Source organism: Rubricella aquisinus, from assembly GCF_014199445.1.
Classification (GTDB): Bacteria; Pseudomonadota; Alphaproteobacteria; order Rhodobacterales; family Rhodobacteraceae; genus Rubricella; species Rubricella aquisinus.
The window spans coordinates 110,308-223,377 of record NZ_JACIJS010000005.1 but is presented as its reverse complement, the minus strand read 5'-3'; the positions used below and the strand labels follow the sequence as shown (position 1 = coordinate 223,377).

Sequence of the window (113,070 nt, the reverse complement as noted above, 5' to 3'; positions counted from 1 at the left end):
AGGCCCAAAGCAAATGGGAATGCGCGCTGCCGGATGGATACGGTCACCATCGCTACATATGGCTCTCCTGCATACCCAAGATCAAGGTCTTCATAAAAGACAGACACATCTTCGGGCTCAAGATTGTATGTAATGCTGCTCACGGCGTTGAAAACACGCTGGAACCGGTCGGCATTACAGGTCATGCCGAGGTCTTCATTCTCGATCAGGCGTCCACCGCCGGAGCACCATACTGTCTGCACCGGTTCGCAGGCGTTTTGGTAGCAGGGGGTGCCAGCGGAGAACCCCGCCGCCGGGGTGCGGCGCATCACAGCCGCGCCGCCGATTTCCTGCACCGCAATCTCATTGACCACAGGGGCAGATACGACCGCCGCGCGCGCGCCCTGTTCCACAGCCTTTTGTGCTGAAAGCGCCCAGTGATAGGCAATCGCCATTTCGATCGTGAAATAGATGATCGCGACCAACGGGCCGAAGATCAGCACATATTCCACGGACGGGCCGGCGGTGTCGTCCTTGCGAAAACGGTTGAGGATGCCCCGAATGCTCATCAGTTCGTCCTCGGCCATGTTTCGGTGGCTTCCATGGTGAAGGAGCTGAAATCTGTGCCCCCCTCGCCACGATCAATCCACTCCAGCAAGGGGAAGCTGACATCCACCTCAACATCCACCATCGTGACATCCGCCGTCGAGGTGAGGGTGTTGAACCGCACCGCCTCAACAGCGCTGCCAAGGCGGCGATTGATCAGCGTCTGGGCGTTGGCGATAAAGATCGGGTCAATGGTCGCGCCCGTTTCATCAAGGGGTGCGCGCGCCATGTAGCGCGCTGCATCGCGTGTCGCGATATCAAGCGCGTTGCGCACCTGCATGGCCTGACCATATTGCGAGGCAAAGGCAAGAACGGCGATCAGGAACGGAAGCGTGATGACAAACTCCACGGTAACCGTGCCGGACGTATCCCGCTTGAATAGAGTTTTCCTGTCCCGGTTGGTTTGCACCAGCCCTACCCCCGCATTCCCCGATGACGTGAGACCCCCATCCCACAAACACTCAACGAGTCTATTTCGCTGAATGTATAACAATTTCGAGAGGAGAGTCACGCAAATAGCGCGGATTACTCGTCACTGGTTCCGAGATTGCCGACAGAATCCTCCGGCACGGTCAGAACCGGGCCCGTTCCGGCGATATAGTCGCTGTAAATGCGGAGCGCGACTTGACCATCAAATCCGCGCCCGTCCCCGATGATCTGGGTGCCGGACACCTGCGTGACGGCGCGCCGATTGAGGCGCTCCCGCTCTTCGGTCTGGACGACAGGTTGTTCTTCGCCCAGCGATGCAAGCGCGATCAGGCGCTCCCGCGGGACACCCTGTGCCACGAGGTATTCCAGCGCAGCCGTCGCGCGCTCCAGCCCGATTCGCTGGTTCACAGCCTCCCCACCGACCAGATCGGCATGGCCCACGATCTCAAATTGCGTGCCAGTGTTCCGGCGCAGCCAATTTGCTTGCAGATCAAGGGTTTGGCGGGCCTCCGGCCCAAGAGTGGTGCTGTTGAAATCGAACGTGACGGTGTTCGGCACGGCCTCGTTAAACGCGCGGGCAAGGTTAATCGCCCGCTGGCCCTGAGAGAGCGAGGATTTCTGCGCGATGCGGTTTTGCGCGGTCGCGGTGCCAAAGCTTGGATTGTCCGGGTTGCTGCCGATCTCATTCGCGGAGCACGCAGAAAGAGCGACAATCGCGATCAGCGCGGGCAGATGACGCTTACTCAATGACATAGCCATACTCCCCTTCAAACGCCTGATTGGCGATGCGTGCCACTTCGGCGCTGCCTTCAACCTGACCGTTCAGGAACAGCTCAAATTCGTTTGGAATACGCACCCGATCCGTCGGCAGTGACAGCGTGGAGCCATCGGTCGGGGAGACAAGATGCGGCGTGATCACGATCACAAGCTCGGTTTGTTCGCGCTGGAACGCCGCGGACCGGAAAAGGGCGCCAAGGATCGGCACATCGCCCAACCAGGGAATCGCGTTCTTCGTATCCGTGAAATCATCCTGAATGAGGCCCGCAATCGCGAAACTTTCGCCATCGCGCATCTCAACCGTGGTCTGTGCCCGCCGCACGGTGAAGCCATTGACGGTCGCCCCATTCACGGTGATGGAGATGTTGGGGTCCACCGCGCTCACCGCAGTGCGCACCTGAAGGTTAATCAGATCGGAATCGATCACTGTGGGGATGAAGCCCAGTTCAACGCCGAAGGGCTTATACTGCACCTCGACCTGAGCGACCCCGTTCTGGTTGTTCGCGATTGTCGGCAGCGGATATTCCCCCCCGGCGAGGAAGGTCGCTTCCTGCCCGGAAATCGCGACCACATTCGGCTCTGCCAGAGTGCGGACAAGGCCCTTCGTCTCCAGCGCTTCAAGCAGCAGGTTCAGGGTGAAGCTGCCGGACTGAAATCCCAGAAGGGCCGCGCCAAGCTGGTTTTGCGCCAGTGTAACCGGCTGATTTGTCAGGATATTGTTGAGGTTATTGCCCTGAATCAGCGTGCGTGTCCCGATCTGGTTGTTGCCCGGACCAATGCCTGCAAGGCTCGCGCCCAGTTGCTTGGCCACGGTGCGTTGCATTTCAGCGAATTGCACCTCCAGCAGCACCTGCTGGGTGCCGCCAACGGTCAATAGGCTGGTGACCGCATCCGGGGCGTAGCGATTGGCGAGTTCCACCGCGCGGGCGACCTGACGCGCGCCAGACACCGCCCCCGACAGGACCAGCCCGTCATTCGCGGTACGCACTTCAATCGGCTCTCCGGGGAGGATTTCGCGCAAACGCTCCTTGAATTCGCTCACATCGGGGGTCACGGCGATTTCGATATTCGCCAGCAGATCACCCCGCTCATCAATCAGCGTCAGCGTGGTGCGGCCCGTCGCGCGACCCAGCACATAGAGGTTCTGATCGCCCAGCACGGCCACATCGGCAATGCGTGGGTTCGCAATAGAAAGCTCCCCTACGGGGCGGGCGGTCTCGATCACGATGGCGCGGTCGATGGGCACATCAATCGTGTCTGTGGTCGCAGTCGATAAGACGCGCAATGGGCTTACGCTGGTTTGCGCCATGACAGGAGACGCGGCCAATGCCACACCGATTGCCGTGCCGAGCGCCCGAATCACTTGGTTCAAGGTCATGTTGCCTCTGCCTCCTCACGCACAAGGTGTTGTGTGCGGCCGCCATTCTGAGGGCGGTTACTATGTGCAGTGTGACAGAAACGGGAAAAAACGCAAGAATCAGTATCTTACAAGGCGACTCTGAGTCATTTGTGCAGAAACCGCGCCTAGTCCGCAGGAACGATGGACAACTCTCCGGCGCGGCGAATGCGGATCGTGCGCTGCACGGGTTCCGGCTCTGGCTCTGGCTCGGCTTCTGGTTCCGGCTCGGACGGTGGCGGGGCGACGCGGCCCACGATATCGTCCTGACTGACCTCAACCGCACCGCCGACGGTGGTGTCCGAAATCCCCCGCAAAGACAGGGACAGTTTGCCGCTGGATTGAGCCTGCGCGAGGATCGCGGCCTCCTGCGGGGTGGCTTCGACGGTGATGGTGCGCGCGATGATCGGGCGGTTCGTGTCCTGATTGGCGGTCTGGTCCACCGCGATGAGGCGGATGCCATCCAGGATCAGGCGGGTGACGGGGCTGCGCCCATCGCGCCCGGTCCAAAAGACGTCAACCCGGTCGCCCGGCGTCAAGAAACCCGAAACACCGCTGGCCACATCGACACGGATGGTAAAGGCGCGCTTGCCCGCCTCAAGCCGTGCCGCAACCCCGGCATCAAGGCCGAAACCTGTTATTTTCTTGGTCGTGATGGGTTCGTTCACGTCGATCGCACGCAGCACGATGATACGGTCATCGACTGCTTCGAGAATGGCGGCGGCGCTGTCGAACACGCCTTCGGGCTGAAACTCAGCGGGCCAGACGGCCACTTTCAGATCATTGGCGGTCAGAATATCGCCATAGGACAATTCTTTTGCCGCGACGATCACGTCCACGGTTTCGATGGGTGGGGGGGCTTGTTGCTGCATCTGCTGGATGCGGGCCAGCTGCTGATCGCGGGTCTCAAACTGGTTGCTCACCACATAAACGGCAAACCCGGCAAGCCCAATGCCAAGTGCCAGCACAAGCAAGAAAACAATCCGCATGGTGAAGCCCCTTCCTGAACCAAGCCTGTTCTAGCGATCCTTGGCTGGGGGTTCAACGTATCGCGTTTAACGCAAAGGCAAATCCCTAATCTACGGTATCCGTGGTTGTCGATGCCTGATCGGCGGTTATTGCCACATTTTGCTGGACGTCATTCGACATGGCGTTGATGCCACCTTCTAGGACGAACACAATGCCGACCGCGACAGACACGACCGCGCCGCATAGCACAACCCAATCGACGGTCACAGCGCCGCTGGTATCCTTCAGGAAAGCTCGTACAGGTTTCATCGGGGGCTCACTCGTTACGCAAATGGGGAGACTTCAAAAAAAACGGGGGCGTAAAACACCCCCGTCTCTATCGTTTGATACGCTAGGCTTGGCCTATTAGCCGCCGTCGCCTGCGCCCGCTGCTTCGGTGTCACCCGTGGTGCCGAGGCCGAGTGCATCGAGGTTGGTGGTGATGTTGGTGGATGCAGTCGTCAGACCGGTGTCAAGCGCAGCAACAACCCCCACTGCCACTGCAACAACCGCGCCACACAGCACAACCCAGTCTACCGTGACCGCACCGCTCTCGTCGTTCTTGAACTTCTTCAGCATGTTACCCTCCAGTTAGCTGATATTCCGTCGAGCATGTCTTTGCTCTGAGGATTAAATTGACGGTGAAATGTGACGCGAATTGGGCGAGGGTCCGTCAATTTTAAGGTGAGCACCTTTTTTTGTGTGCGGCTGAATTGGCGTAAAAAAGCGGGGGAACAAACGCTGTCCCCCCGCTGTCATTAGTAATTAGTTAACCAAATCAAAGGATTAAAGTTGCCTCGGTCACGGCCTTCACTTCGTCCATCGTGACGCCTTCCGCCAACTCGACAACCTTGAGGCCACCTTCGACCACGTCAAACACGCCAAAGTTGGTGATGATTCTGTGGACGACGGCCTTTCCGGTCAGGGGCAGGGTGCATTCCTTGAGCACCTTTGATTCCCCGCGCTTGTTCGCGTGATCCATCACCACCACAACCCGCTTCACCCCAGCGACAAGGTCCATCGCGCCGCCCATGCCTTTGACCAGTTTGCCCGGGATCATCCAGTTGGCCAAATCGCCCTTTTCGGACACTTCCATCGCCCCAAGGATCGCCATGTCGATATGGCCCCCCCGGATCATGCCGAAACTGTCGGCGGAGGAGAAATAGCTCGTCCGGTCCAATTCGGTGATCGTCTGCTTGCCCGCGTTGATGAGATCGGCGTCCTCGGACCCTTCCACCGGGAACGGGCCCATGCCGAGCATCCCGTTCTCCGATTGCAGTGTCACGTCTACGCCCTCAGGAATGTAGTTCGACACCAGCGTCGGGATCCCGATCCCGAGGTTCACATACATGCCGTCTTCAAGCTCTTGTGCCGCGCGTGCGGCCATTTGATTGCGGTCCCACATGGTCGCTCTCCTTTATGCCGCGCGCGTGGTGCGCTGTTCGATCCGCTTTTCGTGCTCGCCCTGAATGATGCGATCAACGAAAATGCCGGGGGTGTGAATGTTGTCGGGGTCAAGGCTGCCCACGGGCACGATTTCCTCCACCTCAGCGATGCAGATTTTCCCGCAGGTCGCCGCGTTGGGGTTAAAGTTGCGCGCGGTCTTGCGGTAGATGAGGTTGCCCTGCGCGTCACCTTTCCATGCTTTCACGATGGACAGGTCGGCAAAGATGCCTTCCTCCATGATGTAGGTCTCACCGTTGAAATCCTTGTGATCCTTGCCTTCCGCGATCACGGTGCCGACGCCGGTTTTGGTGTAGAAGCCCGGAATGCCCGCGCCGCCGGCGCGCATCCGCTCGGCCAGCGTGCCTTGTGGGTTGAATTCCAGTTCCAACTCACCGCCCAGATATTGGCGCATGAACTCCGCGTTCTCCCCCACATAGGAGGAGATCATTTTCTTCACCTGCCGGGTTTGCAGCAGCACGCCCAGCCCGAAATCATCGACGCCCGCATTGTTTGAAGCGACGGTCAGATCCTTGACGCCCGCGTCCCGAATGGCCGCGATCAGCAATTCTGGAATACCGCAAAGGCCGAATCCCCCGGCCGCGATCAACATTCCGTCGGACAGGACGCCATCCAGCGCCTCCGCCGCGGACCCATAGACTTTATTCATCCTGTCCTCCTCGGGTGCAGTGCATCATTTTTCGGTTGCGGCGCATCATGGCGAAGGCTTGAGGGGGCGTCCAGCGTGATTTTACCCCGCGTCACACCGGGCCAGAAGGTCGTGCAGGGCGTGGGTCACGGTGGCGGCGGTCTCCAGCGTCGGAATGTGCCCCGCACCCGGAACCTCCACGTAAGCCGCATCGGGCAGCGCCTCTGCCATCGCCTGATGCACGACCGGCGGGCAGATCACGTCCTTCTCGCCCACCAGCACGGTCACGGGTCCGGCAAATCCGGCGATCAGCGGCAGCATATCGCGGCGGCTCATCAAGGCCGCCGATTGCCGGTAGAACACATCGACGGGCATTGCCCCCATCATCGCGCGCGCAGCAGGCAAAAGCTGCGCCATCGCGTCGGGTGAATGACCATAAAGGCGCGGGGTGAACTGATCGACGAAGCTCATCAGCCCCTCCGCCCGGACCCGCGCAATCACGCTCTCACGATAGGTGTTCTCCTTGTCCCGCGCCGCATAGGGATCCGTGTCCATCAAAAGCGCGCCTGCGACACGCTCTGGCGCGCGGGTCATCACCTCCATCGCGATCATCCCGCCCATCGACAACCCTGCAAGCACGAAACGCTCCGGCGCTTGAGCCAAAAGCCGCTCCGCCATGGCGCCAAGCGTGTCATCCTGCGTGGTATCCGCCACCAGATAGGGACGCCCGCCAAGGCTCGCGATCTGCGGCGCATAAATCTCTGCCGTGCAGAGATGGCCGGGGATGAAAATCACGGGGGTCATGGTGTGCTCCTTACCAGATACCCGATCCAGAACCATGGATCGTCCGGGTTGTAATCCTAGCGCGCGGGCGAGATGGCATAGACGATTGCGGGGTTCAACGGATGATCTGCGGGCATGGCGGGGTGGATAAAATCGCGTGCGGGGGCGCGGGTCATGCCGATCCGCTCCATCACCCGCATCGAGGGCTGGTTTGCGGGGGAGGTGAAGGCGACGACTTCCGAAAGCCCCATATCCCATGCAACGGCGAGGGACGCGTTCGCCGCCTCAGTGGCGTAGCCGTGCCCCCATGCGGATCGCGCGAACCGCCAGCCGACCTCCGTCACTGGGCCGATGGGCAGGCCCACGGGGCGGTGCAGGCCCGTCATGCCGATCAGCGCCCCATCCGATTTACGCTCAACCGCCGCAAAGCTGAGGTCGCTGCGCCACAGGCTGCGCATCCGGTCAAGAAACGCGTCGCTTTCCGCCCGGGTCAGCGGCGCAGGGAAGTGGCGCATCACCGCCGGGTCCGCGTTGATCGCGGCAAAGGGTGCATCGTCTGCATCGCGCCAGCGCCGAAGGATCAATCGCTCCGTCTCTGCCCATGTATCGTCAGGCAAAGCCATACGCCTGTGCGATCTTGGTGACTTCTCCGTCAAGGAATGCGGCGAAGGCTGCCCGTGGCTGATGTGCGGCGATGCGAGCGGCAAGCGGATCGGATGCGTCGATGCGGCTGCCTGACAGGGTTTGCAGAACGGCATGGCCGCAGAACGGGACATGCGCCTCAGAATATCCGCCCTCATGGGCCAGTACGAGCCGGCCATCGCACAGCTCCGCTGCGGCGGTCATCATCTGAGCGGTCATCGCGCCGAACGTATCCGCACCCGCGAGCATCCGCGCCAAGGGATCGACCCCCGACGCATCAAATCCGCTGGCCACGAGGATCACATCGGGCTTATGCGCATCCAGCGCGGGGCGCACGATCCGGTCCATCGCGTCGAGATAGGTCACATGCCCGGTGCCGGGGGGGAGGGGGATGTTGATATTGGCCACGCCACCCGCGCCAACGGCCCCGCGATCCCACGGATAATTCCCCTCCTGATGGAGGGAGATGGTCAGCACATCGGGGTCATCCGCATAAATCGTTTCCGTCCCGTTGCCGTGATGCACATCCCAATCGACAACCGCAAAGCGCCGGGCCAATCCAGCGGCGCGGGCGGCTTCGATCGCCACGGGAATATTCGCCAAAAGGCAAAAGCCCATCGGCTTTTCCGGCTCGCAATGATGGCCCGGGGGGCGCGACAGCGCGTAGGCATTGCGCATCTCCCCCTTGAGCACCGACAGGAGCGCCTGTTTGACCAACCCTGCCGAGAGGGCCGCGATTTCATAGCCCCCCGCGCCGAAGGGCGTGCGCTCCCCCAACTCGCCGCCGCCCGCGTCGGACGCTGACTTGAACGTATCGAGGTAGCGGGCAGGGTGGATCCGCTCCAGATCGGCGCGGCTGGCCAGATCGGCGGATTGTACCCTCAGGTCACGGATCAGGCCTGTGACCTCCACAAGATTGCGCAAGCGGCGCTTTGTCTCCGGGCTTTCGGGCAGGCCCCCGGCGGCCAGCGGCTGCACCAATCCTCCCACGGGCATGGTCAGCGCATAATTGCCGCCCGAATGCCAAAAGCACCGCTCATCCGTGAAAAATCCAGTGGTCATGCGCGCCCCTTTCGTCTGTTGGGCCACACGCTAAGGCGGCGGGCCGGAAAGCGAAAGGGTCAGCTTGTGATGATCAGGGCGGCGATCTCCCGCGCCAGATCGGCGGCTTCCTCAGCGGCCTTGCTGCGGGGTTGCAACTCTGCCGCGGTCTTGCCCTGCATGAAGGCGGTGGAAAACACCACGCGGTTGCCAAGCCGCGTCTCCAGTAGCGGCGCGTCGATCATGGCGGCGAGTTCTTCCACATTGCCCCCACGCGGCGGCACCCGGTTGAGAAACGCATGAAGCGGCGTTTTCTCCTTTTGCGCCATCTCCATGACAGGGGTCAGCGCCCAGACATCCATCACCGAAGGCTGCACTGGGGCGATCACCAGATCGCTGTCGCGGATCGTGGCGCGCAGCAGGATATCGGCATTGCCGGGGCAATCGACCAGAACGACATCATGATCCCGCTTGAGGCTGCGCATGTCAGAGGACGCTTTCCAATCGGAGGATTGCACCACCGTCATATCCTGCGCCCCGCGCAAATTGCCCCATGCTACGAGCGATCCTTGCGGGTCAAGGTCCAGCAGACCGACGCGTTTGCCCTCGGCCGCCAGCGCTTGCGCGACCTGAACCAGCGCCGTGGTTTTGCCCGCGCCACCCTTTTGCTGGGCAAATGTGAGGATATGGCTCATCGCGCTCTCTTTCGTCAGAAATTCGCCACAGCTTGAGCGAAATCCCGAAATATGGAAAGGGTCAAGACAGGATAAATCGCCGCAACCCCCGTTTGCCGGAAAGGACGCCCGCCCGTGGCCCATACGCCCCTCAGCCTCGACGATTTGGCCGCGATCACCACGCGCGACAGGCAAGGTGGCGCGGAGGACGCGCGGCTCATTCGCCCCTTGCGCCATGAGGTGATGAATGGCGCTGTGCAGGACATTGTCCATCTCGATGCAAAGCTTGAGGCGCTTTATGCGCTGATTGCCAAGCACCGCCCGCGCGACGCGCTGCGCGGGTTTCATGCGCGCTGTTCGGGCCGGTTTGGGCCGGAGCAGTGGGGCCTGCCTTGGGTCCGGGGGCTGACGATCGCCGGAGCGCTGGAGGAGGCCGCAGCGGAAATGTCCGCTTTGCTTGATCAGCCCAGCCCGCCCTTGGCCCTGTTGGCGGAGGCTGAGCGGGTTTTCTACCTGTCGGGCGATGTGGCGCGCGGGCAGGAGATGAGCCAGCGTCTCCTTGCGGATACTAGCGCCCCGATGCCATTGCGTGTGCGCGCCGGGCGCAGGCTCGTGCATCTGGGCCAAGCCGCTTATGTGGCCAAGGCTGCTCAGGATGTGTTCGCCCGCCTCCCAGTCGGGCAGCCGGGGGCCGCGCGGCCCGATCTGTCGCGGCCCATGCGCGGCTTTGTCATCTCGCTTGACCGTGCGGCGCACCGGATGCCGAGTTTTCAGGCGGCGATGGGCGATCAGGTGCGGATCACCCGCATCAACGCGATGGATGGGCAGACCCTGACCGACGTGGAGATCACGGAAGCGAAGGTCAGCCCGCGTGCCAAACTCACAGCCAATGAGGTCGCCTGTTGCCTGTCCCACCGGGCGGCCTGGGATGCGGTCGCCGCGCAATGTGAGGCGGATGAATACGCGCTGGTGTTCGAGGATGACGCCCGGTTCATCCATGGCCCCGGCGCTGGGCTTGCCGCCGCGACAGGGGCCGCGCGGGCGGCGGGGGCAGGGCTGGTGTTTCTCAACATCTCGGCGGTTGCGCAGGTGTTGGGGCGGCCCGCGACCCGCGAGGGATTGCAGATCCGCGACATTCCCACGATCCACCGGGAGGGCGCAGCGGCATGGCTGAAGCTCAAGGCCGGATGGGGCGCGTATGGCTATCTGATATCAGGGGCCAAGGCCGCAGAACTGAGTGCCGCATGGGCGCAGTGGCGCTGCCATACCGCATTGGATTGGCAGATGTTCCTGATGGCCTTCCCCGATCCGGCTGAGGTGCAGCCCTTCTGGTCCTACCGTCGCGGGCTGAACCTGTTGCGCGCGGCCACCGCCCCGCGCCCGAGCGTGCCTGCCCATGTCTGCACCTATCCCCTGATCGAGACGGATGATTACGGGCTAAGCTCGATTGATTATTGACCCGCCTGCGCCGCGCGGCGCTTGGCCATGCGGAAGGCGCGGGTAAAGCCGGGAATGTGGTGCTCCCGCCCCTGCTTTTTCAGATAGCCTTCCATCGTTTTGCGATAGAGGAAAATCGCGCGGCGATCCCGAATGGCCTGATAAAACGCGGACGGGTCAAGCGTGCCGTTCAGCCCCTGTTCCATGACCATCTTCAAGTGACCCATCCGGTTGATCACAAGCGCCGATTTATGGCCCAGCCCGATGGCGCGCAGCGTGGTGATATTGTCCCCCGACAGGCGCTTGGCCTGTTTGCGGTCATTGTCATCGAACGGATCATAGATGAGATAGACGTTTTTCGCCTCGCCGATCCCGTCCGCCGCGTCAGAAAAGGGCAGGGTCCAGTCCGCCGCGCGCCCCTTGGCAAAGCGATGCTCCCACGGCACCTTATCCGTATCGAGCGTGGTTTGCGGGCTGAACGCCACGACCTGCGCACCGGGCGAGAGGCGCGAAAAGGTCAACGCGCCAAAAGCGCCCATTGAGGTGCCCGCAAAGCCGGATGTCTCAAAACGGGCGAAAAAGCCGTCCGCGGCGAGCTTTTCCATGAAGGCGATCAGGTCCATGTCCCGAAACCATGTGGGCGCCTGCGCATAGATGCCCAGATGCGACCAGCCATGATCGGCACAGAGTTTCTGCGCCCATGGCTCGCGCCGCATACGCGTGTCGCCCGCATTGTGCAGATTGTCGAAAGACACCACGAGCTTTTCCGGCCCCCGATCCACGAAGGACGCGGCATAGGCCCCGACCTTGTGATAAAAACCGGGCCGCGTGCCGCCGGGATAAATCTCCTCAAACCATGTGGGTGGCAGCGCGTCGGCGTTAACCACCAGATGGCCCTCGGGCACATCGGCAGTGGTGGTTTCGGCGGCGTCGGTTTGCGCATCGGTATCGGCGGTAGTTTCGCTCGGGGGGGCTGCGGGCGCTGGCGGGGCGGCGGCTTCTTCTGCATGGAGTGCCTCATAGGCTCCGATAAAGGCCTCCACCGCTTTGTTCTTGCGCTCCAACGTCGCGCGCATATCGGCCACTTCGTCAAAGGGCGTGTCAAACTCACCCGGCTCAGGATGGAAAAACGCGCCGTCCCCGTCGACAAACCGGCTGATGAATTTCTCCCGGTCATCGGCCAGCGTCGCCAGAATGTATTCCCGGTCCCGCGCGTTGAACGCATCATAGGAGCCGAACACGCCTTCGGGCTGCTGCTCAAAGAGGATGCGCGCGATGTTGCGCGCCTTGGTCCCGTCCTGTGCGCCCAGAATGCCCAGCAATTCGCTCATCTCGACCGAAAAGGACGGGTTCGCGTCAAGCTGGATATTCTCCATCTTGCTCATGTCGGGCACTTTGATGAGGTCGCAGAAATCCTCGATGATATTGTTGTTTTTCAGAACCTTGCGGTGATAGGGGCGGATGGTGATGCAGTCATCCCCGCCAAAATGCCGGGCATAATGGCTCAGGATCGCGTTATAGCCCGCTTTCGGCGTCTGTTCCTTGACGAATTCGTCCTTTGTGAATTCGAGCCGCCCTTTCTTCATGTGTTGTTTATAGAGCGACTCGACATAGGAATCCTGTCGCCGCAGATAGGCGATCACCCGCGTCTGGCCCTTGAAAATGGGATCAAACACATGGCCGAGCTTGCGCGCCATGGCAAAGCGGAACAGCGTCTCGCTTGAGGCGAAATGGATCATGTCGGGCTGGCTGAGATATTCCTCCGCCAATGCCTTTCGCATCGCATCCGCGTCACCGCGAATGGTCGCCATGGAAATCTGGTTATGCGCGGGGCCCGCGCGGCCGGCCTTCATGTAGTTGATGCCCTGCGCGCGCAACGCATCCTCATTCTTGCTCATGAAGGATTGCAGGGCGGTGGTGCCCGTTTTGGGTGACCCGATATGCAGGATCAGCATGATGCCTCCTCCCCGCCGCCTGTCATGGGGTTAGCGGCGGTCATATTTCAGCGTTCTTTCGGAGGGTAATCGCTGGTTGCGCGCGCGCAGCTCCTTGCCCGCGTTGTTGAGCGCCTTGCGAAACGCGGGGCCGCGATTGTTTGACAGGTAATGCTCGCACAGCATCGCCGTCAGGTAGGGGCGCTCGCGTTTATCAAGCTGGGCCAGCAGTTCCTTAAGGTAGCGCGGGAACCTGCGCCGCGCGCGCATCAGATCGTAGAATTCCGCGGTGTTGAGCGTGCCCTCGATACAGCCTTCGATCACCGGGGCGAGGATGCCCATCTGCTGCATCGCGGACGCGATCCGGTGCCCCATGAAACGGCATTTGAACTTCGTCACATTCTCCCCACCAAACAGCGACATATGCATCGCATCAAGTTGCGCGGTGGGATCATAGAACAGATAGGCGTGTTTGGCGCTCTTGATCATGTCGGGGCCAAAGCCATAGCGGCTGGAGTAATCCCGGATCCATGCGCGCTTATAGCGGGTTTCCCAGCTTGCCACATCGCGGCTCAGCGTTGCCTGCGGGCTGATGGAAATGACGGTCGCACCAGGGCAGGCGGCGGAGAACGCGGTCGCGGCATAGCCGCCCATGGAGGCGCCATAAAACACCACCCGCTCGAATTGATCAAAATAGCCCGTATCGCGCAATTCGTCGAAGAAATCGTGCACGTCCTCGTCCCGATACCATGTCCACGCATGGGCCATCAGGCCAAGGATCGACCAGCCCCGCTCCGTCACAAACCGAAACCCCCATGGCAGGCGGTTCGGGACATTGTCATAGACGTGATCAAGGTTTTCAAACGTGACCAGCAGCGTGCCGGATGTGCCGACAGACAGCGCCGTGTGTTCCTCCCCCAAGCGGCGGTAAAAGCCGTGCTTGGCGCCAAGATCCTTCATCGCGACGGTCCAGTCCGCGCGGGACATTTCCTCGGCATTGGCTGTGAGAAGCGGATGATCAATCATTCGAAGGGGCCTCTTGTGACAGCGCGACCAGCAATTCGCGGCCAATATCGGTCTGTTTTGCCGCCTCGATATCGGCGCGGTGTTTTGCGACAGCCTGCTCATGCAAGTCCATCAAGACCGGATCGCGGCTGAAGAATTTAAGCATCTGGCGCATACTCCGGCGCAGCGCGAGGATGGAGCGGTCCTCCTCCTCGTTGCGGTTCATCTTGTTCCAATAGCTCAGGTCGATGGCCTGCCCGCCATGGACCCGGCCCTTGGCCTGTTTCATCAGGAAACTTTCGGTGGAGCGGACGCCGTAATGATTGATCTGCCCCATATCGTAGCTGATCGTGTGCCGGTCAAAGCGCCATTGATGGGGGCGGTAGCTTTCGGGAATGTCCTCTCCGGCGGCATTGACCCATTTGATCGGTCCCCAATCTTCATTCTTAGGCACGCGGGGGCGATGGGGGCCAAGGCGCTCGAAACTCTCGGGGCGGTGGATGGATTTCATGCCCCATGCCTGCATCGGGGCGGGGCAATAATGGGGGGCCGCACGGGTGAATTTCTGGATCACGAAGCCGGGGTTGTACCCCTCCACGCCACCATTCCCGAACAATCGCCACGGCAGCGAAATGGCATCAACCCGCCCGCCGACGCGGGCTTCGGCCTCTGCCGTGAGGGCCTGCACGGATTTGTCACCCACATGGATATTGATGAATTCATCGGCGTCGATCAGCGCAACCCATTGCGAGGAGGTATAGATCAATTCCTTGGTCGCGGCGCGAAAGGCGCGGATTTGATAACTGTTGCGCTGGCCTTCGCGTTTGGTGTTGTCGCGGTGGATGACCTGACCCAGCCGGGCGAGCCGGTCCAGCATCAAATCCGTCCCATCATCGCAATCGTTGGTATAGACCAGAATATCGGTGAACCCGATCGCACGATGAAATGCGAGCCATTCCAACAGGAATGGTCCTTCGTTTTTCATGCAGGTGACGATCAGGTAACGGTCGGTCACGGTTCACTTTTCCCGGCTATGGTTGGCGTCATGGCCTATATCATTCAGCAGCCGCGCCAGAAATGCCAGCCGGATCGGGCAAAATTGCGGCAGATCGGGGCGTTATGGGTCGAACCGGTTATAGGCCACGCACTCTTCCACTGCCTTGAGCGACAGGATGGTGTCGAAGGCCAGCTCGAAATTGTCATAGACCACGGCGCATTTCGCGCGCAGCACGTCCTCTTCGGTCACCATCGGCAGAATGTCTGAGATCATCTGCTGATATTCCGGCAGGGCCATTTCGTGCATCAGGTCGATCATCCGGTCCACCGCGACCAGCCGGTAGGTGCGGATGCGGTTCTCATCCCCGATCATCTCATTGGCTGCATGGATGTTCATCAGCGCGCCCTGAAGCGCCATCATCGTCTCAAGCGGGTTTTGCGCGTAATAATCGCCCCGGATCGTGCCCAGCAGGATTTCAGAAGGTGCGATCACATCCGTGCCCGCGTTTTCATTGAGCGGGCGCATCATTTCATCGTTGAGAAAGCGGACGATCACCTCTTCGGTCTGGTTGCATTGCGCATCCACCAGATCGTCACCACTGAGGGCTTGCGCGTCCTCCATGGGCAGGAAATCGACCACAGCACCGCAGACCCGTTCCTGCGCGAAAGCGGCCTGTCCCAGCCCCAAAGCAACAAGAAAGATCGCGATCCGCATTCCCCGATCAGCCCCGCGATGTGGGTGTGCCCCACAGATCATATTCGCTCGCCTCATCTACCGTCACCGTGACGATATCACCGGGTGACAGCCCCTCAAAGCCATCATCGATGAAAAGGTTGCCATCAATCTCTGGCGCGTCGGATTGGGTGCGGCAGACGGCACCCTCCTCATCAACCGTATCGACGATCACCGGCAGGATCGTGCCGACCTTTGCCTCCAGCTTCTCGGCGGAGATGCGCTGGGCCACGTCCATGAACCGCTCGAACCGCTCTTGCTTGACGTCTTCGGGCACATGGTCGGGCAGGTCATTGGCGCGTGCGCCCGCGACGTTTTCGTATTGGAACGCGCCAACCCGGTCGAGGCGGGCCTCTTCCATCCAGTCCAGAAGGTATTGAAACTCCGCCTCCGTCTCACCGGGATAACCGACGATGAAGGTGGAGCGCAGGGTGATATCGGGCCGTATCGCGCGCCAGCGGGCAATCCGCTCCAGCGTTTTGGAGGACGCCGCAGGCCGGGCCATACGTTTGAGCGTGTCGGGATGGGCATGTTGGAACGGCACGTCGAGATAGGGCAAAAGACCCGTCTCAGGCTCTGCCATCACTTCGACCAAGCCATCGACATGGGGGTAGGGATAGACATAGTGCAGCCGCACCCACGCCCCCAACCGGCCCATTTCGCGAGCCATATCGGTCATATGGGTGCGCACATCGCGGTCGTGGAACTTATGCGTGTCATGCTTGCGGTCCACGCCATAGGCGGACGTGTCCTGACTGATGACGAGGATTTCGCGCACGCCGCTCTCCACCAGCTTCTCGGCCTCCCGCAGCACCGCATGCACGGGGCGGCTTTGCAGACGGCCGCGCATGTCAGGGATGATGCAGAATTTGCACTTGTGATTACAGCCTTCGGAGATTTTCAGATAGGCGTAATGGCGCGGGGTCAGTTTCAGACCCGCCGCTGGCATCAGGTCAATGAACGGATCGGGATCGGGCGGAACGGCGGCATGGACCGCGTCGAGCACCTGCTCATATTGGTGCGGGCCAGTGACCGCCAGAACGCTGGGATGGGTGCCGCGAATGTACTCCTCTTCCGCGCCCAGACAGCCGGTGACGATCACCTTGCCGTTCTCCGACAGCGCCTCCCCGATTGCATCGAGGCTTTCGGCCTTGGCACTGTCGAGAAAGCCGCAAGTGTTCACGATCACCGCGTGGGCCCCGGCATAGTCGCCCGTGATGGCATAGCCTTCGGAACGAAGGCGCGTCAGGATACGCTCACTGTCCACCAGCGCCTTGGGGCAGCCCAAGGACACCATGCCGATGCGCGGTTGGCCCGCGCGGGCAACCTCGGTGAAGCGGGCCTGCGGGGCAAGATCGGGGCGGAGATTTGGCGGGTTCGTGCTCATGGCGGTGGCTATACATCCGATGTTGTGTTTGGGGAAGCGTTGCATGCCTCCGGCGGGAGGTATTTATGGAAACAAGAATTGGAGAGACGCGCGCAGACCAAAAAATCGCGCAAAAAGGGGAGACGAGGGATGATCGACGATATGCCAGACCGATTTGACGGCCCATCCGCATGGACCGGACCAGAGATGGTGGATCATCCCGAAAGATGGCTCACGGAATGGCGTGCCAGTGAGGTCGCTGAATTGGAGCAGGCTGCGGAAGCCTTCCTCGCCACCGGAGCCGATATCGGGGAGATCACGGCAGACGCGTTCGATTTGCCACGTTTGGGCGCGCGGATCCGGGACATGCGCCAAACTCTGCTGCACGGGGTCGGGGTGCAGGTGCTGCGGGGGCTGCCCATCGCGCGCTATGATCAGGCGACCGCTGCCGCGATTTTTTGCGGGATCGGGGCGCATCTTGGCTCTGCCCGATCGCAGAACGCGGATGGACATATCCTCGGCCATGTGCGCGATCTGGGGGCGAGTTCGACCAATCCCAACACCCGGATTTACCAGACAGCAGAACGGCAAAGCTTTCACACGGACAGCGCCGATGTGGTCGGGCTGTTGTGCCTGCGCGATGCGAAGGAGGGTGGTCGGTCGCTTTTGGTCAGTGTCGAGGCGATCTACAACCAGATGCGGGCAGAGCGGCCCGATCTGCTAGCGCGCCTGTTTGATCCGATTGCGACCGACCGGCGCGGCGAAGTGCCGGAGGGAGCCGATCCCTTCATGACCATCCCGCCGCTGTCATGGTATGAGGGGCATCTGACAGTGTTCTACCAGCGGCAATATATCGACAGCGCGCAGCGGTTCGCCGACGCGCCGCGCCTGACACCGGATCATGTGGCAGCACTCGATATGTTTGACGCGCTGGCGAATGATCCGCAGATGCATTTCGGGATGCACTTGCAGCCGGGCGATATGCAATTCGTGTATAACCACGCGCATCTGCATGACCGCACGGCTTTTACCGATTGGCCTGATCTGGCCCAGCGGCGCCATTTATTGCGGCTCTGGCTGTCCATCCCCGGGGACCGCCCCCTGCCGCCCGTGTTCGCGCAGCGTTACGGATCGCTTGAGGTCGGGCAGCGGGGCGGGATCATCACGGCAAAGACGCGGCTTCACGCCCCGCTCGATCCACCTGCGCCGGTGGTGTAATCCTTCACCTCCACGAGGGCGGAGCCAAGGATCGTGTCGATCCTGCGCTTGGCCCTTGCGCGCTGGGCATTGCCGGCGACGATCCGGCGGGAAAGGGCGGCGATTTGCGCATCGGTGCCCCCTGAATGGGCGCGGCGCATTTCCTCCTCCAGATCCCAAAGCAAGCCGTTTGACTGATGCAGAGCGTCGATGGCTTCGGCGGCGGCGGACAGGTCCGGCAACTGTGCGTCGCGCGCCAAGGCGAGCCGCTGATAGGCGCTGCCCGCAAGCGCGCGATCCTGATCGGAGCGGAGCCGGGTACGTTTCAGATCAAGGATGGACAGCCGATCCAGGAGGTCGCTGGCAGCGCAGGGGGCAGTGACCTCAACCATGCTTGGCACTCCGTTCTGTCAGGGCCGCTTGCACTGCGGCAAACACCGTATCCCAGTCTCCCGCCTTATCCTGCCGGAACAGGCGCATCGACGGATACCAGATCGTGCGGTCCTCCTGATGGCGAGGATAGTAGTAATAGGGCGCGCGGTGCAGCAAGAGCCATGTCTCCGTCCCCAGACTGCCCGCGATATGCGCCACGCAGGTATCGGTCGTGATCACGAGGTCCATGGCGGCAATGGTGCCCGCGGCATCCGCGTAGTCCCGGTCATCGCTGGATGTGTCGATGACGCGGTCCCGCTGGGCATGGCTGAACAGGTCCGTCAGCAATGGCCCCTTATAGAGCGAGAAGAATTGCGTGCCCGCTGTCTGTGCCAGCTTGAGGAAGGGATCAAGTCTGGCGGAGCGGTGCGCGTTATCCGCATATCCGGTGGAGCCGGACCAGCAAAAGCCGACCTTGAGCCGGTCCGCGTAAGGTGCTGCAAAGGCGGCTCCGCGCGCCAGACTGTCCGCAGGAATGGCGAGGGTCATCGGGGCGGGCAAAGTGCCCGGCTTGGTGCCGAGGATATGCGGCAAGGCGATAGGTGGCAGCACATGATCATAACCATCATAGGTTTTCGGCTCCGGCACCAGATCCGCGATGTCGGAGAGGCTCTCCATCATGCGCCGCATCGCGGGGCGGCAGGCTACTGAGAGGCGCGCGCCACTTTCCGCAAAGGGCTGGATGAACCGCCCGAGCGCCACGCCGTCGCCATTGCCCTCCTCGGGGTGAATCAGCACCGTTTTGCCCTGAAACGCAGCCAGATCGAGTGGATAGGTGGCCGTGGCCTCCGCATGGCCAAACAGCGCGAAATAGGCCCGGTCTCGGAACCCGCCCGCATAGTCGCCTTCCGCGATCCGCAAGAGGCCGCGCGCCTTGAGCAGATCGGTGCGCGGTTTGTTGCGCTTTTGATGCGGGGCGCAATGGCGCAGGCCCTCATCCACGACCCTCAGGGCGGTTTGCGTGTCGCCGTCGCGCGACAGGGTCATGGCATGGGTGTAATAGGCTTGCGGATCGTCGGGCGCGCGCTCCAAAAGTGCGGCACTGACCGCGCGGGCCTCCTGCGGCGCATGGCGGTGATGCAGGCACAGACACAGGCCCGACACGGCCACGGGGCTTTCGGGGTAGTACTCCAGCGCCAGCCTGTAGCGCGCCTCTGCCTTGGCATATGCGCCGCGCTCAATCTCGATCCCGGCCGTGTTGCAGAGGATTTGCAGGACAAACGGATCGCGCTCAAGGATTTTGAGGTAATGCGCATAGGCCCAATTCACCTTCCCCCGATCATGCAGACGCAGCGCGGTTTCGATCCGGCGGAGTTGGCGGCGGGCATCTGACACAGCGGAAAACTGAACCTCTTTGCGGATCGGGGCGTTAGCTTCCGGGATACGCAGAAAAAACGGCGTGAACAAGTCAGGCGCGGGCTAGGAACGGCATGCGCGGTGGCGTATGAGAAGAGCGGCTGATGCTGAGGAGAGCACCATGAGCGACACACCTCCCAATTTCGATTCGCAGCCCACCCAGGATCAGGACGCATATGCCCTCGACGCGGCGGTGGTTGAGGCATTGCTCAATGCCGTGGCGGAGGGCGCGCGTGAGCGGCTTATTGAGACGCTGGAGCCAGTCCACCCAGCAGACATCGCGGATTTCATCGAACAGATCGGCCCAGTGGAACGGCGCAACCTGTTGACGCTGTGGGGGCCGCAGATCGACGCGGATTTCCTCTTTGAACTTGAGGAGGGCGTGCGCGACGAGGTGATGGAAATCCTGTCGCCTGAACAGATTGCCGTCGCGGTGCAGGAACGGGATACGGATGATCTCGTCTACCTTGTCGAGGATATGGAGGAAGAGGCGCAGGAGGCCGTTCTCGATGCGCTTGACGAGGCCGACCGCGTCGCGGTGGAACAGTCGCTGCAATATCCTGAGGACAGCGCCGGGCGCCTGATGCAGCGCCATGTGGTGACGGCTCCGCAACATTGGACGGTGGGTGACGCGATTGATTTCATGCGCGCCTCCGACGATCTGCCCGATCAGTTCTACGACATCGTCATCATCGACCCGCGCCACAAACCGGTGGGCGAAGTGCGTCTGGGTAAGATCATGGCAACGCCCCGTTGGGTAAAGCTGGCCGATATGATGGAAGAAGGGTTGCGCACCATCCCCGTCGATCAGACCAGCGCCGATGTGGCCTATGCGTTCAACCAGTATCACATGATCCAAGCGCCCGTTGTGGATGAAAATGGCCGCCTTGTCGGGGTCATCACCATCGACGACGCAATGGATGTGCTGGAGGACGAGGCGGAGGAGGACATGATGCGCCTCGCGGGCCTCGGCGCGGAGGAAGAGATCACCGACAGCGTGTGGGAAACCACGCGCCAGCGGTTTCCGTGGCTTGGGGTGAACCTGATTACCGCCGTGTTCGCCTCTATCGTCATCTCCTTCTTTGAGGACACGATCGCGGCCATTGTCGCACTCGCCGTGCTGATGCCGATCGTGGCGAGCATGGGCGGGAATGCGGGCACCCAATCGCTGACCGTAGCGGTGCGCGCCTTGGCCACCCGCGATTTGACCGGCTCAAACGCATATCGCGTTGTGCGGCGCGAAGTGCTGGCGGGTCTGCTCAATGGTCTCGCGTTTGCGGTGATCATCGGGGTGGTCGGGGTGATCTGGTTCGGCTCTCCGATGCTGGGTGTGGTGCTGGGCATTTCGATGGTCATCAATATGGTGGTCGCGGGTCTGGCCGGGATCCTGATCCCCATCGGGCTGGAAAAAGCTGGGGCCGATCCGGCGCTCGCCTCCGGGGCATTCGTGACGACCGTGACGGATGTGGTTGGTTTCTTCAGTTTCCTTGGGCTCGCTGGATGGCTGCTGTTATAGGCCGCTGCGCGGCATGGATATTTGAAGAAAGTGAAATGGGTTTGAGGCTGCGCCCATGAGGCAGAGCTTGCGCACGGATTTGCAGATGGTGGCGCGGATCGGTGCCGTTCTGACCTATGACCAGCTTGCACAGGCGCAGGGGATTACCGGGCCGGGGCGCATTCGGCGGGTCGCGGCCCTCCTTGAGGCGTTGATGGAGGAAGATCACCGTGCCGGGCGGCCCTTTCTGGCATCCGTCATCGTGAGCAAGGCAACCGGGCAGCCCGCGCGCGGCTTTTTCGAGAAGGCCGCTCACCTGACCGGGCAACCGTTCGGTGCCGCCGAACGCGCACAGCATCTGGAGCGGTTGAAGAACCGCCCTTGACCCTTGCCGCCCGAACGCTTCCATTAGGGCGGATCGAGGAGGCACCCATGACGCGAATTCCCGCAAGCATTGACGAGACCGAAACCCTGCTCACCGGGGCGGGCTATGTGTCCTCCCGCGCGCTGTCCACGGTGGTGTTTTTGTCCCTGAAACTGGGCCGACCGCTGTTTTTGGAAGGGGAGGCTGGTGTCGGCAAGACCGAAATCGCCAAGGCGATTGCAAGCGCGCTGGGCCGCCGGTTGATCCGGTTGCAATGCTATGAGGGGCTTGATGCGGCCTCTGCCGTCTATGAATGGAATTTCGCGGCGCAGATGCTGGCCATTCGGGCTGAGGACGCGAAAAGCGATGACCTCTTTTCCGACAAATACCTGATCGCCCGTCCGCTGTTGGAGGCAATGCGCCCACAGGAGGGCGGCGCGCCGGTCCTTTTGATTGATGAGCTTGATCGCACCGATGAGCCGTTCGAGGCGTTCCTTTTGGAAGCGTTGAGTGATTTTCAGGTGACGATCCCGGAGCTTGGCACCGTAAGGGCACCAGAGCCGCCCATCGTGATCCTCACCTCCAACCGCACGCGCGAAGTGCATGACGCGCTGAAACGCAGGTGCCTCTATCATTGGGTCGATTACCCCGATTTCGAGCGGGAAATGGAGATTGTGACCGCCCGCGCCCCCGAAGCGGCAGAGGCGTTGAGCCGCGAAGTCGTCGCCTTTGTCCAGGCGCTGCGCGGGGAGGATCTGTTCAAGAAACCCGGTGTGGCGGAGACGATCGACTGGGCAAAATGCCTCGTGGCGCTCGACCATCTGGAACTCAGCCCGCAGGTGATTTCCGATACGCTGGGCGCGATCCTGAAATATCAGGACGACATCCAGAAATTGCAGGGATCGGAGGCCAAGCGCCTGCTGGATGAGGCGCGGGCCGGGTTGGCGTAGCGTTGGCCACTTATCCCGAACTTCCAGTGAATGTGGACGGCAAGCTGCCCGACAACATTACCCATTTCGCCCGCGCGTTGCGGCGCGCCGGGCTGCCCATCGGGCCGGGCCAAGTGCTTGATGCGATCCGCGCGGTGGAGGCCGCGGGCTTCAGCGCGCGGGAGGATTTTTTCTGGACGCTGCACGCCTGTTTCGTGCGGCGGCCCGAGCATCGCGCGGTGTTCGGGCAGGTGTTCCGGCTCTATTGGCGCGATCCGCAATTCCTTGAACATATGATGTCCCTGCTGACCCCCGCGATCAAAGGGGTCAATGAGGCCCCCGATCCAAAGGCTGCGGAAAAGCGCGCGGCGGAGGCCCTGTTGCAGGAAGCAGAACAGCCCGAATTGCCGGAGCAGGAGGAGGCCGCCGAGGAGGAGTTGGTTGAGATTGACGCGACACTCACCTTCTCCGCCGCCGAAAAGCTGCAAAAGATGGATTTCGAGCAGATGACGCTCGCTGAATTGACGGAGGCGAAGCGGATCATCGCGGAGATCGAATTGCCAGTGCGTCCGCTGGCGTCACGCCGCACCATGGCGGCTCCACGCGGCCCCATCGCCGATTGGCGCGGCACGATGCGCGGGGCGATGCGGACCGGAGGGGAGATCACGACGATTGCCACCCGGCAAAAACGCATCCGCTGGCCCGCGCTGGTGGCCCTATGTGACATATCCGGCTCCATGTCGGGCTATAGCCGGATGCTGCTGCATTTCCTGCATGCCGCTGCGAATGCCAAGGGGGCCGGATGGGCCAAGGTACACGCGTTTACCTTTGGCACGCGGCTCACGAATGTGAGCCGGCATCTCGACCGGCGGGATGTGGATGCGGCACTTGCGGCCTGCGGTCGGGAGGCGCAGGATTGGGAAGGCGGCACCCGGATCGGGGCGTCATTGGAGGCGTTCAACCGCGATTGGTCGCGCCGGGTGATGGGGCAGGGGGCCGTGGTTTTGCTGATCACCGATGGGCTGGACCGGGAAGATCCCGCAACGTTGGAGCGCGCCGCCGAACGGCTGCGCCTGTCCTCGCGCAAGCTGATCTGGATGAACCCGCTTCTGCGCTGGGACGGCTTTGCGCCCAAGGCGCGCGGTATCCGTGCGCTCCTCCCCCATGTGGACAGTTTCCGCGCGGGCCATAATATCGACAGCCTGACCGATCTGGCAGATGCGCTGACCCGGCCCGACGATCAGGGGGACAAGGCGCGGCTGATGCAAATGCTGCGCGCGGATACCTCTGCCTGAATTTTGGGCATTCCCGAAGCGCAGGAAAGGCTTATAGTTGTTTCAAACCCCTGATGACAGCTTGCGCAAAATGACCAACGATAACATCAACGACATCCCTGAGATCGCTCTTGCCTGGGCACGGGAAGGCCGCGCCGTGGCGCTGGCCACCGTGGTGGAGACATGGGGTTCCGCGCCGCGTCCAGTGGGCGCGCAACTCGTGATCAGCGGGGATGCGCAGATGATGGGCAGCGTGTCGGGCGGCTGTGTTGAGGGGGCGGTGGTCGAAGAAGCCCTCGCCGCCCTTGAGGACGGGACGCCGCGCCTGTTGACCTATGGCGTGAGCGATGATGACGCATTTGCCGTGGGTCTCGCCTGTGGCGGCACGATCCGCGTGCTGGTGGAGCCGCTCGGTGGGGCGCATGGGATCGACCTGCCGCTCTTGGAACAGCTTGTCGAGGCGCGGCGCGCGCGGCGGCCCGTGGCCTATGTCGTGGATCTTGCCGATTGGCATCGCCTGTTGATGGATGCCGCCGCCGGAACCCCGCTGGGGGACGCGGTGCGCGCGCGGATGCTGGCGGATAAGGCAGGCGTGGATGAGGTTGAGGGCGAGCCATGGTTCATCACCCCCCACAATCCGCCCCTGCGGATGGTGATCGTGGGTGCGGTGCATATCGCGCAGGCGCTTGCACCTATGGCGGGGCTGGCAGGATATGACGTCACGGTGGTCGATCCGCGCGGGGCCTTCGGTTCGGAGGCGCGGTTTCCGGGCCAAACCATGCTGGAGGAATGGCCCGATGCAGCCCTTGAGGCCCATGGCCTTGATCCGCGTGTCGCGGTGGTCACGCTGACCCATGACCCGAAACTGGATGATCCCGCGATCATGGCTGCCCTGCGGTCAGAGGTGTTCTACCTTGGCTGTCTTGGCTCCAAGCGCACCCATGCAAAGCGCGTCGCCCGGTTGCAGGAGGCTGGCTTTTCGGAGGCGGAGATTGCCCGCATCCATGCCCCCGTGGGGGCAGATATCGGCGCGAAATCCCCAGCAGAGATTGCCGTGTCCATCCTCGCGCAAGTCACCGAGCGTCTGCGCCGGCCCGACAGCCGCCCATGAAGTTTGGCCCGGTCCCGGTCGAGGATGCGGCGGGCGCGATCCTTGCGCATTCGGTCGCCCTGCCACAGGGACGGCTCCGCAAGGGCCGGGTGCTGACAGCGGCGGATTGCACGTCCCTCATCGCGGCGGGCATCGGGGAGGTCACGGTTGCGCGGCTTGACCCTGAGGATATGGGGGAGGACGCAGCCGCCGCCCGGATCGGGGCCGCCCTTGCTGCCCCGCATCTGACGATCACCGCGCCTTTCACGGGCCGGGTCAACCTTCATGCGGACGTGCCGGGCGTGCTGACGGTAGATGCGAGGGCCGTGAATGCGCTGAATGCCATCTCCCCCGACATCACGCTTGCCACGGTGCCCGATATGGCGCGGGTCAGTCCAAGGCAACTCTTGGCGACGGTCAAGATCATTCCCTATGCCGTTCCTGAGGGGCGGGTCGCGGCGGCGCTCGCGACCCTCGGCACCTCTCCGCTGTGGCTGCATCCCGTGGCGCGGCGCAGTGTGTGCCTGATCCTGACGGTGCTGCCGGGCCTGAAACCGGCGCTGATCGACAAGGGGGAGGATGCCGTGCGCGCCCGGTTGCGCGGGCTGGGCATTCATGACGTGAGCGTGGTCCGTGTGCCGCATGAGGTAGTGGCTTTGGCGCAGGCAATCCATGCGGCGACGGCGGATATGGTGCTGATCCTCACGGCCTCTGCGACCTCGGATGCCCATGACACCGGGCCGGAGGCTCTGCGGCAAGCGGGCGGACGGCTCACGCGGTTTGGTATGCCGGTCGATCCGGGCAATCTTCTGTTTTTAGGCCATGTCGGCGCGCGCCCGGTGATTGGCCTGCCGGGCTGTGCGCGTTCTCCGGCGCTGAATGGGGCCGATTGGGTGCTGGAACGGATCGCCTGCGGGCTGGACGTGACGGATGCCGATATTGCGGCGATGGGCGTTGGGGGACTGCTGAAGGAAATTCCGACCCGGCCTCAGGCCCGTGGCGCGCCTGTGCCGAGCGGTCGCCCACATGTCACCGCGCTGATCCTTGCGGCGGGCGCGTCCTCTCGCATGGGGCCGGGCCGCGACAAACTGCTGGAGGAGGTCGCAGGGGAGCCGCTTTTGGCCCGAATGATCACACAGGCGCGGGCAAGCGGCGCGGATGCGCTGCGCGTGATGCTGCCAGCAGCACCCGGACCCCGTGCCGATATCACCGCCAAAGCGGGCGCGCAGGGTCTGCCCGTGGCTGATGCGGAGGAAGGGATGGCCGCGTCGATCCGCGCGGGCCTTGCCGCGATCCCGCGCGATACCGATGCGATCCTGCTGATCCTCGCCGATATGCCGGAGGTCACGGGCGCTGCGATGGCGCGGCTGATCGCGGCCTTTGATCCGGTCGAAGGACGCGACATCATCCGTGCCACGACGCAGGACGGGCGACCGGGGCACCCGGTTCTGTTCGGGCGCAGGTTCTTTGAAGCTTTGAGTCGCCTCACGGGTGATCGTGGCGCACGCGACGTGCTGCGGGACGCGCAGGACTATATCGTGGATGTGCCCTTGGCCGGGCAAGCGGCGATCACCGACCTTGATACGCCAGAAGACTGGGCTGCGTGGCGCGCGGCCAAATCCTAGCCCGGAATATTGAGCACTTTCGTCTCGCCCCCGCGCAAAAGCCGGATCGAATCGTCGCCAATCGCGATCACGCGCCAGCCATCCACCACGCCGCCTTGCGCCACGCGAACGAAATCGCCGGTGGCGAGTCGCAACAGCGCGCGGCGGTTTTCTTCCAAACCAAACACACCAATCAACGCCATATCGGACATATCGAGCCTCTCTCTGAGGGTGGAACGCGCGCTGTTTACCGGCGCGGCATGGGGGGCTTCGGCCTGTTCGCGGACCCGTGCCGCCGCCGCGGCCGCCACTGTGGCGGCTTGTTGTGCTTCTAACAGGCGCTGCGCCTCGGCTTCAAGGGTGGCGGGCCGGGGCCGTGGCGCGTTGGACGCCGGAGTGGCGGTGACTGGCACGATCGCGGCCGGGCGTGGGCGCGGCTGGGGGGAGGTCAGCGCCCCGGCACCGGGGCCTTCGGCGACCGTCGGCTCCGCGGCACTCTCCACTGGCGCGGGGGCAGGGGCCTCCGTGACAGGGCGGGGGCGGGGGACAGGCGATGTCTCTGCCTGCACTGTAATGAGATCGGCATGAAAGGAGTGCGCATCGGCGGAGGTCAGCGCATGGGCCGCGCCCACACCCAGCCAAATGGCCAGAAGCGCCGCACATCCCCGGAAAAACCCTGCCTGATGCATTCCGCATCCTCCTGTCCGGCTTTATACGCCAAGTATGGCTGCCGGTTGCCTTGCCTCTGTGCTCTGCCCCAAACTGGGGTGAAACCACACGGGCCGCTTGTAGTTGCCTCAAGAGTTAACCGCTTGGGCGGCGGGTGAAAAGGGGCCGCGCCCCGATTTGGACAGAGAAAGGGAAGCCCATATGCGACGCTCCATCATTTCGGCGACAATCATCCTTGCGGTCCTGCTTGGCGGTGCGGTCCGGGCAGACGAGGCACCACAGCGTTCCATGCATGTCAGCGCGACGGGAAGCGTGAGCGTGGCGCCTGATCTTGCGATCCTGTCTCTTGGGGTTGAGGCGCAGAAACGCTCCGCCACCGAAGCGATGCAGGAGTTGCGCGCTCAGATGGTCACGCTGTTTGAGGCACTGGACGCGGCAGGCATCACCGGGGCGGATCGGCAGACCAGCGGGTTGAGCCTGTCTCCCATCTGGAACACACCGGTTGAGGGCCGCACGCGCCAGATCACCGGCTATGCCGCGCGCAACATGCTGACGATCCGGGTGACGGATATCGACGCGACCGGGCGGGTCATTGATGCGCTGGCAGATGCCGGGGCCAATCGGTTTAACGGGTTGCGGTTTGACCTCGCGGATCGCAGTGCGGCGGAGGACGAGGCGCGCCGCCGTGCTGCCGCAGCGGCCATGGCCAAGGCCAACCTCTATGCCGAGGCGACGGGCGTGACCCTTGGCGATCTGATGGACCTGTCCGAGCATTTCACTGGCGGCCCGCGCCCGATGGCGGAAATGGCGATGCTGCGCTCGGATGCGGCCATGCCGGTTGCGGCGGGCGAGTTAGACATCTCCGTCACGGTCAACATGCGGTTCGCGCTGGAGGATTAAGGACTGGGGCGATACCTACCGCGTTGAGCCGAGTATGTGGTCCTGCCGTGAATGCAGTGCGTGGACCCGTGCAACGCCCCGCGTCACGCGCGGATCGTATCCGTCAAACGTGCAGGGACCAAAGCGCCGCTGATACCCAGATACCGAACCCGAAGCTTAAATGCGCCAGCAGGCTCTTTGCGCGCGCGAGACCGGGTTTGGGTGCCTGACTTGCCGCAACTCCCGCCCCAAAAGCGGGTTGAAGGATGAAAAACGGTGCGGCAACTGTGAAAGCGCCGAACACCAGCGCCGGAAAAAGGCTTGGCGACACACGCCAGCCCGTGCCCATCGCCGCGAGAAACAGGAATGCGAATGCGATGCCGATCAGGTAGTGCAGCGCCCATCCGATAAGCATTTCATGCCGGACAGGTGGCGTTGCAAATATCGGATGATGGAAAAATTTTCCTTCAAGCAGGGAATACCCCCATCGGCCAACCAGCCCGTAATCGAGTGACCGAAGGCCGAAAATCCGGTTGAGAAGAACCGCTACGAGGTCCATGACCAGCGTTGCTCCGCAGCCGATCACGATGGCGTCTACAAGGAGGCTGTCCAACGGGCTTTCTCCGTTTTTTGATGTGCGAATATCCCCGCGAATTTGACAAGCGACGTGTAGCCGTCTGCTGCTCATCCCTCCAGCGTCCAAATTCTAATAATTACTATGCGTAGGCACACAGCCTGTGTGTCCGACGGGGCAGCGCAGCTACCCATGTAGGCGCTTTGGCGAAGTGGTGGTCCAAACGAAAGAACGCTCCCGAAGGTGCCTTCGGGAGCGTCCTGTGTGGGGTCAGATCAGCGGTGATTGATCAGCCGACAGCCTTGCTCAGCGCCTGATCGAGATCGCGGATCAGGTCGTCCGCGTCCTCCAGCCCGATGGACACACGCACCACATTCGCGGCGGCACCAGCGGCCTCCTGCTGCTCGGGCGTCAACTGGCGGTGGGTGGTGGAAGCGGAGTGGATGATCAGGCTGCGCGTATCGCCAAGGTTTGCGACATGGCTGAACAATTCCACACTATCCACCAGTTTGACGCAGGCGTCATAGCCGCCCTTGACTGCGAAGGTGAACAACGCGCCCGCACCCTTTTTGTAGAGCTTCTTCACGCGCCGCGCATGGGGGGAGGATTTGAGGCCTGCATAGGTCACATGCTCGATCCGGTCGTCATTTTCCAGCCATTCAGCGATCTTCTTGGCGTTGGCGACGTGCCGCTCCATCCGCAGGGACAGGGTTTCACAGCCCAAAAGGGTCAGGAACGCATTTTGCGGGCTTTGGCACATGCCCAGATCCCGCAGGCCGATGGCGATTCCGTGGAAGGTGAACGCGAGATGCCCGAAAGTCTCATGGAACTTGAGACCGTGATAGGCCGGCTCAGGCTCGGACAGGGACGGGAATTTGTCGCTGGCGGACCAGTCGAACTTGCCGCTGTCGATCACAACGCCGCCCATCGCCGTACCATTGCCGGAGATGTATTTCGTGGTTGAATGCACCACGAGCGTCGCGCCATGAGCAATCGGGTTGCACAGGTAGGGCGTTGCGGTGGTGTTATCCACGATCAGGGGGATGCCCTTGCGATCCGCGATTTTCGCGATGGACTCTAGGTCGGCCACATGGCCGCCGGGGTTTGCGATGCTCTCGCAGAAGATCGCCTTCGTCTTTTTTGTGCAGGCGCGGGACACGGCACCCCGATCGTCGATATCGACGAATTTCGCTTCCCAGCCGAACCGTTTGATCGTCTGGCTGAACTGGGTGACGGTGCCGCCATAGAGCTTGTTGGAGACGACCACATTGTCGCCCGGGCGCATCAGCGGGAACAGTGCCATGATCTGCGCCGCGTGCCCGGAGGACGTCGCCACAGCCCCCACGCCACCCTCAAGTGTTGCGAGCCGCTCTTGCAGCACTGCAACGGTCGGGTTCGTCAGGCGGGAATAGATGAAGCCCACTTCCTGAAGGTTAAAGAGGGCCGCTGCATGATCGGCATCGCGGAACACATAGCCGGTGTTCTGATAGATCGGGGTCTGACGCGCGCCGGTCGCCGGATCGGGCGCGGAGCCCGCATGGATTTGCAGCGTGTCAAAGCCGTAGGTGGGGGTGTCGGACATGGTTTCTCTCACAAATTACAACATATTATTGTAGATCGGCTGCAACCACAGCTTGCGCCGGACAATAGGATGCGAGTTTTCGGAATGCACCCTGTTTTTTGCACTTTTTGTGAGAAAAGCGCCTATTTCAGCTTTGAAGAGATAATCCCGGTGGCAATCCCGCCCCAGCGCAATTCCCCGAACAGACGCTGATATTCGATCTTGGGGCAGCGATTCATGATGACATCGACACCTTTTTCCCGCGCGCGCGCCGCTGCGTCCGGGTCCGTCACGCCGATTTGCATCCATATGGTTTGCAGGCCCCGATCAAGCAGCGCATCAAGCGCCTCATCCACGACCGCGCCAGCTTGTTCTGACCGGCGGAATATATCGACCATATGCACGGGGCCAACCGCTGCGGGTATCTCGCCCAAGCTGGCGACAATCTGATCCCCGAACCCGGTTTGCCCCGCATAGCCCGGGTTCACACCGATCACGCGAAACTGTTTCAGCTTGAGATAGCGTGCCACGAAATAGGAGGGCCGCACCTCATTGAGGCTCACGCCCACGCAGGCGACCGTTTTGGTGCGGCGCAGAATCTTGCGCAAATGATCGTCGGTATAGCTCTCATCCATGGGCGGACCCTAGCGCGACAAAAAGGCGCCAGCCATAAAAAAACGCCCGAAGCGGTGCTTCGGGCGCAAGGTCGGAACGAGGGACAGTTGTGGCAGAGGGTCAGTCGTCCAGCTCACCCTCTCAAGACAAACATAGCACAGCATGTTTGATCTGCGATAGCGTCGCGCAAGATTATGAACAAGTTGTGACCAATCAATTCAAAACGCCCGGCCAATTTTCATTCGCGCGGGCAATAAACCCCGGAATATCGGCTTCCCAACGCTGTTGAACACTGCGATTGGCGTTCAGATACAGGCGGTTATCGACGACCCTCCACGCTTCGGGATCAATCGGTGCGGTATAGCCCTGCGCCACGGCCCATGCGCAATAGCCGCCATATTGCGGGGCGAATGCTTCGGGTTCGGCGATGAAGCGGGCGCGATTCGCCTCACTGCTGAAGGACCAGAGCACGCCATTCCACTCCGCCGTGATCGCATCATCCCCGGCCATTGCGGCCCCGTCGAAATAGGCCACTGGATCATAGCCCCGGATCGCAAAATGATCCCCGACCGGCAGCCGCCCCCGTCGGGCCGTGAAAATGGCATCCTTGGCCAGTGCCACATTTGGCAGGACAGACAGGGCAGCCGCCCCAAGCAGGATTTGGCGGCGAGAGAGGGACACGCTCATCAGACAGGCTCCATTCGTGTTGCGTTGACAAAAGAATGGGCCTGACGAGGGCGGCTGCAAACCCCTCACACGGCGACGTGACGGGACGTGTGCAATTGTTTCAAAATCGGGTCAATCGATCAGGTCGATGACCTCTTCCAGCGCCTTGTACCAAAGGGGCTTGCGTTTCTTTTGTTTCTTTTTCGGCTTGTCGTATTTCGCCCGCTTCTCCGGCTTTGCCTCATATTTCGGCTTAGAGGGCTTCGGCGCGGGCTTGGCAGGGTTGCGATCCACCTTCACCTGTTTGAGGTTATGCAGCGGCGCGGCACAGGACGGGCAGGCCAATTCGTGCCGCTCCCGATCAAGGATCAGGGTCGAACGGGTGCCGCAATAACAGCAAGTGGCGATTTTTGTGATGCGATCCATGGGTCAGATATGGGTCTCGTCCCGCTCAGCGCAAGGTTGCGGCGTATAGCGAGACAGCCGCCGCATTCGAGACGTTGAGCGATCCGAAACTGCCTGCCGCCGGAATACGGGCGAGCATATGGCATGTGTCCTTGGTCAGTTGCCGCAAGCCCGGCCCCTCGGCCCCGAGTGCGAAGGCAACGGGATGGTGCGTGTGCGAGGCCAACACCGGGCCGAGATCCTGATCCGCCTCTCCATCCAGCCCGATGATGAAATACCCCATCTCCTTGAGAGAGAGCATGGCGCGGGCAAGGTTGGGCACGCGCAGATAGGGTTGCCGCTCCAATGCGCCCGATGCCGTTTTCGCCAAGGCGCCGGTCTCCGGAGCACCATTGCGGCGAGGGGCAATGACCGCCCGCGCGCCGAATACCTCGGCAGAGCGCAGGATCGCCCCCACATTATGCGGATCGGTCACGCGATCCAGCAGCAGCACAACCGGAGCCGCCTGTCCCGGCGCGCAGGCTTCCGACACCGATCCCCAATCCAGTGGATCTACTTCCAGCGCAGCCCCCTGATGGACCGATTGCGCATCAATGGGCGGATTGAATTTGCGTGGATCGTGAATCTCGGGCGTGATCCCGGCGCTGTTGATCGCCTCCCCCAACCGATCGGCCCCGTTTTTCGTGACCATGAGGCGATGCTTGACGCGTGCGGGATTAAGCAGCGCATCGCGCACCGCGTGGATGCCAAACAGCCAAACGCGATCCGAGCCTGCCTTGCGCGCACGCTCCGCGTCGATCACATGTTGGGGTTTTTTACGGGCGGGATGATCGGCCATGGCGTTTCCTTGGGGTTCGTCTGAAACCGGGGTCGCACGAAGCCGCAGCATGCGCAAGCCGCAGGAGCGCATTTTGCGGTTGACGGGGCAGGGCACGCGCCGTATCTCCCCTCCGTCACCAAGATGACAGGGCAGCACGCTGCCGCTGGATGGGAGGGTGGCAGAGCGGTCAAATGCAACGGACTGTAACTCCGTCGGGGAAACCCTACACAGGTTCGAATCCTGTCCCTCCCACCACTTGATTTCATTATGAAAAAAATTCGCGAAATTGGGTGGAAAAGCTGTCCATAGCCCGGTTTACAGATTTGGTTCGTCTCGAGCAGCAAAGCACGCTCCCGTCAGCGCGGGGGGCGCAGGTTAGCGTAACGTTAAGCAGTCACTCCAGCGTCGCTACTGCCCTGAAAGCGCCGCCATCAAAATGCAAGCCAGAAAACCATGACCAATAGGATCGTGAGGAGGCATATGCCAATGATGCTCGTCCATTGAGGTAGGATCAGGTAGGATTTTTGCGGCCGAGCAGGGTTGTAGAACACCGTGATGCGGTCATTCCCATGTCTTTGGATCCCGCCCTTTTGCCACTTCGCCAGTCTTTTCCCTGACGCATAAATCAAAACGGGGCTGAGCCGCGTCCCACGATAGGGAATGCCGTCGACGATGTATTCATAGCGTACGCGCGCGGTTTGCATTCTGTCGCTACCGCTACCTATGCTCGAAAACCCATCTTCCGTGAGTGTCCCCGTTGTGCGCGGCCAGCGGCGTATACCGAGGCATCTCACGACGGCGATCACACCCATTAGAAGAACATAGGCGATACATACGGACAATACCGCGTAGCGCTCTCCGTCGAGGAGGTCAGTCCAGAAAATTTCCATGCCGAAATTTAACGCAAATGAAACCAAGACGAAACACGTTGCGAGAAAGCAATTCGGCAAATCTCGCAAAAACTGCAAGCGGATAGAGCGGCATATCAGCGTCGATCACATATTTTTTATCAACCGCCGAAGCAGGATTGTGACACCGGCAGGGAAGCTCCAAACTGGTTCAAATTCTGTGTCTGCCACCAAGTTTAAGGGGCGCTTTTTTGGCCCGTGTGTCGCTCAATCGAAACCTTCCGGGGTGTCGCGCGCACTGAGTGATTTGCGGCTGATTTGGTTGAGTCGGGCGGATACAACTTTAAGGTGTGGAGTGAAAAAGTTGTCGCCTTGTTGATTAGTTGCCGGTAATCCTCTTGACTATAATCAAGATTCTGAATGTGACGTTGAGGTCGGTTTAGAAAATTCGAATTGGATTACACTATTCACACATCTATTGAATTAAGGGGAAAAATTAGAATTAAAAAAGTCCAATCATTTTTTGAAAATTCTTTTAAAAAATTGAAATATATTCAATCTATAGTGATATAAATTGTAATGTTGACATATTTGTGATCAGTAGATGACCATGGGACACCCCCTCTTGTCATTACAAGGTCTGTGTCATGCCTCGCAAAACCCCCGGAAAAGTCAAAATCTCCAACAAGCCAGTGAATGGCAATGACGAGGATAATGTCCTCGATACGTCGTCAAACGAAACTGGAATGCGCATTAACGGCGGTGATGGAAACGATAACATCATCGGAACCGCCGCTGCCGATCGCGTGAATGCGGGCGATGGTGACGATATCGTCTTTGGCGGCGCGGGCGACGACGTTCTGTTTGGCAATGATGGAACGGATACGGCGGTCTTTACCGGCTCCATCCTTGATTACGTCTGGGAGTGGTCGCGCGGTAACACGCTTAACGTGTCCGGTGCAGATGGCAACGACATGCTCAAGCATTTCGAATTCCTGCAGTTTGACGACTTCACCTATTCCACCGATGGCAACAACGCACCGATCGCTGTCTTGCGGTCTGAAGCCGCGACTGAGGAAAACGCAGGGCTGAGCCTGAATGTTGACCTCTATGATTTCGATGGCGACGCGGTGACGGTCGTCGGCGTGTCCTCCACACGCGGCGCGGTCAGTATGGTTGAGGGGCTTTCTGCCACGCAAGCCGCAGCGATGGGATCCAGCGAGGGTATTCGAATTGATTTCGATCCCTTGGGCGATTTTGACTATCTTGCGGTTGGGCAGACCACGATCGAAACCATCACGCTTCAGATCATGGATGCGAACGGCAACCAGACCACCGTGTCCTACGATATCGTCGTGACCGGCACGAATGACGCGCCCACGCTTGCCTCCGCAACGGCGAGCGCGACCGAAGACGGCGCTTCCATCACCGTTGACCTTGCCGCACTGGGTGATGACGTCGACAGCGACGACGATGGCGCCAGCCTGACTTACAGCGTGACAGGCGCACCGGCAGAAGGTTCGGCTGCGATCAGTGGGACGACGCTGACCTTCGATCCGGGTGCTGATTTCCAGAACCTCGCCTTGGGCGAAACCCGCGATGTCGTGGTGGAAGTTACCGCGACGGACGCGCATGGTGCGACCGCGACCAATACCGTCACTGTGACGGTCACTGGCACGAATGACGCGCCGACCCTTTCGGCTGCTGCCACCTCAGCCGTTGAGGACGGTGGGGCGGTGTCGGTCGATCTTTCCGCGCTTGGCGCGGATGTGGACAGCGACGATGATGGCGCCAGCCTGACTTACAGCGTGACAGGCGCACCGGCAGAAGGTTCGGCTGCGATCAGTGGGACGACGCTGACCTTCGATCCGGGTGCTGATTTCCAGAACCTCGCCTTGGGCGAAACCCGCGATGTCGTGGTGGAAGTTACCGCGACGGACGCGCATGGTGCGACCGCGACCAATACCGTCACTGTGACGGTCACTGGCACGAATGACGCGCCGACCCTTTCGGCTGCTGCCACCTCAGCCGTTGAGGACGGTGGGGCGGTGTCAGTTGATCTTTCCGCGCTTGGCGCGGATGTGGACAGCGACGACGATGGCGCCAGCCTGACCTATGCGGTCACTGGCGCTCCTGGCGAGGGGGCGGCGTCGATTTCTGGCACCACGCTCAGCTTTGATCCCGGCGCGGATTTCCAAGATCTCGCCGTTGGGGAAACCCGCGATGTGACAATCGAGGTCACCGCAACGGACGCACATGGCGCGACTGCGACCAATGCTGTCACGATCACGGTCACCGGCACCAATGATGCGCCGATCGCACAGCCGATTTCCGGCGCTGTTTCTGAGAATGGCAGCGGCTATTCCGTGGCTGCCGGTGCTGCGAACATTCCCAATTCCAACTATTTCTATGTGGTCGACTACGACACCGAGTCCATGTCTGTCGTGCCCAATACGCTGGCGACCTTCGATTTTGCCAATATCGTTTCTGCCGCTTGGGTGCCTGCCAATGGCATGATCCTCAACGTCAATCCGAACAATTACGATTTTGAGTTGTCGGTGATTTCGATGACAGACGGTGTGCCGGAATTGGTGCCCTCAAGCGCATTTGAAATCGGCGGCACCTATACCGGGGCCACGAGCGACCGGCAGGTTGTCGGGCTTGATTACTTCATTTTCGAGGACGCGACGAGCGACACTGATATCACGCTCACGGTCCCGGCGTCCGCCACATCGGCGGGCACGGCGGATGTGACCTTCAGCCTGTCCGGCATTGATTTTGTCTGGAGCAGTCTCCAGCTCGACGGTGTCACGGCTGAGGTGACCCCGACGGCAGGGACCGATACTGTGACCCTCACAGCGGTCTATTCCGACGTTGACGCCTCTGACACCCACACGATCAGCATCGACACCACCGGAACGGTGGGCAGTGTCACCGATAATGGCGACGGCACGTTCGAGTATGATGCGAATGGCCAGTTTGAAGGGTTGGCGGAAGGGGAGACCACGACCGACAGCTTTACGTATACCGTTGACGATGGAAATGGCGGTTTGGCGACAGAAACCGCGACAGTGACCATCACTGGCTCCAATGATGGGCCGAGCATGGCGGCGGCTGCGGCCTCGGCTGAGGAGGATGGGGCTGCTATTGCGGTTGATCTCTCCGCCCTTGGGGATGACATCGACAGCGATGACGATGGCACGACGCTGATCTACAGCATCACCAGCGCGCCGGGCGAAGGCTCCGCCGCGATTTCCGGCACGACGCTCAGCTTTGATCCCGGCTCTGATTTCCAAGACCTCGCTGTCGGGGAAACGCGAAACGTGACGGTTCAGGTTACTGCGACAGATGCCCATGGCGCGACCGCAACGAATGACGTGACCATCACCGTCACCGGCACCAATGATGGACCAGTTGCTGCGAATGACAGCAATGCTGGTGATGCCGTGATCGAGCAAGGCTCGACAGAGGCGGGCGATGCCACGGCGACGGGCACTGTGCTTGCCAATGACACGGATGTCGATGCGACGGACGTGTTGTCGGTGGCGCGCGCAGCATCCGACGGAGGTGTTCTGAGCGCGGCGAATGTCGGCGCGGCGATCGTGGGCACCTACGGTGCGCTGACACTCGCGGCGGATGGCACATGGACCTACCTTCTGGATGACAGCGACCCGGATACCGAGGCGCTTGCCCCCGGTGAGGTGGTCACTGATGTGTTCTCCTACGAGGTATCGGATGGCAATGGTGGCACGGATATTGCGACCCTTACCATTTCCATTACCGGGTCCGAGGACAACCGCCCGCCAGTGGCAGAGGATGCCTCTGCAACGCTGAATGAGGATACCACACTGTCAGGCAGTCTGCCGACCACCGATCCTGATCTGGGCAGCGGCGATGTGCTGACCCATGGCGTTTTGACGGGTCCGGCCAATGGCAGCCTGTCGCTGAACGCCGATGGCAGCTACACCTACACGCCGAACGCGGATTTCAACGGCACCGACAGCTTCACCTATGAAGTGGTGGATGCCCTTGGCGAAACGGATACGGGCACAATCACGCTCACGGTTGCGGCGGTGAATGATGGTCCAGAGGTCACGGTTCCGCTTCCCCAGCAGGTTGACGGGGGCGTCATCGGGACCACGGTGCTGCGCACCCATGTCATTGACAACACCAATGGTGGCGCGATGGGCGATGTGGCGGCGCTCGACAATGGCTCAATCGTTGTAACGTCGAACCAGTCGAATTTTGCCAATAATGGCGGGCGCACATTCGTTTCGATCGTCAGTCCCGATGGAACGGAAACGCCCGTTTTCCTTGATGATGCCACTGGGACAGATCACACAGTTGTCGCACTGGAGGGCGGCGGTTTTGCGGTCGCGTATTCGTCCAACCGAGCGATCGCGAATGTTCAGTTCTTTGACAATGACGGCACGCTCTTGAATGAGCAGAACATTAACAGTTCATATGTCGACAACAGCATCAGCCTGACCGCGACACGCGATGGCGGCGTGATGTTGAGCTATCACCAGTGGGAAGGTGGCGCGAATTACGATGAGCGGCTGGTCAAGCTCGATGCCTCTGGCGATATCGAGTTTGGTCCGATCGACCTCAACAGCCCCCTCGTTTATGGCTACAACACAGCAATCACGGATCTGGCGGATGGCGGTTACGCGCTATTGTCCGGGTACGGGACCGCGGTTTATCCGCTTGAGTTGATGCTTTTGGATGATACCGGTGCGATCACGTCAACAGTGACCGTGGCCAATTCCGGTGAGGCCCTTTTCATTGACGGAAGCATCACGCAGCTTGCCAATGGAAATATCGTTGTCTCCTATGAGGCCCGGCCTAATGGAGTTTGGGAGGGTTTCTTTGAAATCTTCGATGCACAAGGCACGCAAGTGTCCGAAACAGCGTCCCTCTCCGATTTTGCGCGCAGCGCGGGGGTACGTTCGATTTCCGACATTCAGCCTCTTGCGGATGGCGGTTTTGCAGCGGCCTTCGTAAACAGCTACCCGACCACCGACCCGGTCACGGGCGAGGCACTGCCTGCGGGTGTCTATGTGCAAAGCTTTAATGCCGATGGCAGCTATAACGGCGATGCCATCTACGTCATGCAAGGCTCTATGCCATCCATTGACCTTGGCCCTGACGGCAATCTTGTTGTGATGGTGCGCAACGCCTCTGGCTTGGCGGAGGTTGCGACGGTTGCACCACCGGCAGACAGCCGGATCGGCACGGACGAAGATACCTCTGTTGTGATTGAGGGCATCTCCGTGGCAGACGTGGATATCGGCGAAACCGCCGGGGCGCTGATGACGGTCACGGTGGATGCAGGCAATGGCACGCTGGGCGTGGATGCAAGCGGGCTTGCTGGCTACGCTGGTGACGGTACTGCCACGATCACCCTGACAGGGTCGGTTTCGGCAGTGAACGCAGCCCTTGCCGGTCTGGAATACACACCCGATCAGGACTTTAACGGTGAAGACACCATTCGTGTCACTGCCAATGACAATGGCAATTCCGGTGCTGGCGGCGCTCAATCCGCGACCTCCGCATTTACGGTTCAAGTTGCTGCGGTGAACGACGCGCCTGAGATCACGGTGCCCACCGGTTATTCTGCCGAGGGTGCTGCGCCTGAATTTACGGTTCCCGTCGGGACGTATTCCCGTGTTGATGACGCTGGCGGGTTTATCTGGGACAGCTACAGCTACCAGTCCGGCGGCTTCATCAACGGCACCAATGATGCCTATGACGGCAGCTATCAGGTGCGGATTGATGGCCAATACATGTCAAATGCCTCTCTCACCCGCAGTGCGGATGGGCGGCATTTGCAAACCAGCGCCTTGACCAGCTCCAATGGCATCGAGTTCGTGCGCGAACAATGGGTGCCAACGGATCAGGAATATGCGCGGGTTTTTGACACCTTTACCAACACCACCGGGACCGCGCAGACCATCACGGTGAACTACTACACCAATCTTGGTTCTGATGGCTGGACTGGTGTTGTTGAAACCGGAAGCGGTGATCTCTCCTTCTCGACGGATGACACCCATCTTCTGACCGATGATGTGGGCATCTACTGGGGTGGCGCGGGTGATCCAATGGTGCTGCACCTCATTCAGGATGGCGAAGGATCGGAATCGATGACCGCGTCCAGCCTGAGCAGGGATGGCGTAAGCTACTCCTTCCAGCTTGATATCGCGGCGGGGGAGAGCGTTTCGCTGCTGCAATTCGCGTCCCAGTCATACAACCGGACGACGATGACGACCACGATCTCCGACTTGTTGGAGTTTGAGGCTGGTGCGTTGAACCATCTCACGTCTGAGCAGCTTGCCCGCATCGTCAATTTTGACGTCGAAGGCGCGCTGATCACGGATGAGGATCGGTCGCTCGAAATCAACGGGCTCGCTATTTCTGACGTCGATCTGGACGAAGCCGGGGCAAACGCGCTGATGACGGTCGAAGTGTCGGCGGCTAACGGCACGCTGAACTCTACAGATGTGGCTGGATTGACCGGGATCACAGGAGAGGGCGGCGCCACCATGACGGTGACAGGCTCGCTTGCGGCGGTGAATGCCGCGCTTGAGGCACTGGTTTACACGCCAGACGCCGATTTCAACGGCGAAGACACGATCACCGTGGTCGCCAATGACAACGGCAACACCGGGCAGGGCGGCGCACAAACGGCGACCTCCGCGTTCAACGTGACAGTGCTGCCGGTCAATGACGCGCCAACGGTCACGGACGGGGCTGGCTCCGTCACCGAGGATGGTGCGTTGACGGTGAGCGGCGCGCTTGCGGCGGCGGATGTGGATGGCGATGCGCTGAGCTACGCTTTGGCCAATGGTTTGGGCACCTATGGTCGACTGGACGTCGATACATCGGGCAACTGGACCTACATTCTGGACAATGCGGCAACGGCGCTCGACACCCTGGATGCTGGCGAGAGCGCGATTGAAAGCTTTGCCATCGACGTGAGCGATGGCAATGGCGGTGTGACAACGGCAACCGTCGATATCACGGTGAATGGTGCGAATGAGGGGCCCGCACCGGGCAGCTTCGACGATATCACCACGCAGAATTTCTCCGGTATTCCGGCAGGATATGCTGGCCTCAACTGGTCCAACGCGTGGATCCTGAATTCCGCGAATTACAGCATTCAGGACAGCGGTTATGTGCGTGGGACCACCTCGGGTGACTATGTCGTCTATGCGTCTTCGACCATGCGGGTCACGGGCATCAACGGCGATGAGTTCGACTTCAACGGTGTCACCCTGACGGCGGCATGGAATGATAACCTCAACATCGACGTGATGGGGTATCGCGATGGGGTGCTGTTGCATTCCGAGACCGTCATCGTAAGCGACGATGCGCCCACCGTGTTTACCTTCGGTTGGGACGATGTGGACGAGGTCACGTTCCGCCCCTATGGCGGTACTGATGCAGGCACGCCGGGTGGCGGCAATCACCTCGCCATGGATGACTTCGACTTCATGTTGTAACCCCCCTCTTACCCCCCCTCTCATGAAGTCAGAGCCTGCGCCGGATCCGTTCGGCGCAGGAATTTTTTTATGTGCAGAGAACGATGTTTCCCCGTTTGTGCCCCGTTGCGACACGGCGTTGGGCCTCCGGCAAATCCGCGAGCGGATAGGTCCGGTCAATGATCGGTGTCAGCTTCTCCTCAGCGATCAGGGTTAAGACCTGTGCCAACATCGGGCGCAGCTCCGCCGCAGGTTTCATGCCTGTTGCCGAGAACAAGGCGCGCCGCCGACCTATCATGCGCGTGACCAACATCGCCCGGAGCAGGCCCAGCGTCAGTACCGGGCTGACATAGCGGCCCTTTGGTGTCAGCGCGGTTCTCATCCGCGCAAAGGGATAACGCCCTGTCGTGTCAAAAATCACGTCAAACGGGCCGGTGATCTGATCGACCGGGTGGCGGGTGTAATCCACCACATGATCCGCGCCCAACCCCATCACCAAGTCGAGGTTGCGGGGCCCACAGACAGCCGTTACCTCAGCGCCCATCGCCTTGGCGATCTGCACCGCCGCCGTCCCAAGCCCGCCAGAGGCACCAATGATCAGGCAGCGTTGCCTTTTCGTAAGCTGCGCCACGTTTTGTAAGAAATTCAGGGAGGTTAGCGCCCCATCGCAGAGGGTTGCGGCCTCTTCAAAGGGCAATCCAGCAGGCTTCGGCAGCATCACGCCATCACTGTCCACAAGGAGGTGCGTCGCATTCGCGCCAAAGCGCAAACCCGCCTCACCAAAGACCGGATCACCGACCCGCAGATGGGTGACCTGCGATCCGAACGCCATCACCTCTCCTGCGTAGCAGGTGCCAATCAAATCCTGTTTTGGTCGTCTCAGTCCCAGAAACAGCCGGGCGAACCGCGGCGTGCCTGCCAACATCATGCTGTCGGCCCGCGTCACGGCGGATGCGCGCACCTTGATTAGAACGTCATTTGCCTTCAACTCAGGGAGCGGTCGCTCAATCTGGGTCAGTTGATCGGCTGTGCCATAGGCGCGGATCTGCCATGCGGTCAGTGTTTCAGTCATGTTGGGGCCTCGTCCGTTTGTGTTGACGAGGGGGATGTAACGGATCATTCTTGAACCAATAAGTGACCAGAACTACCCAGTATGGATCAAAATCGAACCAGATGATGGATTGGAAATCCCTTCCTGCCTTTCTCGCTGTTGCCCGTCAGGGGTCGCTTCGGGCGGCCGCAGAACAGCTTGGTGCGACCCATGCCACGGTGCGGCGACAGGTTGAGGGGTTGGAAGCGCAACTTGGCACCCAGCTTTTCCGTCGCCGGCCCGATGGGCTCGATCTGACAGCGGCAGGGCGGCAGCTTTTGCCCGATGCGCTGGAAGCGGAAGCCGCGCTGCTCAAAGGGTTTAACCGGGTGCAGGGGCTTGACAGGGAGGCGGCAGGTCGCATCCGCCTGTCAGCCGATCCAATGACTGGGCATTACCTGCTTGCCCCGATCGTCGCGGAATTTTGCGCCCTATACCCCGAGATCGAATTTGAGATGCGCCTGTCCTATGACCTCGATTCCATCACCCAATCTGAGACGGATATGTCCATTCGCCATGTGCTCAAGCTGGATGAGAATGTGGTGGGGCGAAAGTTGTTTCCGATGGTGCTGGGGGTCTATGCCGCGCGCAGCTATATCGACGTGCATTTGCCCAATGCCGGGGCGCAAGGGCAGGGGTTGACATGGATTGGTTATGGCCCTGTCCCCGAATTGGAGCGGATGGTGGCCCAATCGGCCTTTCCCAGGGCGCGCATCCGTCATGCGGTGCCGGACCCTGAAATGCATCTCCATCTGGTGCGGGCAGGGGCGGGGATGAGTTTTTTGTCCCATTGGGTCGAAGGACAATTCCCCGAACTGCAACGTGTGCCCGGCACGGCGACGGACACGCGCCGCTCCACTTGGATTGTGTATCACGAGGATTTGCGGCGGGTTCGGCGGGTCCGCCTGTTTGTCGATTTTCTCGCCGCGCGGTTTCTGGAACGGCGAAGCGCCTTTATCGGCGCCTGATCCGCGATTCTTAGTCTACGCGCGGCAGGTTCGATTCTGTCGCATCATCGCGGAAGTGGCGAAATTATCTTGCTGCGGAGTTGTGTCGCAGCCCGGCGCGGATGGCGCAAATAATTTACACTTTGCTTTGTGTTTATCTCCTTGTCCTGTTGGCTCAATCGTTTGAATGAGGAATTGATAGCGAAAGGAAATTTACAAAAATCCATTGTATCCCGTCATATACTTTACAGAAAAACTGTTTAAAAACATACGTTTTAGAGTTGATTTGCATCAAGATGCCTCCTACTGACGTGGCGTAATATCCGGTGAGCAACCCTCAGATGTTGCCATCACGACCACCCCCACCAATCCGGTGTCGGGTCGGAGGAAACAGCGCCGCAAGGAGACCGCCATGCTCGATGCCACCCATCCGCCTTCAGCCGAGATCACCTCGATCGCTCACATTGATGAGGCGAAATATGAGGAGATGTACGCAGCCTCCATCGCGGATCCGGAGGCGTTCTGGGGCGAGGCGGGCAAGCGGCTCGATTGGATCAAGCCCTATACCAAGGTCAAAAACACCTCCTTCGATCACCACAATGTCGATATCAAATGGTTTGAGGATGGCACGCTGAATGTCTGCGCCAATTGCGTGGATCGCCATCTTGAAACACGCGGCACGCAAACGGCGATCATCTGGGAAAGCGATGATCCGAATATCGCGCAGCACATCACCTATAACGAGCTGCACGATCAGGTGTCGAAATTCGCGAATGTCCTGCATGCGCTTGGCGTGAAAAAGGGGGAGCGCGTTGTGCTCTACCTGCCGATGATCCCGGCGGCGGCCTATGCGATGCTTGCCTGCGCGCGGATCGGGGCCATTCATTCCATCGTGTTCGCGGGCTTTTCGGCAGATGCGCTGGCGGACCGGATCAATGGATCGGGGGCCAAGCTTGTGGTGACCGCCGATGAGGCGATCCGGGGTGGGCGTGCGACGCCGCTGAAAAAGAATGTCGATGAGGCGCTCAGCAAATGTGATGCGGATGTGAAATGCCTCATGGTGCACCGGACGGGCGGCGATGTCGCCATGAACCCGGAGCGCGATTACATTTACGCCGAAGAGGTCGAGCGCGTGTCCTCCCATTGCGCGCCCGTGGAGATGAACGCCGAAGATCCGCTGTTCATCCTCTACACCTCCGGCTCAACAGGTAAGCCAAAGGGCGTGGTCCATACGTCCGGCGGCTACCTGACTTATGCTGCGATGACCCATCAATACGTCTTCGATTATCAGGAAGGGGACGTTTATTGGTGCACCGCTGATGTGGGCTGGGTCACGGGCCACAGCTATATCGTTTATGGCCCGCTGGCGAATGGGGCGACCACGGTGATGTTTGAGGGCGTGCCGAATTATCCCGATGCGTCGCGGTTCTGGCAGGTCTGTGAAAAGCACAAGGTCAACCAATTCTACACCGCGCCAACTGCGATCCGTATGCTGATGGGGCTGGGGGCTGATTTCGTGGAAAGCGCCGATCTGTCCTCCCTTCGCGTGCTGGGCTCCGTCGGGGAGCCGATCAACCCGGAGGCGTGGAACTGGTATAATGAGGTCGTGGGCAAGGGGAATTGCCCCATCGTCGATACCTTCTGGCAGACAGAGACGGGCGGCATCCTCATCACCCCCTTGCCCGGTGCCACGGCGACAAAGCCCGGTTCGGCGACGCGCCCCTTCTTTGGCGTGCAGCCCGTGGTGCTTGATCCCCATTCGGGCGACGAGATCGCGCAGACCGAATGTGAAGGCGTGCTTGCCATGGGTGATAGCTGGCCCGGTCAATCGCGCACGATCTGGGGCGATCACGCGCGTTTCGTCGATACCTATTTCACGCAATACAAAGGCTATTTCTTCACCGGGGATGGCTGCCGCCGTGACAGCGACGGCTATTACTGGATCACCGGTCGCGTGGACGATGTGATCAACGTCTCTGGTCACCGCATGGGCACGGCAGAGGTGGAAAGCGCGCTCGTCGCTCATAAGGCCGTGTCGGAGGCCGCCGTGGTCGGCTTTCCGCATGATCTGAAAGGGCAGGGCATCTGGTGCTATGTCACCCTGATGACCGGGGAGGCACCGTCGGAGGAGCTGCGCGCAGCCCTCGTCAAATGGGTCCGCCATGAGATCGGCCCGATTGCCAAGCCCGATGTGATCCAATTCGCCCCCGGCCTGCCCAAGACCCGCTCGGGCAAGATCATGCGCCGTATCCTGCGCAAGATCGCGGAGGATGATTACGGCGCACTCGGGGACACATCGACCCTTGCCGATCCGTCGGTCGTGGATGACCTCATCGCCAATCGCGGCAACACCTGAGGAGCCGGGATCATGGATGGTGCAGATACCCCGCAAACCCTGACGAATGTGATCCTGCTTGGGCCTCCGGGCGCGGGTAAGGGCACGCAGGCCCGCCGGCTGGTTGAGGCCGAAGGGCTGGTGCAGTTGTCCACCGGCGACATGCTGCGCGCCGCCGTCAAGGCGGGCAGCCCCGCCGGATTGGCCGCGAAAGCAGTGATGGAGGCCGGCGATCTTGTCTCTGACGAGATTGTCGTCGCGATCGTGCGGGAGCGTCTTGCGTCCGGTGATCTGGCCAAAGGCGTGATTTTCGACGGCTTCCCCCGGACGGTCGGCCAAGCGCAGGCTTTGGACGTGATCCTTGCCGAGCAGGGCCTCACACTGACTGCCGCGATTGCGATGGATGTGGATGACGCGGCGATGGTCGCGCGCATCTCTGGCCGGTCCACCTGCGCGGGCTGCGGGGAAGGGTATCACGACACCGCAAAGCGGCCCGAAACGGCAGGCATTTGCGACACGTGCGGTGGCACCGAGTTTACCCGCCGCGCAGACGACAACGCCGAGACGGTCGCAGAGCGGCTCAAGGCGTACCACGCCGAAACCGCGCCGCTGATCGCCTATTACGCCGATAAGGGCCTCGTGCGGCCCGTCGATGCGATGGCGGCGATTGATGATGTGACGGGCGCCATGATCGCGGCCCTCAATCCCACAAATACCTGAAATTCAAATGAAAGGGAGTGAACCAATGTCTAAGAACCCCAACGTGACGGACGGAGGCGGCTACTGGAAAGCCAATATCCGACTGGTCGCGATCCTGCTTGTGATCTGGGCCGTGTGCTCGTTCGGATTTGGCATTCTGCTGCGTCCCATGCTCGCGGGCATTTCCGTCGGTGGCACGGATCTTGGCTTCTGGTTCGCCCAGCAAGGCTCGATCCTCGTGTTTCTAGCCATCATCTTTTTCTATGCGTTCCGCATGAACGCGATCGACCGTGAATACGGCGTGGACGAGGAATAATCGCCATGGATCAGTTTACCATCAACCTGCTGTTTGTGGGCGCGTCCTTTGCGCTCTATATCGGCATCGCAATTTGGGCCCGTGCGGGCTCTACCGCTGAATTCTATGCTGCTGGCCGGGGTGTTCACCCTGTGACCAACGGGATGGCGACGGCTGCAGACTGGATGTCTGCTGCGTCCTTTATCTCCATGGCTGGTCTCATCGCCTTTACCGGCTATGACAATTCCACCTTCCTGATGGGCTGGACGGGGGGCTATGTGCTTTTGGCGCTGCTGCTTGCCCCTTACTTGCGCAAATTTGGCGCGTTCACCGTGTCCGAATTCATCGGCAGCCGCTTTTATTCCCCCACGGCGCGTATGGTTGCCGTTATCTGTCTGCTTGTGGCCTCCATCACCTATGTGATCGGTCAAATGCAGGGGGTCGGCATCGCCTTTGGTCGCTTCCTTGAGATTGATGCGTTCTGGGGCCTCCTGATCGGCGCCTGTGTCGTGTTCGCCTATGCCGTGTTTGGCGGGATGAAGGGCGTGACCTACACGCAGGTGGCGCAGTATTGCGTTCTGATCACCGCGTACACGATCCCCGCGATCTTCATCTCTCTCCAACTGACCGGCAACCCGATCCCGGGTCTTGGCCTGTTTAGCGAGTATCAACCCGATGGCGTGGCCTCTGGCGTGTACCTGTTGGAAAAGCTTGATCAGATCGTGACCGATCTTGGCTTTAACCAATACACCACCCATCACGCTGACACGCTCAACATGGTGCTGTTCACCCTGTCCCTGATGATCGGGACCGCGGGTCTGCCGCATGTCATCATGCGCTTCTTCACCGTTCCCAAGGTGTCTGACGCGCGCTGGTCTGCGGGCTGGACGCTGGTGTTCATTGCGCTTTTGTACCTCACCGCGCCTGCGGTTGGTGCCATGGCCCGCCTCAACATCTCTGAGATGATGTGGCCCAATGGTGTGACCGGCGACGCGGTCTCCGTGGAGCAGATCGAGAACGATCCGCGCTATGACTGGATGGCGACGTGGCAGAAAACCGGCCTTCTTGGCTGGGAAGACAAAAACGGTGATGGCCGCATCCAGTACTACAACGATGCCAACCCTGAGATGCAGGATTTGGCAGCGGCGAATGGCTGGGCGGGCAATGAGTTGACCAACTTCAACCGTGACATCCTCGTGCTTGCCAACCCTGAGATCGCGAACCTTCCCGGCTGGGTGATTGGCCTTGTCGCGGCAGGTGGCCTTGCGGCGGCGCTGTCCACGGCGGCGGGTCTTTTGCTGGCGATCAGTTCTGCGGTGAGCCATGACCTTCTCAAAGGGCAACTCACGCCGAACATGTCGGAAAAGTCGGAGCTGATGGCGGCACGCCTGTCCATGGTCGCCGCGATCGTGGTGGCCGTGATCCTTGGCCTCAACCCGCCGGGATTTGCGGCACAGACGGTGGCGCTGGCCTTTGGTCTGGCGGCAGCCTCGATCTTCCCTGCGCTGATGATGGGCATCTTCTCCAAGAAGGTGAACAACACCGGTGCGGTTGCGGGGATGCTGGTGGGCCTTGTCGTGACGCTCCTCTACATCTTCCTCCACAAGGGCTGGTTCTTCATCCCGGACACCAACAGCTTCACGGATGCTGATCCGCTGTTCCTGACGGTGCAATCCACGTCCTTTGGCGCGATTGGGGCTCTCTTGAACTTCGTTACGGCCTATGTCGTCAGCAGCATGACGAAAGCGCCGCCGCAGGAGATCCAAGACCTGATCGAAGGCATCCGTGTCCCCCGTGGCGCAGGTGCGGCTGTCGAAGGCCACTGAACTTCCCTGTCCAGCCGCGTCGCCCCTCGCGCGCGGCTGGCCGACTTGCGCATCCGCCCCTAAGGTGGGTGCGCCTTTTCCTTCTGAACCCGGACCGGAGACCGCGCCCATGATCGACCATGCCGCCATCAGCCGGTTTCTTGGCTCCCATCACCCCTATGACGCGCTGGAGGAGGACACCCGCGCAGGCGTCATTGGCGTGCTGGACCAGCGGATCATCCCGGCAGGGGATGAGATATACCGCTTTGGCGCGCCCTTGGACGGGCTGTATCTGATCCATGAGGGCGGGGTGGAGATCACTGATGCCGATGGCACGGTCCTGTCAGAGCTTGGCCCGGGCAACAGTTTCGGCGAGCGGGGGCTGTTGCGGGACGGGGCGGCGCGCACCGGCGCGCGCGCGACGGAGCGGACCCGGCTGTTCGTGCTGCCCGCCCCGATGTTTCACACGCTCATGGCCGAAGCCGGACCATTCGCGCGCTTCTTTGAGCGGGGCCGCGCCCGTGTCGCCGCCCCGAAAGGACCGGGCAGCCTGCCGCTTTCCGATCTGATGACGCCCGATCCCGTGACCCTGCCGCCCGAGACAACCGTGCGCGCCGCCGCGCGCCACATGGCGGAGGCGCGGATTTCCTGCGTGCTCGTCGGCACGCCCGCAAAGGTGCAAGGCATCCTCACCACCCGCGATCTGACCGCCCGTGTGATCGCCGAGGACCGCGCGGCCAACACCCCGCTTGTCGCGGTGATGACCCCCGATCCGCTGACCCTGCCGGAGACGGATTTTGGCCGCGATGCGCTGACCCTGATGACGGAGCGGCACATCTCCCATGTGCCGATTTCGCGCAAAGGCCGGATTGTGGGGATCGTCACGCAGACCGATCTTATCGCGGCGCAAAGCCTATCGTCGGCTGGGTTGGCGGGTCGGATCGCCCGCGCGGCAGATGCGGCTGGCATGGTTTCGTCCGTTGTGGAGATCCGGCCGCTTCTGGCCAGCCTCACCGGGGCAGAGCGGCACGATATGGTCACGCGCCAGATCACCGATATCGCGGATGCGGCGACCCGGCGGCTGCTCACGCTCGCAGAGGCAAAACTCGGCACCCCGCCAGTGCCATACCTTTGGCTCGCTTGCGGCTCCCAAGGACGGCGGGAGCAGACCGGCGTGTCTGATCAGGACAATTGCCTGATCCTTGATGACGCGGCCAAGCCTGAGCATGACGCTTATTTCAAGGCCCTCGCGCAGTTTGTGTCGGACGGGCTCGACCGGGTTGGCTATTTCTATTGCCCCGGGGACATGATGGCGACGGCGGATCGCTGGCGGCAGCCCCGGCGCGTCTGGCGCGACTACTTCGCCCGCTGGATCGCGGAGCCGGGGCCAGAGGCGCAGATGCTCGCCTCTGTCATGTTCGATCTGCGGCCCATCGGGGGCGCGGTGGAGTTGTTTGACAGCCTTCAGGCGGAGGTGTTGGAGCAGGCCGCGCAAAATTCGATCTTCCTCTCCCATCTCGTGTCAAACGCGCTCAAGCACACAACGCCGCTGGGCCTGTTTCGTGGGTTTGCCACGATCCGCTCTGGGGAGCATCGGCGGGCCATTGACCTTAAACATAACGGCGTTGTGCCGGTGGTGGACCTTGCGCGCGTCTATGCGCTGATGGGCCGGATGCCAGAGGTCAACACCCGCGCGCGACTTGAACGTGCGGTAGAGGACCGTATCATCAGCCCGTCCGGTGGGCGGGACCTTTTGGATGCCTATGACCTGATCGCGGAGGTGCGCCTCGCGCATCAGGCCAAACAGATCAAAGCGGGGGAGGCACCGGGCAATTATCTGGAGCCCGCCACCCTGTCCGACCTTGAACGCTCCCACCTGCGCGATGCGTTCGTGGTAGTCAAAACAATGCAATCGGCCCTGGGTCAGGGCCGCGCCATGCTGGGATAAACCATGTTTTACGAACTTGTTGCTGCTGTTGTCGCTGCTGTTGCCGCCGGAGGCGTGGTGATGATCGTCAACCGGTTCACCGGTCGTCGCTTGCCGAAATGGGCGGTGCCTGTGGCGGCAGGGGCCGCGATGATCGCCTTTACGATCTGGTCGGAATACACATGGGCGGACCGCACCGCGAACGCGCTCCCAAGCGAATTTCAGGTCGTGGCCCAATACGAAACGTCGGTCTGGTGGAAGCCGTGGACCAAGGCCGCGCCCTATCAGGCCCGGATGCTTGCCGTGGACATAAGCAGCATCCAGCGCAACGAGGCGGTGCCTGACATGGCGCTTGTCACCCTCATCCTGATGGAGCGGTTCACCGCGCCCCGCGCGCGCCCGGTGTTCATTGATTGCGCGGCCCCCGCGCGCGCCGATGCCGGACCGGGTGTGACCTTTGGCGCGGATGGCCGCCCGCAAGGGGCCGCTTGGATCCCAATGGCCGCCGATGACCCGATCCTGCCCCCCGTGTGTGAGGGCTAAGGCATGGCCACGCGGCACCCATGGCCCCTGCGGCTGCGGATGGCGCTGTTTTTCGCGCTGATCGTGCTGGGCAGTGCGGCGGTCATTATTGGGGGCGCGTGGTGGGGGATGGTGCGCACGGGCTATGGCGCGCCCTTTGTGATGCCCGCGGTTGTGGGGATCGTGGGTGTGGCAGGGATCACGGCCTGGGTGTGGCTCATGTTTGACGAGAATGTCGCCCGCCCGCTGGAGCGACTGGCCTCTGCCCTCACGTTGCGCGCGCGCGGGGTTGCCGATGGCAGCGTCGATCTGGAGCTTGGCAAATACCTTGGTGACATCACCCCTGCCGTGGGGGAGGTCGCGCGTGTCCTCGCGGAACGGCGGGAGGCGGAGCAGGAGCGCCTGACCCGTGAAACCGCGCGGCTTGCCGGACAGCGTGAAACCCTGGGCCTTGTGCTGCAAAGCCTAGCCGATGCGGTGATCGTCGCCACGACACGCCACCGCATTACCCTGATGAACAGGGAGGCGGAACGGCTCCTTGCGCCGGAGGGGCAAGTTGGGCTCGATCGCGATATCACCACGCTTTTGTATCGGGAGACGCTGGAGGATGCGCTTGCGGTGCTCCACGGGCAGGGCGGGCGGATGCCGCATCTTGATCTGATGCTGGCGACACAGGCGGGCGGGCGGGTGCTTACAGGTCGCATGACCCTGTTGCGTGATGGGCAGGAGGCGCAGGGCTATACGCTTGCGCTGCGCAACATCACCGATCGCGTGGCGGGCAGCACGGAGGACGCCACCGCGCGGGAGGTGTTCACCACCGACACGCTGATCGAGGTCGTGGCCCGTGCGCTGCCATCGGACACCGCGTTTCGCCTGCGTGGATCAGACGGCGCGCGGGCCGTTCTGTGCGCCGATGGCGTGGCGATGATCCGGCTGGTCGCGCGATTGGTGAGCCATGTGGCTGACACCGCGACGGGCGACATCGGCGTGCGTGTGTCACAGGACGCTTTGCACCTGTCTTGGGACGGTCCGGCCTTGGATGATGCGGCGCTTGCGGCATGGCGTGCAGCACAGCTCAAGGCCGCCCATGGTGCCCCGTCCGTCGCGGATGTGCTGAGCGCGCATGGCTTGCGCATCCGCTCCGAGGATGGGCATGTGTCCCTCAACCTACCGCTTTTGCAAACCGGGGCAGGGGCCGCGACAGCGCCCGAGGCCCGCCCGGAATTCTATGATTTCGATCTCATGACACATCCCGATGTGGGGCGGGAGGCGCTGGCCGATTTGACCTATGTGGTGTTTGACACCGAAACCACGGGTCTGTCGCCGTCGGGCGGGGATCGCTTGGTGCAGATTGCCGGGCAGCGCATCGTGAACGGGCGCATCCAACCGGGTGACGTGTTTGACCGGCTGGTCAATCCGGGGCGCCCGATCCCGCCTGCCGCGACCAAGATACACGGCCTGTCTGACGCCGGTGTCGCCCATGCACCCGATGCGGCAGAGGTTGTGGCGGCATTTGAGCATTACGCTGAAGGGGCCGTCTGGATCGCCCATAACGCGCCCTTTGACATGGCGTTTCTGGCGCAAGCCGGGGCGCGGGCGGATGCGGTGGTGCTCGACACGGTTCTTCTATCCGCGCTGGCGTTCCCGCATGAGGCGGATCATACGCTCGACGGGTTGGCGACGCGGCTGGACGTGACCATCCCCGAGGCGCTGCGCCACACTGCGCTGGGCGATGCGGTCGCCACGGCGGAGGTGTTTCTCAAGCTGTTGCCGCTGTTGGACCGACAGGGGATCACCACGCTGAAACAGGCGGTGGATGCCTGCGCGACCCTGCATGGCCTGCGCCGCAAACAAGCGAAGTATTGAGCCGCCTCACGCTTGGGGCTTTCCAACGGGTCGCGGGCGGAGTAAGCGAGCGCCATGACCGATATCACACATCCCCGCCTTCGCCTGCGCCCAAAGGGCGGCTCCCGGTTTCGGACCGGGGCGCCTTGGGTCTATTCCGATGAACTCGTGCTGGATCGGCGCACCCGCGCGCTGCCTGCGGGCACCATCGTCACGCTGGAAGATGCGGAGCGTCAGCCGATGGCCACCGGCGCGTTCCATCCCACCAGCAAGATCGCCTTTCGGGTGCTGGAACGGATGCCGGATCACGCGATTGATCGCGCGTGGCTCCATGCCAAGATCGCCCATGCCCATGCCCTGCGGGACCACCTGTTCGACGCGCCCTTCTACCGGCTGATCCATGCGGAGGCCGATGGTCTTCCCGGTGTGATCATCGACCGGTTCGGGGACGCGGTCGCGATCCAGCCGAATGCTGCATGGGCCGATCTCCTGATCGAGGACATCGCCGCTGCAGTGATGGCCGTGACGGGCGTGTCCACGGTGATCAAGAACGGCACGGGCCGCGCCCGCGCGCTAGATGGCCTGCCGGAGGAAACCACGGTTTTGCAGGGTGCGCTGGATGGTGTTGTCGATGTGCCCATGAATGGCGCGATCTATCAGGCGGACCTTCTGGGCGGGCAAAAAACCGGCCTTTACTATGATCAACGACCAAATCACGCATTCGCGGCCCGTTTGGTGCGAGATGCGCGCGTGTTGGACGTGTTCTCTCATGTCGGTGGCTTTGGCCTTGCAGCCCTTGCAGGTGGTGCGGCCCATGCTACGGCAGTCGATGGGTCCGCCCCTGCGCTGGCGCTGGCAGAAGCCGGCGCGGCCAAGATGGGGATGGCGGACAAATTCGCGACCCGGAAAGGCGACGCTTTCGACACGATGACCGCGATGGCCGGAGAGGGCGCGCGGTTTGAAGTCGTGATCTGCGATCCGCCCGCCTTTGCCCCGAACAAAGCTGCCGCCGAGGCGGGCTTGCGCGCCTATGAGCGAGTGGCCCGACTCGCGGCAAAGCTGGTCGCGCCGGGCGGGTATCTGGTGCTGTGCTCCTGCTCCCACGCCGCCGATCTGGCGCGGTTCCGGCAGGTGTCCACGAAGGGCGTCCATCGTGCCGGGCGCGCGGCGCAGATTATCCATACGGGTGAAGCCGGGCCGGATCATCCGGTGCATCCGGGCCTTGCGGAAAGCGCGTATCTCAAGGCGCTGTTCCTGCGGCTCGACTAGGATGCGCTGCCTGCTCGATGCCTGCGTGCTTTACCCCACCATCGTGCGGGAGGTGCTGACGGGCGTTGCGGCAGAGGGCGCGTTCACCCCGCTATGGTCCCCGCGCATCCTTGAGGAATGGCGGCGCGCGGCGCTGCGCCATGGGGAGGATGATCGGGTGACCATCACGCTTCTGGAAGATCGGTTTCGGGGCGCGTCGGTCGATGTGCCGGAGGAGGCCGTGGCCGACCTTTCCCTCCCCGACAACAATGACCGGCATGTGCTCGCCGCTGCGATCGCGGGGCGGGCCGATGCGATCATCACGTTTAACCTCAAGGATTTTCCGGGCCGGACGCTCGCGCGCTACGGCGTGCAGCCGTTGCATCCCGATGCGTTCTTATGGTCGCTTCATGGGGAGGCACCCGAGCAGGTGGCGCGTGTCATTCATGACACCCATGCCCGGGCCGAGGCCGCCTATGGCCAGCCATATCCGCTTCGGAAGATGCTCAAACGCTCCCATCTGCCCCGGATGGGAAAGCTGCTGGGTTAGCGCGCGCTGCGCCAGCCGTCGGACAACGCGTTGATCGCCGCGATCCGCTCTTCCGTTTTGGGGTGGGACATGAGCCACGCAAGCTGCCCGCCTTGCCCACCCGCGATGCGGTCGAGTTTCTGGAACATCGTGATCTGCGGCCCGGTGCCCAGCCCGATCTTGGTCATCACGGCGGCGGCATAGGCGTCGGCCTCATATTCGTCCTGACGGCTGAGGCGCGCGGCGATCATGCCCGCAACCAGATTGGCGATCCAGACCCCGACAAAGGGGATATACCGGCCCAACACCATGCCCAGCACCACGCGCACCGCGTTCTGCCCGGTAAAATCAAACATCCGCCGTTTGGAATGGCCCAGCGCCACGTGGCCCAACTCATGCGCGATGACAGAGGCGATCTCCTCCCCCCGAACCTCGCCCAGACGGTACTTATCCATGAAACCGCGGGTGATGAAAATACGGCCATCGGGTGCGGCAAGCCCGTTGATCGCCGGGGTTTCATACACAAACACCCGCAAATCCGGCAGGCCCAGCGCATCCGCCATGGAGCGGACATGCGACCGGATCACCGGATCGGTCATCTCGGTCGATTTGTGGTCAAGTTCCCGAGACAGCCGCCGCGAGGACGTCCACCACATCACCAGACCCGCGCCAAGCGCCAGAAGTAGAGGAAGCAGTTTGATCATGCACAGGAAATGGGGCGGGTTGGCCCCGTGATCAAGCGGTCACGCGCGAATATCGCCAATCGGTTCAAGCTCGATTGCCGCAGCCATCTCAAGCAGAACAGCGCGGCGGCGCAGGAACCGTGCGCTCTGTTTCGGGGTGGTGTAGCCGGATGTATAGATATCGAGCATCCGCGCCCACATCGCATAATGGATCGCCCGCTGAAAACCGCCCCCATCCTGCCCATAGCCCGCTAGACAGGCATCATACCAGCCATCTGGCAGGCCATGCTTGTCCCGCGCAATGCCAAGCCCCGCATCAATGCCCGCCTCGATCAACAGATGCGCAAGGTCATAGCAGCGGGGGCGACGGCGGGTGTTGGTCACATCGCGGGCCACGACCTCATCGGCGGTGATATAGAATGAGCGCGGCGCGATATCCTTGTGAAACTTCACGAAATCGACGATTTCACCGTCAAAACTTGGCGCCATCGCCTCAACGCTGTCGGCGATCTGGTCCATGATGCTCGGCTCCGGGTGCCCTCCGCCTAGGCGCAAGCGGCGGTAGGGATAGGCGGTCTCGTCCATCCGCTCCATCGCGTCAAAGCCGCCGGGACGCACCGGGAATGAGGCATGGAGTGCGGCCAGCCACGCCCCGACCCGGCGCAGGTGCAGCGATGTGGCCTTCCCGCGCGCGATAAGGTCTTGCAGGCTCGGCGCCTCGACCCGGCCAAGCACGACAATGCCCAACGGCTCGATCAGGTCGAGCGGGACAAGCACGTCGCAACCCGTATGATCGCGCATTTCCTTCATCAGGTTTTCATAGGCAAAATGGATGTTGCGGGCGACGATGCCCGGATCGTCGCGGGTCACGCGCAGGATCAACAATGGCCCGGCGTCGCTTTCGGCCTCAAATTCCGAGATACCGGCGTGGCGGCGCAACAGTCTTATCCCGCCCAACCCCTCCAGCGCGGAGCCAGCGACCCGGTAGGGGCGCAACATCTGGTAAAGGCGGATGGCCCGCAGCGGCCAGCTTGCCCGGCGGACAGGTTTGGGCAGGCTCGCCACGATGTTATCCGCCCGTATGGCTCATGTGGCGGGGCATCTGACCGGCGACCGATTGGCGGGAATAATCGAAATCGTGCCCTTTCGGCTTGCGCGCGATGGCCCGATGGATCGCCTCATGCAATGGTGCGTCATCAGTCGGATTGTCGCGCAGCACGGCACGCAGATCGGCGTCATCCTCTTGACCCAGACACATGTAAAGCTGGCCCGTGCAGGTCAGCCGCACGCGATTGCAGCTTTCGCAGAAATTATGGCTGAGCGGGGTGATAAAGCCGATGCGCTGGCCGGTTTCTTCCACCCGGACATAGCGGGCAGGGCCACCCGTGTTGAGCGGAATATCCGTCAGGCGATACTGCTTTGCGAGTTCAGCGCGCACATCCTTGAGCGACCAATATTGATCGAGACGGTCGATATCATCGCCCATCGGCATGACTTCGATAAAGGTAAGGTCCATGCCGCGCTCCGCACACCATGTCACCATGTGCTGCAATTCGTCGTCATTCACACCCTTGAGTGCCACGGCGTTGATCTTGACCTTCAGCCCGGCCGCCTGTGCCGCGTCGATCCCGTCAAGGACTTGCGCGAGCCGCCCCCAGCGGGTGACGCGCGCGAATTTCTCCTCATCCAGTGTATCGAGGGAGACATTGACCCGGCGCACGCCTGCATCCGCCAAAGGCTGCGCAAAACGGCGCAACTGGCTGCCATTCGTGGTCAGGGTCAATTCCTCAAGCGCGCCCGTGGCCAGATGCCGGCCCATCCCCTCAAAGAAGGTCATGATGCCCCGCCGCACCAATGGCTCCCCGCCAGTGATGCGCAGCTTTTTCACGCCCAGATCGACAAACCCGCTGCACAGCCGGTCAAGCTCCTCCAGCGTCAGAAGCTCCTTTTTCGGCAGGAAGGTCATGTTTTCGGACATGCAATAGGTGCAGCGGAAATCGCAGCGATCCGTTACCGACACGCGCAGATAGGTGATCGCACGGGCGAACGGGTCAATCAGGGGCGCGGTGATGTCCATTGGGCGGCTCCATCTGGTTCGGGCTGAGACTATGCAGCCCTTCGGGCAGGTGCAAGGCGGCGGCGGGTCAAAAGCGGTTTCCTTCATCCGTCTGGCGACCTAGGTTGCCCGGAACGGATGACAAAAGATGGACGACATGCGCGGTATTGCCCTTTCTCTGACCTGTATGCTTGGCCTGTCGGGCTGCGCGCAGCTTGGCCTGCCGCAATGGAGCTTGCCGCAATTCGATTTCTCTGGCGTGTCCTTTGGGGGCTTTCGGCTGGAAGCGCCCGCGCCGGAGCCAGAGCCGGTGGCGGAAATCCCGATCGAGCAGATTGTGCTGCCTGAATGGCTTGTGCTTGCTCCCGGCACGTCGGAGGAGGATTTGCGCTTCATCTATGAGACGCTGGTTGGCCCCGCCCCGCCGGGCACGGTGGAGGAGCCGCCAAGCCCCGTCAGCGCACGGTTCCTCACGCATACCGTCGCAGAGCTTGGCCCCGCTGACCGTCCTGGTCGCTGGATCGAAACGCTCGCCGTCACCAGCGAGGCGCAAGGCTGGGTCACCGATCTGGAAACCGGGCGCTCCACGCGCATTCTGCTTTTGCCCCGCACCGATGGCACGCGAGACCGCATTTCGGTTGAAGCGCTCACCCGTTTGGGTGTTTCATCCGTGCGGCTGGTGGTGACTTCCATCCATTACGACACCCGTGATTTGCCGGGCTAACCCCTGAACAGGAGCGTTTCGCATGATCCTTTATGGCCGTGACCTATCCCCCTTCGCCCGCCGCGTGGCGATCTGGTGTGACTTGCAGGATCGCCCGGTCGAGCGGCGCAAGATCATGGTGTCCGGCCCCGAATGGGAAGAGTTGAAGGCCGTCAATCCGGTGGGGCGGGTGCCTGCGCTTGTGCTTGATGACGGAACGGTGCTGACCGAAAGTTTCGCGATCATCGACTGGCTTGAGGAAACCGCCCCCGCCCATCAGCGATTGCTGCCCGAAAGCGGCGTGGCGCGGCGCGCGGCGCTCCAGATCGTTGCAATGGCCCATTCCACTTCTGAGAAAGCCGTCGCACTGGTCTATGAGCGCATCCGCAGGCCGGAGGAGCTGCACTGGGGCGACTGGATCGCGCGGGTCGAAGGGCAGATCACGGCGGGCCTTGCGGAGTTGGAGGCCCATTGCCCAGCAGAAGGCTGGTTCTTTGGCGCTGGCGGGCCGAATGGCGCGGATATCTCTGCCGTCATCGCCTATGATCTGGTGAATGCGGTGCATGGGCATCTGTTGAAACCGGGATATCCCAAGCTTGCCGCACTGAGTGCCATGGCCAACGACATCCCCGCCTTTGCCAAGAGCCGCCCTGCCGCATGACCCCGAATACGCGTTTCGTTGAACCGGGCGCGTGGGAGGCGCTTCAGGCGTCGTTCCGCTGGCCGCGGCGCACGCGCTTTAACATCGCGGAGGAGGTTTGCGAGCGGTGGGCGCGGGTCGCGCCGGATCGGGTGGCGATGACCTACCTGCGGCCCGATGGAGAGACGCGGGATTACACCTATCTGCAATTGTCGCGTGCCTCGTCGCGGCTGGCCAATGCATTGGCCGCGCGGGGGCTGAGGGCCGGGGATCGCTGCGCGGTCCTGCTGCCGCAAACGCCCGAGGCGCTGCTGACCCATCTGGCATGCTACAAACTGGGCGCGATTGTCGTGCCGCTGTTCACCCTGTTCGGGGAGGACGGGTTGCGGTTCCGGCTGGAACAGGCAGGGGTGAAGGCGCTGGTGACGGATCGCGATAACCTGCCCAAAGTGCTCGCCATCCGCGACGCGCTGCCTGATCTGCAAATCCTCTATTCCATCGACGAGCGGATCGCAGGCACGTTCGGCTTTTGGCAGGAATTGGGGAAGGCGGCGGATCGCTGTGCGACGGCGAAAACCGGGCCGGACAGCCCGGCCTTTATCTCTTTCACCTCCGGCACGACGGGGCCGCCGAAAGGGGCGCTTCATGGGCATAAGGTTTTGATGGGGCATTTGCCGGGGGTGCAGACCCATCACGATTTCTTGCCGCAGAGTGGCGACCGGATGTGGACGCCCGCCGATTGGGCATGGATGGGTGGCTTGATGAATTGCCTGATGCCGAGCCTGTGGTTCGGCGTGCCGGTGGTCGCGCATCGCATGACCAAATTCGATCCTGATCACGCGTTTTGGTTGATGAAGGCGCAGGGCATCCGCAACGCGTTCCTGCCGCCCACGGCGCTCAAGCTGATGCGCCAGTCGAATGGCCGCGCAGAGTTGCGCAGCGTCGGCGCGGCGGGGGAGGCGCTGGGCGCGGATCTGACGGATTGGAGCAGCAGCGCGCTTGGCACCCAGATCAACGAGTTTTACGGCCAAACGGAATGCAACGCGGTGCTGGGCAATTCGCACACGCTGTTTCCACCCCGCCCCGGCTCCACCGGGAAGCCGGTGCCGGGCCACCGCGTCGCCGTGATCGGGCGGGAGGGCCGCCCCTTGCCACCCGATACTCCGGGGGAGATCGCGATCCACCGCTCCAGCCGCTCCATGTTCCTTGACTATTGGGGCAGGCCGGGTGTGAAGGAGGATAAGTTCGTCGGGGATTGGATGCGCACCGGGGATGAGGGCGTGATGGATGCCGATGGCTATTTCTGGTTCCGCGCCCGTGCCGATGATGTGATCACCTCCAGCGGCTACCGCATTGGCCCGACGGAGATTGAGGATTGCCTGACCGGGCATCCCGATATCGCGATGGCGGCAGTGATCGGCGTGCCAGATGAGGTGCGCACGGAGGTCGTGCGCGCCTTTGTCGTGCCAGTGACGGGGCAGGGCAGTGACGATCTGGCCGCTGCCCTGATCCAACGGGTGCGGGAGCGGATTTCGCCCCATGTCGCCCCGCGCGACATCCGGTTTGTTGATAGCCTGCCGATGACCGCCACGGGCAAGATCATGCGCCGCGTCCTGAAAGCGGACGCGCCGTGATCCGCTGGGCGCTGCGGCTGATCGCGGTGTGGATTGGCGGTATGGCGCTTATTCTGGGCAGCGCGTGGTATTACGCAGGCCAACCCGCCGAGGCCGTTTCGGGCGCGCAGGCCGAGGTCATGGTGGTGCTCAGCGCCGGGTTGCGGCCCGATGGTACAATCGACGCCGAAAGTGGGAGCCGCGCGCGCTATGCCGCGGCACTCTTCCGTCAGGGGGCCGCGCCACAGGTGATCGTGACGGGTGGAACAAGCCGTGGTCATCCTCTCTCCACCGCGCAGCGCATGGCGGATGTGATGGTTGCAGAGGGGGTGCCGGTGGATGCGATCACTGTGGAGGGCGCGTCGCTCTCTACCCTTCAGAACGCGCTTTTCTCCAAACCACTGGCGGGGGGGCGGCGCATCCTTTTGGTGACAGAGGGAACGCATATGGCGCGCAGCGTGTTAACATTTCGCTGGGCGGGCTACGATATCGCGGCCACCGCCGCCAGCCCGCCGCCGCAGGGATGGTCCCTCCTGAAACGGTTGACGCGTGAGGGTGCTGCATGGGGGTTCAATATCGCGCGCATGGCGCTGTGGTATGCTCTGGGCGCTTTGGGCTGGTCCGAAGAGGCGCGCGTGCCGATCACGGCATGATCCGCGCCATCATGTGAGGAGAAGGTAGATGGATCCCGTGGCCGTATTCGGACTTGTCGGTGTGATTGGCGTTGGCGCGCAATGGATCGCATGGCGCCTGCGGATGCCCGCTATCGTTTTGATGCTGCTTGCAGGGTTCGTCGTGGGGCCTGTCACGGGCCTGCTGGATCCGTCCGTCGCCTTTGGCGATCTGTTGCAGCCCATGATCGCGCTGGCTGTCGCGGTGATCCTGTTTGAGGGTGGTTTGACGCTCGATTTCAAAGGGTTGCGCGACGCGCAAAAGGGTGTGCTGCGGCTTGTCCTGATCGGCGCGCCGCTGGGCTGGCTGCTGTCGGCTCTGGCGGTGCATTATGGCGCGGGCCTGTCATGGGAGGTCGCAGCGGTATTTGGTGGCATCCTGATCGTAACGGGCCCCACCGTTATCGCGCCTTTGCTCCGGCAGGCCCGGCTGAAACACCGCCCGGCGGCTCTGCTGCAATGGGAAGCGATTGTGAACGATCCCTTCGGCGCGCTTGCCGCCGTGTTGGCCTATGAGGTGATCTCCGCGCTCAACACAGCCGAGACATTGGGGGAGGCCGCGTGGCATCTGGTGCTGGGCATCATCGTGGCGGTCGTCGTCGGCGGGCTGGCGGGTGTGGGGATCGTGCAGGCGTTCCGCCGCGCGCTGGTGCCGGAATACATGAAGGTGCCGGTGCTGTTCGTCACGGTACTCGCAGCCTTCGCGGCTTCCGATTTCGTGCTGCATGAAAGCGGCCTTCTGGCCGTAACCTTCATGGGGATCATCATCGCCAATGCACGCCTTGCTGCATATGACGAAATCCGCCGGTTCAAGGAACATGCGACGGTGCTTTTGGTGTCGGGCGTGTTCGTGCTGTTGGCCGCAAATATGTCGATGGAGACTTTGGCGCTGCTGGATTGGCGCGCGGTGCTGTTCGTGGTGCTGATCGTGCTGGTCGCGCGCCCGCTGACGGTGATGATCTCCCTCGCCGGGTCTGACGTGCCGTTGAAAGAGCGTGCCTTGATCGCATGGATTGGGCCGCGCGGTGTGGTGCTGGTGGCCGTTGCGGGCCTCTTTGGGGAGCAATTGGTCAAGCTGGGGATTGAGGGGGCCGAACTGATGGCGCCCCTCGCCTTTGTTCTGGTGGCGGTCACGGTGGTGTTGCATGGCTTCTCGCTCGCCCCGCTTGCGCGCTGGATCGGATTGGCCGAGTCCGGCCCCCCGGGATTGCTGATCGCCGGGGCGTCGCGCTGGACTGTCGAATTGGCCAAGGTGCTGCAAGAGGCGAAAGTGCCCGTCCTGCTGGCCGATGCGAATTGGTGGCGCCTGCGCGCCGCGCGCGAAGCTGGGCTGCCGGTGTTTCAGGGGGATATCCTGTCAGAGGCGGCGGAACATCAGGTGGAATTGATGAGTTATGGCCTGATCCTCGCGGCGAGCGATAATGACGCCTACAACACCCTGATTTGCACCGATCTTGGCCCGGAATTTGGCCGCGACGCGGTGTTCCAACTGGCGCGGGTGAAGGAAAGCGGCCGCGCGACCCTTCCTGCGAGCCTTGGCGGGCGGCGGCTCGATTGTGATGCGACATTCGAGGATTTTGCCAAACGTCATGCGCAGGGCTGGACTTTCCGCGCGACCAAGCTGACCGAGGAATACACGCTGGACGATTGGCGCGCTGCGCGCCCGGATGCACTGCTTTTGGGGTATATTTCCGGCAGCGGACGGTTGCGGTTTGAGGCTCCGAAAGAGGATCGTCCGACCACGGGGTTGCGCCTGATCGCGATGGTCGCGCCACAAGAGCCGAAGGACAAGGCACCAACGAAGAAGCAGGATACCGCCTAAGGCAGGCTTCGCAATGCCTCCCGCAGGGCAAAGGGTTTCAGCTTGTCCCCATGGGCGTCGGTAAAGGCGATGACACGCGCCGCATCATGCCGGGACAGGGTGCGCAGCCACCAGCCGATGGCTTTCTGGATGAACCAGTCGTGATCGGTAGCGTAGCCTTCGGCCCAGCCGAGGATGCGCTCGCGTTCTGCCGTTTGCACCGCGTTGGGGTGAGGCAATTTGGCCCATGGGAGCGTGAACACAAGCGCCGCGCGGCGCACCCATTTGTTGGGATCGGTGGTCCAGTCCGCGACCGTCTCAAGCCGGGCTGGCTCCGCCGTCAGCCTGCGCGCGCCCGCACTCGCGACCTGGTCCGCAATGGCCCATGAATCGAGCATCGGCATCCAGCGGCAAATCTCTGCCCAAACGGCGTCATCGGGGCGGATGCGCGCCTGTGTGAACAGCTTGCCCGCCGCGATCCGCGCCTCAAACACGTCGCTGTCCCATAGCCCGGCTGCGAGTGTGACGCGCGCATCAAGTGCCATCTCCGCCCGCCATTCCTTGCAAAGCGCGTCGATGGTGGGATTGGCAAGCCCCAGATAGCGGCGTTTCGCCTTGTGATAGCGCGCCATATCCGCCGCCTTGGCGGGATTGGCGCGCGCCTCCAACTCTGCCAGTGCGGCGCCGGGGGTCATTCCTGCCGCGACAGGATCACCTGAGAGGTGGTGCCGTCCTCATTAAACCGGGTGCCGAAAACCTTGCCATCCTGCAACATATAGCGCCGCGTGCCCTGTCCTCCGCTGATGGTCAGACTGCCATCCTCGTTCAGCAGGGCGACCCGCCGAAACCCGGTGGCCCGTTCGGTGCCGAAGGGCGCGTGCGTGTCCATCACCACGGCAGAGCCATCGGCGAAAATCTGGGTGATGTGGATTTCGTGGCACTGCCCGCCATCCCATGCGCCCTGACCCCAAACGCCCGAATAGGCCGCCCAATCCGCGCGCAGGCTGTCATCGGGCGCGATCACCTGCCGCCGATCATCGCGGCTGGGGAACAGATCAACGGTATAGCAATCGGCCTGTTCCAGCGCAGGGGCTGCGGCCTCTTGCGTCACCGGGGCGCAGGCAAGGGCCAGCAGCGGCAGGAAGAAGGCAGCGCGCCTCATTCCACCGTCACCGATTTGGCGAGGTTGCGGGGCTGGTCCACATCCGTGCCTTTCTGCACCGCAGTGTGATAGGCGATCAACTGGGCGGGCACGGCATAGACGATGGGCGCGATCAGATCGTCCATCGTGGGCATGACGAGCACTTTTTCGACGCCCGCGCCAGCCTCTTTCACCCCTTCGGCATCGGTGACCAAAAGCACCTTACCGTCGCGGGCCATGACCTCCTGCATATTGCTGACCGTCTTGGAGAAAAGCGCGTCGCGGGGGGCGAACACGATCACGGGCACATGCTCATCAATCAGGGCAATCGGCCCGTGCTTCAATTCACCGGAGGCATAGCCTTCCGCATGGATATAGCTGATTTCCTTGAGCTTCAGCGCCCCTTCAAGGGCGATGGGATAAAGCGCACCACGGCCAAGGAACAACACGTCACGTGCATTGCTCAGCCAGTGGGCAATCTCGCCGGCGATCTGCTTTTCCAGCGCGAGCGCTTCATTGATCAGGCGCGGGAGTTCGTACATCTCTGTCGTCAGGCGCGCCTCTTCCTGCGCGTCGATCAACCCGCGCTGGCGGCCCGCCTGAATGGCAAGCGACAGGAGCACAAGCAATTGGCAGGTGAACGCCTTGGTCGAGGCGACGCCGATCTCCGCCCCGGCCATGATCGGCAGGGCCACGTCGCTTTCGCGCGCGATGGTGCTTTCCATGGCGTTGACGACCGACACGATCTTACCCGCATCTTTGGCGCAATAGCGCAGCGCGGCGAGCGTATCCGCGGTTTCCCCCGATTGGGACACGAACAGGGCCACATCACCAGAGGTTACGGGCGGTTCGCGGTAGCGGAATTCGGAGGCCACGTCGATTTCCACGGGCAGCTTCGCGATCTTTTCGAACCAGTATTTCGCGACATTGCAGGCATAGAACGCGGTGCCGCAGGCGACCATGATGAGGCGTGTTGCGTCCTTGAAATCCACGCTTTCGCCGCCACCGGCAATCCGGTCACGCTCCGCTGAGGTGTATTTGGCCAGCGCATAGCCAAGCACCATGGGTTGCTCGTGGATTTCCTTGGACATGAAGTGATTATGCTCACCCTTGTGCACCATCACGGATTCAAGGTTCACGGTGCGAATTTCGCGATTGGCCGGGGTGCCATCCGCGAGGAAAATCTCCGCCCCGTCGCGCCGCACGATCGCGTAATCGCCATCCACCAGATAGCAGATGCGGTTGGTGTTGGAGGCAAGCGCCAGCGCGTCGGAGCCGACAAACATCTCCCCCTCGCCATAGCCGATGGCAATCGGTGGGCCCATCCGGGCAGCGACCAGCATTTCCTCGTCACCCTGAAACAGGAAGCAGAGCGCGAATGCGCCCTCAAGCCGCCCAATCGTCTTGATCGCGGCCTGATCGGCCGGCAGGCCCGCATCCATGTAGTGCTCGCACAATTTGGCGACGGCTTCGGTATCGGTGTCGCTGTCGAATGTCTTACCGGCGGCGATCAGTTCTTCGCGCAGGGGTTTGAAATTCTCGATAATGCCATTGTGCACCACCGCAACCTTGCCCGCGATATGGGGGTGGGCGTTCGGCACGTTCGGCACGCCATGGGTAGCCCAGCGCGTATGGCCGATCCCGACATTGCCCTGAATGGGATTAGTGTTCAATTCGTCGGCGAGGTTGACAAGTTTGCCGACCGCGCGGCGACGATCCAACACGCCGTCATGCACCGTGGCCACCCCGGCGCTGTCATAGCCGCGATATTCGAGCCGCCGCAGGGCGTCCAGAATGATGGGTGCTGCGGAATGATTGCCGATAACCCCGACGATACCACACATGTTACGCGTCCTTCTTTTTTGCTTTGGCCGCACGCAATTTCGCGACCATGCGGGCCCCAAGCCCTTCTTTATTCACTTGCTCGACCCGCGCGATGGCAAGATCGCCTTCGCCAACGGATTTTGTGATCACGGACCCGGAGGCGATATAGCCCCCTTCGGCAATCTCCAATGGTGCGACCAGTGACGAGTTCGAGCCAACAAAGGCATCCTTGCCGATGATTGTTTTATGCTTGTTCACGCCATCGTAATTGCAGGTGATGGTGCCCGCGCCGATATTGGCACCCTCCCCGATTTCCGCATCACCGATATAGGTAAGGTGATTGACCTTCGCGCCGCGGTCGATTGTGGCGTTCTTGATCTCGACAAAATTGCCGACCTTGGTTTCACCGCCAAGCTCGGTGCCAGGGCGCAGACGGGCATAGGGGCCAACGATCGCCGCCTCGCCCACATGGCAGCCCTCAAGATGGCTGAAGGCGCGGATACGCGCGCCCGTCTCGACCGTAACGCCGGGGCCGAACACGACATTCGGCTCAATCACGACGTCGCGCCCGATATGGGTATCGAATGAGAAATAGACCGTCTCCGGCGCGTGCATGGTCACGCCGTTCTCCAGCGCCTCCCGCCGCGCCTTGGCCTGAAAGATGCCCTCTGCCGTGGCGAGGTCCACCCGGCTGTCACAGCCAAGCGTTTCGGCCTCCGAACAGGCGACAGCCGCGGCCTTGAGGTCACGCTTGCGGGCAATCTCCACGATGTCGGTGAGGTAGTATTCGCCCTTGGCATTGTCGTTGCGGACCTCTGCCAAAAGGGAAAACAGCGTTTCACGATCCGCGCACATCACGCCGGAATTGCACAGGGTCACGGTAAGCTCTTCGGGGCTGGCTTCCTTCGCCTCGACGATCCGGTCGAGCGCGCCATTCTCCACGATCAGGCGACCGTAATTGCCCGGATCAGCCGCTTCAAAACCAAGCACGACCACATCGGCACCCCCGGCGCGCGCGGCTTGCATCCGCGACAGCGTGTCAGCAGTGATGAAGGGCGTGTCGCCATAAAGGATAAACACATCGCCCTGAAATTCCGCGAGCGCCGGCTCTGCCGCGCGGACCGCGTGCGCGGTGCCAAGCTGCTCTGTCTGGGTGGCGGTCTGCGCGCGCTCGGTATGGGCGATGGCCGCTTTTTCGACCAGCGCGCCGCCATGCCCGGTCACGATGACAATCTGCTCCGGCTCCAGCGTTTCACCCGACGAAATGGCGTGCACCAACAAGGGTGCTCCCGCCACTTCGTGCAGGACTTTGGGCAAATCAGATTGCATCCGCGTGCCTTTGCCCGCGGCCAGAATCACAAGCGCCGTATTCATTCGACTTTCTCCACTGCTCGGCGCGGCTTATAACAGCGCGAGTTTGGGGCGAACAGGCCCCGTTGGTTCAGAAATCGTTACCGTCCGTTACAGCACAGGAAGCCCCCATGAAAAGCGTCATCTTCGACCTCGACGGCACTCTTGCCGATACCAGTGCTGATCTGATTGCAGCGGCGAACCATTGTTTCGAGGAACGCGGGCTTGGCCGCCCGCTGGATCCCATTGACGATGCGCTCACGGCGTTTCGGGGCGGGCGGGCGATGCTGAAGCTTGGCATTGAACGGCTGGATCTGGATGAGGACGTGGCGGATGAGGATTACCAGCTTCTTCTGGATTATTACGCAGACAATATCGACGTGGAGACGGAGCTTTACCCCGGTGTTATCTCCGCCCTTGAGGATTTGCAGGCCGATGGCTGGCTTTTGGGCGTGTGCACGAACAAACCCGAAAGCCTCGCGCTGAGCCTACTGGAGCGGTTGGGCGTGTTGCATATGTTTGGCGCGGTGCTGGGTGCCGATAGCCTGCCGGTGCGCAAACCCGATCCGACGCACCTGACCGCAACGGTGGAGGCGCTGGGCGGGGATATGGCGCTTACCATGCTGGTCGGTGACACGATCACGGATGCCAAGACGGCGCGCGCGGCGGGCGTGCCATTGATCCTCGTCGCCTTCGGGCCGGAAGGGGTCGGGATCGACCGGTTGGAGCCTGATGTGCTGTTGTCCCATTACGACGACATGCCCCGGATCGCTGCCGAACTCATCGGTGCATAAAACCCGCTTGACCCCGCGCGCGGAAACGGGCAATTAGCGCGGCGTCGGGACGTTAGCTCAGTTGGTAGAGCACAGTGTTCACATCGCTGGGGTCACTGGTTCGAATCCAGTACGTCCCACCATCCCTCCGACAAATCGCACGTCCGATGCCTTGCATGTCAATGGCATTTGAGCCTGCGCGTGACCCGTGCTACGCGGGGTGGGAACGCAAAACTGGATAGCACATGGCCAAGACCCGCAAGAAAGGCCCGCTTTTCACCCCCGTCGACAAGGTGAATATCGGGTGGTTTTTCCGCAAATATCTACGGCCTAAACTGGGCTGGCTGGGGCTGATCTTTGTCCTGATCCTCGCGCAGGGTGTGGTGTATCAGCAATTCCTCGCAATGACGGAGGAGGGGCTGCGCGTCATCTTCGACTCCGGCACGATCCGTGAATTGCTCATTATCTGCGCGATGGTGTTTGGCCTGTTCACGTTCCGCGCTGTGACAAGCTATGTCGTGCCACGCGTGTCCGCGATTGTCGCCAATGACGCGATCTATCAGATGCGGCGTGATCTGATCGCGCGGCTGATGCGCCTTGACCTCGCGTTTTTCGAGCGCACCCCGTCGAGCGAAGTGATCTTGCGCCTTTACCGTCAGGCCGATCAGCTTGGCCTCTTTATCGGGCAAAGCACGGTGAATGCCGCGCGCGACGCATTGACGGTGATCATCGTGTCGGCATGGCTGATCTGGCAGCAGCCCTTCCTGTTTGGCGTGTCGATCCTCGTGATGCCAGTGATCATCGGGATCATGCTGGTGACCTCTCATTTCGTGAAGAAGTTTCAGCAATCGGCCGAGGACAGTTTCGGCGCCTATATCAACGATATCGAAGAGATGACGGGCGGGATGCGCACGGTCAAGATCGCGGGGCAGGAGGAGGTCGAGCAGGCCCGCCTGACCGAAGCCACCGGCCTGATCAAGCGGCTCCTGATCCGTTTGCAAACAGCGCAGGCGGTCGTGATGCCCACGCTCGATATGGCCTCCGCGATTGTCTATATGCTGGTGATCGGGATCGGCGGATATATCGTGCTTGATCCCGCATATGACGTGGATGGCGCGGATATCGTCACCTTCCTTTTGGGACTGGTGATCGTGTTTGATCCCGCCCGGCGCGTTGCGCAGTTTTTCGTGACTTTGCAGGCCAATCTGATCCTGTTGGGGTCGATCCGCGACTATTATACGCTGGAGCCAACGATCAAGGACGCGCCCGACGCGACGGATGATTTCGACCCGCGCGGCGATCTGGTGTTTGAGGATGTGACCTTTGGCTATTCCGACGATCAGCCATTGTTCCATGGTCTGAACCTGACGCTCACAGGCGGGAAGACCACCGCGATTGTCGGCTCCACTGGATCGGGCAAAACCACGATCCTGAGCCTTCTTGCGCGGCTCTATGAGGTGCAGGGCGGGGCGATCACCCTTGATGGCAAGGATATCCGCAGCCTCAAGGTGCGTGCATTGCGCAATTCCTTCAGTGTCGTGGCGCAGGATATCGTGATCTTCAACAAATCGATCTGGGAAAACATCCGCTATATCCGCCCCGATGCGACGGAGGATGAAATCTGGGAGGCGGCGGAGAACGCAGAGATTGCCGACCTTATTCGCCGCAGGGGCGACGCGCCTGTGGGGCCGAAAGGGGCGCAACTCTCAGGCGGGCAAAAGCAGCGCATCGCGATTGCGCGCGCCTTTCTGCGCGATGCCCCGATCGTGATCCTTGATGAAGCAACCAGTGCGCTGGACCAACAGACCGAAGATCGCATCACCCGCGCGCTTGCGCGGCTCGGTGACGGCAAAACCACGATCACGGTCGCGCACCGCATGTCCACCGTGAAGGCCGCCGATCAGATTTATGTGCTGGAGAGCGGCAAATTGGTGGAGCAGGGCACCCATGCCACGCTGATCGCTCAAGGCGGGCTCTACGCCACCATGTTCACCGCGCAGCGTGACGGCTTTGACCGGGAAAAAGCCGATGATTGATAAGCTGGAGATGTTCATCCTTCTGGCGCGGGAGCAGCATTTTGGCCGCGCGGCAGAGGCGGCGGGCGTGACCCAGCCCACTTTGTCCACGGCGATCCGGCAATTGGAGGATCAGCTTGGCGTGATGCTGGTGGAGCGCGGCTCCCGCTTTCGCGGGCTGACGCCCGAGGGGCGGCGGGTGCTGGACTGGGCGCGGCAAATCGTGGGGGACGTGCGCACGATGCGTGCGGAGATGCGGGAGGCCAAGCGCGGCCTCTCTGGCACATTGCGCATCGCGGCCATTCCGACCGCCCTGCCGATGCTGCCCCGCCTGATCGAGCCCTTTCGGGCGCGCCATGGGGATGTTCAGGTGCGGGTCCATTCCGCGTCCTCCGTCGATGTGCTGCGCTGGCTTGACGGGTTCGAGATTGACGTGGGCATCACCTATCTTGATGACGAGCCGTTGGGCCGGGTCAGCACCATCCCGCTATATGACGAACGGTATCAATTCATCACCACGGCGGACGCGCCCTTGGCAGATCGGGACAGCGTGACATGGGCGGAAATCGCGTCGGAGCCATTGTGCCTTCTGACGCCAGAGATGCAGAACCGCCGCCTCATCAACCGCCATTTCGAAGAAGCGGGCGCAAAACCCCATCCGATGCTGGAGGCAAACTCCATGATCGTCCTCTATGCCCATGTGCTGACCGGCAATTGGGCCAGCATTCTGCCGCTTGATCTGGCGGGGGCGATTGGCTTTTCGTCGGATGTGCGCGCGATCCCGATCGTGGAGCCGGACGCGACCCATGCCATCGGGCTCGTGGTGCCGGAGCGGGAGCCGCACACGCCCTTGGTCGAGGCGATGCTGGCCACGGCGCGGAAGGTGGCACCGGGGCTGACCTCCCTTTGATAGAAAACATCTATCGTTAAACGAAACTGCTTTATTGAGTGGTGGCGCGCCATCGGGTTTTCGTCGTTGCACCAGACGAAAGGCAGCCGCTCATGCACGCAACCCAATCCGATCTTGATGCCCGTACGGCAGAAATTGTTAAGCAATACCAGTCCCTTGAAGGGCCACTCCTGCCCATCCTGAACGCGCTTCAGGCGGAGTTCGGCTATGTCCCGAAATCGGTTCTGCCCGATGTGGCCGCGGCGCTGAACATTTCGCGCGCGGAAATCCATGGGGTTGTCAGCTTTTATCACGATTATCGCGACCACCCGGCCGGGGAGCATGTGATCAAAGTGTGCCGGGCAGAGGCGTGCCAGGCTGCGGGTGGGGAGGCGATGTCGGCCCGGCTTCTGAGCCTTCTGGGCATCGACTGGCACGGCACCACGGCGAACGGAAAAGTGACGGTGGAGCCAGCCTATTGCCTTGGCCTGTGTGCCTGTGCGCCCGCATTGTTCGTGGATGGCGCGCCCATCGGGCGGGTGAGCGCGGATCGGGTGGATATACTCGTGGCGGAGGTGGCGTCATGATTTTGGGCCTCCGGCGGGGATATTTTTTGGAAAGTGAAAGGGCTGTGGCATGAGCACGGTATTTGTCTCGCGCGACAGCGCGGCGCTGGCCTGTGGCGCGGATGCCGTTGCGGCGGCTTTTGTTGCAGCGGGGGTCAAGGTGGTGCGAACCTCCTCTCGGGGCATGATGTGGCTGGAGCCGTTGGTGGAAGTCGAGGTTAATGGCGTGCGCCATGGTCACGGGCCGGTCGCGGCAGGGGAGGTCACAGACCTGCTCGCCGCCGGTCTGCTCGCCGGGCAAGGGCCGAAAGCCATCGGACCGGTTGAGGCGCATCCCTTCCTTGCCAAGCAGGAGCGGTTGATCTTTGCCCGTGCGGGCATCACCGATCCCCTGTCGCTTGAGCAGTATGAGGCCCATGGCGGGCTTGCGGGCCTGCGCGCCGCGATTGCGGATCAGGCCGGGATTGTGGGCACGGTAACGGACAGCGGCCTGCGGGGCCGGGGCGGTGCGGGCTTCCCCACCGGCATCAAGTGGAAAACCGTCGCGGATTGCCCGCCCGGTCAAAAATATATCGTGGCCAACGCCGATGAGGGCGATAGCGGCACCTTCGCGGACCGGATGGTGATGGAGGGCGATCCGTTTTGCCTGATCGAAGGCATGGTCATCGCGGGCATCGCGGTGGGGGCGGAGAAGGGTTTTGTCTATCTCCGCTCCGAATATCCCCATGCGATCGAGGTGATGAATGCGGCCTGTGCGATCGCCCGCGACAAGGGGCTTTTGGGCGATGTGCTTGGCTCGGGCCATCGGTTCGACATGGAAATTCGCGTGGGCGCGGGGGCTTATGTCTGCGGAGAGGAAACCGCGCTCTTGGAAAGCCTTGAGGGCAAGCGTGGCGTGGTGCGGGCAAAGCCGCCCTTGCCCGCGCATAAGGGTTTCATGGGCCGACCGACCATCGTGAACAATGTGGTCACGCTCGCCTCCGTCCCGTGGATCATGGCCAATGGGGCGCAGGCCTATGCGGATATCGGCTTTGGCCGGTCGCGTGGGACCATGCCCATTCAGATCGCGGGCAACGTGGCGCGCGGCGGGCTGTTCGAGGCGGGCTTTGGCCTGACGCTTGGAGAGATCGTTGATGAGATTGCGGGCGGGACCGTGACGGGTCGCCCGGTGAAGGCCGTGCAGGTCGGCGGGCCGCTTGGCGCATATCTTGCGCGCAGCCAGTTCGACACGCCGTTCGACTATGAGGCTTTCGGCGCGCAGGACGCGCTGATCGGCCACGCGGGCGTCGTGGTTTTTGACGATACGGCTGACATGGCCCATATGGCGCGCTTCGCCATGGAGTTCTGCGCGATTGAGAGCTGCGGCAAGTGCACGCCCTGCCGCATCGGCTCGACCCGCGGGTTCGAGACGCTCGATAAGATCATGGCGGGCGTCAATGTGGATGCGAATATCGACTTGCTCACGGACCTGTGTGAGACGATGAAATTCGGCTCGCTCTGTGCGCTGGGCGGGTTCACCCCCTATCCGGTGATGAGCGCGCTCACCCATTTCCCTGAAGATTTCCGGCGCGCGGCGCCGATGGCGGCGGAGTAACTGACATGGGCCTGATCAAAGAGATTGACTTTGGCACACCTGCCAGCACGTCGGAAACGATGGTGACGCTCATGGTGGATGGCCGCGAGATCACGGTGCCCGAAGGCACAAGCGTGATGCGCGCCAGCATGGATGCGGGCATCGCGATCCCGAAACTTTGCGCCACGGATATGGTTGATGCGTTCGGCTCCTGCCGGTTGTGCATGGTGGAGATCGAGGGCATGCGCGGCACGCCCGCCTCCTGCACCACGCCGGTGCGCGATGGCATGGTCGTCACCACCCAGAACGGCAAGCTCAAGAAGCTGCGTCGCGGTGTGATGGAGCTTTATATCTCCGACCACCCGCTGGATTGTCTGACCTGTGCGGCGAATGGCGATTGCGAATTGCAGGATATGGCGGGGGCCGTGGGCCTGCGCGATGTGCGCTATGGCTATGATGGTGCCAACCACGTCAAGCCGACGGTGCCAAACCTGCGCGGGGCGGCGACCGCGCAACCGCAATATATCCCAGCCGCCGATGCCGCAACGGAGGCCTGCGGTGAGGCGCATAACCCGCTCTTTATGTCCAAGGACGAAAGCAACCCGTACTTCACCTATGACCCCTCAAAATGCATCGCCTGTTCGCGCTGCGTCCGGGCCTGTGAGGAAGTGCAGGGCACCTTCGCGCTCACCATGGAAGGGCGCGGGTTTGAGAGCCGCATTTCCGCCGGGATGGGCGAGGATTTCCTCAATTCCGAATGCGTGTCCTGCGGCGCCTGTGTGCAGGCCTGCCCAACCGCGACCTTGCAGGAAAAATCGGTGATCGAGATTGGCCAGCCCGAGCATTCGGTGGTCACCACCTGCGCCTATTGCGGCGTTGGCTGCTCGTTCAAGGCAGAGATGCGTGGCGAGGAACTTGTACGCATGGTGCCCTACAAGGACGGCAAGGCCAACCGCGGGCATTCCTGTGTGAAGGGCCGCTTTGCCTATGGCTATGCCAGCCATTCCGACCGCATCCTCAAGCCGATGATCCGCGAAAAGATCACTGATCCCTGGCAGGAAGTGTCATGGGAGGAGGCGCTGACCTACACCGCCCAGAAATTCCGCCAGTTGCAGGCGGATCACGGGCGCGCGTCCATCGGGGGCATCACCTCCAGCCGTTGCACCAATGAGGAAACCTATCTGGTGCAAAAGCTGATCCGCTCCGGCTTTGGCAACAACAATGTCGATACCTGCGCGCGGGTCTGCCATTCGCCCACGGGCTATGGTCTCAAGACGACCTTCGGCACGTCTGCCGGAACGCAGGATTTCGACTCTGTCGAGCATACGGATGTGGTGATCGTGATCGGTGCAAACCCGACCGATGGGCATCCGGTGTTTGGCTCCCGCCTCAAGAAACGGTTGCGGCAGGGTGCGAAACTGATCGTGATAGACCCGCGCCGGATTGATCTGGTCAAAACACCCCATGTCGAGGCCGCGTATCACTTGCCGCTGATGCCCGGCACCAACGTCGCGGTGCTCACCGCGATTGCGCATGTCATCGTGACCGAAGGACTGGCGGACGAGGCCTTCATCCGCGAACGCTGCGATTGGGACGAGTTTGCTGACTGGGCGGAATTCGTGGCCGATCCGAAGCATTCGCCCGAAGCGACCGCGCTTTTGACCAACGTGCCCGCAGACGACCTGCGCGCCGCCGCGCGCCTGTTTGCGACGGGTGGGAATGGCGCGATCTACTACGGCCTTGGTGTGACGGAGCATTCCCAAGGCTCCACCACCGTGATGGCCATTGCGAACCTTGCCATGGCGACCGGCAATATCGGGCGCAAGGGCGTGGGTGTGAACCCATTGCGCGGCCAGAACAACGTGCAGGGGGCCTGCGATATGGGCTCGTTCCCGCATGAATTGCCGGGCTACCGCCATGTGTCCGACGCAGACACCCGCGCGATTTTCGAAGGCATCTGGGGCACCAAGATCGACGACGAACCGGGCCTGCGCATTCCCAACATGCTTGACGCGGCTGTGGAGGGCACGTTCAAGGGCATCTACATTCAGGGTGAGGACATCCTGCAATCGGACCCGGACACCAAGCATGTCGCCGCAGGGCTTGCTGCGATGGAATGCGTTGTGGTGCATGATCTGTTCCTCAATGAGACGGCGAATTACGCGCATGTGTTCCTGCCCGGCTCCACCTTCCTTGAGAAGGACGGCACCTTCACCAACGCCGAGCGCCGGATCAACCGCGTGCGCAAGGTGATGACACCGAAAAACGGCTATGCCGATTGGGAGGTGACGCTGAACCTCGCCAACGCGATGGGCTGTGGCTGGACCTATAGCCATCCGTCTGAGATCATGGACGAAATCGCTGCGACCACGCCCAGCTTTTCCGGGGTCAATTATGCAATGCTGGAGGAGCGCGGCTCCATCCAGTGGCCCTGCAATGAGGCAAAGCCCGACGGCTCCCCGATCATGCATGTGGACGGGTTCGTGCGCGGGAAGGGCAAGTTCATCCGCACCGAATATGTCGCCACCGATGAGCGGACCGGCCCGCGCTTCCCGCTCTTGCTGACCACGGGGCGCATCCTGTCACAATACAATGTGGGCGCACAAACCCGCCGCACGGCGAATGTCGCATGGCACGCGGAGGATCTGTTGGAAATCCACCCGCATGACGCGGAAAACCGTGGCATTCGGGATGGCGATTTCGTGAAACTCGCCTCCCGTTCGGGGGAGACGACTTTGCGCGCGACCGTGACGGATCGCGTGGCACCGGGCGTGATCTACACGACCTTCCACCACCCCGAAACGCAGGCCAACGTGATCACGACTGACTATTCCGATTGGGCAACGAATTGCCCCGAATACAAGGTGACCGCGGTGCAGGTCAGCCTGTCCAACGGGCAAACGGATTGGCAGCGCGATTATCAGGCGCAGGCCGATCTTTCGCGCCGGATCTTGCCGCGTGTGGAGGCAGCGGAGTGATGCTTTTGGCTCGGAATCAAGCCGCAGGCGCCGAGCCAGCGGCCGTCCGCCCCTCAGGCGGCCGCTTTGCGACGGTACCAGTCAGCCACATGCTCGGAGTAGCTTGCGCGATAAACGGAGCAGCACATCCGGCGATGCGGCCCCCTCGGACGGCCGCTGGCTCGGCACGCGGTTCGATTGAGGGTCGAACATGATCTTCCCCACCCATACCGTTTTGCCCACCGATCAGGGCGCGCGCGCGGTGCCGGAGGAGGTGCCGGTGGCGCTTAGCTATGGGGGCACGACCCATGCGGTGATGATGGCGACCCCGGCTGATCTGGAGGATTTCGCGGTTGGCTTTACCCTTTATGAGGGGATCGCAACGCGCGATGAGATTGAGGAAATCACCATCCAGCCGGTCCCGGACGGGATCGACCTGCAAATCCGTCTGACCGAGGGCGCAGGGGACAGCCTGCGCGACCGGCACCGGCGCATGGCCGGGCCTGTGGGCTGTGGCTTGTGCGGCGTGGAAAGCATCGAACAGGCGATGCGCGCCGCCCCCGCCGTCACCGCTGACCTGACCTTATGTGACGCGAATATTCGCCGTGGGCTTGAGGCGCTGTGGCGGCATCAGCGGCTCCATGAGGAGACCCATGCGGTACATGCGGCGGGCCTGTGGCTGCCGGGGCAGGGGATTGTCGCGGTGCGCGAGGATGTGGGCCGGCACAACGCGCTTGATAAGCTTGCAGGCTTCGCCGCGCGGCAGGGGTTTGCGGCGGGGGCCGTGTTCATAACCTCCCGCATCTCGGTGGAGATGGTGCAGAAAGCCGCCGTGATGGGGGCGCCTGTGCTCGTTGCCGTGTCTGCCCCTACCGCGCTTGCCGTGCGTATGGCGGAGGCTGCGGGCGTCACGCTGGTGGCGCGTGCGCGCGGCGACCGATTTGAAACCTACACATATCAGCACCGCATCACGCGGGGGAGCAGCACCGATGTCGCATGACAAGACCGTTCGCATGGCCAACCAGATCGCGACCTTCTTCAAGAGCCAACCCGAGACGGAGCGACTGACCGGCATTGCCGATCATATCAACCAGTTTTGGGAGCCGCGGATGCGCACGGAGCTTTTCGCGATGCTGGACGCGGGCGATGTGGCGCGGTTTGATCCCTTGGTTATTCAAGCGGCGGAGACGCTGATCCGACGCCCGGCGACCGCCTGAGCCGCGACGTGTCAGGCCCACACCACCGCCCTATGGGAGAGGGGCCGATCGCATGACAGGAGTGGCGGCTTATATCGCGGCCCAGCCTTCTGAGACCCGCGCCCGCCTGTCCCAATTGCGCGCGCTGATCCATGAGGTCGCGCAGGGTGATCCACGGATCGGTCCGCTGAGCGAAAGCCTCAAATGGGGGCAGCCATCCTTTGCCGCCGCGACCGGAACGCCACTGCGGCTTGAGGCACGGGACGGGGGAGGGATCGCCCTCTTGACCCATTGTCAGACAAGCGTGATCTCAGAGATGCGGGAGGCGCTAGGCACCAACGTCAGGTTTGAGGGCAACCGGGCCATGCTGCTTGATGCCTCGGCACCCGTGCCTCAAGACGCGCTGCGCCTGATGATCCACCGCGCGCTGACCTATCGGCTGTGATCAACCGGGCGTGTGGGGGGCTGCGGGCACCGGCAGGCCATTCCAGCTTTTGACCGCCTTGAGCGCGAATGTCGTTCGCATTGAGGCGACGCCTGGCAATTCCGCGAGCCGCGTGCGGTGGATTTCCTCAAACTGCGCGATATCCCGCGCGGCCAGTCGCAACAGATAATCGGCATTGCCTGCCGTCAGGTGGCATTCAAGGATTTCATCGGTGTTGTTCACCGCCTTTTCAAAGGCGCTGAGGGACGCGACGCTTTGGGAATGGAGGGAGATTTCGACGAACACCTCCACTGCCAGTCCCAGCGCCTCCCGGCTCAGGGAGGCACCATATCCAGTGATATATCCCGCCTTTTCCAGCATCTTGATCCGGCGGTGACAGGCGGACAAAGACAGCCCGACCTGTTCGGCCAGTTGCGCGATGGTGCCACTGGAATCCGCCTGAAGCGATTTGAGAATGCGCGCGTCGATTTTGTCCATGCTCTTGCCTCGCTCGCACCCATTCTAGATGCAGGCCCTAGCGTAAACACGAACTTTTGTGGTGATGCCAGTCCGCAGGACCGATTTCAGGCTTTATCTGGGTTGCGCGGGGGAGCGGGCGCTGACCTCGGCCAGTTGTGCATCCCATACGAGCACGCCTGCGATCGGCGGCAGATTGACGAAGCGCAGGGTCGCGGTGAACCCGCGCACCTGACCAGGGGGCACGTCGGGATAAACGGCGGTCCGGTCCTCCCCGATCACGACACAGGCAGCACTCACGGTGGCCTCCGGGCAATCAAGCAGCCTTGTGTCGAGGGTGAAACGGGCAAGGATTGCCTCCTCCGACAGGTTGCTGACCCGCCCGGTCACGGTGGTCAGGCGTGGATCCTGTTCAAACACGATATCCGACAGCACGATCTGATCCGCCGACAGGTCCGGCAGATCATAGCGCGGGTTGATCTGAAAGGTGACGACGGCGGCAATCCCGACGGCCCCCAGAAACACGGCCCCCGGCACCCGCAATCGTGGCCGCTGCACCATTGCGGCCAGAACAATCGTGAGGGCCAGAAGGCCAAGTAAGATGTGCATGAACCGCATCCTGCTGAAGTTATCCTGTTGATTGGGACATAGGCATGATTTGGCGTCAGGCAACGGGAATGGGCAGCGCGGTCGTATTCTTGATCTCTTCCATCGAGAGGGTCGAGGTCACGTTGTAGATCGACACTTCCGAGATCAGCGCACGATAGAAATCGTCATAGGCTTTGGCATTGGGCACGCGGACCTTGAGGATATAGTCGATATCACCCGCAAGCCGGTGCGCCTCCATCACTTCAGGGCGGTTGCGCACGGCGTTGAGAAAGCGCGCGAGCCAGCCCGCGTCATGCTCCGCCGTTTTGATCAGCACGAAGAAACACGCCTCCAGCCCCAGACGCTCCGCATCTAGCACTGCAACCGTTTCCCGGATCACGCCCGCGTCGCGCAATTTCTTCAACCGGTTCCAGACGGGCGTCTTGGATGAGCCGACCCGGCGGGCGATTTCATCCAAGGGCAGTGTTGCATCCGTTTGCACGACGGTGAGGATTTTCCGGTCGATCTCACTCAATTGGACGGTCATTCCTGATATGCTCCAGTTTCGAGAAGGACGTTATCGGCACGAAGCCCATGGCGGACGATAATCCTTATTTCCGCCCGTATATACCCTATTATTGAGAAAAATGTTCTAACTCTCCACATGATTTGAAACACGATCACGGATGTGAGGGTCAGATGCGGCATTTTCCGATCTTTGTAGCGCTTGAGGGGCGGCGGGTTGTCGTGTCCGGTGCGGGCGAATGCGCTGTGGCCAAGCTGCGCCTTATTCTCAAGACCGACGCGACCGTGGCCGTCTATGGATCGGACCCGGACCCGCAAGTGATCGCATGGGCAGCCGAAGGCAAATTGCGCCTCACGCCCCGCCCGATTGCGGAGGGTGACGCGACCTGCGCCGTGCTCGTCTATGGCGCGAATGAGGACGCGGCGGAGGACGCGCGCGCCGTGGCCATCGGTCGCCGTGCCGGGGCGCTTACCAACATCGTGGACAACCTTGCCGATAGCCAATTCATCACGCCCGCGATTGTGGACCGTGACCCGGTGACCGTTGCGATCGGGACAGAGGGCGCGGCCCCAGTCGTTGCCCGCGACATCAAGCGCCGGGTTGAGGAGATGCTGCCGACCTCGCTGGGCCTTCTGGCGCGGATCGGGCAGGCGTTTCGCCCCTTAGCGGATGCGCTGCCAAAGGGCCGCGTCCGCCGGGATTTCTGGAGCAAATTCTATTTCGAGCGCGGGCCCCGCGCGCTCGAAGCCGGGGGTGAGGACGCGGCGCGTGAAGCGCTTGACGCCCTCTTGGCCGATACCCTGTCACACGACGCCACCCCCGGCCATGTTTCCCTCATCGGTGCGGGCCCCGGTGATCCTGAGCTTTTGACGCTCAAGGCCCGCCGCCTGGTGCATGAGGCCGATGTGGTGATCCATGACCGGCTCGTGGGGCCGGGTGTGTTGGAGCTTGCGCGGCGCGAGGCAGAGGTGATCTGCGTTGGCAAAACCGGCTTTGGCCCCTCATGGAAACAGGCCGATATTGACGCGCTGATCGTCGAGAAGGCCCTTGCCGGTGCCAAGGTGGCGCGGCTCAAGGGCGGCGATCCGGCGGTGTTCGGACGGCTCGACGAGGAGATCGACGCGCTGGACGCGGCGGGCGTGACTTGGGACATCGTGCCGGGCATCACCACCGCGTCTGCCGCAGCAGCGGCGATGGGCCAATCCCTGACGAAGCGAGGGCGCAATGCCTCCTTTCGGCTCCTCACCGGACATGACGTGAAAGGCTTTGCCGAGCAGGACTGGCGCGCGCTTGCCAAACCCGGCGCGGTGGCCGCGATCTATATGGGGCGCAAGGCTGCGACCTTTATCCGGGGGCGGCTGATGATCCATGGCGGCGCGGACACGACCCCCGTCACCGTGATCGAGAACGCGACCCGCGCCGATCAGCGGATTGTAGAGACCACCCTGCTTGATCTGCCTGAAACACTTGATACGCAGGGCCTGACCGGCCCTGTCCTGATGATGCTGGGCCTTGCCCCGCGCAGTGCGGCGCAGGCGGTCCACTCCCTTTCCCCCCAATTGGCGGAGGCGCTTTAATCATGCCCAAATCCTTCACTCCCCAGATCGTGACCGCGAATGATCTGATGCTTGGCGATGTGATCTACCTCACCGAAGGGGGCTGGTCCCGTCGTCATGGCGATGCGCTGGTAGCCCGGTCGGCAAGCGAGGCGCAGGAGATGCTCGCCACCGCGCAGGCACAAGCGCTCAAGATCGTTGGCCCCTATCTGGCGGATACGGTTCTCGACGATGCAGGCCGCCCTGCCCCTGTCCATTTCCGGGAGGCTTTCCGCACCCGCGGCCCGTCCAACTACGACCACGGCAAGCAAGCCGATTTGCGCAGCGTTTGAGGGAATAATCAGATGTACCAATATACCGATTTCGATGAGCAATTCGTGCGCGCCCGCGTGCAGGAATTCCGTGGTCAGGTGGAGCGCCGTATCTCTGGCGCGCTGACGGAGGACGAGTTCAAGCCGCTGCGCCTGATGAATGGCCTCTATCTGCAACTCCATGCCTATATGCTGCGCGTCGCGGTGCCCTATGGCACGCTCAACGGCGCGCAGATGCGCCAGCTTGCCTATATCGCGGACCGCTGGGACAAGGGCTATGGCCATTTCACTACCCGCCAGAACATCCAGTTCAACTGGCCGAAACTCGCGGATGTGCCAGATATGCTTGACGCGCTGGCGGATGTGTCGATGCACGCGATCCAGACCAGCGGCAATTGCATCCGCAACGTCACGGCGGACCATTTCGCCGGGGCCGCCGCCGATGAGATCGAAGACCCGCGCCCGACTGCAGAGCTGATCCGCCAATGGTCCACCGACCACCCGGAATTCGCCTATCTGCCGCGCAAGTTCAAAGTGGCCGTGACAGGTGCCCCGAATGACCGGGCCGTGACCAAGGCGCATGATATTGGCCTGCGCATGATCCGCCGTGATGGCGTGCCGGGCTATGAGGTGATCGTGGGCGGTGGCCTTGGCCGCACGCCGATGATTGGCAAGGTGCTTAATGACTTCCTGCCGCGTGAGGACTTGCTGCCCTATCTTGAGGCGATCCTCGCCGTCTATAACCAGCACGGTCGCCGCGACAACAAATACAAGGCCCGGATCAAGATCCTGATCCATGAAGAGGGCGTTGAGACGATGCGCAGCCGCGTCGATGCCGAATTTGCCCGGATCAAGGCCGAATTTGACGGCGTGCCGCAGCATGTGGTGGAGCGGATCCGCGCGGGCTTCCTCCCTCCGGTGTGGAAAGAGGCGGATATTGCCCCCGTGCGCGATCCCGGCTTGCGCAGCTTTATCGACACCAACACCCATACGCATAAGCAGGCCGATTACACCATTGTCACGATCAGCCTGAAGGGCATTGGGGAGACGCCCGGCGATGCCACTTCCGATCAGATGCGCGTGATGGCCGATCTGGCGGAGCGCTTCAGTCACGACGAATTGCGCGTCAGCCATGAGCAGAACGTGATCTTGCCGCATGTGCATAAGGCTGATCTGCCCGCCGTCTATGACGCGCTGCGCGCGGCGGGCCTTGCCACCGCGAATATCGGGCTGGTGTCGGATATCATTGCTTGCCCCGGCATGGATTACTGCGCGCTGGCCACCGCACGCTCCATCCCCATCGCGCAAGAGATCAGCGAAGCCTTTTCCGATCTCGACCGGCAGCGCGATGTTGGCCCGCTCAAGATCAAGATATCAGGCTGCATCAACGCCTGCGGCCACCACCATGTCGCCCATATCGGCATTCTGGGGTTGGAGAAGAAGGGCGTGGAAAGCTACCAGATCACCCTTGGCGGTGACGGCACGGAAAATGCAGCGATTGGGGAGCGGCTTGGCCCCGGTTTTGCCGCCGATGAGATCGTTCCCGCGGTCGAGCGGTTGATCGCGGCCTATCTTGATCTGCGCCTGACCCCGCAGGAAACCTTCCTTGAGGCATATGTCCGTGTCGGCCCCGCACCGTTCAAGGCAGCGGCCTATGATGAGGTGCAGGCAAATGCGGCCTGATCCCAAACGGATAGCGGCGCTCAATGCCTTTTATGAAGGGCAGGGGGCGGAGGTGATCCTTGCCCATGCGGTCGGCGGCTTGTTTGGCGGGCGCGTGGCGATGGTGTCCTCCTTTGGCGCGGAATCGGTGGTGCTTTTGCACCTGATGGCAGAGGCCGAGCCGCACACGCCGGTCCTGTTCGCGGACACTCAGATGCTGTTTGCGGAGACGCTGAAATACCAGCAGGAAGTGGCCGAAACCCTTGGCCTCATTGACATTCGGCGTATCGCGCCGGACCCGGCAGAGCTGTTGGCGGAGGATCGCGCGCGCGATCTGCACATCCGCGACAGCGATGCCTGCTGCGATCTGCGCAAGGTGCGCCCGTTGGAGCGTGCGTTGCGGGAGTTCGATGTGATCCTGTCGGGACGCAAGCGGCATCAGGCCAGCACCCGCGCGGCCTTGCCCCTGTTTGAGCAGGACGCCGATGGCCGGATCAAGATCAATCCGCTCGCCAATTGGGGCAGGGAAGAGATCGCGGCCTATTTCGATCAGCACGCGCTGCCCCGGCATCCGCTGGTGGCGCAGGGCTATCCCTCCATCGGCTGCGCCCCCTGCACCACCCCCGTGGCCGCGGGCGAAGATCCCCGCGCCGGGCGCTGGCGCGGGCAGGATAAGGAAGAATGCGGCATCCACTTCATCGACGGGCGCGCCGTGCGCGGCCCCCTCACGGCGGCTTGAAAGGACCAGACCCATGAGCGTGATCGTCACCAAAAACGGCTTCTCCAAGGACACCAGCAACGCGGGTTTCACCCCGCTTGACGACTGGCAGGGTGCCGGCGGGATCGACCTGCCGAATACGGCCGACGCGGCGGAAGTTTTCGACAAGGTCAAAGACGCGCCCGCCCTGCGCATCCCGTTCCCGAGCTTCGCGGATGGGCGCGGGTTCACCCTTGCGCGCCGCCTGCGCCGCCTGGGCTATGCTGGCACGCTGCGCGCCGAGGGCCACATCCTGTCGGACCAGTTCCGCCACGCGCGCCGCTGCGGCTTTGACGAGGTGGAAATATCCGACGCGCAGGCCCTGCGCCAGCCGGAGGATCACTGGCCGCGCGATCTGCCGCCCGCGTATCAGTTCCGCGTTGGCACTGCCGCGTAATTTCACTTTCTTCAAATATACCCCGCCGGAGGCTTCCACCCTTGCCACCGGCGCTGCCCTTTAAGGTTCTCTCATGACCGTGCAAACACCCATTGCCGTCCATCCCGACGCGCAGACCGTGACGGAGGTCCGCCACTGGACCGATACGTTGTTTTCTTTCCGCGTGACCCGGCCCCGCTCCCTGCGGTTCCGGTCTGGTGAATTCGCGATGATTGGCCTGTTGAAAGAGGATGGCAAACCGCTCCTGCGCGCCTATTCCATCGCGTCGCCGTCCTGGGATGACAGCCTTGAGTTTTACTCGATCAAGGTGCCTGACGGCCCGCTGACCTCCCGGCTTCAGCACATCAGTGAGGGCGATCAGGTCATCGTGCGGCCCAAGGTGACGGGCACCCTGATCCTTGACGCGCTCACTCCGGCCAAGCGGCTGTGGCTTTTGGCGACCGGCACTGGCATCGCGCCGTTTGCGTCGATCTTGCGTGATCCGGACACTTATGCGCGCTATGATCAGGTGATCCTGACCCATACCTGCCGCACCGTGGCCGAACTGGCCTACGGGCAGGAACTGATCGAGGGTCTGCCCGACGATCCGCTGATTGGGGAGCATGTGGCGGATAAACTCCTCTATTACCCCTCCACCACGCGCGAGCCGTTCCTCAATCAGGGGCGGATCACGGATTTGATGCGCTCCGGTCAGGTGTTCGAAGATCTGAACGTCCCCAGCCTTGATCCCGCAGCGGATCGGGTGATGATCTGCGGCTCCATGGGCCTGAACCTCGAGATCAAGGACATTCTCGCCGAGCTCGGATTTGAGGAAGGATCGGTCAATCGTCCGGGTGATTTCGTGCTCGAAAAGGCATTCGTCGGCTGATCGTATCCGAATCGTAGACAATTTGTGGGATTTGCGCCGGTTTGTCTCCGGCGTGAATCGTGCCATCTTCTTGTTCAACAGAACATGAGAGGAGGCACATCCAATGTCCAACCATATCCAAGGCCTGCACCACGTCACCGCCATCTCCGGCGGGGCGCAGCGCAATCTCGATTTCTACGCAAAGGCACTTGGCCTGCGCTTTGTCAAAAAGACCGTTAATTTCGACGACCCCGGCACCTATCACCTCTATTATGGCGATGAGACGGGCAGTGCGGGCACCATCATGACCTTCTTCCCGTGGGAAAATGCCCGCGCGGGTCGGATTGGCGCGGGGCAGGTCAGCCTGACGCAATTTGCGGTGCCTGCGGGCGCGTTGCCTTTCTGGGCGGAGCGGTTGCCCGCGATGGGCGCAACCCATACTGGCGATGACACGCTCTTTGGAGAGGCGCGCAGCCTTTGGACCGATCCCGATGGCCTTGCCTTTGCCTTGGTTGAAATGGCAGACGACACCCGCACCCCGTGGCCAGCAGATGGCATCCCGGCTGGACACGCCATTCGCGGGTTTCGCGGTGTGACGCTGGCCCTGCGCGATGGTGAGGCGGAGCGCACGATCCTGACGGAGGTGTTCGACTATGCCGTAACGGGCCAAGAGGGGCGCGTGACGCGGCTGACCACGACCCATGCGGGGGCGGCGGAGATTGTCGATCTGCATATCGACCCTGAAATGCCCATGGGGGTTGAGGGTGGCGGCTCCGTCCATCATGTGGCCTTCTCCGTGAAGGACCGGGCGGCACAGATGGCCGTGCGGGCGCGGATGGAGGCTGCGGGCATGCGCGTGACCCAGCAGATTGACCGGGATTATTTCTGGGCGATCTACAGCCGCACACCCGGTGGCATCCTGTTTGAAGTGGCAACCGAAGAGCCGGGATTTGCCGCCGACGAACCGGTCGAAAGCCTAGGTCAGGCGCTCAAACTGCCGACGCAGCACGAACCGATGCGCGCGCGGATCGAGGCTGTTTTGCCAAAGCTTTCGGTCTGACCGATGCTGACGGCATATGATCACATCTGGCACCGGGGCGCGGACGGCGCGCCGGTGTTGGTCCTGTTCCACGGCACTGGGAGCGGGAAAGAGGATATCGCGGGGCTTGCCCAGCATATCGACGCGGATGCGTCCTATCTGGCCATGGATGGCGACGTGATGGAGGGGCCGATGCGCCGCTTCTTTCGCCGGACGGGGGAGGGCGTCTATGACATGACGGATTTTGCGCGCGCAACGGCGAAGATGGCAGGCTTTCTGGAGGCGGCTTTTGCGGAATACGGCATCACTTACGCCGTGGGGATCGGCTATTCCAACGGCGCCAATATCCTCGCCAATCTGAGCCTGACGGGGCAGGGGCCACTGCGCCGTGCGGTGTTGATGCATCCACTGACCCCGCATGACCCGGATTGGCCGGACCTGTCGGATTGGCAGGTGCTGATCACGGCGGGCAATCAGGATCCGATCTGTCCCCTTCCGCTGACCGAGCGCCTGATTGCGGGGTATCGCGCGGCGGGCGCGGATGTGGAGGCAATGGTGCTGCCCGGCGGGCATGGCTTGCAATGGGCGGAACTGGACGCTGCCCGGCGATTTGTTGCAGGCGACACCTGAGGGAAGGCCCGGTGGGGGCTGCGCCCGTCACCGGGCCTCCGGCAAGAGCGATGCATTTGGCAGAGGCGAACGGTGCCCGTCGAAAGCGTCTAGAGTGTGAAAACGGTTTTGACCCGATCCACCGGGGTGCCATCGCGCAGCGGCACGCCGACCGCGCGGTCATATTCCACAAAGCCCATCTTCGCGTAATATCGCAAGCCCGGCACGTTATCGGCGCGGATCGTCGCGTTGATCTTCAAAAGCCCCGCGTCCTTTGCAAGGGCTGCTGTCTGCGCGAAAAGCTGCGGCCCGATCCCGTGGCCCTGCGCCGATGGGGCAGCGAAGGACGAGATATAGCCCCATTCGGGCCGATCCGCGCCATAGCGCCCCAGATGCTGAAACGCGATTGGTGCGCCGTTCAGCACTGCCACGATGCAGCAGATCGTCTCTGGCCCCGGTCCGAATTCGACCGCGAAACCCTCATCGGTGAAGGGCTCTTCATTCGCGGTCGTCCCGCCGATTGCGATAATGTCGTTGAGCACCGCGCGCAGCGCCGGGATATCCTCGGCCCGCAAGGGGCGTATCGTCAGGTCAGACAAGGCGCGACTGTTCTAGGGCCGCACGCACGAAATCGGCAAAGAGGGGATGCGGCTCAAAGGGTTTCGATTTCAGCTCGGGATGGAATTGCACGCCTACGAACCACGGATGATCCTTGATCTCCACAATCTCAGGCAAGCGCCCATCGGGCGACAGGCCGGAGAAGGTCAGCCCGCTATCCTCCAGCTTTTGCCGATAGGTGATATCGACCTCAAACCGGTGGCGGTGGCGTTCGCTGATCGCGGAAGTGCCATAGATTTCCGCCACTTGAGAGCCATCAACCAGCGTTGCGTCATACGCCCCAAGCCGCATCGTGCCGCCCTTATCGTCATCAATGGAGCGTTGGATCGTGCGGTTGCCCTCGACCCATTCCTTCATGTGGTAGATCACATGCTCATAGCGGGTTTGCCCGGCTTCATTGTCGAATTCTTCTGACCCTGCCTTGTCTATACCCGCAAGATTGCGCGATGCCTCCACCACGGCCATTTGCATCCCCAGACAGATGCCGAAATAGGGTACTTTTTCCTCACGCGCGTATTTCGCGGCGCGGATTTTGCCTTCGGTCCCGCGCTCCCCAAAGCCGCCGGGCACGAGAATGCCGTGGAAGCCTTCGAGCATTGGCGCGGGCTCATCCGCCTCGAAAATTTCCGCATCGACCCATTCGACGCGCACTTTCACCCGGTTGGCCATGCCACCATGCGTCAGCGCCTCGGAGATGGATTTATAGGCGTCCTCAAGCTGGGTGTATTTGCCCACCACCGCGATGCGAACCTCGCCTTCGGGGTTTTTCACGCGGTCCGCAACATCATGCCAGCGGTCGAGTTTCGGGGCGGGTGCGGGCGCAATGCCGAAAGCATCAAGCACCGCCTGATCGAGCCCTTCGGCGTGATAGGCGAGCGGGGCCTCATAGATGGATTTCAAATCAAGCGCCGCGATCACCCGCTCTGGCCGCACGTTACAGAACAGCGCCAGTTTCGCGCGCTCCTTGTCCGGGATCGGCTGATCGGCGCGACAGACAAGGATATCCGGCGCGATCCCGATGGAGCGCAATTCCTTCACGGAATGCTGGGTCGGCTTCGTCTTCAACTCGCCCGATGCGGCGATATAGGGCAGGAGCGTAAGGTGCATGAAAATGCACTGACCCATCGGCTTTTCCTGACCGAATTGGCGGATCGCCTCGAAGAATGGCAGGCCTTCGATATCGCCCACGGTGCCACCGATCTCACAGAGCATGAAATCGACCTCATCGGCGCCGACCTCAAGAAATTCTTTGATCTGGTTGGTGACATGCGGGATCACCTGAATGGTTTTACCCAGATATTCGCCGCGCCGTTCCTTATCCAGAACGGTCTGATAGATGCGCCCGGAGGATACGCTGTCCGTATGCCGCGCGGCCACACCAGTGAACCGCTCATAATGACCAAGGTCGAGATCGGTTTCCGCGCCATCATCGGTCACGAACACTTCGCCATGCTCGAACGGGCTCATCGTGCCGGGGTCAACGTTGAGATAGGGGTCAAGTTTGCGCAGGCGCACCGTGTATCCGCGGGCCTGCAACAGCGCGCCAAGAGCGGCAGAGGCCAAACCCTTGCCCAAGGAGGAGACAACGCCGCCAGTGATGAAAATATAGCGCGCCATGCTCAAATCCCCCGTGTGTTTTGCATCGTTCACTGCGAGTGCGACGACCGAATTGCACCACTACCCACGGGACTCGGGGGATAGGGCAAAAGCGGCGATCCGGCAAGCCCTGACGCAGCATCGTTTTGCGCTCAGATCGGCGGGTTGTCCTCACGCGCCTCGTTGTGGCGGAACCACAGATTGCGGGCATAGACAATGAAACCAAAGGCTTGGCCAAGGATGATCACCACATCCTGCCGCAGAAACCCATAAAGCAGAAGCATGGACGCGCCGATGATCGACAGCCACCAAAACTGGATTGGGATAACGGAGCGGTGCGCCTTTTCGCTGGCCATCCATTGCACCAGAAACCGGCACATGAACACCGCTTGCGCCAACAGGCCAAAGAGAGCGAGCCACACGGCAGGCCATGTGTCCACCAAAAGGACGTTGGTCAGCCACTCAGGAGGCATCGGAATGGCCCCGCTCTGACACCACGGGCAATTTGCGCCGCCGCATCAGCCACCACACACCAAAAAGGTCAGACGCACCCACGATCGCCCGATGCAGGTTGGTGTAGTTGGACGTGCCCGCCACGCGGCTGCGATCCTCCACATCGACCAGGATCACCTCATAGCCTTCGCGCTTCACCAGTGCGGGCAGATAGCGGTGGATGTGATCGAAAAACGGAAGCAAAAGGAACACATCGCGGCGAAACGCCTTGGCCCCACAGCCGGTGTCGCGCGTGTCGTCCTTCAACACCCACGCGCGGAGTGTATTGGCCGCCCGGGAGGCAAGGCGCTTGGAATTGGTGTCCATCCGCTTGATACGCTGGCCCGCGACAAGGCCCACGCGCCCGGTTTGATCCGCCATCAGCGGTTTGACGAGCTTAGGCACTTCAGCGGGCGGGTTTTGCAGATCCCCGTCCAGCGTGGCGCAGATCGGCGCGCGCGCGGCCTTCACCCCGCTCAGCACGGCGGAGGATTGCCCGCAGGCCTTTTTGTGCTGGATGATGCGCAGCCATGGGAATTCCGACTGGAGCGCCTCTGCCCGCGCGACGGTCGCATCGGTGGAGCCATCATCGACGATCAGCATCTCGAACGGCGCAAGCGCTGCGCAGCCTTCGGCGGTCTCGCGCACCATGCCTTCGACATTGTCCGCCTCGTTGTGCATCGGAGTGATGATGCTGATCTGCGGTGCGGTCATGTGGGTATCCATATGCGACTGTTCAGATGCTTCTAACCCGCAGGGCAGGCAGGATCAATCACGGCACGCGGCAAGCGTCGCGTCATCGGCACGGGCCAACAGCAGCACCCGCGTCTCACCGCCGCGATTATAGTTGATCCCGTCATAGGTGCCGAGCACGACCATCGGCACGCCTGCGGCTGTTTCAAGATCCATCAGGCTCCCCGCCCGCGCGGTATCTAGCGCAAAAAGCGTGCCCTCTGGCGCGCTGGCGATCAGATGCGCGTCCGTGAATGCCATAAAGGTCGTCTCGGTGCCTGCGAGGAACACAAGGCTCGGTTCGCGGTAGCCGATGGTGTGCAATGGCTGCGTGGTGCAAGCGGCATAGCGCGCATAGCCGCCTGCGATCTGGCCGCTAAGATCGAGTTTGGGGGAGGCAAGCGTCACCGCCGTGATGCTCGGCAACAGGATCAGGGCGGCGGCCAGCGCCAGCGCGCCAAACCCATAGATCGCGCGCAGGATCAGCGCCATGGCCGCCGCGAGGATCAGGGCCGCACCAACTCCACCAAGCACCAGACCAAGCGGATCAAGCCGCCCGTCCAGCAGAAATCCACCCCCCGCCACAAGGGCCGCGACCGCGCCGCCACCGATCAGGAACAAAAGCGCTGCGACGCCTTGCAACACCGGGCGCCGTTTCGGGGCTTCCGATGTGATCCACAGGCCGATCAACGCGCCGAAGGCGGGCAAAATTGGCAGGATGTAATGGGGCAGCTTTGTCGTCGTCACCGCAAATACCAGCCAGAACGGCACGACCCAGCCAAACAGGAAATGCACCGCGTCACTGTCCCGATTGGCCCATGCAAACGGCAGCGCCAGCAGCGCCAGCACCGCCCATGGCCAGAAGGTGATCCAGACCGTCATCAGGTAATAGCCATATGGCCCGCCATGATTGTTGGAACTGTCGCCCACCTTGCCCAACAGATCATCGCCGACGGACGCAAGGTAGAACGCACCGTCCGACACGATGCCAATCGCGATGAACCATGGTGCGGCAATCACCGCGAACAGCGCGATGCCCGGCCATGGCATCACCTGCCGGACCGGATCGAAATCCCGCTCCACCCAGCAGAGCCATCCAAGCGTTCCAAGGGCAAGAAGCAGAATGATCGGCCCCTTGATCAGCACGCCAAGCGCGAGGGCAATCCAGAACAGCGCGCGGGTCCGGTCAAACTGCCGCTCTTCGCTGCGCCATGCCCGCAGGAGCGCGCCTTGCATCGCGACGCAGGTAGCAAGCAGGGCCGCGTCAGTCTTGGCGATGGACCCTTCGCCGAGGGAGACGACAGCGCTTGCCACCACGATCCCGGCGATCAGCGCGCCGGGCGGGCCGGTCAGCGGGCGCACGGCCCAGATCGTCAGAAGGCTCGCGGCAACGATCCCCAGAAAAGAGGGCAGGCGGTACACCCAGATGGGAGCGGCCTCGGCAAATCCGGTGATCTTGGCCGCGACGACCTGTAGCCAATAAATGCCCACGGGCTTTTTCCAGCGCGGCTCATCCTGATTGCGAATGTCGATATAATCGCCGCTCTCCATCATCTGTTTGGAGGCAAGCACATAGCGGCCCTCGTCCCGGTCGGTGACCGGGAGTTGCGCAAGACCGGGTAAAAGCACGATGGTCGCGATCAGTGCGACCAGCGCATAGGCATAAAGCGGTCGTGCCGACAGGCGGGCGATCAGGCCCGCGACTGTCTCATCGAACCTGTGAAGCCACATCAGCATGGGGATGGGGGCCGGATCAGTCCGCGGCGGGCGGCAGGGCCGGCGCGTCCCCGGTCGTGGGCGGCAGGAGGTTGTCCCCCGACAGGCCCGGCGGCAGAAGCGGCGCATCCCCGCCGCCAACCGGCTGTTCGACGCCCAGACGATCAATCACGCTGTCGCGCGCATTCTCACGGGTAGAGATCACGGTGAGCGTGATGCTGGTCGCGATAAAGGCAATCGCCAGAAGCCATGTCGCCTTAGACAGCGCGGTCGCCGTCCCCCGGCTGCTCATCGCGCCACCGCCGCCACCCCCAATCCCAAGGCCGCCTCCTTCGGAGCGCTGCAACAGCACAACGATGATCAGCGACAGGGCAAGGATCAGATGCACGATCAGGATGACGTTTTCCATGGTGCGTGACCTTTCAGGCAATGCGAATGGGGGCGATTAATCGCCGGTTCGGGCGGCGTTCTACCCCCAGTGACTTGGGTTGTCGATGCGAAAACGCAAGGGGAGGGCGGTTATCGGAATTCTTCGGGCGCGTATTCCAGCACAAGTGGCACGATCACCTCTTCCTCGTCCATCAGATGCCGGTCGAGAAACTGCCCCAGTTCCTGCACGGTTCCGTGAAACCGACCCATCGCCGCCGTCGCATCCCCTTCACCGCCAAGCCCGCGCAGCGCGCCGTTGGCCGCCTGAGTAAAGCTGCTCAGCGTCGCGTCCAACTCGTGATGATCGCTGTCGAGCAGGGTAAATGCCGCCTCCAGCCGTTTGTCGAACTGCGCGAAGATAGGAAAGTAATGCGCGTCCTCGATCTGGTGATGGCCATGAAGCTGCTCAAGCAGAAATTGCCCCATCCGCGCGATTTCGGCTTGCGTGCGGCGTGGATCGGCGTTGCCGTCCAGAAAAGCCTCTGTCGTGGTGGTCAGTTGTGCATGGGCGCGCCGGAACATCAGGTGCCGGTCAAGCCAGAACCGCGTGAGCTGGCTGAAATGCGGATGGCCCTCCCAGATGTCGCGCGGGTATTTATCCGCCAGCACTCTCAGATGCGCGGGCAGTCCGTCCCTGTCTTTCAGCGTCAAGTCCATCGCGTGGCGGCCCTTTTCATGTCCCTCAACAGGGGCTCAGGATGTGTCAACTGGCAGCGGGGTCAAGGCGACGGTACCGCGCTGTTTTGTTTCCTTGCGGAAATAGTCCCTCACACCGGTGCGCTCATCCTCGGGCAATTGGGTCCAATCCGCCCAGTTTGCGGCATAGCCGAGCGTGCCTGCGGCCAATCCCACCCAGCCGCGTGACGGCGTGCCGACCAGCGTTTTGGTCTGACCGGGCAGGCCTGTGGCGTTCAACTCCTTGCTCGTATCCTCCTGCCCGAAATGGATCTTTGGGTTGGCGGAGATGACGAACATCCCGTCGATGATGACCAGCTTTGGCCCAAGCGCGCAGACCTGCGACAGCAATCGGTAATGGTCGGCCACATGATAGAGGATGCCATAGAGTGTCACGACGTCGAACCGCTCCCCATCCCGCCCAAACCGGATCAACACGTCCGAAATATCGTTGCATTCTAAGGTGATCTTCTCAGCGGTTTTTGGGTCGGTCTGGAAGGTGTCAAAGCGATCCAGAAGCGCCTGCCGCCGCTCCACCGCATGGACGGACGCCGCACCTGCCCGCGCCAAGGCATAGGACCAGCGGCCATCATGGTCGGCAAGATCAAGAACCCGCGCATTCTCAAGCAACGCCTGATACGGGCTGATGATGAACCGATGCCGCGTTTCCAACCGCGCAAGGGCTACAAGATTGCTGCGATAGGCGGGGTGGTCTGCCAGAAAGTCGAAATGGGCCATATCCTAGCGAACCAAATGCAGCCGCGAATGTCGAGCGTGCTACTCCTGATCCTCGACATCATCGGTATCGACCTGACCCGACAATTTGCGCCGGATCAGCGACCATGACAGGCCAATCCCGAGAATCAGGGCAACCCCAATCAGCCCGGCCCATGTCAGGGCCGTTTGATCATTGGCCGCCATCCAGCCCATATCCACCATGATCCAGACCAGCACCGCGACAAGGGCCGCCACCAGCGCAATACCGAACCCACCGATGGACCGGATCGTCGCGCGCACATAAATGACATAGCCGATCAGCAGGATCAGACCGGCAAGCGCCACAAAAGGCGCGCTGTCCGCCCACGCGGCCCGCGCCCAAGTGAGGTAGGACAGGCCGCTTGGATTATAGGTCGCGAGCACCAGCACCAGTGCCCCGAGAATGCGCAGCAGATAGCCCATGATCGCTCACTTTTTTGACGTGCACCGTTAGGTGGCCTGATGCTTTCCGCTTGTCAATTGCGCAGCCTGCTCTGTGGTCAGGATGAGGGTGCTGTCCGCATCGGCCACGATCCAGTCTCCCGGTGCAATCGGCGTGGTGCCAAGCGTCGTGGGCTGGTCCGCCTCGGCTAGGGGCCCGGTCCGCTCGATCCGCGGGTTGATCCCGGTGGCCAGCACACCGACACGGCGCGGCGCAATGAGGGCCGTGTCGCGCAGGTTGCCGTCGATCAGCACCCCGGCCCAATTATTGGCCTCTGCCGCGCGGGCCATACCATCGCCAAACACGGCGGGTTTGCGAGCATTATGAACCTGAACGACCGCAACGGCCCCCTCCCCATCGCCGCGCAGAAGATCGGCTAGGGCCACATCCGGCCCGTAAAGCGTGATCAGCTTCGCTGGACCCGCAAAAACCGTGACATCGGTAAAGGATTTCAGGGGCAGGTCGATCACACGCACGGCATGGCCAAGCGCATCGCAAATATCGGCAGTGGGCGGGAATTGGGTCATCATGGCACTCCTTATGCTGACACGGGACATAGCATGATTATCGTGGCGATGCGTCCACCTGATGGAATGGACATCTGCCATATGGCCGCATGTATGAAAAAAGGCGCGCCTCCGTTTCGACGAAGGCGCGCCCCTCTGTAAGCCCCCAAACGGACTTAGTTCTTGGCTTTATCCACCATCTTGCCTGCGGAAATCCACGGCATCATGGCGCGCAGCTGCTCACCGACCTGCTCGATCTGGTGCTCATCGTTCAGGCGGCGCGTGCCCTTGAAGAACGGCTGGCCAGCGGCGTTTTCCTGCATGAAGTCACGCACGAATGCGCCGGTCTGGATGTCGCGCAGAACCGCCTTCATCCGGGCTTTTGTCTCGTCGTAAGGCAGGATGCGCGGGCCAGAGACATACTCGCCATATTCCGCCGTGTTGGAGATGGAGTAGTTCATGTTCGCGATGCCGCCCTCATAGATCAGGTCAACGATCAGCTTCACTTCGTGCAGGCACTCGAAATACGCCATTTCGGGCGCGTAGCCTGCTTCCACGAGGGTCTCAAAGCCCATGCGGATCAACTCGACAAGGCCGCCGCACAGAACCGCCTGCTCACCGAACAGATCGGTTTCACACTCTTCGCGGAAGTTCGTCTCGATAATGCCGGACCGGCCACCACCGATCGCGGAGCAATAGGACAGGCCGATTTCCAGCGCCTTGCCAGAGGCATCCTGATGCACAGCCACGAGGCAGGGCACGCCGCCGCCTTTGGTGTATTCGCCGCGCACGGTGTGGCCGGGGCCTTTCGGCGCCATCATGATCACGTCAACGCCGGGCTTCGGCTCGATCAGGCCGAAATGCACGTTCAGGCCGTGGGCGAACGCGATCGCCGCGCCGTCCTTGAGGTTGTCATGGACGTATTTCTTATAAGTGTCCGCCTGAAGTTCATCGGGCATGGTGAACATGATCACGTCGCACCATGCGGCGGCTTCAGCGATGCCCATAACCTTGAGGCCTTCGCCTTCGGCTTTCGCGGCAGAAGCAGAGCCTTCGCGCAGGGCGACGACGACGTTCTTTGCGCCCGAATCGCGCAGGTTCAGCGCATGGGCATGGCCCTGAGAGCCGTAACCGAGGATGGCGACCTTGAGGTCTTTGATCAGGTTCACATCGCAATCGCGATCATAATAAACGCGCATTTGGGCGTCCTTTCCGTCAGAGGTTGATGGGGGCAATCTATCTGGATTGCGGGGTTATGGATTTCTTTGTTTGCTGAATTTCGAGAGATATGCGAAAAATCATGCAATAATATTCAGACTGAGAAAACATCATGCTTGATGACACGGACCGGCGCATCCTGCGCCAGATGCAAGCCGAACCAGGGGCAAGCGTCGCGACGATAGCAGAGCGCGCGGGCCTCAGCCATGCGCCCTGCTGGCGGCGCATCCGCAAGATGGAGGAGGCAGGCGTGATCCGGGGCCGGCGCATCACGCTGGATCGGCGCAAAATGGGGCAGGAAGTGCAGGTGTTCTTACGCATCACACTTGATAAGACCGCGCGCAACGCGTTTGACGCCTTCATCACCGAGGCGCGCAAAATCCCGGAGGTCGAGGCGATCCAGACCCTGCTGGGCCGGGTTGATATCCGTATGGACGTGGCGGCCCGCGACCTTGCCCATTATCAGCAGATATACCGCGACCGGATCATGGCCCTGCCGCATATTCTGGATGTGGAGGCGCTGATGCTGGTGTCGGAACTGAAAAACACCGAAAGCCTGCCGATATGACGGAGTTGGACGCAACAGACCGCGCGATCCTCGCAGCGTTGCGCCGGGATGGGGGCCTCAATGCGAAGGAGGTCGGGGATGCCATCGGCCTCAGCCAGCCTGCCGCCTATCGCCGGATCAAACGGCTGGAGGAAGAGGGCGTTATCACCGGGCGCAGCCTGATCGTGGACCGCGCCGCGCTTGGGTTTGAGGTGGTGGTGTTCTTGGGGGTGAAACTCGCGGTGCGTGGCCGCGCCTCCATGGCCGATTTCGAGCGGGCCGTTGTGGCCATCCCGGAGGTGCAACTCGTGCAACACGTCCTTGGCGTCTATGATTACCGGCTCAAGGTCGTGGCGCGCGATCTGGCGGATTTCGAACGGATCCTGCGCCGCCGGATCATGACCCTGCCCGGGGTGGGCGATATCGAGAGCAACGTGTTGCTGAGCGACGAGCTTTAGCCGCGATCAGTCATCGGCCCAGCCGTCACAGCCGCGGGGGGTCACATCCGCCCGCGCGATGCCAGCGGGCAGCAGCGTTTCCTCGTTGGTGCAGGCCATGCGCAATTGTGCGGCCGTCAGCCCGGTGGCCCCGGTCAGAATGGCCGCGCGCAAATCCGTATGGTCAAGGTCCGCCCCCTCAAGGGACGCGCCCGTGAGGTCGGCATGGCGCAGATCGGCATTCTTGAAATCGGCACGATTCAGCCGCGTCCGCTCGAAATCGGCACCGCGCAGGTCGCTTCCTTCAAGATCGGCATCCCGCAAATCGCTCCCCTCAAAATCAAAACCGGGGAGGGAGGCATGTTTCAATTCGGTCCCCCGCAGGTCCAGTTCTTCTGCGATCACACCGAACCGGGTCACGACCCCGAGGTCTTCAAGAAACTGGATGATCCTCCCGGCCCGTTCGCCATCCACAAGCCGCAAGACGGCAGTTGTGTGCGCGCGCCCGATAGGATTGATCACGTCCTCGGGGGCATCAAGCAGCATCAAATCCGTGATTTGAGAGATGAAAGACTGCACCGCCGTTTCCTGCGCGCGTTGCAATTCCCGTTCGGACTGCATCTGGTTGAACCCGATGGACAACACCCCAATGAGCACCGGAACGGACAAAAGCCCGAGCCAGTCCCAGAGCGTCTTTTCGGCAAACCCGGTCCATTTCGGGCGCCAGATCAGGGACACAAGGATCACGAGGGCAAGAAGGCTCAGCACCCCCGTCACCATCATGGCCCCAGTGATCATCATCCCGTCAGATGCCCCGCGCCATCGCGGCCACGCCAGTGCGCGCGACCTCTTGCAGGCCAAGGGGCACCATCAGGTCGACGAAAGCGTCGATCTTTTCGGGGGTGCCGGTCAATTCAAAGACGAAGCTTTCGAGCGTGGTGTCCACGACACTGGCGCGGAACACTTCGGCCATGCGCATTGCCTCAACGCGGTTGTTGCCGGTGCCTTCCACCTTGATGAGGGCGAGTTCGCGCTCCACGCTTGCGCCCTCAACCGTGAGGTCATGGACCTCATGCACCACGACCATCCGCTCCAACTGCGCCTTGATCTGGTAGATCACTTGCGGGGTGCCGGTGGTCACGATGGTGATGCGGGACCGGTGGCCAGTATGATCCACTTCCGCAACGGTCAGACTTTCGATATTATATCCCCGGCCCGAGAACAGGCCGATCACGCGCGCCAGCACTCCGTCCACGTTATCGACCAGAACGGCCAGCGTGTGACGTTCCTGCTCATCCCCGAGGGGGTTTTTCAGGTCATAGGCGGACTTGCGCGAAGTGCCCTTCTTGATGGACAAAGCATTCATGGTCGGATCCTTATCAATACAGCAAAACAAGGCGGGCATACGCATGCCGCTTGTATATGTGGTTTACGGAATGGCCAAGAGCGGAAGCGCGCTCGCGTTCCGGCTGACCCAAGAGATATTGATGCAAAGCGGGCACGATCAGGCGCTGCTGCCGCGCATGCTGGTCGGGGACCGGCGTGAGAATTTCCTGCGCGACACCAAGGTGGAGACGATGCGCGCCGCACTGGCGGTCGCCGGATCGGAGCGGCGCGCGACCCTCGCGGTCAAGACCCATACCGGATTGCGCCCGAAAGTGGCCGAGATGGTCGCGGATGATGAAATCGGCGCGGTCGCGGTGGCGCGTGATCCGCGCGACATTGCCTGTGCCATTCTCGAATCGGCCCGTCACGGTGGCGCGTGGTCCCTGCCGGGCGGTGAGCCGGTGCATGACATCGAAGGTGCGATGTCCATCGTGCGCAACCATGTGGCCAAATTCCTTAGCTGGGCGGAGCAGGACCATGTGATCACCCTCAGCCATACGGATCTGACCCAGCACACCGTGCGCGCCGCGCGGCATATCGCGGTTGACCTTGGCCTGAGATGCGACGCGGTCGCCGCGGCGGAGGCCGTTTTGGGTGGGGAGACGTCGCTGCCCGCGCAGGAGCCGCGGCATCTGCGGGACATGTCGGAAGAAGCGGTGCGCCATTACGGTCGGGAATTCGAGCATTTCATCCAAACCTATTGCCGCGCCACATTGGGCTGAGCCGCCAGCGCCACCAATTCGGGGAATAGCGTCGCAATCCGCTCTGCATCCGCTGCGGCCATCTCGCTGCGGTGGCGATCCGGGATGCCCTTGTTGAACTGGGTGAAGTGCCCGTCTTTCGCGCGGCGGGCCGCGCCGGGTGCGACGGGCAGGCCCATCTGCGCGGCGATCAGGATCGGGGCTGCGTCCTCACCAAACGCGATCTGGTCATAGCTGAGCGTCAGGATGCCGGGCAGGGCGCGCCATTGGCGCAAGGTTTCGGCCTGATCCCTAAGGCTCGGCAGCGTGTCATCAATTTGGGCAAATTCGGCAAAGGGCAGGTGCCCTTTGGCGCGCGCCCGCGCCCCGTGATCGAGCATCGACAGGGCCATATCGCGCGGATCGCGCAGGCAGGCATGGCCCATGGCGGTCCCTTCGGCCAACATATCCGCGACGGTGGGAGTGGGGCGCTGGTGTGTCTTGATCACGATGGGGCCGGGGGCCTCATTCAGAATGGCTGCCACCAGACCCTCGGTCAGGTCATCCACATAGTTGATCCGCCGCACCGCCCCCAGCGCCCGCTCTGACAATTGCGGCTGCGCGAACCCCGCCTCCTCCAACACGGTGCGCGCGATATGATAAGCGAGCGTCGATCCCGTTTTGGTCATCCCGTAGGAGATATAGAGGCGGGGTGTCACGACGCACCCAGATCAAGAGCGCAGCGGATCAGCGCTGCGTTGTCCTGCGCCATGTCACCCCCCGGCAGGGTGAGCATATCCTCTAGCCCCACGCGGGTCGCAAGGCCGCGCGTAACTGCCTCCATCACCATCGGCCACGCGCTGTGCCCTGCGCCATGAAGCAGAATGGGCACGTTTGGACCGTGGTCTTCGAGATAGGCGATGATCCGGGCCGCATCAGCTTTTGCGACCGGGCCGGGGCAATCCGGTATCTCAACAAGAATGCGCAACGCCGCGTCCGCCGATCGCAGAGTGCAAAAGCGCTGCGCGTCTGCATGGGTCCAGATGCCTGCCTCGATTCCAATGCCTTTGTCGAGAAGCGCATCCATCACGGTGGGCGCGTCAGCCTCGCCGAGATTGACGGAGGCGAAATCGGGCAGCGCCTGCCATCCCGCGATGGCGTCAAGGCGCCTGTCGCCAGTGGGGGCAATCCATGCGCCCGTGCTCACCCCGATGGGTAGGTCCGGGCAGGCATCGCGCACGGCCTCAAGGGCTGCGCCGATCACGTCTGGCAACAGGCTTTCTAAACCGTTCGCGTCACGCGGGTGGATATGCAGGCTTGTGGCCCCGGCCTCGCGCGCGGCGATTGCATCGCGCACGAGTTCCGCCGGGCTGAGGGGCAGGGCCAGATGTTCGGCCCTGCTGCGCGCACCATTAAGGCAAGCCTGTACCATGATGCGACCCCGCTTCCGGTATCAGACGAGCACGGCGCCGCCAGCCTCGATCGCGCCCTCGGTGGACGCGTCGCCAAGCAGCATTTCGTTATGCGCCTTGCCCGAGGGGATCATCGGGAAGCAGTTTTCGTGCTTCTCAACGAGGCAATCGAAAATCACCGGACCGTCATAGTCCAGCATCTCCATGATCGCATCATCCAGATCCGCCGGGTCCGTGCACCGAATGCCTTTGCCGCCGAATGCCTCTGCCAGTTTCACAAAATCGGGCAGGGCTTCGGACCAGCTATGGGAATACCGCTCACCATGCAGCAATTCCTGCCATTGGCGCACCATACCGAGGCGTTCATTGTTGAGGATGAACTGCTTGATCGGCAGGCGGTATTGGATCGCGGTGCCCATCTCCTGCATGTTCATCAACCAGGACGCTTCGCCCGCCACGTTGATGACCAGCGCATCGGGATGGGCAACCTGAATGCCCACAGTCGCAGGCAGGCCGTAGCCCATGGTGCCCAGCCCGCCGGAGGTCATCCACCGGTTCGGCTCGTCAAAGCCCAGATATTGCGCGGCCCACATCTGGTGCTGGCCCACTTCAGTCGCGATGTAGCGGTCCTTGCGGTGTTTGGTCAGCGCCTCCAAGCGCTCAAGCGCGTATTGCGGTTTAATGACCGTCTCGGAGTTTTTGTAGCTGAGGCATTTGATCGCTTTCCACTCGTCGATCTTGGCCCACCACTTTTCGATACCATCTTTGTTGACCTTGCGCCCGTTGGATTTCCAGACCGCGAGCAGGTCCTCAAGCACATGCGCCACGTCCCCGATGATCGGGATATCCACATGGATATTCTTATTGATCGACGACGGGTCGATGTCGATATGGGCCTTCTTGGAATGGGGAGAGAACGCATCGACGCGGCCAGTGATACGGTCGTCGAAGCGCGCACCGATATTGATCATCAGATCGCAATCATGCATCGCCATATTCGCCTCATAAAGGCCATGCATCCCGAGCATCCCGATCCAGTTCTTGCCCGATGCCGGATAGCAGCCCAGCCCCATCAGGGTGGAAGTGATCGGAATGCCCGTCGCATCCACCAATTCGCGCAGCAATTGCGTCGCGGCAGGGCCGGAATTGATGACGCCGCCGCCGGTGTAGAAGAGCGGCTTCTTGGCCTTCTCCATCAGCGCGACAAGCTCCTTGATCGCCTCGATATCGCCCTTCACGCGCGGGCGGTAATGATCGGTCTTGGCTTTCGCGGGTGGCGTGTAGGTGCCTTCGGCGAATTGCACGTCTTTGGGAATATCGACCAGAACCGGGCCGGGGCGGCCATGTGTGGCGACGTGGAACGCCTGATGGATCGTCTCCGACAGTTTGTCGGTCTCCTTCACCAGCCAGTTATGCTTGGTGCAGGGTCGGGTGATGCCAACGGTGTCGGCCTCCTGAAAGGCGTCATTGCCGATCATGAACGTGGGAACCTGCCCGGTCAGAACGATCATCGGGATGCTGTCCATCAGCGCGTCGGTCATGCCGGTGACGGCATTGGTGGCACCAGGGCCAGAGGTCACCAGAACAACACCGGGCTTTCCGGTGGAGCGGGCGTAGCCTTCGGCGGCGTGGGTCGCCCCCTGTTCATGGCGCACAAGGATATGCTTGATCCCCTGCTCCTTGAAAATCTCGTCATAGATCGGGAGCACCGCCCCACCGGGATAGCCGAATACCGTATCGACGCCCTGATCCATCAGCGCTTTTACAACCATCTGAGCACCGGTCATCTTCTTGCCCATCGTCGTCTCCCGTGTGGTGGGGGCCTGCCCCATTTCGTCAATCCGTTTCAGACACAAAAAAACCCCCGAGGTGGGGGTCATGCGCGCATCAGTCCGTGAGGGGTATCCTCCGGGGTCAGCGCGCTCGTCCAATAAGTACTACAGTGTTGGTCATCATGTGTCCTTTGTCGTGAGGCTGTTTTAACGGCTGATTCCCGGGGGTCAAGGGCATTTGTAGGAAAGAACGCGGATTGAGGGCATTTTGAAATTTAATTTCGTTGGTCGTGGGGCAGCTCACGCCAGCCCCACCCCGATATAAGCGGCATAACTCACCAGCAGCCCCAGGCCAAACAGGCGCCCGATCCGCCAGCCCAGCAGGGCCGGCACGGCAATCAGGGCCGTGGCCGCCAGCATCACTGGCAGATCAACGGTCAAAAAGCGCGGCGCGACCGGGATCGGAGAGATCAGCGCCGTGGCACCAAGGATACCGAACACGTTGAAAATGTTGGAGCCGATCACATTGCCAAAGGCGATTCCCGCCTGCCGTTTGATCGCGGCAGTGATGCTGGTGGCAAGCTCGGGCAGGGAGGTGCCAATGGCGATCACCGTCAGGCCGATCACGGCTTCTGACAGGCCAACCTCACGGGCCAGCACAGTGGCCCCGGTGATCAGCCAATCCGCGCCAAGCACCAATGCCACGATCCCGGCCAAGAGCCCGCCCGCGATGCGCCATGGTCCCTGCGTGGGAACCGCAGGCACCTGATCCGGTGCGCGGCGTATTGCCATCAGGACAAAACCCGCCGCCGCAGCCAACCCGATCATCCCTGCGATCCGGTCCACGGTGCCAAGCCAGAACACCGGCAGCAACGCCAACGCCGCCGCGCCCATCCACATCAGATCAGCGCGCGCATCCGCTTGCACCCGGAATGCGCCACCGATGACCAGCGATACGCCAAGGATCAGGAGGATGTTCGCGGTGTTTGAGCCGACGACATTGCCAAGGGCGATATCGGGTGATCCGGCAAGGGCCGCCTGCACCGATACCAGCAATTCGGGCAGGGAAGTGCCAATGCCCACGACCGTCGCCCCGATCACCGCCGGAGGCAGCCCCCACCGCGCGGCCAGCGACACGGCACTAGACACTAACAAAGCACCGCCCGCGATCAGCGCCGCAAGGCCCACCGCAATCAGAACAAAGGTCATTCCCGAAAATCCAAAACCCGGTATCTGCTACCGCTCCAGCCCCAAAAGGCCGCTTTCGAGCACATATCTGGTGAGGCCCGCCGTGGTTGCAATACCGAGCTTACGCTTGATGTTTTTACGGTGCGTCTCGACCGTGCGGACGGAGATGTTGAGCTCCCCCGCGACCTGTTTGTTGCTGTCGCCCTTGGCGAGGCGCAGCAGCACCATCTGCTCGCGCGATGTCAGCGGCTCCCGCCCGTCCTCGCCATCATCGCTGGAGCCGGTGATCATCTTTTCCGTGCCAGTGCAGAGGTAGACCTCCCCCGCGTGGACCTTTTCAATGGCCTCCACGATCTCATCGGTGGGAATGTCCTTGAGCAGATATCCCCGCGCGCCGTGACGCAGCGCGGTGGTGATGTATTCGGGGTTGTCATGCATCGACAGGATGACGATGCGGGCCTGTGGGCTTGTTTCCAGCGCGCGCTCGGTGGCGGTGAGGCCGTTCATGCCGGGCATGTTGAGGTCCATCAGCGTGACATCCGGTTTCAGGCGTTCAATCGCGGCAAGCGCATCCGGCCCGTTGGTCACGGTGGCCACAACGTCGATCTGATCGAAGGTTTCAAGATAGGCGCGCACGCCTTCGGTCACCAGCGGATGATCGTCAGCGAGGATGACACGGATCGGGGTCATGCGGATAGGCTCTCTGATGGTTGGTCGGAGTGATCTTCGCCCGTCACGATGTGACGCTCGGGCAGATCGGCTTCGATGATGGTTCCCTTACGGCTCGACTGGATCGTAAATGTCCCGCCCAGATGTTCAATCCGTTCCTGCATGTTGCGCAGGCCGATGCCCGGCCCGCTGTTGCGCCCCGGTTTGAAGCCATGGCCGTTGTCCTGAATGGTCAGTGTGACGCCCTTGCGGTGGGGGCGCACGGTGATGCGGGCGATGCGGGCCTCCGAATGGCGCTCGATGTTGGTGAGCGCCTCTTGCGCCACGCGGTAGAGCGCGGTTTTGCCCTCTCCCGACAGGCTGTTGCGCAGGGCCACGGTGGTGAGCGTCGTCTTGATCCCGGTGCGGGCCGAGAACTCCTCCGCCAGCGTCTTGAGCGCGGGTGACAGGCCCAGATCATCGAGCGCGCCGGGGCGCAGGTCACGGCTGATCCGGCGGACCTCATGGATCGCCGTGGTGATCCCATCGGTCGATTTCTTGATGATCGTGCCGGTATCTTCGGCCCCTTGGCTGATCTTGCGTTGCGCAAGCTCCAGCCCATAGCGCACCCCGACAAGAAGTTGGCTGATCCCGTCATGCAGTTCGCGCGCGACGCGGGCGCGCTCTTCTTCTTGGGTGTCCACGATCCGTTGGGTCAGCACAGCGAGCTTCTGATCGGCAAGCCGTCTTTCGCGCAGGTTGATAAGAAGGCCCGACCCGAACACCCCGATCAGCACAGCCACGGTGATCGACGCGATCCAGATGAAGGTGGAGCGGATGCGCGCTTCCATCTCTGCGCGCGCGGCATCGACCTCCGCGATCACGTCGTCAATGAAAATGCCGGTCCCCATCGCCCATTGCCAATCCTGCAAGCCGATGACGTAGGAATACATCTCTGCCTCTTCGCCAGTGCTGGGTTTGGGCCAGACATAGCGATGATACCCGCCGCCCGAGCGCGCCAGCGCGATCAGGGGTTGCACCACGGGCGTGCCCTGACTGTCCGTCAGGTCAAACCAGTTGCGCTCGATCAGATAGGTCTGGCGGGAGGAGACAAGGTTCGTCCCGTCATAATCATAGACGAAGAAGAAGCCCTCCTTGCCATAGGTCATCGCGGCAAGGATCTGTGCCGCGCGCGTCTTGGCCTCCTGATCGTCAGGGCCTGCGGGGCCGTAGATATGGTAGATCGCGTTCCGCGCGAGGCTCATGTAATTGCCAAGCTCGGATTGTTTGGCCTCCAGCAGCGTTTCTTCAAGAAACGCGATCTCCCGCTCGGACAATTGCCGGTACTGATAGCCCACAAGCACCGTGATCGCGGCAACGGCCAGCATTAGGGGAAGGGTCGCCAGAAGAAAGATCTTCTGCCCGTAATTCGGTCGCCAGCCACGCAGCCCGGTTCGGCCGTGCATCTGTTTCCTCCCCAAATTGCGCCCTTCTGTCCCGGCGCTGCCCTATTTGAGCCTGTGTGGCGCTTAATGAAAAGGGCAAAAACCAAACGGCAGATTGCGGGCCCACGGGGCGCCGGGTAGCGTGAGGGGCAAAATCACGAGAGGGCGCGTCAGATGGACCACGCAGGCGATGGGATGGACCTTTTCTTCACGCCGGATACCTGTGCGCTGGCCTCACTGATCGTGTGTTATGACGCGGGGCTGGATATCACGCTCACCCCGATTTCCTTCGCCAAGGGCGCGCAGAAGGATGAGGCATATCTTGCCGTTAATCCCAAGGCGCGGGTGCCCGCCCTGCGCTTCGGGCCTGATATCCTGACAGAGACGCCCGCGATCCTCGCCTATCTCGCGCAAATTGCGCCGGAGGCAGCATTGGCCCCGTCTGACCCGATGGAATTTGCGCAGGCACAGTCGTTTAACGCCTATCTGTGCTCCACCGTTCATGTTGCCCATGCGCACCGGATGCGCGGCAGCCGCTGGGTGGACGGGGAGGCGCATCTGGAGGCATTGCGGCGCAAGGTGCCGCAATCCGTCGCCCATGCCTTCACCTATATCGAGGAGCACGCCCTGCGCGGGCCATTTGTGCTGGGGGAGCGGTATTCGATCTGTGATCCCTATCTGTTTACGCTTGCCAATTGGATGGAAGGCGATGGCGTCGATCCCGCGCAATTCCCGCGCATCACGGCCCATCGCAACCAAATGGCGCAGCGGGCGACTGTGCGCCGGGCGCTGGCGGTCGAAGCAGAGGTCAGGGCAGCACTGGCCTGACGGTCCATTCGTTTCTGTTTGCGACCAATCCATCCTAGTGCCCTGTTTTTGCAAGAAAGCGTTCAGCACTACGGGGCATTGGGTATTTGCAGGACACATTCGCACGGCTAACGTCACGATGCTTTGTAACGCCGGGTGGTGAGTCTCTTGCAGGACGAGCCCTGAGACACCGGCACAATGGGAGGATGACATGGACCGTCGTTCATTTCTTAAGAATTCCGCACTTGGTGGCGCAGCAACCGCTGCCGGTGCAACCCTTGCAGCACCTGCCTACGCGCAGGGCCGCCGCACGCTGACGCTCGTCACCACCTGGGGCCGTGGCCTCGCGGGTGTGCACGACAGCGCGCAGTATTGCGCAGACATGATCACCGCAGCGACCGATGGTCAGCTGACCGTTGATCTGAAGGCCGCGGGCGAGCTTGTTGGCGCGTTCGAGAGCTTTGACGCTGTGGCCTCCGGTCAGGCGGACATGTATCACGGTGCGGACTACTACTGGGTCAACCAGCACCCGGCATGGGCGTTCTTCACCGCTGTGCCCTTCGGCATGACCGCTCAGGAAATCCAGAACTGGTACTACTGGATGGACGGCAAGCAGAAGCACCACGAGCTTGGCGAGATTTTCAACATCAAGCCGTTCCTCGCGGGCAACACCGGCGCGCAGGCGGGTGGCTGGTATCGTCAGGAAATCACTGGTCCTGAGGATTTCAACGGCCTCAAGTTCCGTATGCCGGGCCTTGGCGGTCAGGCGCTGGGTCGCCTTGGCGCATCCGTGCAGAACCTTCCCGGCGCGGAAGTGTATCAGGCACTGGCCTCTGGTGCCATTGACGGCACCGAGTGGATCGGCCCGTGGGCGGACGAGAAGGCAGGCTTCCAGGAAATCACCAAGATTTACTACACCGCAGGCTTCCACGAGCCGGGCGCGGCGCTGTCTCTCGGCACCAACCTCGACGTTTGGAACTCCCTGTCGCCGAGCCATCAGGCAGTGATCGAGAACGTGTCCGCAGCGGCACACTCCATCAACCTCGCTCAGTTCATGGCGGAAAACGGTGCGGCTCTTGAGCGTCTGCAGTCCGCTGGTGTGCGTGTTCTGGAGTTCCCGGACAGCGTTTGGGATGCATTCGGTGCAGCCAGCCAGGAAATCATCGACGAGAACATGGGCGACGAGCTGTTTGCAGATATCGCCAATTCCGCGATGGACAGCATGCGCAAGTCTTCCGGCTGGATCGCGAAATCCTCCGGTGTCTACACCGCGCAGCGCGATCGCGTGATGGGCGGCTAAAAGACGGGGTCCCAACCAGACATGTCCCGCTCCGGTATATCCGGGGCGGGACATTCCCGTATCCGGCCCTGATCTGTGTCAACGCGGACACGGATTTGGTGCGGATACATAATGCACACCCACCCAATCTAACAGGCGTATGTGATGGACCTTATCCTTCTGTTTTTCAGCGAGTTTTGGGCCGGATTTTCCGGCATCTTCAAAGCATTGGCCAATCCATCGGCATGGCTCGACTGGTCAGACAGCACCGCGAAGATGCGGTTCATCTATTACGGTGGCTCGACGGAGTTCTTCTTCGCCGTGTTCAGCGTTCTGACCATCATCACCCTTGTCGGCGTCTATTTCCGCGGCTTCCTGTGGAAAATGGTGGTCGGGGTGGAGTTCATGCAGAACGCGCTGGGTCGTTTCTTCGCTTGGGCGGGCCTTTTGATGGTGCTGCAACAGGTGATGATCGTGTTCTTGCAGCGCGTGTTCCGCGTGTCTGAGATTTCGGTCGGGCCGTTTGGCTCTGTCTTTACCCGTGATCTGAGCTGGTATGCCGAAGAATTGAAGCTCTATAACGCCATGATCGTGGCGCTGTGTTGCGCCTATACCTTCGTGCAGGGCGGCCATGTGCGGGTTGACCTGTTTTATGCCGGGATGCGCCATCGCGCCAAGAAGATGGTGGATATGCTTGGCTCCGCGCTGTTGTTGATGCCGACCATGACCCTTGTGTGGTTCTTTGGCTGGTTCTTCATGTGGCGCCATCTGGTGACGCCAAAGATCAACACGACCGATAGCCTTGAATCGCTGGAGCGCAAGGCGCGGCTCTTGAAATGGAATGTGGAAACCATCGGGTTCAGCCCGAACGGTTTTGACGCCTATTTCCTGTTCAAGATGCTGATCGTGGCCTTTGCCGGGCTGATGTTCATTCAGGCGTGGTGCTTCTTCTGGCGCTCGCTGCTGGAGTTCATCGAAGGGCCGGAAAGTGCGGGCAAGCATCTCGACCTTGATGAGCTTGAAGACGAAATCGCGGCCAAAGTCGCGGACATTCACTAAGAATAAGGGCAGGAAAACCCCATGCTTTTTGGTCTCGACGGCATTGAAATTGGCCTCATCATCACCTTCGCCTGTCTGTTCGGGGCGATCATGTCCGGCTATCCGGTGGCGTTTGCCATCGGCGGGGCGGGGCTTGTCGCCTTTGTCATCATCGCCTCGCTCGACGCGTCGGGCATCCTGATTACGGAAAAGATCGACACGCGGTCCGCGGAATACCTCGCCCTGTTGGATGAGGGGGTCAGGCGGGATGCGATCAGTCATTTCAGATACCCCGAATTGCCGGTCTATGAGAGCGCGCTGTTCGCGAATGGCTGGCAGGATGCGGTGACGCGGAACCTGGGCTTTTTCGTCAACCGGATGAACGAGCGGGTCTTTGCCGGCCCGTCGATTGAGACGTTGCTGGCCGTTGCCATGTTCGTCCTGATGGGCATCACGCTTGAGCGCTCCCGCATCGCGCAGGATCTGCTGACGACGATGGCGCGGGTGTTTGGCCCGTTGCCGGGTGGTCTGGCGGTGTCCATCGTTGTGGTGGGTGCGTTCCTTGCGGCCTCCACCGGGATTGTGGGCGCGACCGTGGTGACCATGGGCTTGCTTGCGCTGCCGACAATGCTGCGCAATGGCTATTCGCCGGAATTGTCCACGGGTGTGATTGCCGCGTCAGGGACGCTTGGGCAGATCATTCCACCCTCCATCGTGATCGTTCTGTTGGGAACACTCGCGGGTGACATCTATTCCACCGCGCAGGAAGCACGGGCGCAAAACCTGCAATGCCCGGACGCGCTGACCTATCTGGGCGAAGCGGCGGTTCTGTCTGTCGGCACGCTGTTTCAGGCGGCGATCCTGCCGGGTATTTTCCTTGCGGTCCTTTATGGTGCCTATGCGTTTGGTTTCGCGATCCTAAACCCGGAGAAGGCCCCGCCTGTCGACCTTGGCGGCGGATCCACTTATTCCGCCGCGCGCGGCCCGAACCATGGCCTGATCTGGTATCTCGCCGTGCCGGTGTCCATCGTGCTTTTTGCCATCGGCTCCAACATGGTTGGCCTGTCCGGTTCGCAGGATGTGCGCGTGTCGTCGGTGTCCGAGCAGGGCGATCAGGCGGTCTTGCGCACGAATGTGCCGCCCACCTGTCAGGAGGCGATGATCAATCGCCACGGGCAGGAGATGTGGGATCTCGCCGTTGCCCAGCAGGCCGCGATTGACGCGGCAGGCGGCACGGAATTGCAGCGTGACCTTACTGACGAGGAAATCGCGGCCAACCGTGCGGCGGCAGTTGCCAATGCGGCACCGCTTTCCTCCTCCCTGATGGCGCTGTGGGTGATTGCGGGCCTGATGTTCGCTACCTCCTTCGGCGTGGCACCGCAGCAGGACCGTACGCCGCTTCTGATCGGGGCGGGGGGTATTCTGCTCGGCATGGTGTTTGATGCGGCCTTTATCGGGCCGCTGACCTCACCCGGTACGGCGCTGCTGATCCTCGTCGTGCCGCTTGTCATGATGGGGTATGGCGCGAAAGCGGCTGTCAAATGGCTGGGCGAGAATGAGCTGTTGCGCGTGGTCTTCCCACCCCTGGTCCTGATCGTGGCCGTGCTTGGCTCGATCCTTGGCGGGATCACGAACCCGACGCCCGCCGCGGCGCTTGGGGCTGCCGGTGCGATCCTGTTGGCGGGCTATCGCCGCATGGCGGAGGATGGTCCGGGGCGCGGTAAGCCGGTGATCATCACCGCCTTCGCCATTGTCATCATGCTGCTTGCGGGCGTGAATTTCGATCTGCGCGTGAACATTGAGGAAGTCAGCTTCGAAAACTGGATCGCCTTCATCGTCGCGATGATCTGCTATCACATCGCGATCGGTGGCATCCTCTATTCCTGCTGGATCCTGTTCCGCAAGCGGGTGCTGACCCCGGTGGTGCGCGAAACCGCCAAGGTGACGTCGATGGTGTTCGCGATCCTGATCGGGTCGCAATTGTTGAACCTCGTCGTCATCTCCTATGGCGGGGAGCATTACATTCAGGAATTCCTCAAATCCTTTGATGAGGAATGGCTGGTGTTCCTTGTGGTGATGCTGGTTCTGTTCATCCTCGGCTTCGTGCTCGATTTTCTTGAGATCATCTACATCGTGGTGCCGATTGTGGGGCCGGTGATCTATGGCGGGACGCTCGATCCGAAATGGGTCACGATAATGATCGCGGTCAACTTGCAGACCTCGTTCCTGACACCGCCTTTCGGGTTTGCGTTGTTCTACCTGCGTGGGGTCGCCCCGCCGGAGGTCACCACGGGCCATATCTATCGTGGTGTGATCCCGTTCGTGTTGATCCAGGTGCTTGGCCTTGGCCTGCTGTGGGCCTTCCCGGATATCGTGACGATTGTGCCTGATCTGCTGAAATAATCGGGACAGACTGAGCAGCGACAAAGGCCCGCATCCTGAAAAGGGTGCGGGCCTTCTTCGTTTCGTGTGGCGTGAGGCCGTCAGATATCGGTGACGCGCGGCAATTGGATCGCTGCCACCTGATCCTGAATCGGATCAGCGGTCAGCGGATGCTTTTCTGTATCGACCCGCGCGATCTGGCTCAGATCGGTCCATTCGCCCTGATAGAAAATCTCCAACGGGCGGAACCGCGATTTATATTGCATCTTGGGGCTGCCGGGCACCCAATAGCCCAAATAGACGTATGGTAGGCCCATCTCTGCGGCCAAAGCGACATGATCAACGATCAGATGCGTGCCGACACTGCGCGGCGCGAGGCTCGGCTCGAAAAAGCTGTAGACCATCGACACCCCGTCCTGCAGCACATCCGTGAGGCAAACGGCCTTGAGCGGGTGGCCCGGTTCCGTGGGGTCATTGTATTCGATCACCCGGCTCACGACCGGGCTTTCCTCCACCATGGCGGCGTATTCAAACATGTCCATATCCGCCATGCCACCATCGGCGTGGCGCGCATCGAGGTAGCGGCGGAACAGGTCATATTGCTCCTCCGTCGCCCATGCGTTCATCACGTTGCGCTCAAGCATCTCGTTGCGCTTCACGACCCGGCGCTGATTGCGGCTCGGTTTGAAATCGGCCACCCGAATGCGCGCGGACAGGCAAGCAGAGCAATCGGCACAGGACGGGCGATAGAGCACATTCTGCGAGCGGCGAAATCCCTGCTGTGACAGCGTATCATTGAGCGCCTGCGCCGACCGGTTGGCCAGCGAGGTGAACAGCTTACGCTCCACCCGCCCCTCAAGATACGGGCAGGGCTGCGGGGCCGTCACATAGAATTGCGGCATATGTGTTTGCAAATGGCGCATAGCGCAAACCTTGCCTTGGGGAGCGTGCCCTTATCCTGAGCGCAAGCGCTGGTGGCTGTCAATGCGCCAATGTGGACGCGAAATAGCAAAAAAAGAGCCCGCACCGGGGTGCGGGCTCGTCAAGTCAGGGGGAGAGTTGGGTCAGGCTGTTCGGTTGATCGCGACCGTCCCGAGCAGAAGGTCATGCAGGCCCTGACCGCGCGGCGTGGCCAGCATCAGCACGATGGATATCGCCTGTACGATCATGAACAAAAGGCTCAGCGTATAGGCCAGCGTGTGCATGACTGCGTCCGACCCGTTGAACCGATCCCCATGGGCGGTGCGCAATTCGATGCCCATCACCCGCATCCCCCATGTGGCCGACTGGCCGGACAGGGTCAGCACCCGGTAGACAAAACCGATCACGGCGAAGGCGAGCGGCCAGAGCCACCATGCCAGCGTGAGCGTCAGAATACCGGCAAGGAAGGTAAGGACACCGATAAACACGCCATCAATCAGCCAGGCGATCAGGCGCTTGAACGGGACACCGGCATAAAACCACGGATGCTGATCCGGGTCGGGCAGGGCGTCAAACGGGGCGGAAGGGTCGGAATACATCGGCGACAGGTCCATCAAACTATAAGAAACGACAGGGTGGGGGAGGATGCCCGCCCGCCATTCGGATGGCGGAGGGGCAGGGAGTAGGGGTTAGCCAGCCTGCGGCTCCGGCCCGTTATCGGCAGGGCGGGACCGGCGCTGATCCATGAACTGGTCAAACTCGGTCTTGTCCTTGGCCTGACGCAGACGGTCAAGAAAGCCTTGGAACGCTTCCTGCTCTTCTTCCAGCCGCTTCAGCGTCTCTTCGCGATAGGCGTCGAACGCGTGATTGCCGGTGGGTGCGAAACGATCACGGCCCCAGCCGCGATGGGAACGGGATTTGTTGCAGGACATGCGGTTGCTCCAGATCATGTAGAAAAGAATGGCAAGGCCAATCGGCCAGATGAAGATGAATGCAAGGATCATGGTCGCGATCCACGCGCCTTTCCCCTTGCTGTCGAGCCAGCTTTCGGCGGATTTCAGGTAATGCGCGGGGCTTTGCATCGAGGGGTCCTTTCAATGTTAATGTTAATCACATTTACAAAGATGGGGGACAGGTCCGCGCAGATCAAGAGGGCGTGATCAAAAAAGTTAAGCCTATTTACATTGGGTCGGCGGCAGGGGTGTGAAACAGCCGCCCACGCTCGGTCAGCAGGATCAGGATGAGCGTTCCTAACCCCGATCCGACATAGCCAATGGCAAGCGGCATGACCGATCCGTCAAAGGCTTGCCCGATGACAAAACCGATCCCCGCACCGATCAGCACCCCCATCGCCCCCACGAAAGAGGAGGCCAGCCCCGCGACATGCCCCTGCGGCTCCATCGCCATGGCATTGAAATTCGAGAACACCATACCGACAAGCAGCATCATCACCACAAAGAGCGGCAGAAAGATCATCAGCGACAATGCCTGATGCCATTCCAGCAGCAGCATGAGTGTGGACAGTATGAGGAACAGGATCACCGCCCCGTGGCTCAACAGCCGCATCCCCAGCCGCTCCACCAGTCGCGAATTGGCGTAAGAGGACGCGGCAATCGCAAGGGCCACAGCCGCGAATACCACCGGAAAGAATGTGCCAAGCCCAAACACATCCCCCAACACCTGTTGCGCGGAATTGATAAAGCCAAAAAGCGCCCCGAAAAACACACCAGCCGCGAGCGTATAGCCCACCGTCTGCCGCGACCGCAGGATCGAACGCAAGGCAGACAGGATCACGGTCCGCTCAATCGGGCGGCGCATCGCTGGATCAAGGGTTTCGGGCATCCGGCGGGCACAGATCACCAGCACCGTGCCGCTATAGATCGTGAGGAACGCAAAAACCGCCTG

The 113,070-nt window shown here is 61.8% G+C and carries 111 protein-coding genes and 2 tRNA genes (2 of these 113 cut by a window edge); 51 read left to right on the top strand and 62 right to left on the bottom strand.

What is annotated here, in order from left to right; genetic code table 11:
• The 13 genes from FHS89_RS09715 to FHS89_RS09655 form a co-directional block, all read right to left on the bottom strand.
• A protein-coding gene (locus FHS89_RS09715) for a TadE/TadG family type IV pilus assembly protein (protein ID WP_184011061.1) crosses the window boundary here: on the bottom strand, nt 1–548 show its 5' portion. 67 nt of this gene lie to the left of the window's left edge; 548 of the gene's 615 nt are visible here — the first part of the coding sequence; it begins with the start codon at nt 546–548; its stop codon lies beyond the left edge, outside the window.
• The gene (locus FHS89_RS09710) at nt 548–934 is read right to left on the bottom strand and encodes a TadE/TadG family type IV pilus assembly protein (RefSeq protein WP_184011059.1); all 387 of its coding nucleotides are present in this window, start codon (nt 932–934) and stop codon (nt 548–550) included. Before FHS89_RS09710 ends, FHS89_RS09715 begins: the two co-directional genes overlap by 1 nt.
• A gap of 176 nt (nt 935–1,110) precedes the next feature.
• A complete protein-coding gene (locus FHS89_RS09705) occupies nt 1,111–1,767 on the bottom strand; it encodes an OmpA family protein (RefSeq protein WP_184011057.1) in 657 nt (218 codons plus the stop codon).
• Nucleotides 1,754–3,169 (bottom strand): type II and III secretion system protein family protein, encoded by a 1,416-nt coding sequence (locus FHS89_RS09700; RefSeq protein WP_184011055.1) that lies wholly within the window; start codon nt 3,167–3,169, stop codon nt 1,754–1,756. Before FHS89_RS09700 ends, FHS89_RS09705 begins: the two co-directional genes overlap by 14 nt.
• A 146-nt stretch (nt 3,170–3,315) precedes the next feature.
• Nucleotides 3,316–4,176: a Flp pilus assembly protein CpaB gene (gene cpaB, locus FHS89_RS09695; protein ID WP_184011053.1), complete on the bottom strand. Its 861-nt coding sequence runs from the start codon at nt 4,174–4,176 to the stop codon at nt 3,316–3,318.
• Nucleotides 4,177–4,261: 85 nt separating this feature from the next.
• Nucleotides 4,262–4,465 carry a Flp family type IVb pilin gene (locus FHS89_RS09690; protein WP_184011051.1) on the bottom strand — a complete coding sequence of 68 codons (204 nt, stop codon included), beginning with the start codon at nt 4,463–4,465 and terminating at the stop codon, nt 4,262–4,264.
• A 96-nt stretch (nt 4,466–4,561) separates the two neighbouring features.
• Entirely contained in the window at nt 4,562–4,774 is a 213-nt protein-coding gene (locus FHS89_RS09685; RefSeq protein WP_184011049.1) for a pilus assembly protein, read from the bottom strand.
• A 199-nt stretch (nt 4,775–4,973) separates the two neighbouring features.
• Nucleotides 4,974–5,600, bottom strand: coding sequence for a 3-oxoacid CoA-transferase subunit B (locus tag FHS89_RS09680; RefSeq protein WP_184011048.1), 627 nt, complete (start codon nt 5,598–5,600; stop codon nt 4,974–4,976).
• A 12-nt stretch (nt 5,601–5,612) separates the two neighbouring features.
• Nucleotides 5,613–6,308 (bottom strand): CoA transferase subunit A, encoded by a 696-nt coding sequence (locus FHS89_RS09675; RefSeq protein WP_184011046.1) that lies wholly within the window; start codon nt 6,306–6,308, stop codon nt 5,613–5,615.
• Nucleotides 6,309–6,389: 81 nt separating this feature from the next.
• Nucleotides 6,390–7,091, bottom strand: a complete 702-nt coding sequence (locus FHS89_RS09670) for an alpha/beta fold hydrolase (RefSeq protein WP_184011044.1) — start codon at nt 7,089–7,091, stop codon at nt 6,390–6,392.
• A 56-nt stretch (nt 7,092–7,147) separates the two neighbouring features.
• On the bottom strand, nt 7,148–7,693 hold the full coding sequence (locus tag FHS89_RS09665; protein WP_184011042.1) for a GNAT family N-acetyltransferase: 546 nt from the start codon (nt 7,691–7,693) through the stop codon (nt 7,148–7,150).
• Nucleotides 7,680–8,774, bottom strand: a complete 1,095-nt coding sequence (locus FHS89_RS09660; RefSeq protein ID WP_184011040.1) for a class II histone deacetylase — start codon at nt 8,772–8,774, stop codon at nt 7,680–7,682. Before FHS89_RS09660 ends, FHS89_RS09665 begins: the two co-directional genes overlap by 14 nt.
• A 59-nt stretch (nt 8,775–8,833) precedes the next feature.
• The gene (locus FHS89_RS09655; RefSeq protein WP_184011038.1) at nt 8,834–9,448 is read right to left on the bottom strand and encodes a ParA family protein; all 615 of its coding nucleotides are present in this window, start codon (nt 9,446–9,448) and stop codon (nt 8,834–8,836) included.
• Nucleotides 9,449–9,562: 114 nt separating this feature from the next.
• Between FHS89_RS09655 and FHS89_RS16445 the strand changes: the two genes are divergently transcribed.
• Nucleotides 9,563–10,885, top strand: coding sequence for a glycosyltransferase family 25 protein (locus tag FHS89_RS16445; RefSeq protein ID WP_184011036.1), 1,323 nt, complete (start codon nt 9,563–9,565; stop codon nt 10,883–10,885).
• Here FHS89_RS16445 and FHS89_RS09645 read toward each other — a convergent pair.
• The 5 genes from FHS89_RS09645 to rimO all read right to left on the bottom strand — a co-directional run bounded on the left by FHS89_RS09645 (nt 10,879) and on the right by rimO (nt 16,919).
• Nucleotides 10,879–12,819, bottom strand: a complete 1,941-nt coding sequence (locus FHS89_RS09645) for an alpha/beta hydrolase (RefSeq protein ID WP_184011035.1) — start codon at nt 12,817–12,819, stop codon at nt 10,879–10,881. The genes FHS89_RS16445 and FHS89_RS09645 overlap by 7 nt on opposite strands.
• A 30-nt stretch (nt 12,820–12,849) precedes the next feature.
• Nucleotides 12,850–13,824, bottom strand: a complete 975-nt coding sequence (locus FHS89_RS09640; RefSeq protein ID WP_184011033.1) for an alpha/beta hydrolase family protein — start codon at nt 13,822–13,824, stop codon at nt 12,850–12,852.
• Nucleotides 13,817–14,818 (bottom strand): glycosyltransferase family 2 protein, encoded by a 1,002-nt coding sequence (locus FHS89_RS09635; RefSeq protein WP_184011031.1) that lies wholly within the window; start codon nt 14,816–14,818, stop codon nt 13,817–13,819. Before FHS89_RS09635 ends, FHS89_RS09640 begins: the two co-directional genes overlap by 8 nt.
• Nucleotides 14,819–14,920: 102 nt before the next feature.
• Nucleotides 14,921–15,514: a hypothetical protein gene (locus FHS89_RS09630; RefSeq protein WP_184011029.1), complete on the bottom strand. Its 594-nt coding sequence runs from the start codon at nt 15,512–15,514 to the stop codon at nt 14,921–14,923.
• A 7-nt stretch (nt 15,515–15,521) separates the two neighbouring features.
• Complete coding sequence (rimO, locus tag FHS89_RS09625; RefSeq protein ID WP_184011027.1) at nt 15,522–16,919, bottom strand: 30S ribosomal protein S12 methylthiotransferase RimO; 1,398 nt, start codon at nt 16,917–16,919, stop codon at nt 15,522–15,524.
• Nucleotides 16,920–17,048: 129 nt separating this feature from the next.
• Here rimO and FHS89_RS09620 point away from each other — a divergent pair, with 129 nt between their 5' ends.
• Nucleotides 17,049–18,116 carry a TauD/TfdA family dioxygenase gene (locus FHS89_RS09620; protein ID WP_221229365.1) on the top strand — a complete coding sequence of 356 codons (1,068 nt, stop codon included), beginning with the start codon at nt 17,049–17,051 and terminating at the stop codon, nt 18,114–18,116.
• Here FHS89_RS09620 and FHS89_RS09615 read toward each other — a convergent pair.
• Nucleotides 18,080–18,487 carry a DUF6165 family protein gene (locus FHS89_RS09615; protein ID WP_184011024.1) on the bottom strand — a complete coding sequence of 136 codons (408 nt, stop codon included), beginning with the start codon at nt 18,485–18,487 and terminating at the stop codon, nt 18,080–18,082. The two genes, FHS89_RS09620 and FHS89_RS09615, sit on opposite strands and share 37 nt — an antisense overlap.
• Nucleotides 18,480–19,862 (bottom strand): tetratricopeptide repeat protein, encoded by a 1,383-nt coding sequence (locus tag FHS89_RS09610; RefSeq protein WP_184011022.1) that lies wholly within the window; start codon nt 19,860–19,862, stop codon nt 18,480–18,482. Before FHS89_RS09610 ends, FHS89_RS09615 begins: the two co-directional genes overlap by 8 nt.
• Nucleotides 19,863–20,004: 142 nt before the next feature.
• Between FHS89_RS09610 and mgtE the strand changes: the two genes are divergently transcribed.
• The 6 genes from mgtE to FHS89_RS16440 all read left to right on the top strand — a co-directional run bounded on the left by mgtE (nt 20,005) and on the right by FHS89_RS16440 (nt 26,660).
• Nucleotides 20,005–21,399 carry a magnesium transporter gene (mgtE, locus tag FHS89_RS09605; RefSeq protein WP_184011020.1) on the top strand — a complete coding sequence of 465 codons (1,395 nt, stop codon included), beginning with the start codon at nt 20,005–20,007 and terminating at the stop codon, nt 21,397–21,399.
• A gap of 55 nt (nt 21,400–21,454) precedes the next feature.
• Nucleotides 21,455–21,763: a hypothetical protein gene (locus FHS89_RS09600; RefSeq protein ID WP_221229364.1), complete on the top strand. Its 309-nt coding sequence runs from the start codon at nt 21,455–21,457 to the stop codon at nt 21,761–21,763.
• 47 nt (nt 21,764–21,810) lie between these two features.
• Nucleotides 21,811–22,692 (top strand): AAA family ATPase, encoded by an 882-nt coding sequence (locus FHS89_RS09595; protein WP_184011018.1) that lies wholly within the window; start codon nt 21,811–21,813, stop codon nt 22,690–22,692.
• 2 nt (nt 22,693–22,694) lie between these two features.
• Complete coding sequence (locus FHS89_RS09590; RefSeq protein WP_184011016.1) at nt 22,695–23,966, top strand: vWA domain-containing protein; 1,272 nt, start codon at nt 22,695–22,697, stop codon at nt 23,964–23,966.
• A 70-nt stretch (nt 23,967–24,036) separates the two neighbouring features.
• Complete coding sequence (locus FHS89_RS09585; protein ID WP_184011014.1) at nt 24,037–25,056, top strand: XdhC family protein; 1,020 nt, start codon at nt 24,037–24,039, stop codon at nt 25,054–25,056.
• Entirely contained in the window at nt 25,053–26,660 is a 1,608-nt protein-coding gene (locus FHS89_RS16440; protein ID WP_184011012.1) for an NTP transferase domain-containing protein, read from the top strand. Before FHS89_RS09585 ends, FHS89_RS16440 begins: the two co-directional genes overlap by 4 nt.
• On the opposite strand, the gene FHS89_RS09575 is transcribed toward FHS89_RS16440, so the two are convergent.
• Nucleotides 26,657–27,328: a hypothetical protein gene (locus FHS89_RS09575; protein WP_184011010.1), complete on the bottom strand. Its 672-nt coding sequence runs from the start codon at nt 27,326–27,328 to the stop codon at nt 26,657–26,659. The genes FHS89_RS16440 and FHS89_RS09575 overlap by 4 nt on opposite strands.
• A gap of 181 nt (nt 27,329–27,509) precedes the next feature.
• Here FHS89_RS09575 and FHS89_RS09570 point away from each other — a divergent pair, with 181 nt between their 5' ends.
• Complete coding sequence (locus FHS89_RS09570; protein ID WP_184011008.1) at nt 27,510–28,208, top strand: SIMPL domain-containing protein; 699 nt, start codon at nt 27,510–27,512, stop codon at nt 28,206–28,208.
• Between the two features lie 103 nt (nt 28,209–28,311).
• Here FHS89_RS09570 and FHS89_RS09565 read toward each other — a convergent pair whose 3' ends face one another.
• The 6 genes from FHS89_RS09565 to rlmB all read right to left on the bottom strand — a co-directional run bounded on the left by FHS89_RS09565 (nt 28,312) and on the right by rlmB (nt 32,846).
• Entirely contained in the window at nt 28,312–28,890 is a 579-nt protein-coding gene (locus tag FHS89_RS09565) for a DUF2938 domain-containing protein (RefSeq protein WP_246413728.1), read from the bottom strand.
• A 160-nt stretch (nt 28,891–29,050) separates the two neighbouring features.
• Nucleotides 29,051–30,343: an O-acetylhomoserine aminocarboxypropyltransferase/cysteine synthase family protein gene (locus tag FHS89_RS09560; protein ID WP_184011006.1), complete on the bottom strand. Its 1,293-nt coding sequence runs from the start codon at nt 30,341–30,343 to the stop codon at nt 29,051–29,053.
• A 122-nt stretch (nt 30,344–30,465) separates the two neighbouring features.
• On the bottom strand, nt 30,466–30,957 hold the full coding sequence (locus FHS89_RS09555) for a CoA-binding protein (protein ID WP_184011004.1): 492 nt from the start codon (nt 30,955–30,957) through the stop codon (nt 30,466–30,468).
• A 193-nt stretch (nt 30,958–31,150) separates the two neighbouring features.
• On the bottom strand, nt 31,151–31,624 hold the full coding sequence (locus FHS89_RS09550; RefSeq protein ID WP_184011003.1) for a YHS domain-containing (seleno)protein: 474 nt from the start codon (nt 31,622–31,624) through the stop codon (nt 31,151–31,153).
• A gap of 111 nt (nt 31,625–31,735) precedes the next feature.
• Entirely contained in the window at nt 31,736–32,029 is a 294-nt protein-coding gene (locus tag FHS89_RS09545; RefSeq protein WP_184011001.1) for a hypothetical protein, read from the bottom strand.
• 25 nt (nt 32,030–32,054) lie between these two features.
• A complete protein-coding gene (gene rlmB, locus FHS89_RS09540) occupies nt 32,055–32,846 on the bottom strand; it encodes a 23S rRNA (guanosine(2251)-2'-O)-methyltransferase RlmB (protein ID WP_184010999.1) in 792 nt (263 codons plus the stop codon).
• 151 nt (nt 32,847–32,997) lie between these two features.
• On the opposite strand from rlmB, the gene FHS89_RS09535 reads away from it, so the two are divergent.
• Nucleotides 32,998–33,083: transfer RNA gene (locus FHS89_RS09535), tRNA-Tyr, on the top strand.
• 176 nt (nt 33,084–33,259) lie between these two features.
• On the opposite strand, the gene FHS89_RS09530 is transcribed toward FHS89_RS09535, so the two are convergent.
• Nucleotides 33,260–33,745: a DUF3592 domain-containing protein gene (locus FHS89_RS09530; protein ID WP_184010998.1), complete on the bottom strand. Its 486-nt coding sequence runs from the start codon at nt 33,743–33,745 to the stop codon at nt 33,260–33,262.
• Nucleotides 33,746–34,323: 578 nt separating this feature from the next.
• Between FHS89_RS09530 and FHS89_RS09525 the strand changes: the two genes are divergently transcribed.
• Nucleotides 34,324–41,178: an Ig-like domain-containing protein gene (locus tag FHS89_RS09525; RefSeq protein WP_184010996.1), complete on the top strand. Its 6,855-nt coding sequence runs from the start codon at nt 34,324–34,326 to the stop codon at nt 41,176–41,178.
• A 67-nt stretch (nt 41,179–41,245) separates the two neighbouring features.
• On the opposite strand, the gene FHS89_RS09520 is transcribed toward FHS89_RS09525, so the two are convergent.
• The gene (locus tag FHS89_RS09520) at nt 41,246–42,229 is read right to left on the bottom strand and encodes an NAD(P)-dependent alcohol dehydrogenase (protein ID WP_184010994.1); all 984 of its coding nucleotides are present in this window, start codon (nt 42,227–42,229) and stop codon (nt 41,246–41,248) included.
• Between the two features lie 62 nt (nt 42,230–42,291).
• On the opposite strand from FHS89_RS09520, the gene FHS89_RS09515 reads away from it, so the two are divergent.
• From FHS89_RS09515 to FHS89_RS09470, 10 genes are all read left to right on the top strand, one after another.
• Nucleotides 42,292–43,215, top strand: a complete 924-nt coding sequence (locus FHS89_RS09515) for a LysR family transcriptional regulator (protein WP_343051408.1) — start codon at nt 42,292–42,294, stop codon at nt 43,213–43,215.
• 391 nt (nt 43,216–43,606) lie between these two features.
• Nucleotides 43,607–45,550 (top strand): acetate--CoA ligase, encoded by a 1,944-nt coding sequence (gene acs / locus FHS89_RS09510; RefSeq protein WP_184010992.1) that lies wholly within the window; start codon nt 43,607–43,609, stop codon nt 45,548–45,550.
• 12 nt (nt 45,551–45,562) lie between these two features.
• Nucleotides 45,563–46,249, top strand: a complete 687-nt coding sequence (locus FHS89_RS09505) for an adenylate kinase (RefSeq protein WP_184010990.1) — start codon at nt 45,563–45,565, stop codon at nt 46,247–46,249.
• A 25-nt stretch (nt 46,250–46,274) separates the two neighbouring features.
• Nucleotides 46,275–46,544 (top strand): DUF4212 domain-containing protein, encoded by a 270-nt coding sequence (locus FHS89_RS09500; protein ID WP_184010988.1) that lies wholly within the window; start codon nt 46,275–46,277, stop codon nt 46,542–46,544.
• A 5-nt stretch (nt 46,545–46,549) separates the two neighbouring features.
• Complete coding sequence (locus tag FHS89_RS09495; protein WP_184010986.1) at nt 46,550–48,349, top strand: sodium:solute symporter family protein; 1,800 nt, start codon at nt 46,550–46,552, stop codon at nt 48,347–48,349.
• A 109-nt stretch (nt 48,350–48,458) separates the two neighbouring features.
• Nucleotides 48,459–50,276: a putative nucleotidyltransferase substrate binding domain-containing protein gene (locus FHS89_RS09490; protein WP_184010984.1), complete on the top strand. Its 1,818-nt coding sequence runs from the start codon at nt 48,459–48,461 to the stop codon at nt 50,274–50,276.
• Between the two features lie 3 nt (nt 50,277–50,279).
• On the top strand, nt 50,280–50,798 hold the full coding sequence (locus tag FHS89_RS09485; RefSeq protein ID WP_184010982.1) for a hypothetical protein: 519 nt from the start codon (nt 50,280–50,282) through the stop codon (nt 50,796–50,798).
• 3 nt (nt 50,799–50,801) lie between these two features.
• A complete protein-coding gene (locus FHS89_RS09480) occupies nt 50,802–52,643 on the top strand; it encodes a 3'-5' exonuclease (protein ID WP_184010980.1) in 1,842 nt (613 codons plus the stop codon).
• Between the two features lie 54 nt (nt 52,644–52,697).
• Nucleotides 52,698–53,891, top strand: coding sequence for an RSP_2647 family RNA methyltransferase (locus tag FHS89_RS09475; protein ID WP_184010979.1), 1,194 nt, complete (start codon nt 52,698–52,700; stop codon nt 53,889–53,891).
• A gap of 1 nt (nt 53,892) precedes the next feature.
• A complete protein-coding gene (locus FHS89_RS09470) occupies nt 53,893–54,420 on the top strand; it encodes an RSP_2648 family PIN domain-containing protein (RefSeq protein ID WP_184010977.1) in 528 nt (175 codons plus the stop codon).
• On the opposite strand, the gene FHS89_RS09465 is transcribed toward FHS89_RS09470, so the two are convergent.
• The 3 genes from FHS89_RS09465 to moaA are packed head-to-tail and all read right to left on the bottom strand — an operon-like array spanning nt 54,417 to nt 57,153.
• Nucleotides 54,417–55,103, bottom strand: a complete 687-nt coding sequence (locus tag FHS89_RS09465) for a M48 family metalloprotease (protein ID WP_184010975.1) — start codon at nt 55,101–55,103, stop codon at nt 54,417–54,419. The two genes, FHS89_RS09470 and FHS89_RS09465, sit on opposite strands and share 4 nt — an antisense overlap.
• Nucleotides 55,104–55,142: 39 nt before the next feature.
• Nucleotides 55,143–56,147 carry a BUD32 family EKC/KEOPS complex subunit gene (locus tag FHS89_RS09460; RefSeq protein ID WP_184010973.1) on the bottom strand — a complete coding sequence of 335 codons (1,005 nt, stop codon included), beginning with the start codon at nt 56,145–56,147 and terminating at the stop codon, nt 55,143–55,145.
• Between the two features lie 4 nt (nt 56,148–56,151).
• On the bottom strand, nt 56,152–57,153 hold the full coding sequence (gene moaA / locus FHS89_RS09455) for a GTP 3',8-cyclase MoaA (protein ID WP_184011296.1): 1,002 nt from the start codon (nt 57,151–57,153) through the stop codon (nt 56,152–56,154).
• A gap of 133 nt (nt 57,154–57,286) precedes the next feature.
• Between moaA and FHS89_RS09450 the strand changes: the two genes are divergently transcribed.
• The 5 genes from FHS89_RS09450 to FHS89_RS09430 are packed head-to-tail and all read left to right on the top strand — an operon-like array spanning nt 57,287 to nt 62,587.
• Nucleotides 57,287–57,862: a hypothetical protein gene (locus tag FHS89_RS09450; RefSeq protein WP_184010971.1), complete on the top strand. Its 576-nt coding sequence runs from the start codon at nt 57,287–57,289 to the stop codon at nt 57,860–57,862.
• Between the two features lie 22 nt (nt 57,863–57,884).
• Nucleotides 57,885–58,502: a glutathione S-transferase family protein gene (locus tag FHS89_RS09445; RefSeq protein WP_184010969.1), complete on the top strand. Its 618-nt coding sequence runs from the start codon at nt 57,885–57,887 to the stop codon at nt 58,500–58,502.
• Nucleotides 58,499–60,115 carry an AMP-binding protein gene (locus FHS89_RS09440; protein ID WP_184010967.1) on the top strand — a complete coding sequence of 539 codons (1,617 nt, stop codon included), beginning with the start codon at nt 58,499–58,501 and terminating at the stop codon, nt 60,113–60,115. The genes FHS89_RS09445 and FHS89_RS09440 overlap by 4 nt, the downstream gene beginning before the upstream one ends.
• Complete coding sequence (locus FHS89_RS09435) at nt 60,112–60,747, top strand: ElyC/SanA/YdcF family protein (RefSeq protein ID WP_184010965.1); 636 nt, start codon at nt 60,112–60,114, stop codon at nt 60,745–60,747. The genes FHS89_RS09440 and FHS89_RS09435 overlap by 4 nt, the downstream gene beginning before the upstream one ends.
• Before the next feature lie 28 nt (nt 60,748–60,775).
• Nucleotides 60,776–62,587, top strand: a complete 1,812-nt coding sequence (locus FHS89_RS09430) for a cation:proton antiporter (RefSeq protein ID WP_184010963.1) — start codon at nt 60,776–60,778, stop codon at nt 62,585–62,587.
• On the opposite strand, the gene FHS89_RS09425 is transcribed toward FHS89_RS09430, so the two are convergent.
• From FHS89_RS09425 to glmU, 4 genes are read right to left on the bottom strand one after another with little or no spacing between them, the layout of a single operon-like run.
• On the bottom strand, nt 62,584–63,261 hold the full coding sequence (locus tag FHS89_RS09425; RefSeq protein WP_184010961.1) for a DNA alkylation repair protein: 678 nt from the start codon (nt 63,259–63,261) through the stop codon (nt 62,584–62,586). The genes FHS89_RS09430 and FHS89_RS09425 overlap by 4 nt on opposite strands.
• Complete coding sequence (locus FHS89_RS09420; RefSeq protein ID WP_184010959.1) at nt 63,258–63,728, bottom strand: hypothetical protein; 471 nt, start codon at nt 63,726–63,728, stop codon at nt 63,258–63,260. Before FHS89_RS09420 ends, FHS89_RS09425 begins: the two co-directional genes overlap by 4 nt.
• Complete coding sequence (glmS, locus tag FHS89_RS09415; protein ID WP_184010957.1) at nt 63,725–65,551, bottom strand: glutamine--fructose-6-phosphate transaminase (isomerizing); 1,827 nt, start codon at nt 65,549–65,551, stop codon at nt 63,725–63,727. The genes FHS89_RS09420 and glmS overlap by 4 nt, the downstream gene beginning before the upstream one ends.
• A 1-nt stretch (nt 65,552) precedes the next feature.
• A complete protein-coding gene (glmU, locus tag FHS89_RS09410; RefSeq protein WP_184010955.1) occupies nt 65,553–66,905 on the bottom strand; it encodes a bifunctional UDP-N-acetylglucosamine diphosphorylase/glucosamine-1-phosphate N-acetyltransferase GlmU in 1,353 nt (450 codons plus the stop codon).
• Between the two features lie 107 nt (nt 66,906–67,012).
• Between glmU and FHS89_RS09405 the strand changes: the two genes are divergently transcribed.
• From FHS89_RS09405 to FHS89_RS09360, 10 genes are all read left to right on the top strand, one after another.
• Nucleotides 67,013–67,675, top strand: coding sequence for an HAD-IA family hydrolase (locus FHS89_RS09405; RefSeq protein ID WP_184010953.1), 663 nt, complete (start codon nt 67,013–67,015; stop codon nt 67,673–67,675).
• Nucleotides 67,676–67,721: 46 nt separating this feature from the next.
• A tRNA-Val gene (locus tag FHS89_RS09400) sits at nt 67,722–67,797 on the top strand.
• 102 nt (nt 67,798–67,899) lie between these two features.
• Complete coding sequence (locus FHS89_RS09395) at nt 67,900–69,690, top strand: ABC transporter ATP-binding protein (RefSeq protein WP_184010951.1); 1,791 nt, start codon at nt 67,900–67,902, stop codon at nt 69,688–69,690.
• Entirely contained in the window at nt 69,683–70,579 is an 897-nt protein-coding gene (locus FHS89_RS09390; protein WP_184010949.1) for a LysR family transcriptional regulator, read from the top strand. Before FHS89_RS09395 ends, FHS89_RS09390 begins: the two co-directional genes overlap by 8 nt.
• A 92-nt stretch (nt 70,580–70,671) precedes the next feature.
• Nucleotides 70,672–71,145 (top strand): formate dehydrogenase subunit gamma, encoded by a 474-nt coding sequence (locus FHS89_RS09385; protein WP_184010947.1) that lies wholly within the window; start codon nt 70,672–70,674, stop codon nt 71,143–71,145.
• A 49-nt stretch (nt 71,146–71,194) separates the two neighbouring features.
• Nucleotides 71,195–72,718: an NADH-ubiquinone oxidoreductase-F iron-sulfur binding region domain-containing protein gene (locus FHS89_RS09380; protein ID WP_184010945.1), complete on the top strand. Its 1,524-nt coding sequence runs from the start codon at nt 71,195–71,197 to the stop codon at nt 72,716–72,718.
• A gap of 5 nt (nt 72,719–72,723) precedes the next feature.
• On the top strand, nt 72,724–75,675 hold the full coding sequence (gene fdhF / locus FHS89_RS09375) for a formate dehydrogenase subunit alpha (protein ID WP_184010943.1): 2,952 nt from the start codon (nt 72,724–72,726) through the stop codon (nt 75,673–75,675).
• A gap of 190 nt (nt 75,676–75,865) precedes the next feature.
• Nucleotides 75,866–76,654: a formate dehydrogenase accessory sulfurtransferase FdhD gene (gene fdhD, locus FHS89_RS09370; protein ID WP_184010941.1), complete on the top strand. Its 789-nt coding sequence runs from the start codon at nt 75,866–75,868 to the stop codon at nt 76,652–76,654.
• A complete protein-coding gene (locus FHS89_RS09365) occupies nt 76,644–76,871 on the top strand; it encodes a formate dehydrogenase subunit delta (protein WP_184010939.1) in 228 nt (75 codons plus the stop codon). Before fdhD ends, FHS89_RS09365 begins: the two co-directional genes overlap by 11 nt.
• 52 nt (nt 76,872–76,923) lie before the next feature.
• The gene (locus tag FHS89_RS09360) at nt 76,924–77,295 is read left to right on the top strand and encodes a DUF1801 domain-containing protein (protein WP_184010937.1); all 372 of its coding nucleotides are present in this window, start codon (nt 76,924–76,926) and stop codon (nt 77,293–77,295) included.
• Here the strand turns inward: FHS89_RS09360 and FHS89_RS09355 are convergent, their stop codons facing one another.
• From FHS89_RS09355 to FHS89_RS09345, 3 genes are all read right to left on the bottom strand, one after another.
• Nucleotides 77,296–77,772 carry an Lrp/AsnC family transcriptional regulator gene (locus tag FHS89_RS09355; RefSeq protein ID WP_184010935.1) on the bottom strand — a complete coding sequence of 159 codons (477 nt, stop codon included), beginning with the start codon at nt 77,770–77,772 and terminating at the stop codon, nt 77,296–77,298.
• 93 nt (nt 77,773–77,865) lie between these two features.
• A complete protein-coding gene (locus FHS89_RS09350) occupies nt 77,866–78,360 on the bottom strand; it encodes a hypothetical protein (RefSeq protein WP_184010933.1) in 495 nt (164 codons plus the stop codon).
• Between the two features lie 55 nt (nt 78,361–78,415).
• A complete protein-coding gene (locus FHS89_RS09345; protein ID WP_184010931.1) occupies nt 78,416–78,886 on the bottom strand; it encodes an Lrp/AsnC family transcriptional regulator in 471 nt (156 codons plus the stop codon).
• Nucleotides 78,887–79,038: 152 nt separating this feature from the next.
• Here FHS89_RS09345 and cysG point away from each other — a divergent pair, with 152 nt between their 5' ends.
• From cysG to FHS89_RS09305, 8 genes are all read left to right on the top strand, one after another.
• Complete coding sequence (gene cysG, locus FHS89_RS09340; RefSeq protein WP_184010930.1) at nt 79,039–80,442, top strand: siroheme synthase CysG; 1,404 nt, start codon at nt 79,039–79,041, stop codon at nt 80,440–80,442.
• 2 nt (nt 80,443–80,444) lie between these two features.
• Nucleotides 80,445–80,753 (top strand): DUF2849 domain-containing protein, encoded by a 309-nt coding sequence (locus FHS89_RS09335; RefSeq protein ID WP_184010929.1) that lies wholly within the window; start codon nt 80,445–80,447, stop codon nt 80,751–80,753.
• Nucleotides 80,754–80,765: 12 nt separating this feature from the next.
• Nucleotides 80,766–82,415 carry a nitrite/sulfite reductase gene (locus FHS89_RS09330; protein ID WP_184010928.1) on the top strand — a complete coding sequence of 550 codons (1,650 nt, stop codon included), beginning with the start codon at nt 80,766–80,768 and terminating at the stop codon, nt 82,413–82,415.
• Nucleotides 82,387–83,133 carry a phosphoadenylyl-sulfate reductase gene (locus FHS89_RS09325; protein WP_425502786.1) on the top strand — a complete coding sequence of 249 codons (747 nt, stop codon included), beginning with the start codon at nt 82,387–82,389 and terminating at the stop codon, nt 83,131–83,133. The genes FHS89_RS09330 and FHS89_RS09325 overlap by 29 nt, the downstream gene beginning before the upstream one ends.
• A gap of 13 nt (nt 83,134–83,146) precedes the next feature.
• Nucleotides 83,147–83,548 carry a DUF934 domain-containing protein gene (locus tag FHS89_RS09320; RefSeq protein ID WP_184010926.1) on the top strand — a complete coding sequence of 134 codons (402 nt, stop codon included), beginning with the start codon at nt 83,147–83,149 and terminating at the stop codon, nt 83,546–83,548.
• A 73-nt stretch (nt 83,549–83,621) separates the two neighbouring features.
• Entirely contained in the window at nt 83,622–84,416 is a 795-nt protein-coding gene (locus FHS89_RS09315; RefSeq protein ID WP_184010925.1) for a ferredoxin--NADP reductase, read from the top strand.
• 103 nt (nt 84,417–84,519) lie between these two features.
• On the top strand, nt 84,520–85,455 hold the full coding sequence (locus FHS89_RS09310) for a ring-cleaving dioxygenase (protein WP_184010924.1): 936 nt from the start codon (nt 84,520–84,522) through the stop codon (nt 85,453–85,455).
• 3 nt (nt 85,456–85,458) lie between these two features.
• A complete protein-coding gene (locus FHS89_RS09305) occupies nt 85,459–86,064 on the top strand; it encodes an alpha/beta hydrolase (RefSeq protein ID WP_184010922.1) in 606 nt (201 codons plus the stop codon).
• Between the two features lie 89 nt (nt 86,065–86,153).
• Here the strand turns inward: FHS89_RS09305 and FHS89_RS09300 are convergent, their stop codons facing one another.
• From FHS89_RS09300 to ilvC, 11 genes are all read right to left on the bottom strand, one after another.
• The gene (locus FHS89_RS09300; RefSeq protein ID WP_184010921.1) at nt 86,154–86,642 is read right to left on the bottom strand and encodes a GNAT family N-acetyltransferase; all 489 of its coding nucleotides are present in this window, start codon (nt 86,640–86,642) and stop codon (nt 86,154–86,156) included.
• Nucleotides 86,635–88,278, bottom strand: a complete 1,644-nt coding sequence (gene pyrG, locus FHS89_RS09295) for a CTP synthase (protein ID WP_184010920.1) — start codon at nt 88,276–88,278, stop codon at nt 86,635–86,637. The genes FHS89_RS09300 and pyrG overlap by 8 nt, the downstream gene beginning before the upstream one ends.
• A gap of 131 nt (nt 88,279–88,409) precedes the next feature.
• Nucleotides 88,410–88,730, bottom strand: coding sequence for a lipid-A-disaccharide synthase N-terminal domain-containing protein (locus tag FHS89_RS09290; protein WP_184010919.1), 321 nt, complete (start codon nt 88,728–88,730; stop codon nt 88,410–88,412).
• On the bottom strand, nt 88,720–89,463 hold the full coding sequence (locus FHS89_RS09285; protein ID WP_221229359.1) for a glycosyltransferase family 2 protein: 744 nt from the start codon (nt 89,461–89,463) through the stop codon (nt 88,720–88,722). The genes FHS89_RS09290 and FHS89_RS09285 overlap by 11 nt, the downstream gene beginning before the upstream one ends.
• A 54-nt stretch (nt 89,464–89,517) precedes the next feature.
• Nucleotides 89,518–91,218, bottom strand: a complete 1,701-nt coding sequence (locus tag FHS89_RS09280) for an ArnT family glycosyltransferase (RefSeq protein ID WP_184010917.1) — start codon at nt 91,216–91,218, stop codon at nt 89,518–89,520.
• 16 nt (nt 91,219–91,234) lie between these two features.
• On the bottom strand, nt 91,235–91,606 hold the full coding sequence (gene secG, locus FHS89_RS09275) for a preprotein translocase subunit SecG (RefSeq protein ID WP_184010916.1): 372 nt from the start codon (nt 91,604–91,606) through the stop codon (nt 91,235–91,237).
• 110 nt (nt 91,607–91,716) lie between these two features.
• Nucleotides 91,717–92,283, bottom strand: coding sequence for a hemerythrin domain-containing protein (locus tag FHS89_RS09270; RefSeq protein WP_184010915.1), 567 nt, complete (start codon nt 92,281–92,283; stop codon nt 91,717–91,719).
• 36 nt (nt 92,284–92,319) lie between these two features.
• Complete coding sequence (locus FHS89_RS09265) at nt 92,320–93,039, bottom strand: class I SAM-dependent methyltransferase (RefSeq protein WP_184010913.1); 720 nt, start codon at nt 93,037–93,039, stop codon at nt 92,320–92,322.
• A gap of 39 nt (nt 93,040–93,078) precedes the next feature.
• A complete protein-coding gene (locus FHS89_RS09260) occupies nt 93,079–93,480 on the bottom strand; it encodes a DUF6524 family protein (protein ID WP_184010911.1) in 402 nt (133 codons plus the stop codon).
• 27 nt (nt 93,481–93,507) lie between these two features.
• On the bottom strand, nt 93,508–94,026 hold the full coding sequence (locus tag FHS89_RS09255) for an RraA family protein (RefSeq protein WP_184010909.1): 519 nt from the start codon (nt 94,024–94,026) through the stop codon (nt 93,508–93,510).
• Between the two features lie 155 nt (nt 94,027–94,181).
• Complete coding sequence (gene ilvC, locus FHS89_RS09250; protein WP_184010907.1) at nt 94,182–95,204, bottom strand: ketol-acid reductoisomerase; 1,023 nt, start codon at nt 95,202–95,204, stop codon at nt 94,182–94,184.
• Nucleotides 95,205–95,335: 131 nt separating this feature from the next.
• Between ilvC and FHS89_RS09245 the strand changes: the two genes are divergently transcribed.
• Nucleotides 95,336–95,791 (top strand): Lrp/AsnC family transcriptional regulator, encoded by a 456-nt coding sequence (locus FHS89_RS09245; RefSeq protein WP_184010905.1) that lies wholly within the window; start codon nt 95,336–95,338, stop codon nt 95,789–95,791.
• Nucleotides 95,788–96,228: an Lrp/AsnC family transcriptional regulator gene (locus FHS89_RS09240; protein ID WP_184010903.1), complete on the top strand. Its 441-nt coding sequence runs from the start codon at nt 95,788–95,790 to the stop codon at nt 96,226–96,228. The genes FHS89_RS09245 and FHS89_RS09240 overlap by 4 nt, the downstream gene beginning before the upstream one ends.
• 6 nt (nt 96,229–96,234) lie before the next feature.
• Here FHS89_RS09240 and FHS89_RS16355 read toward each other — a convergent pair whose 3' ends face one another.
• Together FHS89_RS16355 and ilvN are read right to left on the bottom strand one after the other, a co-directional pair.
• Nucleotides 96,235–97,008, bottom strand: coding sequence for a pentapeptide repeat-containing protein (locus FHS89_RS16355; RefSeq protein ID WP_184010901.1), 774 nt, complete (start codon nt 97,006–97,008; stop codon nt 96,235–96,237).
• Between the two features lie 4 nt (nt 97,009–97,012).
• Nucleotides 97,013–97,573 carry an acetolactate synthase small subunit gene (ilvN, locus tag FHS89_RS09230; RefSeq protein ID WP_184010899.1) on the bottom strand — a complete coding sequence of 187 codons (561 nt, stop codon included), beginning with the start codon at nt 97,571–97,573 and terminating at the stop codon, nt 97,013–97,015.
• A 43-nt stretch (nt 97,574–97,616) separates the two neighbouring features.
• Here ilvN and FHS89_RS09225 point away from each other — a divergent pair, with 43 nt between their 5' ends.
• Nucleotides 97,617–98,315, top strand: coding sequence for a hypothetical protein (locus tag FHS89_RS09225; protein ID WP_184010898.1), 699 nt, complete (start codon nt 97,617–97,619; stop codon nt 98,313–98,315).
• On the opposite strand, the gene FHS89_RS09220 is transcribed toward FHS89_RS09225, so the two are convergent.
• From FHS89_RS09220 to FHS89_RS09195, 6 genes are all read right to left on the bottom strand, one after another.
• Entirely contained in the window at nt 98,291–98,992 is a 702-nt protein-coding gene (locus FHS89_RS09220) for a sulfotransferase domain-containing protein (protein ID WP_184010897.1), read from the bottom strand. The genes FHS89_RS09225 and FHS89_RS09220 overlap by 25 nt on opposite strands.
• On the bottom strand, nt 98,989–99,705 hold the full coding sequence (locus tag FHS89_RS09215; RefSeq protein WP_184010896.1) for a 3-keto-5-aminohexanoate cleavage protein: 717 nt from the start codon (nt 99,703–99,705) through the stop codon (nt 98,989–98,991). The genes FHS89_RS09220 and FHS89_RS09215 overlap by 4 nt, the downstream gene beginning before the upstream one ends.
• Before the next feature lie 21 nt (nt 99,706–99,726).
• The gene (locus FHS89_RS09210) at nt 99,727–101,484 is read right to left on the bottom strand and encodes an acetolactate synthase 3 large subunit (protein WP_184011294.1); all 1,758 of its coding nucleotides are present in this window, start codon (nt 101,482–101,484) and stop codon (nt 99,727–99,729) included.
• Between the two features lie 273 nt (nt 101,485–101,757).
• A complete protein-coding gene (locus tag FHS89_RS09205) occupies nt 101,758–102,666 on the bottom strand; it encodes a sodium:calcium antiporter (RefSeq protein WP_184010895.1) in 909 nt (302 codons plus the stop codon).
• Nucleotides 102,667–102,693: 27 nt separating this feature from the next.
• A complete protein-coding gene (locus FHS89_RS09200; protein ID WP_184010894.1) occupies nt 102,694–103,335 on the bottom strand; it encodes a response regulator transcription factor in 642 nt (213 codons plus the stop codon).
• Entirely contained in the window at nt 103,332–104,759 is a 1,428-nt protein-coding gene (locus FHS89_RS09195; RefSeq protein ID WP_184010892.1) for a cache domain-containing protein, read from the bottom strand. Before FHS89_RS09195 ends, FHS89_RS09200 begins: the two co-directional genes overlap by 4 nt.
• Before the next feature lie 153 nt (nt 104,760–104,912).
• On the opposite strand from FHS89_RS09195, the gene FHS89_RS09190 reads away from it, so the two are divergent.
• The 4 genes from FHS89_RS09190 to FHS89_RS09175 all read left to right on the top strand — a co-directional run bounded on the left by FHS89_RS09190 (nt 104,913) and on the right by FHS89_RS09175 (nt 110,265).
• On the top strand, nt 104,913–105,566 hold the full coding sequence (locus tag FHS89_RS09190; protein WP_221229357.1) for a glutathione S-transferase family protein: 654 nt from the start codon (nt 104,913–104,915) through the stop codon (nt 105,564–105,566).
• 190 nt (nt 105,567–105,756) lie between these two features.
• Nucleotides 105,757–106,845 carry a TRAP transporter substrate-binding protein gene (locus tag FHS89_RS09185; protein ID WP_184010890.1) on the top strand — a complete coding sequence of 363 codons (1,089 nt, stop codon included), beginning with the start codon at nt 105,757–105,759 and terminating at the stop codon, nt 106,843–106,845.
• A gap of 144 nt (nt 106,846–106,989) precedes the next feature.
• Nucleotides 106,990–107,883, top strand: coding sequence for a TRAP transporter small permease subunit (locus FHS89_RS09180; protein ID WP_184010888.1), 894 nt, complete (start codon nt 106,990–106,992; stop codon nt 107,881–107,883).
• A 21-nt stretch (nt 107,884–107,904) separates the two neighbouring features.
• Nucleotides 107,905–110,265, top strand: a complete 2,361-nt coding sequence (locus tag FHS89_RS09175) for a TRAP transporter large permease (RefSeq protein ID WP_184010886.1) — start codon at nt 107,905–107,907, stop codon at nt 110,263–110,265.
• A gap of 80 nt (nt 110,266–110,345) precedes the next feature.
• On the opposite strand, the gene FHS89_RS09170 is transcribed toward FHS89_RS09175, so the two are convergent.
• From FHS89_RS09170 to FHS89_RS09155, 4 genes are all read right to left on the bottom strand, one after another.
• A complete protein-coding gene (locus FHS89_RS09170) occupies nt 110,346–111,167 on the bottom strand; it encodes an arginyltransferase (RefSeq protein ID WP_184010884.1) in 822 nt (273 codons plus the stop codon).
• Between the two features lie 141 nt (nt 111,168–111,308).
• A complete protein-coding gene (locus FHS89_RS09165; RefSeq protein ID WP_184010882.1) occupies nt 111,309–111,764 on the bottom strand; it encodes an RDD family protein in 456 nt (151 codons plus the stop codon).
• A 90-nt stretch (nt 111,765–111,854) separates the two neighbouring features.
• Entirely contained in the window at nt 111,855–112,247 is a 393-nt protein-coding gene (locus FHS89_RS09160; RefSeq protein WP_184010880.1) for a DUF2852 domain-containing protein, read from the bottom strand.
• A gap of 97 nt (nt 112,248–112,344) precedes the next feature.
• Nucleotides 112,345–113,070, bottom strand: partial view of a multidrug effflux MFS transporter gene (locus FHS89_RS09155; RefSeq protein ID WP_221229355.1) — the 3' portion only. It continues 477 nt past the right edge of the window; 726 of the gene's 1,203 nt are visible here — the last part of the coding sequence; its start codon lies beyond the right edge, outside the window — the gene reads right to left on this strand; its stop codon occupies nt 112,345–112,347.

What these genes read in the sequence shown, in the direction of transcription:
- FHS89_RS09630 (WP_184011029.1), bottom strand. Translation starts at nt 15,514, where the DNA reads ATGCGGATCGCGATCTTTCTTGTTGCTTTGGGGCTGGGACAGGCCGCT.
- FHS89_RS09175 (WP_184010886.1), top strand. Translation starts at nt 107,905, where the DNA reads ATGCTTTTTGGTCTCGACGGCATTGAAATTGGCCTCATCATCACCTTC.
- FHS89_RS09335 (WP_184010929.1), top strand. Translation starts at nt 80,445, where the DNA reads ATGCCCAAATCCTTCACTCCCCAGATCGTGACCGCGAATGATCTGATG.
- FHS89_RS09305 (WP_184010922.1), top strand. Translation starts at nt 85,459, where the DNA reads ATGCTGACGGCATATGATCACATCTGGCACCGGGGCGCGGACGGCGCG.
- FHS89_RS09290 (WP_184010919.1), bottom strand. Translation starts at nt 88,730, where the DNA reads ATGCCTCCTGAGTGGCTGACCAACGTCCTTTTGGTGGACACATGGCCT.
- FHS89_RS09325 (WP_425502786.1), top strand. Translation starts at nt 82,387, where the DNA reads ATGATGAGGTGCAGGCAAATGCGGCCTGATCCCAAACGGATAGCGGCG.
- FHS89_RS09575 (WP_184011010.1), bottom strand. Translation starts at nt 27,328, where the DNA reads ATGCATCAGGCAGGGTTTTTCCGGGGATGTGCGGCGCTTCTGGCCATT.
- FHS89_RS09195 (WP_184010892.1), bottom strand. Translation starts at nt 104,759, where the DNA reads ATGCACGGCCGAACCGGGCTGCGTGGCTGGCGACCGAATTACGGGCAG.
- cysG (WP_184010930.1), top strand. Translation starts at nt 79,039, where the DNA reads ATGCGGCATTTTCCGATCTTTGTAGCGCTTGAGGGGCGGCGGGTTGTC.
- FHS89_RS09440 (WP_184010967.1), top strand. Translation starts at nt 58,499, where the DNA reads ATGACCCCGAATACGCGTTTCGTTGAACCGGGCGCGTGGGAGGCGCTT.
- FHS89_RS09165 (WP_184010882.1), bottom strand. Translation starts at nt 111,764, where the DNA reads ATGTATTCCGACCCTTCCGCCCCGTTTGACGCCCTGCCCGACCCGGAT.
- FHS89_RS09645 (WP_184011035.1), bottom strand. Translation starts at nt 12,819, where the DNA reads ATGCTGATCCTGCATATCGGGTCACCCAAAACGGGCACCACCGCCCTG.
- FHS89_RS09445 (WP_184010969.1), top strand. Translation starts at nt 57,885, where the DNA reads ATGATCCTTTATGGCCGTGACCTATCCCCCTTCGCCCGCCGCGTGGCG.
- FHS89_RS09320 (WP_184010926.1), top strand. Translation starts at nt 83,147, where the DNA reads ATGAGCGTGATCGTCACCAAAAACGGCTTCTCCAAGGACACCAGCAAC.
- FHS89_RS09690 (WP_184011051.1), bottom strand. Translation starts at nt 4,465, where the DNA reads ATGAAACCTGTACGAGCTTTCCTGAAGGATACCAGCGGCGCTGTGACC.
- FHS89_RS09355 (WP_184010935.1), bottom strand. Translation starts at nt 77,772, where the DNA reads ATGGACAAAATCGACGCGCGCATTCTCAAATCGCTTCAGGCGGATTCC.
- FHS89_RS09395 (WP_184010951.1), top strand. Translation starts at nt 67,900, where the DNA reads ATGGCCAAGACCCGCAAGAAAGGCCCGCTTTTCACCCCCGTCGACAAG.
- FHS89_RS09640 (WP_184011033.1), bottom strand. Translation starts at nt 13,824, where the DNA reads ATGATTGATCATCCGCTTCTCACAGCCAATGCCGAGGAAATGTCCCGC.
- FHS89_RS09585 (WP_184011014.1), top strand. Translation starts at nt 24,037, where the DNA reads ATGACCAACGATAACATCAACGACATCCCTGAGATCGCTCTTGCCTGG.
- pyrG (WP_184010920.1), bottom strand. Translation starts at nt 88,278, where the DNA reads ATGGCGCGCTATATTTTCATCACTGGCGGCGTTGTCTCCTCCTTGGGC.
- FHS89_RS09255 (WP_184010909.1), bottom strand. Translation starts at nt 94,026, where the DNA reads ATGACCCAATTCCCGCCCACTGCCGATATTTGCGATGCGCTTGGCCAT.
- FHS89_RS09285 (WP_221229359.1), bottom strand. Translation starts at nt 89,463, where the DNA reads ATGACCGCACCGCAGATCAGCATCATCACTCCGATGCACAACGAGGCG.
- FHS89_RS09210 (WP_184011294.1), bottom strand. Translation starts at nt 101,484, where the DNA reads ATGGGCAAGAAGATGACCGGTGCTCAGATGGTTGTAAAAGCGCTGATG.
- FHS89_RS09555 (WP_184011004.1), bottom strand. Translation starts at nt 30,957, where the DNA reads ATGGATGAGAGCTATACCGACGATCATTTGCGCAAGATTCTGCGCCGC.
- FHS89_RS09260 (WP_184010911.1), bottom strand. Translation starts at nt 93,480, where the DNA reads ATGGGCTATCTGCTGCGCATTCTCGGGGCACTGGTGCTGGTGCTCGCG.
- FHS89_RS09480 (WP_184010980.1), top strand. Translation starts at nt 50,802, where the DNA reads ATGGCCACGCGGCACCCATGGCCCCTGCGGCTGCGGATGGCGCTGTTT.
- FHS89_RS09385 (WP_184010947.1), top strand. Translation starts at nt 70,672, where the DNA reads ATGCACGCAACCCAATCCGATCTTGATGCCCGTACGGCAGAAATTGTT.
- FHS89_RS09550 (WP_184011003.1), bottom strand. Translation starts at nt 31,624, where the DNA reads ATGAGCGTGTCCCTCTCTCGCCGCCAAATCCTGCTTGGGGCGGCTGCC.
- FHS89_RS09615 (WP_184011024.1), bottom strand. Translation starts at nt 18,487, where the DNA reads ATGGTTGAGGTCACTGCCCCCTGCGCTGCCAGCGACCTCCTGGATCGG.
- FHS89_RS09190 (WP_221229357.1), top strand. Translation starts at nt 104,913, where the DNA reads ATGGACCACGCAGGCGATGGGATGGACCTTTTCTTCACGCCGGATACC.
- FHS89_RS09655 (WP_184011038.1), bottom strand. Translation starts at nt 9,448, where the DNA reads ATGAGCCATATCCTCACATTTGCCCAGCAAAAGGGTGGCGCGGGCAAA.
- FHS89_RS09595 (WP_184011018.1), top strand. Translation starts at nt 21,811, where the DNA reads ATGACGCGAATTCCCGCAAGCATTGACGAGACCGAAACCCTGCTCACC.
- FHS89_RS09315 (WP_184010925.1), top strand. Translation starts at nt 83,622, where the DNA reads ATGACCGTGCAAACACCCATTGCCGTCCATCCCGACGCGCAGACCGTG.
- FHS89_RS09665 (WP_184011042.1), bottom strand. Translation starts at nt 7,693, where the DNA reads ATGGCTTTGCCTGACGATACATGGGCAGAGACGGAGCGATTGATCCTT.
- FHS89_RS09350 (WP_184010933.1), bottom strand. Translation starts at nt 78,360, where the DNA reads ATGCACATCTTACTTGGCCTTCTGGCCCTCACGATTGTTCTGGCCGCA.
- FHS89_RS09160 (WP_184010880.1), bottom strand. Translation starts at nt 112,247, where the DNA reads ATGCAAAGCCCCGCGCATTACCTGAAATCCGCCGAAAGCTGGCTCGAC.
- FHS89_RS09700 (WP_184011055.1), bottom strand. Translation starts at nt 3,169, where the DNA reads ATGACCTTGAACCAAGTGATTCGGGCGCTCGGCACGGCAATCGGTGTG.
- FHS89_RS09520 (WP_184010994.1), bottom strand. Translation starts at nt 42,229, where the DNA reads ATGACTGAAACACTGACCGCATGGCAGATCCGCGCCTATGGCACAGCC.
- FHS89_RS09495 (WP_184010986.1), top strand. Translation starts at nt 46,550, where the DNA reads ATGGATCAGTTTACCATCAACCTGCTGTTTGTGGGCGCGTCCTTTGCG.
- FHS89_RS09430 (WP_184010963.1), top strand. Translation starts at nt 60,776, where the DNA reads ATGGATCCCGTGGCCGTATTCGGACTTGTCGGTGTGATTGGCGTTGGC.
- FHS89_RS09470 (WP_184010977.1), top strand. Translation starts at nt 53,893, where the DNA reads ATGCGCTGCCTGCTCGATGCCTGCGTGCTTTACCCCACCATCGTGCGG.
- rlmB (WP_184010999.1), bottom strand. Translation starts at nt 32,846, where the DNA reads ATGGCCGATCATCCCGCCCGTAAAAAACCCCAACATGTGATCGACGCG.
- glmS (WP_184010957.1), bottom strand. Translation starts at nt 65,551, where the DNA reads ATGTGTGGTATCGTCGGGGTTATCGGCAATCATTCCGCAGCACCCATC.
- FHS89_RS09505 (WP_184010990.1), top strand. Translation starts at nt 45,563, where the DNA reads ATGGATGGTGCAGATACCCCGCAAACCCTGACGAATGTGATCCTGCTT.
- FHS89_RS09450 (WP_184010971.1), top strand. Translation starts at nt 57,287, where the DNA reads ATGGACGACATGCGCGGTATTGCCCTTTCTCTGACCTGTATGCTTGGC.
- FHS89_RS09225 (WP_184010898.1), top strand. Translation starts at nt 97,617, where the DNA reads ATGCCGCTTGTATATGTGGTTTACGGAATGGCCAAGAGCGGAAGCGCG.
- fdhD (WP_184010941.1), top strand. Translation starts at nt 75,866, where the DNA reads ATGATCTTCCCCACCCATACCGTTTTGCCCACCGATCAGGGCGCGCGC.
- FHS89_RS09270 (WP_184010915.1), bottom strand. Translation starts at nt 92,283, where the DNA reads ATGGACTTGACGCTGAAAGACAGGGACGGACTGCCCGCGCATCTGAGA.
- FHS89_RS09500 (WP_184010988.1), top strand. Translation starts at nt 46,275, where the DNA reads ATGTCTAAGAACCCCAACGTGACGGACGGAGGCGGCTACTGGAAAGCC.
- FHS89_RS09465 (WP_184010975.1), bottom strand. Translation starts at nt 55,103, where the DNA reads ATGATCAAACTGCTTCCTCTACTTCTGGCGCTTGGCGCGGGTCTGGTG.
- glmU (WP_184010955.1), bottom strand. Translation starts at nt 66,905, where the DNA reads ATGAATACGGCGCTTGTGATTCTGGCCGCGGGCAAAGGCACGCGGATG.
- FHS89_RS09475 (WP_184010979.1), top strand. Translation starts at nt 52,698, where the DNA reads ATGACCGATATCACACATCCCCGCCTTCGCCTGCGCCCAAAGGGCGGC.
- acs (WP_184010992.1), top strand. Translation starts at nt 43,607, where the DNA reads ATGCTCGATGCCACCCATCCGCCTTCAGCCGAGATCACCTCGATCGCT.
- FHS89_RS09265 (WP_184010913.1), bottom strand. Translation starts at nt 93,039, where the DNA reads ATGGCCCATTTCGACTTTCTGGCAGACCACCCCGCCTATCGCAGCAAT.
- FHS89_RS09600 (WP_221229364.1), top strand. Translation starts at nt 21,455, where the DNA reads ATGAGGCAGAGCTTGCGCACGGATTTGCAGATGGTGGCGCGGATCGGT.
- FHS89_RS09485 (WP_184010982.1), top strand. Translation starts at nt 50,280, where the DNA reads ATGTTTTACGAACTTGTTGCTGCTGTTGTCGCTGCTGTTGCCGCCGGA.
- FHS89_RS09545 (WP_184011001.1), bottom strand. Translation starts at nt 32,029, where the DNA reads ATGGATCGCATCACAAAAATCGCCACTTGCTGTTATTGCGGCACCCGT.
- rimO (WP_184011027.1), bottom strand. Translation starts at nt 16,919, where the DNA reads ATGAGCACGAACCCGCCAAATCTCCGCCCCGATCTTGCCCCGCAGGCC.
- FHS89_RS09570 (WP_184011008.1), top strand. Translation starts at nt 27,510, where the DNA reads ATGCGACGCTCCATCATTTCGGCGACAATCATCCTTGCGGTCCTGCTT.
- FHS89_RS09205 (WP_184010895.1), bottom strand. Translation starts at nt 102,666, where the DNA reads ATGACCTTTGTTCTGATTGCGGTGGGCCTTGCGGCGCTGATCGCGGGC.
- FHS89_RS09420 (WP_184010959.1), bottom strand. Translation starts at nt 63,728, where the DNA reads ATGAGGCGCGCTGCCTTCTTCCTGCCGCTGCTGGCCCTTGCCTGCGCC.
- FHS89_RS09200 (WP_184010894.1), bottom strand. Translation starts at nt 103,335, where the DNA reads ATGACCCCGATCCGTGTCATCCTCGCTGACGATCATCCGCTGGTGACC.
- FHS89_RS09675 (WP_184011046.1), bottom strand. Translation starts at nt 6,308, where the DNA reads ATGAATAAAGTCTATGGGTCCGCGGCGGAGGCGCTGGATGGCGTCCTG.
- FHS89_RS09490 (WP_184010984.1), top strand. Translation starts at nt 48,459, where the DNA reads ATGATCGACCATGCCGCCATCAGCCGGTTTCTTGGCTCCCATCACCCC.
- secG (WP_184010916.1), bottom strand. Translation starts at nt 91,606, where the DNA reads ATGGAAAACGTCATCCTGATCGTGCATCTGATCCTTGCCCTGTCGCTG.
- FHS89_RS09180 (WP_184010888.1), top strand. Translation starts at nt 106,990, where the DNA reads ATGGACCTTATCCTTCTGTTTTTCAGCGAGTTTTGGGCCGGATTTTCC.
- FHS89_RS09680 (WP_184011048.1), bottom strand. Translation starts at nt 5,600, where the DNA reads ATGTGGGACCGCAATCAAATGGCCGCACGCGCGGCACAAGAGCTTGAA.
- fdhF (WP_184010943.1), top strand. Translation starts at nt 72,724, where the DNA reads ATGGGCCTGATCAAAGAGATTGACTTTGGCACACCTGCCAGCACGTCG.
- FHS89_RS09365 (WP_184010939.1), top strand. Translation starts at nt 76,644, where the DNA reads ATGTCGCATGACAAGACCGTTCGCATGGCCAACCAGATCGCGACCTTC.
- FHS89_RS09240 (WP_184010903.1), top strand. Translation starts at nt 95,788, where the DNA reads ATGACGGAGTTGGACGCAACAGACCGCGCGATCCTCGCAGCGTTGCGC.
- ilvN (WP_184010899.1), bottom strand. Translation starts at nt 97,573, where the DNA reads ATGAATGCTTTGTCCATCAAGAAGGGCACTTCGCGCAAGTCCGCCTAT.
- FHS89_RS16355 (WP_184010901.1), bottom strand. Translation starts at nt 97,008, where the DNA reads ATGATGATCACTGGGGCCATGATGGTGACGGGGGTGCTGAGCCTTCTT.
- FHS89_RS09185 (WP_184010890.1), top strand. Translation starts at nt 105,757, where the DNA reads ATGGACCGTCGTTCATTTCTTAAGAATTCCGCACTTGGTGGCGCAGCA.
- FHS89_RS09345 (WP_184010931.1), bottom strand. Translation starts at nt 78,886, where the DNA reads ATGACCGTCCAATTGAGTGAGATCGACCGGAAAATCCTCACCGTCGTG.
- FHS89_RS09280 (WP_184010917.1), bottom strand. Translation starts at nt 91,218, where the DNA reads ATGCTGATGTGGCTTCACAGGTTCGATGAGACAGTCGCGGGCCTGATC.
- FHS89_RS09380 (WP_184010945.1), top strand. Translation starts at nt 71,195, where the DNA reads ATGAGCACGGTATTTGTCTCGCGCGACAGCGCGGCGCTGGCCTGTGGC.
- FHS89_RS09215 (WP_184010896.1), bottom strand. Translation starts at nt 99,705, where the DNA reads ATGGTACAGGCTTGCCTTAATGGTGCGCGCAGCAGGGCCGAACATCTG.
- FHS89_RS09310 (WP_184010924.1), top strand. Translation starts at nt 84,520, where the DNA reads ATGTCCAACCATATCCAAGGCCTGCACCACGTCACCGCCATCTCCGGC.
- FHS89_RS09330 (WP_184010928.1), top strand. Translation starts at nt 80,766, where the DNA reads ATGTACCAATATACCGATTTCGATGAGCAATTCGTGCGCGCCCGCGTG.
- FHS89_RS09685 (WP_184011049.1), bottom strand. Translation starts at nt 4,774, where the DNA reads ATGCTGAAGAAGTTCAAGAACGACGAGAGCGGTGCGGTCACGGTAGAC.
- ilvC (WP_184010907.1), bottom strand. Translation starts at nt 95,204, where the DNA reads ATGCGCGTTTATTATGATCGCGATTGCGATGTGAACCTGATCAAAGAC.
- FHS89_RS09670 (WP_184011044.1), bottom strand. Translation starts at nt 7,091, where the DNA reads ATGACCCCCGTGATTTTCATCCCCGGCCATCTCTGCACGGCAGAGATT.
- FHS89_RS09660 (WP_184011040.1), bottom strand. Translation starts at nt 8,774, where the DNA reads ATGACCACTGGATTTTTCACGGATGAGCGGTGCTTTTGGCATTCGGGC.
- FHS89_RS16440 (WP_184011012.1), top strand. Translation starts at nt 25,053, where the DNA reads ATGAAGTTTGGCCCGGTCCCGGTCGAGGATGCGGCGGGCGCGATCCTT.
- FHS89_RS09360 (WP_184010937.1), top strand. Translation starts at nt 76,924, where the DNA reads ATGACAGGAGTGGCGGCTTATATCGCGGCCCAGCCTTCTGAGACCCGC.
- FHS89_RS09170 (WP_184010884.1), bottom strand. Translation starts at nt 111,167, where the DNA reads ATGCGCCATTTGCAAACACATATGCCGCAATTCTATGTGACGGCCCCG.
- mgtE (WP_184011020.1), top strand. Translation starts at nt 20,005, where the DNA reads ATGAGCGACACACCTCCCAATTTCGATTCGCAGCCCACCCAGGATCAG.
- FHS89_RS09390 (WP_184010949.1), top strand. Translation starts at nt 69,683, where the DNA reads ATGATTGATAAGCTGGAGATGTTCATCCTTCTGGCGCGGGAGCAGCAT.
- FHS89_RS09560 (WP_184011006.1), bottom strand. Translation starts at nt 30,343, where the DNA reads ATGTCCGACACCCCCACCTACGGCTTTGACACGCTGCAAATCCATGCG.
- FHS89_RS09245 (WP_184010905.1), top strand. Translation starts at nt 95,336, where the DNA reads ATGCTTGATGACACGGACCGGCGCATCCTGCGCCAGATGCAAGCCGAA.
- FHS89_RS09405 (WP_184010953.1), top strand. Translation starts at nt 67,013, where the DNA reads ATGAAAAGCGTCATCTTCGACCTCGACGGCACTCTTGCCGATACCAGT.
- FHS89_RS09705 (WP_184011057.1), bottom strand. Translation starts at nt 1,767, where the DNA reads ATGTCATTGAGTAAGCGTCATCTGCCCGCGCTGATCGCGATTGTCGCT.
- cpaB (WP_184011053.1), bottom strand. Translation starts at nt 4,176, where the DNA reads ATGCGGATTGTTTTCTTGCTTGTGCTGGCACTTGGCATTGGGCTTGCC.
- FHS89_RS09425 (WP_184010961.1), bottom strand. Translation starts at nt 63,261, where the DNA reads ATGACCCCCGGCGCCGCACTGGCAGAGTTGGAGGCGCGCGCCAATCCC.
- FHS89_RS09620 (WP_221229365.1), top strand. Translation starts at nt 17,049, where the DNA reads ATGATCGACGATATGCCAGACCGATTTGACGGCCCATCCGCATGGACC.
- FHS89_RS09525 (WP_184010996.1), top strand. Translation starts at nt 34,324, where the DNA reads ATGCCTCGCAAAACCCCCGGAAAAGTCAAAATCTCCAACAAGCCAGTG.